General features: G+C 74.8%; 78 protein-coding genes and 2 pseudogenes. 43 read left to right on the top strand and 37 right to left on the bottom strand.

The window, feature by feature from the left end; all coding sequences use genetic code 11:
• Positions 1-248: 248 nt before the first annotated feature.
• From OO57_RS21935 to OO57_RS21920, 4 genes are all read left to right on the top strand, one after another.
• Complete coding sequence (locus OO57_RS21935) at positions 249-2186, top strand: tetratricopeptide repeat protein (protein WP_051778071.1); 1938 nt, start codon at positions 249-251, stop codon at positions 2184-2186.
• 297 nt (positions 2187-2483) lie between these two features.
• Positions 2484-2870, top strand: a complete 387-nt coding sequence (gene paaI, locus OO57_RS21930; protein ID WP_033254276.1) for a hydroxyphenylacetyl-CoA thioesterase PaaI — start codon at positions 2484-2486, stop codon at positions 2868-2870.
• Between the two features lie 197 nt (positions 2871-3067).
• A complete protein-coding gene (locus OO57_RS21925) occupies positions 3068-7129 on the top strand; it encodes a molybdopterin-dependent oxidoreductase (RefSeq protein ID WP_234337450.1) in 4062 nt (1353 codons plus the stop codon).
• 151 nt (positions 7130-7280) lie between these two features.
• Positions 7281-8018, top strand: a complete 738-nt coding sequence (locus OO57_RS21920; RefSeq protein WP_033254275.1) for a ferritin-like domain-containing protein — start codon at positions 7281-7283, stop codon at positions 8016-8018.
• Between the two features lie 3 nt (positions 8019-8021).
• On the opposite strand, the gene OO57_RS21915 is transcribed toward OO57_RS21920, so the two are convergent.
• The 11 genes from OO57_RS21915 to OO57_RS21865 form a co-directional block, all read right to left on the bottom strand.
• A complete protein-coding gene (locus OO57_RS21915) occupies positions 8022-8513 on the bottom strand; it encodes a DinB family protein (RefSeq protein WP_033254274.1) in 492 nt (163 codons plus the stop codon).
• A gap of 45 nt (positions 8514-8558) precedes the next feature.
• Positions 8559-9821, bottom strand: coding sequence for a phenylacetate--CoA ligase family protein (locus OO57_RS21910; protein WP_033254273.1), 1263 nt, complete (start codon positions 9819-9821; stop codon positions 8559-8561).
• A gap of 17 nt (positions 9822-9838) precedes the next feature.
• Positions 9839-10681: an SDR family NAD(P)-dependent oxidoreductase gene (locus OO57_RS21905; protein ID WP_033254272.1), complete on the bottom strand. Its 843-nt coding sequence runs from the start codon at positions 10679-10681 to the stop codon at positions 9839-9841.
• Between the two features lie 190 nt (positions 10682-10871).
• Positions 10872-12185 (bottom strand): MFS transporter, encoded by a 1314-nt coding sequence (locus OO57_RS42785; protein ID WP_033254271.1) that lies wholly within the window; start codon positions 12183-12185, stop codon positions 10872-10874.
• Positions 12186-12196: 11 nt separating this feature from the next.
• Positions 12197-13408 (bottom strand): AMP-binding protein, encoded by a 1212-nt coding sequence (locus OO57_RS21895; protein ID WP_033254270.1) that lies wholly within the window; start codon positions 13406-13408, stop codon positions 12197-12199.
• Positions 13405-14403, bottom strand: coding sequence for an ATP-grasp domain-containing protein (locus tag OO57_RS39675; RefSeq protein ID WP_051778070.1), 999 nt, complete (start codon positions 14401-14403; stop codon positions 13405-13407). The genes OO57_RS21895 and OO57_RS39675 overlap by 4 nt, the downstream gene beginning before the upstream one ends.
• Positions 14400-15818, bottom strand: coding sequence for a KamA family radical SAM protein (locus OO57_RS21885; protein WP_051778069.1), 1419 nt, complete (start codon positions 15816-15818; stop codon positions 14400-14402). Before OO57_RS21885 ends, OO57_RS39675 begins: the two co-directional genes overlap by 4 nt.
• The gene (locus OO57_RS21880; RefSeq protein ID WP_033254297.1) at positions 15818-17527 is read right to left on the bottom strand and encodes a class I adenylate-forming enzyme family protein; all 1710 of its coding nucleotides are present in this window, start codon (positions 17525-17527) and stop codon (positions 15818-15820) included. Before OO57_RS21880 ends, OO57_RS21885 begins: the two co-directional genes overlap by 1 nt.
• Positions 17528-17631: 104 nt before the next feature.
• Entirely contained in the window at positions 17632-19020 is a 1389-nt protein-coding gene (locus tag OO57_RS21875; RefSeq protein WP_234337449.1) for a flavin monoamine oxidase family protein, read from the bottom strand.
• Positions 19017-19301, bottom strand: coding sequence for an acyl carrier protein (locus OO57_RS21870; RefSeq protein ID WP_051778068.1), 285 nt, complete (start codon positions 19299-19301; stop codon positions 19017-19019). The genes OO57_RS21875 and OO57_RS21870 overlap by 4 nt, the downstream gene beginning before the upstream one ends.
• Before the next feature lie 157 nt (positions 19302-19458).
• The gene (locus OO57_RS21865; RefSeq protein ID WP_081973860.1) at positions 19459-21048 is read right to left on the bottom strand and encodes an amino acid adenylation domain-containing protein; all 1590 of its coding nucleotides are present in this window, start codon (positions 21046-21048) and stop codon (positions 19459-19461) included.
• Positions 21049-21576: 528 nt separating this feature from the next.
• On the opposite strand from OO57_RS21865, the gene OO57_RS42775 reads away from it, so the two are divergent.
• Positions 21577-22857: a hypothetical protein gene (locus OO57_RS42775; protein ID WP_033254269.1), complete on the top strand. Its 1281-nt coding sequence runs from the start codon at positions 21577-21579 to the stop codon at positions 22855-22857.
• 66 nt (positions 22858-22923) lie between these two features.
• Here the strand turns inward: OO57_RS42775 and OO57_RS21855 are convergent, their stop codons facing one another.
• The 7 genes from OO57_RS21855 to OO57_RS21820 all read right to left on the bottom strand — a co-directional run bounded on the left by OO57_RS21855 (position 22924) and on the right by OO57_RS21820 (position 27787).
• On the bottom strand, positions 22924-23454 hold the full coding sequence (locus OO57_RS21855) for an NUDIX hydrolase (RefSeq protein WP_033254268.1): 531 nt from the start codon (positions 23452-23454) through the stop codon (positions 22924-22926).
• A gap of 36 nt (positions 23455-23490) precedes the next feature.
• On the bottom strand, positions 23491-24201 hold the full coding sequence (locus OO57_RS44000; protein ID WP_051778066.1) for a hypothetical protein: 711 nt from the start codon (positions 24199-24201) through the stop codon (positions 23491-23493).
• Between the two features lie 182 nt (positions 24202-24383).
• Positions 24384-25085, bottom strand: a complete 702-nt coding sequence (locus OO57_RS21840) for a hypothetical protein (RefSeq protein WP_033254267.1) — start codon at positions 25083-25085, stop codon at positions 24384-24386.
• 43 nt (positions 25086-25128) lie between these two features.
• Positions 25129-25914, bottom strand: a complete 786-nt coding sequence (locus OO57_RS21835) for a hypothetical protein (protein ID WP_033254266.1) — start codon at positions 25912-25914, stop codon at positions 25129-25131.
• 48 nt (positions 25915-25962) lie between these two features.
• Entirely contained in the window at positions 25963-26352 is a 390-nt protein-coding gene (locus tag OO57_RS21830; RefSeq protein ID WP_033254265.1) for a VOC family protein, read from the bottom strand.
• A 35-nt stretch (positions 26353-26387) separates the two neighbouring features.
• Complete coding sequence (locus OO57_RS21825) at positions 26388-26753, bottom strand: STAS/SEC14 domain-containing protein (protein ID WP_033254264.1); 366 nt, start codon at positions 26751-26753, stop codon at positions 26388-26390.
• Between the two features lie 272 nt (positions 26754-27025).
• Positions 27026-27787, bottom strand: coding sequence for a TetR/AcrR family transcriptional regulator (locus tag OO57_RS21820; RefSeq protein ID WP_051778065.1), 762 nt, complete (start codon positions 27785-27787; stop codon positions 27026-27028).
• Positions 27788-27970: 183 nt separating this feature from the next.
• On the opposite strand from OO57_RS21820, the gene OO57_RS21815 reads away from it, so the two are divergent.
• From OO57_RS21815 to OO57_RS21795, 5 genes are all read left to right on the top strand, one after another.
• Positions 27971-29536 (top strand): APC family permease, encoded by a 1566-nt coding sequence (locus OO57_RS21815; protein WP_033254263.1) that lies wholly within the window; start codon positions 27971-27973, stop codon positions 29534-29536.
• Positions 29537-29582: 46 nt separating this feature from the next.
• Positions 29583-31223, top strand: a complete 1641-nt coding sequence (locus OO57_RS21810; protein ID WP_033254262.1) for an amidohydrolase — start codon at positions 29583-29585, stop codon at positions 31221-31223.
• A gap of 267 nt (positions 31224-31490) precedes the next feature.
• Positions 31491-32504 carry a hypothetical protein gene (locus OO57_RS21805; protein WP_051778064.1) on the top strand — a complete coding sequence of 338 codons (1014 nt, stop codon included), beginning with the start codon at positions 31491-31493 and terminating at the stop codon, positions 32502-32504.
• Positions 32505-32607: 103 nt separating this feature from the next.
• Entirely contained in the window at positions 32608-34557 is a 1950-nt protein-coding gene (locus tag OO57_RS21800; protein ID WP_081973859.1) for an HSP90 family protein, read from the top strand.
• Positions 34557-37532: a tetratricopeptide repeat protein gene (locus OO57_RS21795; RefSeq protein WP_033254261.1), complete on the top strand. Its 2976-nt coding sequence runs from the start codon at positions 34557-34559 to the stop codon at positions 37530-37532. Before OO57_RS21800 ends, OO57_RS21795 begins: the two co-directional genes overlap by 1 nt.
• A gap of 72 nt (positions 37533-37604) precedes the next feature.
• On the opposite strand, the gene OO57_RS21790 is transcribed toward OO57_RS21795, so the two are convergent.
• Positions 37605-39170 (bottom strand): adenosine deaminase family protein, encoded by a 1566-nt coding sequence (locus tag OO57_RS21790; protein ID WP_033254260.1) that lies wholly within the window; start codon positions 39168-39170, stop codon positions 37605-37607.
• A 164-nt stretch (positions 39171-39334) separates the two neighbouring features.
• Positions 39335-39763 (bottom strand): DUF5997 family protein, encoded by a 429-nt coding sequence (locus OO57_RS21785; RefSeq protein ID WP_033254259.1) that lies wholly within the window; start codon positions 39761-39763, stop codon positions 39335-39337.
• Positions 39764-39891: 128 nt separating this feature from the next.
• Here OO57_RS21785 and OO57_RS41325 point away from each other — a divergent pair.
• Positions 39892-40508: pseudogene (locus tag OO57_RS41325) on the top strand (LysR substrate-binding domain-containing protein).
• A gap of 205 nt (positions 40509-40713) precedes the next feature.
• Here OO57_RS41325 and OO57_RS21775 read toward each other — a convergent pair.
• Both OO57_RS21775 and OO57_RS21770 read right to left on the bottom strand, forming a co-directional pair.
• Positions 40714-42072, bottom strand: a complete 1359-nt coding sequence (locus OO57_RS21775; protein WP_051778063.1) for a hypothetical protein — start codon at positions 42070-42072, stop codon at positions 40714-40716.
• 9 nt (positions 42073-42081) lie between these two features.
• A complete protein-coding gene (locus OO57_RS21770; protein ID WP_033254257.1) occupies positions 42082-42831 on the bottom strand; it encodes a hypothetical protein in 750 nt (249 codons plus the stop codon).
• 26 nt (positions 42832-42857) lie between these two features.
• Here OO57_RS21770 and OO57_RS21765 point away from each other — a divergent pair, with 26 nt between their 5' ends.
• Positions 42858-43736: a glycosyltransferase family 2 protein gene (locus OO57_RS21765; protein WP_199811299.1), complete on the top strand. Its 879-nt coding sequence runs from the start codon at positions 42858-42860 to the stop codon at positions 43734-43736.
• A gap of 43 nt (positions 43737-43779) precedes the next feature.
• On the opposite strand, the gene OO57_RS47220 is transcribed toward OO57_RS21765, so the two are convergent.
• Complete coding sequence (locus OO57_RS47220; RefSeq protein WP_051778062.1) at positions 43780-44031, bottom strand: hypothetical protein; 252 nt, start codon at positions 44029-44031, stop codon at positions 43780-43782.
• A pseudogene (locus OO57_RS40430) lies at positions 44007-44666 on the bottom strand (NAD-dependent epimerase/dehydratase family protein). Before OO57_RS40430 ends, OO57_RS47220 begins: the two are co-directional and overlap by 25 nt.
• 136 nt (positions 44667-44802) lie before the next feature.
• Here OO57_RS40430 and OO57_RS21755 point away from each other — a divergent pair.
• From OO57_RS21755 to galT, 4 genes are all read left to right on the top strand, one after another.
• Entirely contained in the window at positions 44803-46371 is a 1569-nt protein-coding gene (locus OO57_RS21755; RefSeq protein WP_063737618.1) for a tetratricopeptide repeat protein, read from the top strand.
• Positions 46340-47275, top strand: a complete 936-nt coding sequence (locus OO57_RS21750) for a MerR family transcriptional regulator (protein ID WP_033254256.1) — start codon at positions 46340-46342, stop codon at positions 47273-47275. The genes OO57_RS21755 and OO57_RS21750 overlap by 32 nt, the downstream gene beginning before the upstream one ends.
• A gap of 293 nt (positions 47276-47568) precedes the next feature.
• Positions 47569-49212 carry a phosphoglucomutase (alpha-D-glucose-1,6-bisphosphate-dependent) gene (gene pgm / locus OO57_RS21745; RefSeq protein WP_033254255.1) on the top strand — a complete coding sequence of 548 codons (1644 nt, stop codon included), beginning with the start codon at positions 47569-47571 and terminating at the stop codon, positions 49210-49212.
• 142 nt (positions 49213-49354) lie between these two features.
• Positions 49355-50437: a galactose-1-phosphate uridylyltransferase gene (galT, locus tag OO57_RS21740; RefSeq protein ID WP_033254254.1), complete on the top strand. Its 1083-nt coding sequence runs from the start codon at positions 49355-49357 to the stop codon at positions 50435-50437.
• Positions 50438-50502: 65 nt separating this feature from the next.
• On the opposite strand, the gene galK is transcribed toward galT, so the two are convergent.
• Positions 50503-51684, bottom strand: coding sequence for a galactokinase (gene galK / locus OO57_RS21735; protein WP_033254253.1), 1182 nt, complete (start codon positions 51682-51684; stop codon positions 50503-50505).
• A 145-nt stretch (positions 51685-51829) separates the two neighbouring features.
• On the opposite strand from galK, the gene OO57_RS21730 reads away from it, so the two are divergent.
• From OO57_RS21730 to lepB, 6 genes are all read left to right on the top strand, one after another.
• Entirely contained in the window at positions 51830-52612 is a 783-nt protein-coding gene (locus OO57_RS21730) for a DeoR/GlpR family DNA-binding transcription regulator (protein ID WP_033254252.1), read from the top strand.
• Between the two features lie 150 nt (positions 52613-52762).
• Positions 52763-53266: a hypothetical protein gene (locus OO57_RS21725; RefSeq protein ID WP_418909905.1), complete on the top strand. Its 504-nt coding sequence runs from the start codon at positions 52763-52765 to the stop codon at positions 53264-53266.
• Between the two features lie 94 nt (positions 53267-53360).
• Positions 53361-54224 (top strand): helix-turn-helix domain-containing protein, encoded by an 864-nt coding sequence (locus tag OO57_RS21720; protein ID WP_033254250.1) that lies wholly within the window; start codon positions 53361-53363, stop codon positions 54222-54224.
• 316 nt (positions 54225-54540) lie between these two features.
• Positions 54541-55419, top strand: a complete 879-nt coding sequence (locus OO57_RS21715) for a carbohydrate-binding protein (protein WP_051778059.1) — start codon at positions 54541-54543, stop codon at positions 55417-55419.
• 416 nt (positions 55420-55835) lie between these two features.
• Positions 55836-57047 carry a serpin family protein gene (locus OO57_RS21710; RefSeq protein ID WP_033254284.1) on the top strand — a complete coding sequence of 404 codons (1212 nt, stop codon included), beginning with the start codon at positions 55836-55838 and terminating at the stop codon, positions 57045-57047.
• Positions 57048-57216: 169 nt separating this feature from the next.
• Positions 57217-57984 carry a signal peptidase I gene (lepB, locus tag OO57_RS39650; RefSeq protein ID WP_051778058.1) on the top strand — a complete coding sequence of 256 codons (768 nt, stop codon included), beginning with the start codon at positions 57217-57219 and terminating at the stop codon, positions 57982-57984.
• Positions 57985-58033: 49 nt separating this feature from the next.
• Here the strand turns inward: lepB and OO57_RS21700 are convergent, their stop codons facing one another.
• The 3 genes from OO57_RS21700 to OO57_RS46865 form a co-directional block, all read right to left on the bottom strand.
• On the bottom strand, positions 58034-59245 hold the full coding sequence (locus OO57_RS21700; RefSeq protein ID WP_033254282.1) for an aminotransferase class V-fold PLP-dependent enzyme: 1212 nt from the start codon (positions 59243-59245) through the stop codon (positions 58034-58036).
• Positions 59246-59482: 237 nt separating this feature from the next.
• A complete protein-coding gene (locus tag OO57_RS21695; RefSeq protein WP_033254249.1) occupies positions 59483-60265 on the bottom strand; it encodes a VOC family protein in 783 nt (260 codons plus the stop codon).
• A gap of 547 nt (positions 60266-60812) precedes the next feature.
• On the bottom strand, positions 60813-63053 hold the full coding sequence (locus OO57_RS46865; protein ID WP_051778057.1) for a PP2C family protein-serine/threonine phosphatase: 2241 nt from the start codon (positions 63051-63053) through the stop codon (positions 60813-60815).
• 236 nt (positions 63054-63289) lie between these two features.
• Between OO57_RS46865 and OO57_RS21685 the strand changes: the two genes are divergently transcribed.
• The 4 genes from OO57_RS21685 to OO57_RS21670 all read left to right on the top strand — a co-directional run bounded on the left by OO57_RS21685 (position 63290) and on the right by OO57_RS21670 (position 71590).
• The gene (locus tag OO57_RS21685) at positions 63290-63850 is read left to right on the top strand and encodes a DUF421 domain-containing protein (RefSeq protein ID WP_033254248.1); all 561 of its coding nucleotides are present in this window, start codon (positions 63290-63292) and stop codon (positions 63848-63850) included.
• A 209-nt stretch (positions 63851-64059) separates the two neighbouring features.
• Positions 64060-66018: an APC family permease gene (locus OO57_RS21680; protein ID WP_106974070.1), complete on the top strand. Its 1959-nt coding sequence runs from the start codon at positions 64060-64062 to the stop codon at positions 66016-66018.
• 310 nt (positions 66019-66328) lie between these two features.
• The gene (locus tag OO57_RS21675; protein ID WP_033254246.1) at positions 66329-70144 is read left to right on the top strand and encodes a Pls/PosA family non-ribosomal peptide synthetase; all 3816 of its coding nucleotides are present in this window, start codon (positions 66329-66331) and stop codon (positions 70142-70144) included.
• Between the two features lie 36 nt (positions 70145-70180).
• Positions 70181-71590, top strand: coding sequence for a M1 family metallopeptidase (locus tag OO57_RS21670; protein ID WP_033254245.1), 1410 nt, complete (start codon positions 70181-70183; stop codon positions 71588-71590).
• A gap of 31 nt (positions 71591-71621) precedes the next feature.
• Here the strand turns inward: OO57_RS21670 and OO57_RS21665 are convergent, their stop codons facing one another.
• Positions 71622-72842 (bottom strand): RNA-guided endonuclease InsQ/TnpB family protein, encoded by a 1221-nt coding sequence (locus OO57_RS21665; RefSeq protein WP_033254244.1) that lies wholly within the window; start codon positions 72840-72842, stop codon positions 71622-71624.
• Between the two features lie 135 nt (positions 72843-72977).
• Here OO57_RS21665 and lpdA point away from each other — a divergent pair, with 135 nt between their 5' ends.
• The 5 genes from lpdA (at position 72978) to OO57_RS44840 (ending at position 77697) form a co-directional block, all read left to right on the top strand.
• Complete coding sequence (lpdA, locus tag OO57_RS21660) at positions 72978-74384, top strand: dihydrolipoyl dehydrogenase (RefSeq protein ID WP_033254243.1); 1407 nt, start codon at positions 72978-72980, stop codon at positions 74382-74384.
• Between the two features lie 115 nt (positions 74385-74499).
• The gene (locus OO57_RS21655; protein WP_033254242.1) at positions 74500-75852 is read left to right on the top strand and encodes a DUF2252 domain-containing protein; all 1353 of its coding nucleotides are present in this window, start codon (positions 74500-74502) and stop codon (positions 75850-75852) included.
• 55 nt (positions 75853-75907) lie between these two features.
• The gene (locus OO57_RS43995) at positions 75908-76165 is read left to right on the top strand and encodes a hypothetical protein (RefSeq protein WP_033254241.1); all 258 of its coding nucleotides are present in this window, start codon (positions 75908-75910) and stop codon (positions 76163-76165) included.
• A 137-nt stretch (positions 76166-76302) separates the two neighbouring features.
• On the top strand, positions 76303-77457 hold the full coding sequence (locus OO57_RS21645; protein WP_033254240.1) for a PRC and DUF2382 domain-containing protein: 1155 nt from the start codon (positions 76303-76305) through the stop codon (positions 77455-77457).
• A 72-nt stretch (positions 77458-77529) separates the two neighbouring features.
• A complete protein-coding gene (locus tag OO57_RS44840; RefSeq protein ID WP_199811298.1) occupies positions 77530-77697 on the top strand; it encodes a hypothetical protein in 168 nt (55 codons plus the stop codon).
• A gap of 65 nt (positions 77698-77762) precedes the next feature.
• Here the strand turns inward: OO57_RS44840 and OO57_RS21640 are convergent, their stop codons facing one another.
• Entirely contained in the window at positions 77763-80249 is a 2487-nt protein-coding gene (locus OO57_RS21640; RefSeq protein ID WP_033254239.1) for an ATP-dependent Clp protease ATP-binding subunit, read from the bottom strand.
• 246 nt (positions 80250-80495) lie between these two features.
• Between OO57_RS21640 and OO57_RS21635 the strand changes: the two genes are divergently transcribed.
• Entirely contained in the window at positions 80496-81428 is a 933-nt protein-coding gene (locus tag OO57_RS21635; RefSeq protein ID WP_033254238.1) for a polysaccharide deacetylase family protein, read from the top strand.
• A gap of 20 nt (positions 81429-81448) precedes the next feature.
• Complete coding sequence (locus tag OO57_RS39640) at positions 81449-82480, top strand: GNAT family N-acetyltransferase (RefSeq protein ID WP_051778056.1); 1032 nt, start codon at positions 81449-81451, stop codon at positions 82478-82480.
• Between the two features lie 7 nt (positions 82481-82487).
• On the opposite strand, the gene OO57_RS21625 is transcribed toward OO57_RS39640, so the two are convergent.
• Positions 82488-82901, bottom strand: coding sequence for a YchJ family protein (locus OO57_RS21625; protein ID WP_033254279.1), 414 nt, complete (start codon positions 82899-82901; stop codon positions 82488-82490).
• Positions 82902-83077: 176 nt separating this feature from the next.
• Between OO57_RS21625 and OO57_RS21620 the strand changes: the two genes are divergently transcribed.
• Positions 83078-83572: a hypothetical protein gene (locus OO57_RS21620; protein ID WP_033254237.1), complete on the top strand. Its 495-nt coding sequence runs from the start codon at positions 83078-83080 to the stop codon at positions 83570-83572.
• A 75-nt stretch (positions 83573-83647) separates the two neighbouring features.
• Here OO57_RS21620 and OO57_RS21615 read toward each other — a convergent pair whose 3' ends face one another.
• Positions 83648-84040: an RNA-binding S4 domain-containing protein gene (locus OO57_RS21615; protein ID WP_033254236.1), complete on the bottom strand. Its 393-nt coding sequence runs from the start codon at positions 84038-84040 to the stop codon at positions 83648-83650.
• Positions 84041-84137: 97 nt separating this feature from the next.
• Between OO57_RS21615 and OO57_RS21610 the strand changes: the two genes are divergently transcribed.
• Positions 84138-86138, top strand: a complete 2001-nt coding sequence (locus OO57_RS21610; RefSeq protein WP_033254235.1) for an NADPH-dependent 2,4-dienoyl-CoA reductase — start codon at positions 84138-84140, stop codon at positions 86136-86138.
• A 7-nt stretch (positions 86139-86145) separates the two neighbouring features.
• Here OO57_RS21610 and OO57_RS21605 read toward each other — a convergent pair whose 3' ends face one another.
• Both OO57_RS21605 and OO57_RS21600 read right to left on the bottom strand, forming a co-directional pair.
• Entirely contained in the window at positions 86146-86736 is a 591-nt protein-coding gene (locus OO57_RS21605) for a hypothetical protein (RefSeq protein WP_033254234.1), read from the bottom strand.
• A gap of 89 nt (positions 86737-86825) precedes the next feature.
• Complete coding sequence (locus OO57_RS21600; protein ID WP_033254233.1) at positions 86826-87704, bottom strand: S1 family peptidase; 879 nt, start codon at positions 87702-87704, stop codon at positions 86826-86828.
• A gap of 273 nt (positions 87705-87977) precedes the next feature.
• Between OO57_RS21600 and OO57_RS21595 the strand changes: the two genes are divergently transcribed.
• The 5 genes from OO57_RS21595 (at position 87978) to OO57_RS21575 (ending at position 91618) form a co-directional block, all read left to right on the top strand.
• Positions 87978-88529, top strand: a complete 552-nt coding sequence (locus tag OO57_RS21595) for a PadR family transcriptional regulator (protein WP_033254232.1) — start codon at positions 87978-87980, stop codon at positions 88527-88529.
• Positions 88530-88595: 66 nt separating this feature from the next.
• Positions 88596-89690, top strand: a complete 1095-nt coding sequence (locus OO57_RS21590; RefSeq protein ID WP_033254231.1) for an LLM class flavin-dependent oxidoreductase — start codon at positions 88596-88598, stop codon at positions 89688-89690.
• Positions 89687-90334 carry an FMN reductase gene (locus tag OO57_RS21585; protein ID WP_033254230.1) on the top strand — a complete coding sequence of 216 codons (648 nt, stop codon included), beginning with the start codon at positions 89687-89689 and terminating at the stop codon, positions 90332-90334. The genes OO57_RS21590 and OO57_RS21585 overlap by 4 nt, the downstream gene beginning before the upstream one ends.
• A gap of 17 nt (positions 90335-90351) precedes the next feature.
• Positions 90352-90663: a GNAT family N-acetyltransferase gene (locus tag OO57_RS21580; protein WP_033254229.1), complete on the top strand. Its 312-nt coding sequence runs from the start codon at positions 90352-90354 to the stop codon at positions 90661-90663.
• A 142-nt stretch (positions 90664-90805) separates the two neighbouring features.
• The gene (locus tag OO57_RS21575) at positions 90806-91618 is read left to right on the top strand and encodes a DUF1028 domain-containing protein (RefSeq protein ID WP_033254228.1); all 813 of its coding nucleotides are present in this window, start codon (positions 90806-90808) and stop codon (positions 91616-91618) included.
• A 24-nt stretch (positions 91619-91642) separates the two neighbouring features.
• On the opposite strand, the gene OO57_RS21570 is transcribed toward OO57_RS21575, so the two are convergent.
• Positions 91643-92794 (bottom strand): trans-sulfuration enzyme family protein, encoded by a 1152-nt coding sequence (locus OO57_RS21570; protein WP_051778055.1) that lies wholly within the window; start codon positions 92792-92794, stop codon positions 91643-91645.
• Positions 92795-92905: 111 nt separating this feature from the next.
• On the opposite strand from OO57_RS21570, the gene OO57_RS21565 reads away from it, so the two are divergent.
• Positions 92906-93388 carry an Lrp/AsnC family transcriptional regulator gene (locus OO57_RS21565; RefSeq protein ID WP_033254277.1) on the top strand — a complete coding sequence of 161 codons (483 nt, stop codon included), beginning with the start codon at positions 92906-92908 and terminating at the stop codon, positions 93386-93388.
• Positions 93389-93404: 16 nt separating this feature from the next.
• Here the strand turns inward: OO57_RS21565 and OO57_RS21560 are convergent, their stop codons facing one another.
• Positions 93405-94367, bottom strand: coding sequence for a TrmB family transcriptional regulator (locus tag OO57_RS21560; protein ID WP_033254227.1), 963 nt, complete (start codon positions 94365-94367; stop codon positions 93405-93407).
• A gap of 207 nt (positions 94368-94574) precedes the next feature.
• Between OO57_RS21560 and OO57_RS21555 the strand changes: the two genes are divergently transcribed.
• Positions 94575-95012: an ATP-binding protein gene (locus OO57_RS21555; RefSeq protein ID WP_033254226.1), complete on the top strand. Its 438-nt coding sequence runs from the start codon at positions 94575-94577 to the stop codon at positions 95010-95012.
• Positions 95013-95167: 155 nt separating this feature from the next.
• Here the strand turns inward: OO57_RS21555 and OO57_RS21550 are convergent, their stop codons facing one another.
• Positions 95168-96331 carry an alpha-hydroxy-acid oxidizing protein gene (locus OO57_RS21550; RefSeq protein WP_033254225.1) on the bottom strand — a complete coding sequence of 388 codons (1164 nt, stop codon included), beginning with the start codon at positions 96329-96331 and terminating at the stop codon, positions 95168-95170.
• A 373-nt stretch (positions 96332-96704) separates the two neighbouring features.
• Here OO57_RS21550 and OO57_RS21545 point away from each other — a divergent pair, with 373 nt between their 5' ends.
• Positions 96705-97655, top strand: a complete 951-nt coding sequence (locus OO57_RS21545) for a helix-turn-helix domain-containing protein (protein WP_106974062.1) — start codon at positions 96705-96707, stop codon at positions 97653-97655.
• The last annotated feature ends 257 nt before the right edge of the window (positions 97656-97912 follow it).

Below are 97912 nucleotides of genomic sequence, written 5' to 3'. Positions count from 1 at the left end.
CCCCCGCACCGGTGGCCGGGCCCACCCCCGCCACCCCGTCCGCGCCCGAGCCCGCGTCTGCCTCCGCCAGCACCCCTGCGCCCGCGTCGACACCCGAGCCCGCCCCGGCCCCTGCGCCCGCGCCTATCCTTGCGCCCATGCCTGCCCCGGCCCATGCGCCCACGCCCGCGCCCGCGTCTGCCCATGCGCCAACGCCTGCCCCTGCCCCCGCGCCTATCCCAGCCCCAGCCCCAGCCCTCGCGCTCGCGGTGCCGCTGCCCGGCGTCGACCTGCTGCCCCGTGCCCCGCGCGGCTTCTACGGTCGGGATGCCGAACTCACCGCCCTGGGCGACGCGTTGCGTGCCGGTCCGGACGGGGCGATCGCCCTGGTCACCGGGCCCGCCGGGGTCGGGAAGACCGCTTTGGTGCTGGACTGGGCGCACCGGCACGGCCCGCGCTTCCCCGACGGTGTGCTGTTCGCCGACCTCGGCGGGTTCAGCGACCGTCCCGACCGCGAACTCGCCGACGTGCTGGCCGAGTTCCTGGCCGCTCTGGGCGTCGACCCGGCGGACCTGCCGCCGACCCTGGCCGGGCGGGCCGCGCTCTACCGGCGGGCCACCACCGGCCGTCGGCTGCTGGTGGTGGTCGACAACGCGCGCGAGTCCGAGCAGGTCCGCCCGCTGCTGCCGGCCGGGGCGGACTCGGCCGCGCTGGTCACCAGCAGGAACCGGATGCTCGGCCTGGTCGCCTCCGAACTCGCCCGCCCCGTCCCGCTGTCGGTGCTGCGGCCGGAGGAGTCGGCGGCGCTGCTGTCCCGCGTCCTGGGCCCGGACCGGGTCGCCGCCGAGCCCGAGGCGGCCCGCGAACTCGCCGACCTGTGCGACGGATTGCCGCTCGCGCTGCGGATCGCCGCCGCCAAGGCCGCCGCCGACCCGCGCCGCGGCCTGGCCGTCGTCGCCGACCAACTGCGCAACGAGCAGCGCCGGTTGATCCATCTGGCGGCGGAGGAGATCAGCGTGGCCAGCGCGTTGCGGATCTCCCACGAGCAACTCCCGCCCACCGCGGCCCGGTTGCTGCGCACCCTCGGCCTGCACCCCGGTCCGATGGTCGACGCGTACACCGCCGCCGCCCTCGCCGACCTCGAACACCGGGCCGCCGCCGAGGCGTTGGAGCAGCTCGCGGCCACCCACCTGGTCACCGAGACCGGCGCCGAGCAGTACGTCCTGCACGACCTGGTCTGGCTGTACGCCCGCCAGCTCGCCGCCGAGACCGACCGGGCCGAGCAGCGGGCGGCCCGGGCCCGGCTCGCCGACCAGTACCTGTACGCGGGCCTGGCCGCCGCGCAGTGCGCCGAACCCGCCAGCAGGCCCTGCTGCGAGCCGCCCGCGACCAGTCGGCGCCCGCGGGCCGTCCCCGGGTTCGGCACCGCCGGGGAGGCCCTGCAGTGGCTCGGTGCGCACCGCGAGACGCTCGCCGAGGTGATCGCCACCGCCGACCCCGAGCGCGCCTGGCGGCTGGTGCTCACCCAGTGGCCGCTGATCCTGCGCCGGGTCCGCGACGGCTGGGTGCCGCAGCTCCAGTTCGCCCTGGAGGCGGCGATGGAGGCCGACCACCTGGACGGCGAGAGCCAGGTGCGGGCGCTGCTCGGCTGGGTGCTGGTCTCCAACCGCCGACTGCACGAGGCCGCGGCCTGCCTCGGCCCCGCCGCCGAGCTCGCCGTCCGGGCGGGCAACCAGGTCGGCCGGGCCATCGCGCTGATCAACCTGGCGGCCGTCCACACCGAACTCGCCGAGCACACCGCCGCCGGGACCGGCCTCGCCCAGGCCCTGGAGATCGCGCTGGCCGCCGACCACCCGCACACCGTCGCCCTCGCCCACCAGCACCTCGCCCGCCACCACCTGGACGCCGGACGCCCCCGGCAGGCCCTCGACCACGCCCTGCACGGCCTCGCGCTGAGCACCGGCGAACGCCCCGACCCGCGCCGCGTCCTGCTGCACGGCGCCGCGGGCGAGGCCCTCTCCGGCCTCGGCCGCCACCCCGAGGCCAGGGCCCGCCTCGGCGCCGCCCTCACCGAGGCCGAACGGATCGGCCACGACGAGGCCACCGCCGACGTCCTGCGCGCCCTGGCCCGCGCCGAGGACGCCGCCGGTGAGCCCCGGACCGCCGCCGCCCACCGCCACCGCGCCGACCTGCTCTCCCCCCGCTGACCCCCGCCCCGGGCCCGCCCCGTCCTCGTCCTCCCGCCTCCGTCCCGGGCGCGGTGGCGCAGCCGCGGCGCGTCAGGCGGACGCAGCCGGAAGGCAAGCCCGCCCCCGCAGGATGGTGCTTCCACCCCGCCGCCGGGTCCGGACGTGGGGCCGGGCCCGGCGGTGCCGTGGGCGGCGTGACTTGACAGTGCCGGGCGGGGCCGCATTGACATGCTGTCAGCAGCTGGATCTAATGCTGGTTCCGCTGAACGCGCAGCTCACCGGGGGGCCGTAGTGGGACGTTCCAGGATCGACGCAATGTTCGAACGCGACCGGGCCGCCAGTGGCGCGGGCATCGTGCTCGACGAGGTGTCCGGAGGCCGCGCGGTGGCCCGGATGAAGGTCACCGAGGAGATGGCCAACGCGCACGGGATCGGCCACGGCGGGTACGTGTTCCTGCTCGCCGACGCCGCGTTCTCGTACGCCTGCAACAGCTACGGTCCGGTCGCGCTCGCGCAGGGCGCGCAGATCACCTTCCTGGCCCCGGCGCAGCTCGGCGACGAGCTGGTGGCGGAGGCCGTGGAGCGGACCCTGGCGGGGCGGCAGGGCGTCTACGACGTCACGGTGCGGACGGCCGCGGGCGCGGTGGTGGCCGAGTTCCGCGGGCAGAGCGTGCTGGTGGCCGGGGTGCCGCACAGCAGCTGAGCCCGCTCGCGGTGCGCCCGGGGCAGCGTCGCCCGGGGTGCGCGGGGGCCGACCGGGGGCGGTGGTGGCCCTCACCGGACGGCCGGTCCCGCTGTGCGGTCGGTGTAACCGCCGACCGTCCGCCGTGGAGACAGTCGCGAAATGCGCCCTTCCTACAGTCGCCACAGGCAGGGCAGGTCGAACGGAAGGGCTCTCCCGTGGCCGGACAGGTGGCGCAGGACGCAGCGAAGCCGCAGCGACCGGGGACCGAACAGGTCAGGTCGGTCTGCTCCTACTGCGGGGTGGGCTGCGGCCTGCTCCTGGACATCGGCACCGGCCCGGACGGCCGCCGCACCGTGCGGCGGGCCTCCGGCGACCCGGAGCACCCGGCCAACCGCGGCCGGCTCTGCACCAAGGGCGCGACCACCGCCGACATGCTGGCCGCGCCCGGCCGGCTGTCCACCGCGCTGGTGCGCACCGTCCGCGGCGAGGACCCGGTGCCGACGCCGGTCGCCGAGGCGATCGCCGCCACCGGGCGGCGGCTGCGGGCGATCGTGGACGAGCACGGTCCGGACGCGGTCGCGCTGTACGTGTCCGGGCAGATGAGCCTGGAGGCCCAGTACCTGGCCAACAAGCTCGCCAAGGGCTACCTGCGGACCAACCAGATCGAGTCGAACTCGCGCCTGTGCATGGCCAGCGCGGGCACCGGCTACAAGCTGTCGCTGGGCGCGGACGGCCCGCCCGGCTCGTACCGGGACCTCGACCTGGCGGACGTGTTCCTGGTGATCGGCTCCAACGCCGCCGACTGCCACCCGATCCTGTTCCTGCGGATGATGGACCGGGTCAAGGCGGGCGCCAAGCTGATCGTCGTCGACCCGCGGCGCACCGCCACCGCCGCCAAGGCCGACCTGTTCCTCCAGATCAAGCCCGGTACCGACCTGGCGCTGCTGAACGGCCTGCTGCACCTGCTGCACGCGAACGGGCACCTCGACGAGGCGTTCATCGAGCGGCACACCGAGGGCTGGGCGGCGATGCCGGACCTCCTCGCCGACTACCCGCCGCACCGGGTCGCCGAACTCACCGGCCTGGCCGAGCAGGACATCCGCCGGGCCGCCGAACTCATAGGCGAGGCGGGGGAGTTCACCAGCCTGTGGACGATGGGGCTGAACCAGTCCACCCACGGCACCTGGAACACCAACGCCCTGGTCAACCTGCACCTCGCCACCGGCACCATCTGCCGCCCCGGCAGCGGCCCGTTCTCGCTGACCGGCCAGCCCAACGCGATGGGCGGCCGCGAGATGGGCTACATGGGGCCCGGCCTGCCCGGCCAGCGCTCCGTGCTCGCCCCCGCCGACCGGGAGTTCACCGAACAGCTGTGGAACCTGCCGCCCGGCACGCTGCGCGCCGACGGCGTCGGCAAGGGCACCGTCGAGATGTTCCGCAAGATGGCCGACGGCGAGATCAAGGCCTGCTGGATCATCTGCACCAACCCGGTCGCCTCGGTCGGCAACCGGCGCACCGTCATCGAGGGCCTGGAGAAGGCCGAACTCGTCATCACCCAGGACGTGTTCACCGACACCGAGACCAACGCGTACGCCGACGTGGTGCTGCCCGCCGCGATGTGGACCGAGACCGAGGGCGTGCTGATCAACAGCGAGCGCAACCTCACCCTGGCCCGCCCCGCCGCCGACGCCCCCGGCGAGGCCCTGCCCGACTGGCGGATCATCGCCGAGGTCGCCCGCGCCATGGGGTACGCGGAGGGCTTCGACTTCACCGACGCCGAGCAGGTCTTCGAGGAGCTCAAGCGGGCGTACAACCCCGCCACCGGCTGGGACCTGCGCGGCGCCTCCTACCCGCGGCTGCGCGACACCCCCGTCCAGTGGCCCGCCGCCGACCCGGACGGGCCCGACCGCAACCCGATCCGCTACCTGCTCCCCGACGGCACCCCGCACTTCCCCACCCCCAGCGGCCGGGCCGCCTTCCACCCCCGCCCGCACCTGGACCCGGCCGAACTCCCGGACGACGACTACCTGTTCGCCCTGAACACCGGCCGCCTCCCGCACCAGTGGCACACCCTCACCAAGACCGCCAAGGTCGCCAAGCTCGCCAAGCTGAACCCGTCGCCGTTCGTCGAGATCCACCCCGAGGACGCCGCCGCGCTCGGCATCGTCGAGGGCGACGGCGTCGAGGTCTCCTCCCGGCGCGGCCGGGCCGTGCTACCCGCCACGGTCACCGACCGGGTGCAGAAGGGGAGTTGCTTCGCGCCGTTCCACTGGAACGACCTGTTCGGCGAGTACCTGTCGGTCAACGCCGTCACCTCCGACGCCGTCGACCCGCTCTCCTTCCAGCCCGAACTCAAGTACTGCGCCGTCTCGTTGACCAAGGTCCCGACGCCCGCCGCCACCCCCGTCGCCACCACCCCCTCCTCCTTCTCCTCCTCGGTGTTCGGGTTGGACACCGCGCCCCCGCCGGTCCTCTCCGAGGGCGAACGCCGTTACCTGGCCGGGTTCCTGGCCGCCATCCCGACCGGCCTGCCCGGCGTGCCGGTGCTCCCCGCCGACGCCCCGTTCGACCCCGCGCACGCCCAGTGGGTCAACGGCGCCCTGGCCGGCCTGTACTCGCGCGCCACCGAACCGGCCCCGGCCGCCGCCACCGCCGTCACCACCCGCCAACTCCTCGTCCTGTGGGCCTCGCAGACCGGCACCGCCGAGGAGTACGCCACCGCCGCCGCCGCCCGCCTCACCGCGGGCGGCCACCCGGCCGCCCTGCGCGCGATGGCCGACACCGACCCGGCCGCCCTCCCCGGCGACGCCGACCTGCTGCTCATCACCTCCACCTACGGCGACGGCGACGCCCCCGACAACGGCGCCGGCTTCTGGGACGCCCTCACCGCCGCCGACCCCGCCCGCCTCGACGGCCGCCGCTACGCCGTCCTCGCCTTCGGCGACTCCAACTACCAGGACTTCTGCGGCCACGGCCGCCGCCTCGACACCCGCCTCGCCGAACTCGGCGCCCACCGCCTCGCCCCCCGCGCCGACTGCGAACCCGACTACGAGAGCACCGCCGACAGCTGGCTCGACAGCGTCCTCGCCGCCCTCGGCCGGGACGGCGCACCCGCCGCCGCCCCGGCCCCGGCCCCCGCTCCCGCCGCCGCCCCGCGCCGCACCACCACCCCAGCCCGGCTGGTCGGCAACCGGCTGCTCTCCGGCGCCGGTTCGGGCAAGGAGGTCCGCCGCTTCACCTTCGACACCGGCGAACTCGGCCTCCCGCTCGACTACTCCGCCGGTGACGCGCTCGCCGTCCACCCCGTCAACTCGCCCGCCCTGGTCGACGAATGGCTCTCCGTCACCGGCCTGCCCGGCGACAGCGCCGTCACCCTCCCCGGCCACGGCGACCTGCCGCTGCGCGAAGCGCTCACCCGGCACCTCGACATCACCCGGGTCAGCCCCAAGCTGCTCCGCTTCACCGCCGAACGCACCCGCGACGCCCGCGAGTTGCGCGCCCTGCTGCGCGCCGACAACACCGACGCGCTGGCCCGCTGGACGTGGGGCCGCCAAGCCGTCGACGTGGCAGCCGAGTTCGCCGTCCGGGCCACCGCCCAGGACTGGGCCGAGGTGTTCGGCAAGCTCCAGCCCCGCCAGTACTCGATCTGCTCCAGCCCGCTCACCGACCCCCGGCTGATCTCGCTCACCGTCTCCGTGGTCCGCTGGGACAACCTCAAGGGCCACCCGCGCGGCGGCGTCTGCTCCACCCACCTCGCCGACGCCGAACCCGGCGCCACCGTCCCCGTCCACCTCCAGCGCTCCCCGCACTTCCGCCCGCCCGCCGACCCCGCCACCCCCATGATCATGGTCGGCCCCGGCACCGGCGTCGCCCCCTTCCTCGGCTTCCTGGAGGACCGCCGCGCCCGCGGCCACCGCGCCCCCAACTGGCTCTTCTTCGGCGAACAGCACCGGGCCACCGACTTCTACTACCGGGAGGAACTCGCCGCCCACCTCGCCGACGGCACCCTCACCCGCCTCGACACCGCCTTCTCCCGCGACCAGCGCGCCAAGGTCTACGTCCAGGACCGGATGCGCGAACACGGCCACCACCTCTGGTCCTGGCTCCAGGACGGCGCCCACTTCTACGTCTGCGGCGACGCCTCCCGCATGGCCAAGGACGTCGACCGCGCCCTGCGCGACATCGCCACCACCCACGGCAACCTCACCCCCGCCGACGCCGCCGCCTACGTCAAGAACCTGGCCGCCGAGAAGCGCTACGTCCGCGACGTCTACTGAGCCGCCCCCGGCAGCAGCTATTTGAACGCGTTCAGGAGTGCGGTAGCGTACTGGTCGTGCGCCACCGAGAGCCGTGGCGTTCATTCCGGTACGCCCGCATGCCGTTCGGCGCGGCGGGCGCGGCACCATGGACGAGGACGGGGGCGGAGCCATGCCCGGAGGCGGATTCGACGAGTGGGTGGCGGCGTTCGAGGCGGAGCGGGCGCGCCGGGAGTGGATCGCGGACCCGGAGTGGGAGCGCGGGGTCGAGCTGCCCGCGGTGGTGGCGCGGAGCCTGCAGAAGTTCCAGGTGGGGGAGAACGGGGACGGGGCGAACCTGCGGGCCAAGGCCGACCAGGCGGGGGACGCGGCGTACTCGGCGGCGGTGCGGCTGTTCGTCGACGAGGAGCGCAACCACGCGCGGCTGCTCGCCGAGCTGCTGGGCGCGGCCGGCGTCCCGCTGCTGGACGGGCACTGGAGCGACGGGGTGTTCGTCCGGGTGCGCCGACTGCTGGGACTGCGCACCGAGTTGATGGTGCTGATGGTCGCCGAGCTGGTCGCCGTCGAGTACTACCGCAGCGTGCGCGACGGCGTCGCGGACCCGCTGGCCCGCGAGGTCACCGACCGGATCCTGCGCGACGAGCAGCGCCACATCCCGTTCCACGTCCAGCGGTTGCACCAGGCCTTCGGTGAACTCGCGCCGTCCGCCCGCCCGTTCGCGCACCTGGCCTGGCTGCTGCTGGCCCTCGCGGGCGCCCTGTTCGTCGCGGTCGACCACGGCCCCGCCCTGCACGCCGTCCGCGCCTCCCGGGGCCGTTTCCTGCTGGCCGTCGCCCGCCACGCCCGGACGGTCGGTGCGCAGATGGCGGCCCGGGGCGGGCGGACGGCCGCGGAGCCGCTCCCGGAGTAGGGCCTACTCCCCGGTGCTGCCGTCGATGCGTTCGCGCAGCAGGTCGGCGTGGCCGTTGTGGCGGGCGTACTCCTCGATCAGGTGGGTGACGACGTAGCGGAGGGTGAAGACCTCCTCGCGCCAGTGGAAGGGCGCGTCGAGGGAGGCGGCGTCGTTGACGGTGGCGCGGGAGCGGGCGCACTCCTCGTGCCAGGTGCGGAAGGCCTCGTCGGGGTCGGCGTCCTCCACCGCGAAGGCCGCGTCGCCGGGCCAGTGCGCGGGGGCGTCGTCGCCGTTGACGACGTTGCGGAACCAGCTGCGCTCGACCTCGGCGAGGTGCCGGACCAGGCCGAGCAGGGAGAGCTCGGAGGGCGGCACGGCCCGTAGCCGGAGCTGCTCGGCGCCCAGCCCGGCGCACTTCATCGCCAGCGTCTCGCGCTGGTACTGGAGGAACTCGGTCAGGGAGGCCCGGTCGTCGGCCACCCGGGAGGGCTCGGTGCGCTGAAGGTCGCTCATCGGACCATCATCCCAACCCGGGCGGCCGGAGGTCAGGGCCCCGGGTCAGTGCGCGGGACGCTCGTCGACGACCTGGCGGAGCTTGCCCGTCCGGGGGTTGGTGACGAGCTCGGCGCGCGGCACCCACTCCACCTGCAGCGGGTGGATCGCGCCGATCGCGGCCTCGGAGACGTACGCGGGCCGGGCGTCCAGGACGGCGCGGCGCAGGGTCTCGGCGAGTTCGGCGGGCGGCGGGGCCTGGGTGGTGTGGCCGAGGCGGATGATCAGGCCGTCGCGGTTCTCCCAGCGGCGCTGGACCAGCTGCATCCCGGTGATGTGGTGCCCGGGGTCGTGGGCGAGCAGCACGTCGCGGACGTCCTCGGTGGGCATGCTGACGATCCCGACCCGGGCGCCCTCGGTGGAGCGGCCGAGCAGCCGGAAGGTGCGGCAGCCGGAGTCGGTCCACTCGGCGCGGTCGCCCGCCGGGTAGCGCAGGATCGGGACGAGGGTGCGGAACAGGTTGGTGACCACGACCCGGCCGGGGACGCCGGGTTCGGTGATCGGCTCGCCGGTGGCGTCGTCGACGAGCTCGACCACCGTCCGGTTCGGGAAGGCCCGGTGGACGCGCAGGTCGTCCCCGGCGGGCACCGGCCCGGCGACCAGCCCGGCGTCCACCGAGGCGTAGCCGATGGAGGACAGCGCTGCGTTCGGGAAGGCCGAACGCAGCAGCGGCCGCAGGTCGTTGAAGAGGATGTCGCCGCCGAACAGGATCAGCTCGACCTGCGGCGCGGGCCGGCCCTGCGCCAGCAGCGTCTCGGCGACGGCGGACAGCTTCATCGGCTCGCCCGCCAGCACGTCCACGCCGAAGGAGTGCACCAGGTCGGCCACGTAGGCGTCCGGCGCGGTCGCCACCGGCAGCCGGACGTTGTCGATCGGCGCGTGGTGCAGCGCGCCCTCGATGAACAGGAAACCGCTGTAGAACTCGCCCGCCCGGAACAGGTTGGCGACCTTCTGCCCCGGCCTGAGCCCGGCGTCGACCAGCCCGGCGCCGAACGCGCTCACCGAGTCGAAGTGCTCGGAGCGCGTCCACGGCGAGAACTTGGGGGCGCCGGTGGTCCCACCGGACTTGTAGACCGCGGCGTCGGTCAGCGGACCGGTCAGCAGCCGGTTGTCGGGCCAGCGGTTGGCCGACCAGAACGCGACGTGGTCGATGACGGGCAGGTCGGTGAGCGAGGTGACGACGGCGGGCACGTCGCGGTACAGCTCGGCGTAGAACGGCGAGTTGCGCCGGGCGTGGTCGACCAGGGCCTGAAGCGGCAGAGCGGGCACGGCAGTTGCTCCTCAGTTCAAAGGGGTCGTTCGGTGTGGCCGATCCAGTCGCGGGCGAGCCGCTGCACGGCGGTGCCGTCGCGGTCGGCGAGCTTGGCGTCCAGGTAGGCCGCGGCCCACGCGCCGGTGGGGATCCGGAACGGCGGCCGCTCCTCGGCCAGCGCCCGCAGCACCGCCTCGGCGACCTCCGCCGCGGGCTGCCCGGCCCCCGCCCAGTGCGCGCCGATCCGCTCCCCGTACGCGGCGAAGGTCTCCGCGTACGGGCCCGAAGCGGCCTGCACGGTACGGCGGTTGACGTCCGGGAAGATGCCGAAACGGGTGTCCGGGACGTAGCCGGGCACCAGCACCGACACCCGCACGCCGTGCGCGGCGGCGACCGGCGCGAGCGACTCCATGAAGCCCTCGACCGCGAACTTCGCCGCGCAGTACGCCTCGTTGAAGGGCTGCCCGATCACGCCGTGCACGCTGCCGATGGTCAGCAGCCGCCCGCCCGAGGCCCGCAGCAGCGGCATCGCGGCGCGCGAGACGGCGACGGTGCCGAAGAAGTTGACCTCCAGGTTGGCCCGCAGCGCCTCCGCGGTGGACATCTCCAGCGTCGGGTCGAAGTTGGAGATCCCGGCGTTGTTGACCAGCGCGTCGAGCCGCTCGATCCCGGCGAAGCACTCCGCGACCGACTCCTCGTCCGTGACGTCCAACCGCCGCACCTCCGCCCCGGGCGCCGCCGCCCGCAACGCACCGGCCCGCTCCGGATCACGGACGGTGGCGAGCACCCCCCAACCGGCCCGGCTCGCCGCCGCAGCGGTGGCCAACCCGATGCCGGACGAACACCCGGTGATCAGCACCACTCGACGACCCGTCACCACGCCACCTCCCCGGCCCCGGCAGCGCCCCCCACGGGGCGGAGCCCTGCCACTTGCCCGCCTCCGCGGGTCCGGCGCAGCCGTCCCTCGGTCGCGGGGCGGAGCGTCCTCGGTCGGCCTTCCCCCCAGCCCCGGCGCAGCCGGTCTTCGGCCGCGGGGCGGTTGCTGGTCGCCGCGGAGCGGAACCCTCTCACTTGGCCACCTCCGCAGGTTCGGCGGCACCGTCCGCGCTCGGCGCGTGTTCGGTGACGCGGTCCACGGCCTTCGGCAGGTCGGCGTCCATGCGGGGCTGGATGCCGAGGGCGGGGAGGAAGGAGCAGGCGGCGAGCAGGGTGCCGCCGACCATGGTCCAGCGGGCCGCGTCGAGGACGCCGAGCGGGCCGGTGAGGAGGGAGACGGCGAGGCCGCCGGCCAGGGCGGCGAGCGGGATGACGCCCCAGGTGGCGGTGCGGAAGGCGGCGTGCATGACGCCCTGGTGCTGCGCGGACATCCGGGACTGCCGGGCGGGGGCCGAGCAGACGTTGATGCAGGACATGAAGAAGCCGTAGCAGCCCATGGTCACGGCGATGACCGGCCCGGCGGGCAGCGCGGGCGCGGCCAGCACGCCCAGGCCGACCAGGCAGTGCAGCAGCAGCGCCCAGGCCAGCGTCCGTCCGATGCCGAGGCGTTCGCCGATCTTCGGGGCGACCAGCGCGCCCAGCAGCGCGCCGACCGCGCCCGCGGACATCGCGGCGCCGTACACGCCGACGCTGACGCCCAGGCCGCGGTAGGCGAGCACCGGCAGGACGGTGACGAACACCGGGCCGCCGGAGTTGAGGGTGACGGCGGCCAGCACGACCCGGCGCAGCACCGGGTCCTGCCAGTTCAGCCGGAAGCCGAGGGTGAGGCGCTGCCACACCGTGCCCTGGGCGACGGTGGGCTGCCCCCAGGGCCGCATCCAGCGGAAGCAGACCGCCGAGACCAGGTAGCTGGCGGCGTCGACCAGCAGCGAGGCCGCGCCGAGCGCCCCGTACAGGGCGGCGGCGATCGACGGGCCGGAGACCTCGGCGACCGAGCCGCTGCCCTCCAGCCGGGAGTAGGCGCGCACCAGGTGCGGCTGCTCGACGACGGCCGGGACGGCGACCAGGTAGCCGACGTTGAAGAAGATGGTGGCCCCGGAGACCGCCGCCACGCAGCAGAACAGCAGCGGTGTGGAGAGGAGGTCCAGCCAGTACGCGAGCGGGATCACCGCGACCGCCACCAGCCGGACCAGGTCGCAGACGATCAGGGTGCGCCGCTTGTCCCAGCGGTCGACCAGGACGCCCGCCACCGGGCCGAGCAGCGGAATGCCCAGGTACTGGGCCATCGCGACGACGCCGACCTGGAGCGCCGAGGCGTGCAGCACGAAGATCATCAGGGTCGGGACGACGAACACCGTCACCCGGTCGCCGACGTTGGAGACCGACTTGCCGAGCCAGAACAGGTTGAAGCCCCGGCCCAGTTGCTCCGGTTTGCGCAGTTTCACGAGTCCTCGTTTCACGGTTCCTCCCGGACCACGAAACCCGCGGTCTTCCCGGTGCGTTCGTTGCTGACCAGCGCGTCCACCACCCGCACCCGCACGTGCTCCGGGTCGTGGACGAAGGCGGTGCTCAAGGTGAAGGTGCCGGAGAGCAGTTCGCGCCGCAGCGCCTCGGGATCGGGCAGCTCGCCGAGCACCAGGACGTCCACCCCCTGCGCCCGGCCGCCCCGTTCGGTGATCAGCACCTGCGCGCGGACGACGCCCGGCTCGCGCTCGACCCGGGCCAGCAGCTCGTCCACGTGCAGGCCCAGCCCGCGGACCTGCACCACGTTGTCGCGGCGCCCCAGCACCCGCATCGCCGGGCCCGGCCGCCCGCACGGGCAGGGGGCCAACTCGCCCGCGTCGCCGGTGCGGTAGCGCAGCACCGGGTTGAGCATGGCGGGGTCGAGCGAGGTGAAGTCCAGCAGGCCGCCGTCGCCGACGTGCACCAGCTGGTGCGGGAAGGGGTGGAAGGTGTCGGCCGGGCAGTCGGGGGAGTTGGAGCCCACCACCCAGGTCTCGGTGGAGCCGAACATGCCGTGCCGCCGGGCCTTCGGCGCGACGACCGCCAGGTCCTCCTCCAGCTGCGGCTGCCAGGCCTCGCCCAGCCACAACACCTTGCGCAGCGACGGCAGTTCGATCCCGGCGGCGCGGGCGTGCGCGAACCACAGCCGCAGCACGCTCGGGGTGCCGCCGATCGCGGTGACCTTCCGGTCGGCCAGGAAGCCCAGCCACTGCGGGTACTCCTCGGCGGTCACCGAGCCGAGCGCGATCACCCGGCAGCCGGACAGGTCGGCCAGGCCCGCCGCCAGGAAGTGCGCGCCCCACATCCGGCCCGCGCCCCAGGCGTTGACGAACACGTCGTCCCGCTCCAGCGGCTGCCAGTGCTCGAACACCTTCGCCATGTAGAACCCGGTCGGCGCGTACCCGACCTTCGGCGCACCCGTCGAACCGCCGCTCTGGAACAGCCAGGTCGCCCCGTGCTCGGCGGCGGGCTCCAGGTGCGCCAGCGCCGTGTTCAGGTCGTCCTTGGCCAGCGGCGGCAGCGCGGCCAGCTCCGCCAGCGTCCGCGGCGCCGGACAGGAGGCGTACCGGTCGCCGAACTCCGGTACTTCGCGCAGCAGTTCCAGCGTCCGGCGGGCCACCGCCAGACCGTCGGCGGCTTCCGCCCCGGTGAGCGAGAAGGTCATCGCCGGGCACCCCCGTCCGCGAGGAAGGCCGCGTGCGCGTCCCGGTAGGCGGCGAACCGGGCCCGGGTGACCGCGCGTTGCACCGGACGGCCGGGGTCCTCCAGGTCGGGGGCGATCACCCCGTCCGGTTCCAGCTCGGAGAACCAGAACCGCTCGCCGTCGTGCAGGAAGTCCACGCAGAAGAACGGGATCGGCAGCTTCTTCGCGAAGTAGGCCGTGGCGTCGGCGAGTTCGGGCGGCACCTCGCAGAACTCCATCGACCCGCCGCGGCTGGCGTTCGCCACCGGCGACCCCGCCTCCGGGGTGCGCCGCAGCGCCGCGTACGGGCGCCCGTCGATGACGTACACCCGGTAGTCGACCGTGCCGTCCCCCAGGTACGGCTGCGCCACCAGCACGGTGTCGCCGCCCTGCGCCAGGCTGGCCAGGCCGCGCACGTCCTCCCGGGAGCGGGCCAGGCAGATCCCGCCGCCGCCGCACCAGCCGGACGGCTTCACGATCGCCGGGAAGGCCAGCCCGTCCAGCGCCGCCTCGTACTGGTGCTTGGAGACGTCCCGACCGGAGCCGATCCGCACCGACGGGACGGGCGGCACCGGCGAGTCCGCCAGGAACAGCACCGTCGCCAGCTTGTCGTTGCCCAGCAGCGACACCTGCGCCGGGAACGGCAGGTAGAACCCGGCCTGCTCCAGCACCGTGCACAGCGTCAACTGGTTGAACACGTCCATGGACTGGTACGGCAGCGAGTACAGCGCCGTGATGAACAGGGTGTCCTCGGGCGTCACCCGCTCGCCGTCCACGTACACCCGCGGGCGGCCCGGGTCGGTGCCGTCCACCGTCACCGCCTCCGGCGCGTGCATCGTCCACGACAGGCCCAGTTCGGCGGCGATCTCCGCGTACATGTCCCAGAAGTAGTGCTTCCACATCGCCCCGGACCGGCTCGACTCCCGGTCCGGGAAGATCCAGCACATCCGGCGCAACGGCGCCCGCACCCCGCTCATCCGCTCTCCTCCAGTTCGCTCAAGTCGAAGTCCCGTCCGGCGCGGGCCCGTTCGGCCCACCAGGCCCGCCCCTCCGGCGGCAGCGTGTCCACCGGGTCCACGTACGGGTAGCGGCGGGCCAGCCCGTCCGGGCCCGACTCCCCGTCGCCGCCGCGCAGTTCGAGCCCGGTGCGGTAGTTCTTGGTCCACCACGAGACGCCGCGCACCCGGTCGTAGCCCACCGCCTGGTGCACCCAGCGCTTGCCGACGTGCGGCACGTCCGCGACCAGCCGCGGCGTGGCGTAGCCCGGCAGGTAGCCGAGGATCGCCTCCTGCAGGCGCTGCGCGGCGGCCAGCGGCAGCCGCCAGTGCTCGGCGTTCGGGACGACGTCGCACAGGTAGAAGTAGTACGGCAGGACGTTGGCCTCGCCCTGCAGCGCGAAGCACAGGTCGAGCAGCGCCTCCGGGCTGTCGTTCACGCCGCGCATCAGCACGCCCTGGTTGCGCACGTCCCGCACGCCCGCGTCCAGTAGGGCCCGGGCCGCCTCGGCGACCAGCGGGGTGACGGACGCCGCGTGGTTGGCGTGGGTGTGCACCGCCAGGTTGACCGAGCGCCGGGCCGCCAGCCGGGCCACCCGCTCCACCCCGGCCAGCACCTTCGGCTGCAGCCAGTGCTGCGGCAGCCCGACCACCGCCTTGCTGGCCAGCCGGACGTCCCGCACCGAGCCCAGCTCCAGCAGCCGCAGCAGGAACGACTCCAGCCGCGGCCACGGCACGTTCGCCAGGTCGCCGCCGGAGACCACCACGTCCCGCACCGACGGGGTCCGCTTGAGGTAGTCGAGCATCTGTTCCTCGCGGTCCGCCGGGCGCAGCACCAGCCGGGCCTTGGCGACCTGCGGGGTCGAGCGGCCCACCAGGTCCATCCGGGTGCAGTGCCCGCAGTACTGCGGGCAGGTCGACAGCAACTCGGCCAGCACCTTCGTCGGGTAGCGGTGGGTGAGCCCCTCCACCACCCACATCTGCGCCTCGTGCAGCGAGTCCCGGGCCGCCAGCGGGTGGCTCGGCCAGGACGGGAGCCGGTCCGCCCGCACCGGCAGCATGTAGCGCCGCACCGGGTCGGCCAGGAACGCCTCGGTGAACGCGGCCGGCGCCAACTCCGCACCCGCCGCCATGGTGTTCAGCATCTGCGGCGGCACCAGCATCGACATCGTCGCGAACTCCCGCTGGTCGGACGCGAGTTCCCGGTAGAACCGGTCGGTCAGCAGCGGCCCGAACACCTGCCGCAGCTGCCGCTCGCCCTGCACGCAGTGCGCCCGCTGCCACTGCGCGTCCCGCCACTGCGCCGCCGTCACCTCCCGCCAGCCCGGCAGCCGCCGCCAGTCCGGTTCCACCAGCGGCCGCCGCACGTACGGGTAGGGCTGCGCCCCGTGCTCCATCAGGCGGCCGACGCGGTGAGCAGGCCGGCGTGCCGGGTGCGCAGTTCCCGCTTGAGCACCTTGCCGGTCGGGCCGAGGGGGAACTCCCCGTCGGTGCGGGCCACCCGCAGCGCGGCCAGCTCCGCCAGCCCGGCCCGGCCGAGTTCGGCGTTGGCGGCCTTCAACAGCCCTTCCTCGTCCAGCACTTCGGCACCCGCCTGGAGCCGGACCACGGCGATCGGCCGCTGCCCGCCGTCCGGGTGCGGGACGCCCACCACCGAGCAGTCCTGCACCAGTTCCGCGCAGTCGGCGAGCAGCACCTCCTCCAGCGGCAGGCTGTACACCGGCCCGTCCAGGGTGTCGATCACGTCCACCGTCCGGTCCAGGTGGAAGAACCGGCCCTCGGCGTCCCGGTAGGCCACGTCCCCGGTCAGCCAGTACCCGGAGAGCCGGAAGCTCGCGCTCAGCCGCTCGTCGTTCCAGTACCCGGGCGTGATCGAGGGCGCCCGCACCGCCAGCAACCCGACCGTCCCGTCCGGGACTTCGACGCCGTCCTCGTCCAGCACGACGGCCCGCTCCACCACCTCGGACGGCCTGCCCACGCAGCGGTCGGCGCGCTCCGTCTCCGGCGAGGTGACCTGACCGAACAGCGCCATGCCCATCTCGGAGGAACCCAGCCCGTCCACGAACTGCGAACCCGGCAGCGCCGGTTGGTCGGCCTTCTCCTGCGGCAGCAGCCACGGCTTGACCAACCCGGCAGGGCGCCGGCCCAGTCGCACCAGCCGCCGGACGTGCCCGTAGTGCGCGCTGTCACCGGTGTTGAACCAGGAGTGCACCTCGGCGGCGCCCGCCACCGGCAGCTCGCCGGTCGCCAACTCGACGAAGGTGCGCGGGAAGGAGGCCACCATGGTCGGCCGGAACGCCTCCATCACCGGCTCCACCACCGTGCGTCTCCACCCCGCCATCACCACCGTCGGCAGGCCCAGCAGCGTCGCGGTCAGGAAGTAGCTCAGGCCGCCCGCGTGGGTGTGCGGCATCAGCGACATCAACCGGTCCGACGGCTCGGCCGGGAAGCGGGTCATCCGCGGCTGCTTGCCCTCCCAGAACTGCCGGTGCGCCAGGATCGTCGACTTCGGGGTGCCCGTCGTCCCCGAGGAGTGGATCAGCGCCACCACGTCCTCGGCCGCGTGCTCGTACGGGTACTGCTCCGGCAGCGCCGCCGCCGCCGCGTCGAACGCCTGCACCTCGGCGGTCAGCGCCAGGAACCGGGGGCGGCGCTGCGGGTCCTGCCGGTACGCCGCGGCCAGCCGGGTGGTGTCGTCCGCGACCACCCCCACCACGCCGACCCGGTTCAGGTAGCGCACCATCACGTCCGGCCGCATCGCGTCGTTGACCAGCGCCGGGACGGCCCCCAGCGCGGTCAGCGCGAAGAAGTGCAGCAGCGGCTCCAGCCCCTCCGCCACCACCACGCCCACCGGCTCGCCCGGCCGCACCCCCGACGCGTGGTACCAGGCCGCGTACCGGTCGCGCAGCGCCGCCAGGTCCAGCAGGCTGTGCCCGACCAGCACCACCCGCCCGCGGTGGTCGAGCCGGTGGTCGAACGCGTACGGCACCGCCCGGTTCGGGTTCGCCGCGATCGCCCGGTCGAGGAAGTTGCCCGCCCCGAGGGTCGGATCGGTCATGAACCGCTCCCGGACGGGCAGCGGGGCGAGGGGCGTCTGGTCGCTCATGGCGGTCTCCAAGCAGGACTCGTTGCCGGGCCCGCCCTCGCGGGGCGCGCACCGGTCGGGGAAAGGTCCGAACGGGCCGGAAAAGGTGGAAGGACGACGGGGCGTCAGAGGTCGAGCAGCTCGGCGGCCGCCCGGCGGCCGGACCGGACCGCGCCCTCCAGCAGGCCGAAGAACTCGGTGCTGGTCTCGGTGCCCGCGAACCGCACCCGGCCGTGCGGGGCGGTCAGCGCCGGCCCGAGCGCCGACCAGTCGCCGGGGCCGAACAGGGCCGCGTAACAGCCCCTGCTCCACGGCTCGTTGACCCAGTCGGTGACGTGGAACCCGACCGGCTCGGGCAGCACCGGGAACAGCCGCCGGGCCTGCGCCACCGCCGCCGCCCGCTGCTCGGCGGGCGGCAGAGCAGCGAAGCGGTGCGCCTCCGCACCGGTCACGAAGCCGGTCAGCACGCCGGGCGAACCCTCCGGCGGGGTGTCGTCCACGGTGGACAGCAGCGGACCGGCCGCGTTCACCGACCAGCCGGACAGGCCGTGCGCCCGCCACACCGGCTCCGGGAACACCAGGTGCAGCTTCACCGCGCACCCCCGCCCGGTCCGCGCACCGGCCCGCCGCACCGGCAGCCCCGGACGGTACTCGATCGCGTCCGCGAGCAGCGGCGGCACCGCCACCACCGCCGCCTGCGCCCGGTAACTCCCCTCCGGCGTACGGACGGTGACCTCACCGTCGGACTGCTCCACGGACAGCACCGGCTCGGCGGTGCGCAGCACCCCGCCCGCCGCCAGCAGCCGCCGGGCCAGCCGCTCGCACAGCCGGTGCGCGCCGCCCGCGACCCGGTCCTGCTGGGCGCCGCCCGCGAAGGCGTTCAGGTAGCGCAGGCCGCCGCCCGAACGCAGGTAGAAGGCCATGTGCAGGACCGACACCTTCGCCGGGTCGGCCGCCATCATCTCGCCCAGGAACAGCGGGAAGAACAACCGGGCGTCCGGGTGCGGGAGTTGCTGCTGCGCCCAGTCGGCGGCGGTCAGCGCGTCCAGCCGCTCGGCGTCCGGCGTCAGCCAGGGCGCCTCCGGGCGGACGGCCGCCGCCAGCTCCTCCAACTGCTCGAACAGGTCGCCCAGGGCGACCGCGTTCAGCGGCGGGAAGCGGCCCTCGACGGTCGCGGCGGGCGCCTCGGGGGAGCCCAGTGCGAACCGGGCCGCGCCCGCCATCTCGGTCGGCGCGGTCTTCAGGTCGCAGGCGGCCAGCAGGGCGTGCAGCTCGGTGTGCCGGTCGCCCAGGTACGCGGCGCCCGCGTCGACCCACCGGCCGGGCGCCACCTCGATCCCCCGGGCCCGCCCGCCGACCCGCTCCCGGGCCTCCAGCACCGTCACCCGCACGTCGCGCTCCGCCAGCTCCACGGCGGCCGTCAGCCCGGCCAGGCCGGCGCCGACCACGACCGCCGAACGCAGCGCACCGGCGGAGGGGGAGTCGGAGGCGGGGGAGAGCGCCGCGGCGCTCACCGGGCGCCCGCGACGGCCGTGGCGGCCGCGACGCGGGCGGCGAGGCCCGCCGGGGTCGGGTCGACGAGGAACTCGTCGAAGGTCAGCTCGACGCCGTGGGTGCGCGCCACCGCGCTCAGCACCCGGGTGGCGACCAGTGAATCCCCGCCCAGCAGGAAGAAGTTGCCGTCCGCGGGCACCTCCGCCAGCTCCAGGACGCGGCGGAACACCGCCGTCAGTGAGTCGAGCAGTGGATCGGTGTCCGAGGGGGCGGGTGCGGCGGCGGGCGTGTCGAGGCTCATCGGGGTCTCCTTCGACCGGTGCGGGGTGCGCGTGGTCCAGTGGTGCCAGCGGTGCGTGGTGCGCTGTGCGGAGGTGCAGGGCGTGCGCGAGGTGGTGCGCGGGCGGTGCGGTGGCAGAGCCTGACGGTTCGTCAGTTGCTGCCTGGGGAAAAGGCGTTCAGGAAAGCACTGCGGTGCTGGTGCTCGTAGTGGTGCTCGTAGTGGTGCTGGTACTGGTACTGGTACTGCCGTACAGGCGGTGCGAGGCGGCGCGGTCGATCTTGCCGCCGGTGGTGCGGGCCAGGTCCGGGACGACGGTCAGTCGGCTCGGGACGAGGTGTTCGGGCAGGAACTCCCGCAGGTGGCGCAGGAGTTCCTCGGTGGTCGGGGGCGCTTCGCCGTCGCCGCGGGGGCGCGGGACGACGTAGGCGACCAGTGCGGTGCGTCCGGCCAGGGTGGTGGCGGTGACCGCGGCCAGGCCCACCCGGGGGTGGGCGCCGAGTGCGGTCTCCACCTCGGCCGGGTCGACCCGGATGCCGCGGATCTTGACCTCGTGGTCGATCCGCCCGCGGTGCGCCAGCACCCCGTCCGGGGCCCGGGAGACCCGGTCGCCGGTCCGGAACCAGCGCCGCCCCGCCCGTTCGACGAAGCGCTCCGCGGTGGTCTCCGGCAGGCCGGGGTAGCCGGACGCCAGGGCCGGGCCGCCGATCAGCAACTCGCCCTCGGCGGTGACCAGTTCCTCGACGTGCGGCAGGGCGCGGCCGATCGGCGCGCGCTCGGCCGCGTCCCACGGGCGGCCCGGCTCCGGGGTGTCGGGGCCGAGCAGGTCCACCGCGTGGGTGATCAGGGTGGTCTCGGTGCAGCCGTAGGTGTTCAGCAGCCGGATCCGGGCGCTGTCCGCCAGCCGGCTCCAGTCCGCCAGCCTGGCCGGGTCGGCGGCCTCGCCGCCGATCACCACCAGCCGCAGGCAGGACGGGAGTTCGGCGTCCGGGCCGTCCTCCGCGAGGTGCAGCACCAGTTCGTGCCAGAACGCGGTGGGCAGGTCCAGCACGGTGACGCCGCGCCGCTCCACCGCCCGCAGCAGCCGGGGGAAGGAGGCCGAGTGCGCCTCCGGGTCGAAGACCAGCCGGGCGCCGGAGGTCAGGGCGGGCAGGATCTCCTCGAAGCAGGTGTCCCAGTTCAGCGAGGCGAACTGCAGCACCCGGTCCGCGGGCCCCACCCCGAACAGCCCGCGCAGCGACCCGACCACCGCCGAGACCGCCCGGCGCGGCGTCAGCACCGGCTTCGGCTGCCCGGTCGACCCGGAGGTGAACAGCAGGTACGCCGGATCCTCCGGACCGACGGCCACCGCCGCCGGTAACTCCCCGTCCGGATGGGGGAGTTCCCCCACCGGCTCGACGTGCGCGAGCCCGAGCGCCGCCGCCTGCCCGGCCGCCCCCACCAGGGCGGTGCAGCGGGCGGCCGCGACCATCCGGCGCTGCCGCTCCAGTGGGAAGGCCGGATCCAGCGGGACGTACGTGCCGCCCGCCGCGAGGACGCCCAGCAGGGCGACCACGGTCTCCGGCGCGTGCCCGGCCGACACCGCGACCGGGCCCGGACGGTCACCCAGCGCAGCCGCCAACCTGCTGGCAGACAACGCGAGTTGACGGTAGCTGAGGGTGCTTCCTGGGGACTCGACCGCGACGCGTTCGGGCCACCGGAGAGCGGTATCCGCGAACGCGTCGAACAGGTCGGAACCCGCTTGGTCGACACCGCCGTTCTTTGACATGCCCGCTCCAAGAAAATGCCCAGAGGTGCCCGTCCGTGCTTCGGCGAACCCGGACTCTACCCCCCGTGATCCGGGCCCACAATGGCTGTTGGACGGGTTATCCGGGGGATCCGTGATCGGCCCGTGAAGGCCGCCCATCCACTCCTTGATCACGTTCAGTGATCAACCCGAAGTGCCCGGTCCGGGCTCCCCGGGCGTGGCGCCGCTCCGCCCGCGCGCGCCGCCGCGCGCGGGGAGCGACGGTTCGTCGACGAACCCGAAGCACCCTCCGGCGGCGGGGCGGAAGGGGGAGGAGAATTCCGTCCGCGCGATAGCGGACCCGACCGGTCACGCGTGCTTGGTGTCCGAACCGACTTTTCCCGACCGGGCCCCGAACGGCGAATTCCCGGAACGGGGAGCGGCCCGCCGAAAGCCCCCGGCGGGCCGCGCCCCCACCGGCCCCGGATCCCACCCCTCCGCCTCCGCCCGCCGCTCGGCCCGGGCCACCCGAAGTAACGGGGCGTGACGGGCGGCAGTAGCATCCCTTGAATGAAGACCACCGTGCTGCTGGTCGATGCCGCGGTCCTCGGCTCCACCGGTGCCGCCCTGCTGCTCGGCCCCCGCACCCTGCGCGCCCCCGCCTCCGCCCCTGCCCCTGCCCCTGCACCCCCGCCCCCGCCCGGCGCCGCTGCCGCCCGGCCCGCCTCCCATCGACCCGTCTTCCACCGGCCCGCCTTCCTCCGGCCGGAGGTGCTGCTGGCAGCGGTGACCGCACTGATCTACCTGAACCAACTGCTCTGCTCCGTCTACCTGCTGCGGGTGCACGGCGGGGACGCCGGATACGTCACCCGCTACCTGCCGCCCGGCTGGTTCGCCGAACCGACCGGAAACCCGGCCGTCCGGGCGCTGGCCGCGCACCTGCCGGTGCCCGGGCTGTTCGCGCCCACCGTGCTGCGCGTGCAGGCCTTCCTGGAGCTGCCGTTCGTGCTGCTCGCCTACGCGACGGTGCTGCACCGCCTCAGCCCCGCCCTGCTGCGCCGCGTCCTCGGCTCACCCGCCGTGGTGTGGACGGCCACCGCCTCGTACACCCTGGTGTTCGCCGCCGTCGAATGGGCGCTGCGCAACCCGTGGACCGTCCAGGACGTGACGATCCGGGTGCTGTCGGCCCTGTGCACCGCACCGCTGCTGCTCCGCACCGCCCGCCGCGCCCCCGGGGCGGAACGGCGCCCGGGCACCCTCGGCCTGCTCCGCTTCGCCGCCGAACTGTGGGCCGTCGGCACCCTCGTGATGGTCGTCTACGACACCGCGCTGCTCTACAACCTCCGCCACCTGCCCGGCCGCTGGCCCGAGGCCGCACTCGCCCTGACCGTCCTCGCCGCCACCGCGTACGGCCGCCGCCGCCCCGCCGCCCCGACCGCCGTCGACCCCGGCACCGCCGCCCCGACCGCCGTCGACCCCGGCACCGCCGCCCCGACCGCCGTCGGCCCCGGCACCGCCGCGCTCACCGTCCTGCTGCACCGGACGCTCGTCCTGTTCCTGCCCCCGGCCCTCGCCGTCCGCTACGGCCTCGGCTACGCGCACCCCCGACTCGCCGCCGCCGCAGCCCTGTTGGTGGCCCTGGCCGCCCTCGCCGACCGCCGGATCCGCGCCGCAGCCCTCTCCCTCGTCCCCGCCTGCGCCCTCGGCCTCGCCGCCGCCCACCTCGCCCTGCACCTGCGCCACGACACCTACCCCGAGAGCGGACTGCTCCGCGCCATGGTCGCCCTCCCCGCCGCGGCCGCGCTGCTCCTCGCCCTCACCGACCGCCCCGCCCGGGTGGCACCCGCCTGACGGAGCTGCCCGCCGAGGTGCCGCGCGCCCGGCGGCCCGCGCCCCGCAACGCCCGCCGGACGGGGCTCAGTTGAGGGCCTGGTCCGCGTCGTCGTCGACCTCGCCGAGGTCCAGCGGGGTCGGGCCCGGGCCGTCGCGGAGCAGACCGGTGAGCAGGGCGGCCAGGTGGCGGGGGCGGACGACCTGGTCGGTATCCGCCAACTCCGCGACGCTCCACCAGCGGTGGCCGAACCTGGCCTCGCCGGGGTCGACCCGGACGGCGGCGGTCTCGGCGGCGGTGAGCCGCAGCAGGCGGTACTCCTCCCACTGGCAGCAGCGGCGGCCGTTGAAGGTGAACCGGGTGCTGCGGGTCATGACCAACGGGCCGAGGCGCTCGGCGGGCAGGTCCAGCCCGGTCTCCTCGCACAACTCCCGGACGGCGGCGGCCAGCGAGTCCTCGCCCTCCTCGATGCCGCCGCCGACCGTGAACCACCAGCGGTCGCCGCCCGGCCGCGGGTCGCGGGAGCAGAGCAGCAGCAGGCGGTCCCGGTCGTCGAGCAGCAGGATGCGCGAGGTGCTCCGCCGGGCGTACGGGGTGCCATCGGGATGCGGCGTCATGGCTCCGACTTTAGGCCCTGCCCGGCCGATCGGCCGTCAGTCGACGACCTCCCAGGTCTCGTGCATCGAGGTGACGGTGCCGCTGCTGTCGGCGCTGTAGATGAAGAGCGGACCGCACTGGAGGCCGGCCGGGCGGCCGTCCGGCTCGGGGATGTCGAAGCAGGGCTTGCGGGTCTTCGCGTACTCGGCGAAGGACACCTTCTGCGCGGTGTAGCGCGGGTAGCCCGTCTTGTTGCCGCTGGGCTTCACGAACATCACCACCGAGGCGTTGGCGGCGACCTTGAAGGTGGTGTCCGGGCCGGAGGTGTCCAGCAGCAGGCCGTACTGGCTGCACTCGGTCTTCACCTTGGTGCCCTTGATCTGGCTGCCCGCCGCCGAGGTGACCAGCAGCACCTGGTGCGTCCTGTAGTACGCGGCGCAGCCCGCGGTGTCCATGCTGGCCTCCTCGAACGCGGCCTCGTCGGCGGGGCTGACGGCCTGTCCGCCGGCGGGCGCGGCCGCAGCGGGCTTGGTCGCGCCGCCGCTTGCAGCGCTGCTCGGGTCGGCGGGCGCTGCGGAGGGCGCGTCGGCGGCCGCATCGGAGGGCGCGTCGGCGGGGGCCGCCGTGGTGGCCGCCGCGGCGGTGGTCGGGGCGGTGCCCGAGCCGGTGTCCGAGCTGTCGTCCGGGCCGCAGCCGGTGGCGACCAGGGCGACGGTCAGCAGGCCTGCGGCGGCGGCGAGCCGACGGGTGCGGGTGCGCGTGTTCAAGGAATCCCCCCGTGGGACAACAGTTTCGGTGACGACGGTCGGAGAACATACCAACCCGCCCGGGGGAGCGGAGAATCGCCACCGCCCGTTCTGCCCGGTCCCCGCAGCGACCTGCACGGTTCGTCCGCCACCGAACTGTCGTCCCCGCCGGAGGCCGGACGGCCCGTCAGCCCGTCAGCCCGTCAGCCCGACTTCCCCGCCACGGCCGCGGCACCGCCCGCGCCCCCGCCACCGCCCCCGCGCAGGGAGAGCCGGTAGGACGCGAACAGCAGCACCGCGCAGGCCGGGTCCAGCAGCAGCATCAGGATCGCCCCCGGCACCATCCGGGTCAGCGCCGCCTGGCCCAGCACCACCAGGCCGATCCGCAGCGCGGACGCCCAACTGCCGTGCAGCAGCTGCCAGGAGCGGCGCAGGTCGCGGCCCTCCAGCAGCACCGCCATCGGCAGCATCGCGGCCACCGCGGCCAGGTACAGCGCGATCGGGTCCAGCACCGGCAGCAGGGGCCGCGCCAGCGACTCGTACCCGCCCGGGAACAGCACGGACAGCAGCCAGAGCAGCCCGGGCAGGTTCACCGCGGACGACAGCAGGGCCAGCCGCAGCACCGGCGAACGGTCCGTCCGGAACGCCGTCAGCGGATCCGACTCCCCTCCCAGCACCCGCAGTTGGGCCGACCACCGCCACGCCGAGAGCACCGACCCGGCCGCGAACAGCAGCACCGCCGCGGCCTCCGGCGCCGCCCCGGCCGAACCGACGAGGGCGTTCAGCACGTTCACCGCGACCAGGAACACCACGTTCACCACGAGCAGCCGCCACCAGCAGGCCGCCGCCAGCTCCCGCACGACCGCCCACCACGCCGAACCCTGCCCCGCAACGTCGTTGACCACGCCCCGACGCTACCGGACCGCCCCCGGGGCCCCGGCCCCGCCCTCAGCGTCCGAACGCCGCGTCCACCGGCGGGTACGCGGACGACTGCTCGGCCGGAGGGCCGTCGAGCGGCACGGCGGGCCGGGCGGCGGGCGAGCGCAGGTAGGTGGCGAACAGCGCCAGCAGGAGCGCGAAGTGCAGCGGGACCACGAGCGCCCGCGTCACCAGTGCGAGGAAGGGGGACCCGCTCGCGAAGAAGACGTCCACGTACAGCTCCTGGACCAGCAGTTCGGCGACGGCCCCGCAGAGCGCGACCGCGCACAGCCGCAGGGCGGTCGGCCAGCCGCCGCGCAGCAGCCGCCAGGAGGCGCGCAGCCCGCCGCCCTCCAGGAACACGGCAGCGGGCAGCGGCGCGGCCACCGCGCCCCCGAGCAGGGCCAGGATCACGACCGCGGGCCACTGCGGCCCCCGGTACAGGTCGAAGGCCGCCTCCGGGGAGAAGACCAGCAGCAGTTCCGACAGGACCGATACCGACAGCAGCGCCGACCACAGCGCCATCAGGCCCAACTGCCGCGGCGGCACCCGCAGTACGGCCGCCGACCGCGGCCCGAAGGCCAGCAGCCGCATCGCCGGACCGTACTCGCAGGCCGACAGCAGTACGAGCAGCACGATGCGCACCACGCGCACCGCGTCGTCCTGCGGCACCGCGTACGTGGCCACTTCGACGGTGACCTCGACCGCCGCCGACACCGCCACCACCGCCAGCAGTTGCCACCCGCAGGCCCGGGCCCGCTCCGCGACGACCCCCCACCAGCTCGCGCCGCCCGGGCGCTTTCCCTCGATGATCACGGGGGGAGGGTAGCGGAGGACGGGCCGGGCGGGGCCCGGGGTCCACGGCTACGGGGCGTGCACGATCTGGATCAGGTTGCCGCAGGTGTCGGCGAAGACCGCGGTGGTGACCGGGCCCATGGCGGTCGGCTCCTGGGTGAAGACCACGCCCAGGGCGCGCAGGCGCTCGTACTCGGCGGGGACGTCGTCGACGGCGAAGGACGCGGCGGGGATGCCGTCCTCGCGCAGGGCCGCCTTGTACGGGGGGACGGCGCGGTGGCCGGAGGGCTCCAGCAACAGCTCGGTGCCGTCGGGCTGTTCGGGCGAGACCACCGTCAGCCAGCGGGCGCCGCCGCCGAGCGGGACGTCGTGCTTCTTCACGAAGCCCAGCACGCCCGTGTAGAAGGCGAGTGCCTCGGCCTGGTCCTCGACGAAGACCGAGGTGAGGTGGATGCGCATGCGGTTCTCCTCGCAGGGGTGGGAGGGGAGCGAGGTCAGGACGCGGCGGCCCAGCCAACCGCCGCCGCCCGTTCGGCGAGCGGGAACACCCGGGTCTCGCCGGGCACCATCCAGCCGAACATACCGGTCAGGTGCGACATCCAGCCGATGTCGGTGACCAGCGCGAGCCGCTTCCAGGCCCGCAGGTGTTCGACCCCCAGCTTGAGGTCCTGCCACAGCGCGCCGCCGGACATCCCGTCGAACTCCGGCACGACCAGCACCAGCCGGATCCCGTCGCCCTCCCCGGCGGCCCGTTCCAGCGCGGGCAGCAGCACGTCCCGGTAGTCCTCGGCGTGCAGCGAGCCGGGCCCGAGTTCGAACCCCAGCAGTCCGGGCGGCAGGTCGGGAAGGGCGTTGATCATCGCATCGCTCCAGGTGGTCGGGCCTCCGACCCTACGACGGCCGCCCGCCCCGAAAACCGGCGGCGCGCCGGGGGGTTCGGCCCGTCAGGCGTCCTCCGGCGCGCGGCCGAAGGCGTGCCGCAGGACGTCGGCGAGGTCGTCCGGGGCGAGTTCGGCGCGCAGGCGCACACCGTGGGCTCCCGGGCCGGGTCCTCGTCGGGGACGGAGTACAGCGTGGTGATCCGGAACTCGCCGGAGGGGTGCGGGACGGCGGGTCAGGAGGGCGAGCCGGATCAGGAGGGCAGGCGGGCGGCGAGTGCGTCGAGCAGCAGGTCGAGGGCGAGGGGGTAGGCGCTGCGCCGCATGTCGGCGGCGAGCAGGTCGGCGGTGGCGGCGATGTGCGGGTGGGTGTCGGGGGAGAGGCCGCGGTAGGCGGTGTCCCAGACGCCGCTGTCGGCGTGCTGGGCGGGGGCGGGCAGGGCGATCGCGGCGGAGTCGAGGACGGCGAAGCCGAGCGCCTGGTCGATGAAGGCGTGGTAGAGGCTGACCGCGTCGGGGTCGGGGAACCCGGCCTCGCGCAGTATGCCGAGCATGGTCTCGATGGCGCGGATCTCGTTGGCCCGGCCGGTGGTGCGGTACGCGGCGAGGACGGCGGCCTGCGGGTGGGCGAGCGAGCGGGCGTGGATGCGCAGCCCGACCTCGCGCAGGTCGGCGCGCCAGTCGCCGGTGGGCTGCCAGCCGTCGAGGCCGAGGCCGATGAGTTCGTCGGCGACGGCGAGCAGCAGGTCGTCGGAGCTGTGGAAGTAGCGGTAGATCGCGCTGGGGTCGGCGCCGAGCGCGAGGCCCAGGCGGCGGACGGTGAACGCCTGGGCGCCGTGCTGGCCGACCAGGCGCAGCGCGGTGTCGACGATGACCTGCTCGGAGAGCACGGTGCCCTGCTTGGTGGGGCGTCGGCGGCGGCGCGCGGTCTCGGGGACGACGCGGTCGGAGCGCTCGGCAGGGCGCTCGACAGGGCGCTCGGCAGGACGGTCGGGGCGGGCGGGGCGGTCGGTCATGGCCCGTGAGCCTAGGGCATCCACCCTTACGACAACAGCATTGACGTTCGACGGGGGCGGGGGTTTCATGGCCTCCCTACCGGCGGTTCCCGCTGGTCGCCCCATGCGCCGTCGCTCGGCGCACCCCCCCACCCGGCGCCCGCCCGCGGGCGTCCCCCCACGACACCTCTCGGCGGTGATCCTTTGGCAACGACGGTCAAGGACCGGGGCCCCGTCCCCGACGGCGGTTCCGGCGGCGGTTCCGGCGACGGCTCCTCCGCGGGCCCGGACGCGATGCGCAAGTCGGTCGGCGTCGGCGCGGCGGTGGTGATCGCCGCGTCCAGCACGGCGGCCACCACCTCGATCGGCATCGGCCTGGGCCTGATGGCGGGCGTGGTCGGCCTGCACCTGCCCGCCATCATGCTGCTGGCCTTCCTGCCGGTCCTCGGCATCGCCTGCGGCTACGGTCGGCTCAACCGGGTCGAACCGGACGCGGGCAGCTCGTACCGCTGGGTCGGCAAGGCGCTCAACCCGTGGCTGGGCTTCCTGACCGGCTGGGTGAACATCGTCACCACCGTCGTCTTCATGGCGTACACCACCACCGTCACCGGCTCGGCGATCATCCAGCTGGCCGGGACGGCGGGCCTGCACGCGCTGCCCGGCGTGCGGCTCGACCCGGACTCCAGCTTCCAGTGCACGCTGATCGGCATGCTGGTGCTGCTCACCGCGACGGTGGTCGCCGTCCGCGGCCTCGACCTGGCGGCCAAGCTGCAGAAGTACCTGCTGGTCTTCGAGTACGCGGTGCTGATCGCGTTCTGCGGCTACGGCCTGTTCGCCGGTGACCAGCCGTTCAGCCTGTCCTGGTACGACCCGTTCGAGATCCCGTCGGCGGCGGCGCTCGCCCAGGGCATGGTGCTCGCGGTGTTCTGCTACTGGGGCTTCGAGTCGGTGTTCAGCGTCGGCGAGGAGGTGCACGACCCGAAGGACGCCACCCGCGGCGGCTTCCTGTCGCTGCTGCTGATGCTCGGCCTGTTCCTGTTCGCGGGCACCGCCTTCCAGCGGGTGCTGCCGATCGACGAGCTCGCCGACAACGGCGCCACCGGCCTGGCGTACTTCGCCGACAAGCTCGCCGACCAGCCGCTGGCCGCCCTGCCGCTGGTCGCGCTGACCTTCTCCGCGGCCGCCTCGCTGCAGGCCGCGGTCATCCCGACCGCCCGCGGGACCTACGCGATGGGCCGCGACGGCACCCTCGGCAAGGTCTGGACGCGGCTGCACCCGCGCCACCGCACCCCCGCCGCCGGGACGTGGCTGATCACCGGCATCGCGCTGGCCCTGGCCGGGCTGGCGCTGGCCATCCCGACCGTCACCGAGCTGATCGCGGCCACCGTCAACGCCATCGGCATCGTGGTCGCCCTCTACTACGCGCTGGTCGCGATCGCCTCCGCGGTGCGCTTCCGGCACCTGCTGCGCGAGAACCCGGTCGAGGGCCTCAAGGCGGTGGTCGCCCCGCTGCTCGGGGCGATCGTGCTGCTGCTGGTCGGCGGCTACCTCGCCTGGACCTTCTACGACTCCACCGACCACTTCGAACTGACCGCCTACAACGGCTGGTTCGAGCTGACCGTGCCGGTCCTGATGCTCGCCTCCGGCCTGGCCGCGGCCGCCTGGTCGCGCTGGGTCCGCCGCTCGCCGTACTTCACCGGCGCCACCGACCGGGCCGACAGCGCCGCCGGGACCGAACCCGCCGGAACCGAACCCGCCACCACCGCCTGACGAACCGTCAACTCCCTTACCACAATCAGAAAACGGAGCACCACCCATGAACCGTGCCGACCTGGTCTTCACCGGCGGGCCGATCCACACCGGCGACGCCGCCCGCACCCGGGCGAGCGCGCTGGCCGTCACCGGCGAGCGGATCACCGCGGTGGGGCACGACGAGGTACGGGAGTTGATCGGCCCCGGCACCGAAGTCGTCGACCTGCACGGCAAGTTGCTGGTCGCCGGATTCCAGGACGCCCACGTGCACGCCGTCTACGGCGGCGTCGAGATGGCCGCCTGCGACCTGACCGGCACCGTCACCGTCGCCGACTACCTGGCCCGGATCGCCCAGTACGCCGCCGCCCACCCCAACAAGGAGTGGATCACCGGCGGCGGCTGGTCGATGGAGAGCTTCGACGGCGGCCTGCCCACCCGGCACCTGCTCGACTCCGTCGTCCCCGACCGCCCGGTGCTCCTCTCCAACCGCGACCACCACGGCGCCTGGGCCAACACCCGCGCCCTGGAACTCGCCGGACTCACCCGCGACACCCCCGACCCCGCCGACGGCCGGATCGAGCGCGAGGCCGACGGCACCCCCAGCGGCATGCTCCAGGAGGGCGCCTGCGGCCTGGTCGGCCGGCACGCCCCCGCCCCCACCGCCGCCGACCGCCTGGACGGCCTGCTGCGCGCCCAGGCGATGCTGCACTCGCTCGGCATCACCGCCTGGCAGGACGCCCTGCTCGGCGAGTTCGGCGGCAACCCCGACCCGTCCGGCACCTACCTCGCCGCCGCCCAGGACGGCACCCTCACCGCCCGGGTGGTCGGCGCCCTGTGGTGGGACCGCGAGCGCGGCGCCGAGCAGATCCCCGAACTCGTCGCCCGCCGCGAGAAGTTCAGCCACGGCCGGTTCCGGGCCGGCTCGATCAAGATCATGCAGGACGGCATCGCGGAGAACTTCACCGCCGCCCTCACCGCCCCCTACCTGGACGGCTGCGGCTGCGCCACCGGCAACAGCGGCCTCAGCTTCGTCGACCCGCTCGCGCTGAAGGAGCACGTCACCGCCCTCGACGCGCTCGACTTCCAGGTGCACTTCCACGCCCTCGGCGACCGCGCCGTCCGCGAGGCCCTGGACGCGGTCGAAGCCGCGATCGCCGCCAACGGCCGCCGCGGCAACCGCCACCACCTGGCCCACCTGCAGGTCGTCCACCCCGACGACCTCGCCCGGTTCGCCGCCCTCGGCGCGATCGCCAACATCCAGCCGCTGTGGGCCGCCCACGAACCCCAGATGGACGAGCTCACCATCCCCTTCCTCGGCCCCGAACGCGCCACCTGGCAGTACCCGTTCGGTGCCCTCCGGCGCACCGGCGCCACCCTCGCCGCGGGCAGCGACTGGCCGGTCTCCAGCCCCGTCCCGATCGACGGCATCCACGTCGCCGTCAACCGCCGCGAACCCGGCGCCGCCCCCGACGTCCCCGTCTTCCTGCCCGAACAGCGCCTCGACCTGGCCACCGCCCTCGCCGCCTACACCGCGGGCACCGCCCACCTCAACGGCCTCGACGACACCGGCGTGCTGCGCCCCGGCAACCTCGCCGACCTGGTCGTCCTCGACCGCGACCCGTTCGCCGCCCCCACCGAGGAGATCGCCGACACCCGCGTCCTGCGCACCTACGTCGGCGGACGGGCGGTGCACACCGCCGAGTGAGAGCCCCGCCAGGAGCCCGGTGAGAACGGCGGGATGCGCAGCCAGGGGCTCGGGGAACGGCGAGTCCGAGCTGCTGCCGGCCGGAGCCCACCGGAAAGTCCGTGCTGCTCCGGGCCCCTGAAAGCTCGCACCCCGCCGGTCCCCCGCGTCCGCTCCGGAAAACCCTTCGCACACCTGTCGCACGGACGTGATAGGAATCTCGATCCGGGGCGCCCGTCACGCGCGCGCCCCCACGGGAACGCACAGCACTTCGGAGGGGACCGGGGAATGGGACTGTTCGCACGGCTGCTCGGCCGCAGCGACACCGGCGGCGGCCGCCGGGCGGCCGCGGACGCACCGCCCGCCGCGGGCGCCCAGGGGCGCCCCCGCATCGACCCGGCGTTCGGCGACACCGAGCTGGCCAGGCTGCGCGCCTTCGCCGGGGTCGGCTCCTGGCCCGCCGCCCGGGCGGTCCTCGACGCCGCCGCCGACCAGGACGACCTGACGCTGATGGTCGCGGCCGTCGCCGACGTCCCGGGCACCGAGGTGCTGGTCGGCAAGGCGCTGGCCGCCGCCCCGGACGACCCGCTGCTGCAACTGGTGCAGGGCGCCCGGCACGTCAGTTGGGCCTGGGAGGCGCGGACCAGGGCCAGCGCCCGGAACGTCACCGAGGAGCAGTGGAAGACCTTCCACGAGCGGCTGGAGAGCGCCGAGGAGCACCTCTACCGGGCCGCCGAGCTCGACCCGCAACTGCTCGGCCCCTGGTACTTCCTGCAGATCAGCGGCCGCGGCGCCTCGCTCGACCGGGAGGCCGCCCGCAACCGCTTCGAGGCCGCGCTGCGCCGCAGCCCCGGCCACCTCGCCTCGCACCGCCAGCGCCTGCAGCAGCTGTGCGAGAAGTGGCAGGGCTCGCACGAGGAGATGCACGCCTTCGCCCGCCGCGCGATGCTCGCCGCCCCCGAGGGCAGCCCGCACGGCGAACTCGTCGCCCGCGCGCACGTCGAGCACTGGCTCGCGCTGCCCCCGGAGGAGGACGCCGCGTACATGGGCCAGGAGCACGTCCGGGCCGAGCTGCACGAGGCCGCCGACCGCTCGGTGCGGCACCCCGCGTACGTCCGCGGCCGGGACTGGGCGGTCACCCACAACGAGTTCGCGATGGCGTTCGCGCTCGCCGGTCAGCCCGCCGCCGCGAACCTGCTCCTCACCGAGCTGGGCGACCTCGCCACCGAACTGCCCTGGGCCTACTGGGGCGACCCGGCGGAGGTGTACCAGCGCACCCGCCTGCAGTGCGCCGGACACTGACCCCGCGCCCCTGACCCCGCCGAGCCCCGCCGCTCACCGTCCCCGCGGAGCCCGGCCCGGCCCCGACCGACCTCCGCCCGCACCAGCCGAAGGACCAGCCCCGGTGACCCCCAACGACCCCAGCGCGCACACCTTCCAGGTGGACCTGCGCGGCCTGGTCGACCTGCTCTCCCACCACCTGTACTCCAGCCCCCGCGTCTACCTGCGCGAACTGCTGCAGAACGCGGTCGACGCGATCACCGCCCGGCAGGCCCTCGACCCGGCCGCGCCCGCCGCGATCACCGTCACCGCGGGCGACGCCCTCTCGGTCTCCGACACCGGCGTCGGCCTCACCGAGGCGGACGTGCACACCTTCCTCGCCACCATCGGCCGCAGCTCCAAGCGGACCGCCGACGGAGCCCTGGACGCCGGTCAACTCGCCGACGCCCGCGCCGAGTTCATCGGCCAGTTCGGCATCGGCCTGCTCGCCTGCTTCGTCGTCGCGGACGAGATCACCGTCACCACCCGCTCCGCCCGCACCCCCGACGCGCCGGTGGTCGAGTGGCGCGGCCGCTCCGACGGCCGCTACACCATCACCACCCTGCCCGCCGAGGCCCGCCCCGAGCCCGGCACCACCGTCACCCTCACCCCGCGCCCCGACGCCGAGGAGTGGACCTCCCCGCGCCGCGTCCTCGAACTGGCCCGCCACTACGGCAGCCTGCTGCGCCACCAGGTCACCGTCGTCGACGGCGCCGGGCGCTCCACGCAGGTCAACGACACCCCCGCGCCCTGGGCCCGCCGCCACGACACCCCCGCCGCCCGGCGCGAGGCGCTCACCGCGCACTGCCGCGACACCTTCGACTTCACCCCGCTCGACACCATCGACCTGGACCTGCCGCTGGTCGGCCTCAGCGGCGTCGCCTACGTGCTGCCCGAGGCCGTCCCGCCGTCCCGCCGGGCCGGGCACCGCGTCCACCTCAAGGGCATGCTGCTCTCCGACCAGGCCGACGAACTGCTCCCCGAGTGGGCGTTCTTCGTGCGCTGCGTGGTCGACGCCGAACGGCTGCGCCCCACCGCCTCCCGCGAGGCGCTGTACGCCGACGAGACGCTCGCTGCCGTCCGCGACGCGCTCGGCCTGCGGATCCGCGACTGGCTGACCGACCTGTCCGCCAGCGACCCGGGCCTGCTGCACCGCTTCCTGGCCGTGCACCACCTGGCCGTCAAGTCGCTGGCCCGGCACGACGACCAGCTGCTGCGGATGCTGCTGCCCTGGCTGCCGTTCGAGACCACCGACGGCAACGTCACGCTCGACGAGTTCGCCCGCGCCCACCCGGTCGTCCTGGTCACCCGCACCGTCGAGGAGTTCCGCCAGGTCGCCCCGATCGCGGGCGCCGCGGGCCTGGGCGTCATCAACGGCGGCTACACCTACGACCGTGACCTGGTGCACCGGCTGCCCGAGATCCGCACCGGCACCACCGTCGCCGACCTCGACCCGGCCACCGTCACCGCGCACCTCGACAACGTCGACCCGGCCACCGAACTGGCCGCCGCCGCGTTCCTCGCCACCGCCCGCGAGGTCCTCGGCCGCTTCGACTGCGACGTCGCCCTGCGCACCTTCCACCCCAGCAGCTCCCCGGCCCTGCTGCTCGACGACCGGGAGGCCCGGCACGAGCGCACCCGCACCCAACTCGCCGACCAGGCCGACGGGTTGTGGGCCGACATCCTCGGCTCGCTGGGCAGCTCCGCGCCCCGCGCCCAACTCGTCCTCAACCACCTCAACCCGCTGGTGCGCCGGGCCGCCGGGATCCGGCAGCGCGAGCTGGCGATCACCACCGTCGAGGCGCTGTACGGCCAGGCCCTGCTGCTCACCCGCCGCCCGCTCAAGGCCAGCGAGTCCGCGCTGCTGAACCGCTCCTTCCTGGCCCTGCTCGACCACGCCACGCTCGGCCACGAGCCCGCCGCACCCGGCCACGGCCCCGCCGCCCCGCAGGACGCCGCCGCGCCGCAGGACGCCACCGCGCCGCAGGACGCCACCGCGCCGAACCCGCCCGCCACGCCGCCCCAGGAGTCGTGATGCTCGACACCATCGACGCCGTCCGCGCCGCGCTGCGCGCCAACGACCAGCTCCCGTACGGCCGCCCGCGCACCGTCACCGCCGAGGAACTCGTCGACGCCGCCGAGCAGTTCGACGACCCCGAGCTGCTCGCCGTCGCCCTGCTGGAGCTGACCGAGGCGTACGAGTACGACGCCGAGCAGCGCAAGCTGCCGGTGGCCTTCGCCCGGATCGCCAAGCTCCGCAAGGAGCACCCCGACAGCTTCGGCGACTGGGAGAACCACGCCACCGACTGGCGCTACAAGTGGGTCGCCGCCGCGCTGCTCAGCGTCCCCGAGGTGCCGCTGGAGGCGGTCCGCCGCTGGCACGGCGAACTGCGCACCCACTACCTCGACCGGGGCCACGACCTCCAGCCCTACTACGCCCGGCAGTACCGGCTCGCCGCGCACACCGGCGAGGGCGTGCCGGACGCCTTCGAGCTCTGGGCGACCCGCTGGCGCTCCCGCTACAGCGACTGCCACGCCTGCGAACTGCGCGACCAGGCCCTGCACTTCGTCGACCTCGGGGACGACGAACGGGCCCTGGAGGTCTGGCAGCCGGTGTTCTCCGGCGAGCGCTCCTGCTCCGAGGAGCCGCACGTCAGCCGGGCCCTCGCCCTGCTGCCGCTGCTGCGCACCGGCCGGGTCGAGGAGGCCCGCTCCGCGCACCTGACCGGCTACCGCTGGGCCCGCGGCCGCTCCGGCGCCGCCCGGGCGATCGGCCTGCACCTGGAGTTCTGCGCGCTCACCCGCAACGAGCCGCGCGGCCTGGAGATCCTCGCCGAGAACCGGGACCTCTTCGACCGGCACGGCGACCCGCTCTCCCGGCTGCACTTCCTCACCGGCGCCCAACTCCTGCTCGGCCGCCTGGTCGAGGACGGCCACGGCGACGTGCCGGTGGCCGGGCCGCCCGGCGAGCACCGCACCGCCGCCCGGCTGCACGCCGAACTGTGCACCGAGGGCGACGAGTTGGCGGCCCGCTTCGACGCCCGCAACGGCACCCCGGCGGTCGGCGCGGCCCGCCGCGCCCGGCTGGCCCGCACCCCGCTGTTCGCCGAGCCGATGCCGCTGGGCCTGCGCGCCACCGGCCCCGCCACCGCCACCGGCCCCGCCACCGCCACCGGCGCCCCGCAGCCGCTCCCGGCCCCCGCCGCGGCCCCGTCCGGCACCCCGGACGAGCCCGTCGACCTGGTCGAACTCGTCGCCAAAGCACGCGAGTTGAGCCACACCAACCACCCCGACGCGCTCCTGCACTGGAACCGGATCGGCGCCCTGATCGAGGCCCCCGAGCACCGCCACCCCGAGGACGCCGAGCAGACCGGCCTCGGCCCGCTGGCCCAGCTCCGGGCCGAACTCGCCCTGGAGCGCGCCTTCGACGAGCGGCTCCCCGACGCCGAGAGCAACGCGCTGTACGCCGAGGCCGCCGAACTGTTCGAGCAGGCCGGGCTGACCGCCCGCGCCCTCGGCGCCCGGGCCCGCCAGGCCGGTCCCGACGACGACCAGCCCGGAGACCTCCCGCTGATCCACGACATCCGCGACCGGCTCGCCGAACTCGCCGCCGCCGACGTCCCGTTCGGCGGCCGCGAACTGGTCGCCGTGCTGCAACTCCAGGCCAACGCCGAGATGCGCGCCGTCTTCGCGGCCGCCGCCGAGGGCGGCCCCGACGGCCCCGGCCCCGACCCGGCCGCCCTCGCCGAGGCCGAGGCCACCCTCGAACGGCTCTACACCGAGGCGGCCCGGCACGGCCTCCCGCACCGCCAGGCCAACGCCCGCCTGCTGGGCGCCCGGGCCCGCTTCCTGGCCGGCCGCCACCAGCCGGGCGGCAACGCCGCCGCCGAGGCCGACCGGATGATCACCGAGGCCGAGCAACTGGTCGAACGGGCCGCCGCCCCCTGGCGGCTCGCCCACGTCCACGGCCAGCGCGGCGAACTCGCCATGTACGACGGCGACCTGGCGAAGGCCGAGGAGTACCTCCGGCGGGCCGCCGCCGTGGTCGCCCAGTACGGCGACCGCTCCACCGGCGCCGCCCGGGTGCACGACGGCCTCGGCCGCACCTACCTCGGCCTGGGGCGCCCCGCCGAGGCGGCGGCCGCGTTCACCGAGTCCGCCGCCCGCTACGACCGGCTCGGCGAGGCCGACGCCGCCGCCTCCGCGCGCATCATGCTCGGCCAGGCGCTGTGCAGCGCCGACCGCGCCGACGACGGCGTCGCCGTCCTGGAGTCCGTGCTGCTGGAGCCCGGCTTCGCCGAACTCGACGTCCGCGAGCAGGCCCAGGCCCGGCTGACCCTGGCCCGCGGCCTGCGCGAGATCGGCGAACCCCGGGCCGCCGCCGAGGAGTACCTGCTGCTCGCCGACCGGGTCGCCGAGTTCGACGAGAAGCACATCCTCACCATGGTCGCCGCCGAGGCCGCCGCCGCCCTCGCCTCCGCCGAGCAGTGGCCCGCCGCCGACCTGGCCCGGCAGCGCGCCCTCGACAGCCACCGCACCGCCCCGCACGCCGACGCCGTCTTCGACATGCTGCTGCGCCAGGCCCGCCACACCGCCGACCGGCACGGCCCCGACCACCCCGAGGCCGCCGAACAGGCCCTGGCCCGGATCGACGAGGCCGCCGAAGTGGCGCGCACCGCCGAACGCGAGGGCCAGGACTTCAGCAGCGGCTGCCCCGACGGCACCCTGCACGACACCCGGGCCCGCACCCTGAGCAGCCTGGACCGCAACGAGGAGGCCCTCGCCGAGATGGAGCGGGCCGTCGCCGCGTTCGCCGCCTACGGCCCCGGCGCCCACCACGGGCGGGCCGAGTCGATCCGGGTCGCCGCCCTGCTGGAGGCCAACCGCCTCGACCGCCCCGATGCCGCCCGGGCCCGCCTGGACGCCGCCGTCGCGATGTTCCGCGACGCCGGGGCCCCCGAGGCCGCCGAGCCGCTGGTCGAACTCCGCGCCCGCCTCACCCGCCACTGACCCGCCCGCGGCACGACGACGGCCCGCCGGGGAATCATCCCCGACGGGCCGTCAACTCGTCCGCCCATCAAGCTACTTCAGGTGCAGCACCGAAGCCTCGAAGGCCCGGAACGCCCCCTCCTGCTTCCACTCCAGCGCCGCCTTCGGGCTGGCCGCCAGCAGCGCCGCGCACTTCGGCGTCGGGTTCGCCGACCCCAGCGTCCGCCCCTGGCACTCCGGCACCGGCTTGAAGCCGTCGCGGTCCCGCCACAGGCTGCGGCCCGCCACGAAGCCGTACTCCAGCGAGTTGCGCGCCAGGTCCTTCAGCTCGGGGTAGCTCAGGCCGTAGGTCCGCGCCGCCCGCACGTACTCGTGGGTGATGTCGATCCGCTCCACCCCCGGGTCGTCGGTGGCAAGCGCCGTCGGCACCCCGTACTTGCGGTACAGCGGGAACGGGTGCTCCTGCCCCTCCACCTGGAGGATCTGCGCGTTGGAGGTCAGCGGCACCTCGACCAGCACCTTGCGCTCGGCCAGGGTGCGCAGCAGCTCCGCCGAGTCGTCCTCGTGGGTGACGTCCACGCCGTGCCCGATCCGCTCGGCGTGGCCGGTCAGCACGGCCTGCCGGATGTGGAAGGCCAGGTCCGACGGCTTCACCAGCCCGGGCACCAACTCGCCCGCGTGCAGGGTGATGTGGGCCTCCGGGTAGAGCGGACGCAGGAAGTCCAGCATCTCCATCTGGAGCTGGTAGTTGTCCAGCGAGGACTGGTAGTCCTCCGGCTGCACCAGGTTCACCGCGACGAACCGCCCGTCCTGGGAGGCGAGTTCCATCCCCAGCAGCAACTGCGCGAACACCCGCGCCGGGGTGGACGCCCGGGACGCCTGGGACTGGATCCGCACCGTCACCGAACAGCCCGGCCGGGCCTGCGCGGTGCCGCACTGCTCGGTGGCCTGGTACTCGGCCATCGCGGTGTCCAGGTCGGTGCGGGCCCCGTCCACCAGCGCCTGCATCCGGCCCCCGGCCAGCAGCTTCTGCCGCAGCGCCGCGAAGTCGGGGTCGAAGCCGACCTCGGCGGCCAGCGCCGCCACCCCGACCGAGGACGGGGTCAGCATGGTCTCCAGGTAACTCTGGTGCTGCGCCGCCATGGTGTCGGTCACCTCGGCGAGCATCGTGCCCGGGTGGCGCCAGCTCGCCTCGCCGAACTTGCCGAAGGTGGCGAAGAAGTGGTCGTGGCCGGACTCCGCGCCCGGCGTGAAGTCCTGCATCGACCAGGCCCGGATCACCTGGGTGCGGAACTCGCCCTCCGCCAGCGCGTCCTGGGCCGGACGCAGGGTGCCCTGGCAGGGGCCGGTCGCCGAGGCGAGGGTCACCGAGTCGATGCACAGGCCGTCCTGCGCGGCCAGCCGGATCAGCAGCTCGGTGGAGACCGCACCGGAGAGGTGGTTGTGCAGGTCACCGCCCTTGGGCATCGCCCGCAGGAAGGCGTCCAGGCGCGCCGGGTCCTGCCGGATCCCGTCCAGCAGGCCGGAGACGGCCTCCTCGGTCGAACGGGGGCCGGGCCGGTCGGCGGCCCCGGCGGCGGGGGCGAGCGGCAGCAGCAGGGCGGTGCAGGCGACGAGAGCTGCGGAGGTGGTACGGCGTAGCGACATCATGATCGCCATGCTGACGGACCGTCAGCCGCCGTACCCCGCAACGCCGTTCATGTCGTGCGCACATCATCCGAAAGAGTGCCGACGCACGGAAACGGCCCTGGAACGATCGGATGGTGCTACTTACTGCTCGCCGCCCGCCGCCCGCCGCCCGCCGCCCGCCGCCTGCTACCCGTTCACTTGCGCCGGGACTTGCCCGCGGCCCGCTCGGCCTTCACCTTCGCCGCCTTCTCCGCCGCCGTCTGCACCCGCTGCGCCTCCTTGCGCACGTCGGCCTGGAGCGCGCGCTCGCGGCGCAGCCACTCCGGGTCCTCCTCGCGCAGCGCGTCGATCTGCTCGGTGGTCAGCGCCTCGGTGATCCCGGCCCGGTTCAGGCCGGTGACCGAGATGCCGAGCCGGGCGGCCACCACCTGCCGCGGGTGCGGCCCGTTGCGCCGCAGGTCGGCCAGCCACTGCGGGGGCTCGGCCTGCATCGCGTTGAGCTCGTCGCGGGAGACGACGCCCGCCTGGAACTCGGCGGGGGTCGCCGCCAGGTAGATCCCCAGCTTCTTGGCCGCGGTCGCGGGCTTCATGGTCTGGGAGGTCTTGGGCTTGGGCGTAGTCATGCGACAAGGGTATAGGGAAAGCGCCCCTGCCCAGCTCACGGCCGCCGCCCCCGCCCCGCCGACCGCCGCCCCCGCCCCGTCACGACCGCTGCCCGGCCGGGCCCCGGCGGACCGCTAGCCTGGAGCGCGTGACCGACAACGAGCAGCCCTCCGCCCCCTTCCGCCTGGTGTACGTGCCCGGGGTGACGCCCACCAAGTGGCTGCGGGTGTGGGAGCAGCGGCTGCCGGACGTCCCGCTCGAACTGCTGCAGTCGGCGCCCGCCGACGGGCACGCCCTGCTGCTGTCCGGCGGCGCGGACGCCGGGCTGGTCCGGCTGCCGGTGGACCGGACGGTGCTGAGCGCCATCCCGCTGTACACCGAGACCACCGTCGTGGTGTTCCCCAAGGACCACTGGCTGGCCGCCGCCGAGGAGGTCACCGTCGCCGACCTCGCCGAGGAGGTCGTCTTCTCGACGTCCCGCAGTCGCAGGTCGCCCTCGCCTGGCCGGAGGAGGCCACCACCGACCTGGTCGAGGAGTTCATCGGCATCGTCCGCGGCCGCACCGCCAACAGCTCCCGCGGCCGCACCGCCGCCGCCGAGGAGCAGCGCCGCCCGTCCGGCACGAAGAAGTCCAAGGCCCAGCCCCAGCAGCGCACCGCCCAGGCCGGCAAGGGCGGCGGCAAGCCCAAGCCGGGCCAGCGCACCGGCGGCGCCCGCACCGCCCAGCCCAAGCGCGGCGGCAGCGGCGGCGGCCGCAAGAAGTAGCCTCGGGCGTCCGGGCACCACCGGGAACCTGCTCAAACGGCCCCCGGCCTCGTGGAGACCGACTGCCCAGGCCCGGTCCGGACCCGCTCGCACCCACCCGGACCCGGAGGCCGGGCCATCCGACAGGGGTGAGCCCGGGTCAGGGGCAGGCACGTTGTCGCTCCGGCTCAAGAGCTGCCCAAGGGCTGGCGGCGAACCCCGGAGATCACGCCAGCACCGGGCGGCTGTTCCACAGTTCCTCGTCCGTGCGGTCCCGCAGGGGCGTGAAGACCCAGGGGGCGAGTCGGGGTGCCGGCACGGCGGCGACCTGTTCGGTGGGGTGGAGCAGTCCGCGGACGCATCGTTCGGCGGTCCAGACGGTGATCCGGGCGTGCGGGTTGGCGGGGTTGACGCCGATCTCGCCCTTGGGCCCGCAGGTCGCGTTGTAGGGCAGGGCGGTGCGCCGGCGGTTCCAGTAGGTCCACGCCTCGGCGGCCTTCTCCTGTTCGAAGAGGTGGTAGAGCTGGGGGTAGCGGTCCAGGAGGCGGACTTCGCGGAAGAGGAGTTGGCCGAGCAGCGGGGCGGCCGCGGTGCGCAGGTCGTCGGCGTCCGCGTCGGTGAAGGCGAAGGCGGTGGCGTCGGCGGCCGGGGTGAGGGCAGTGGCGGTGAAGCGGTGGCAGAGGCGGTCGTGGACGAAGGCAGCGGCGTGCTGGGACAGGCCGGGTTCGATGCCGTCGATCAGGTCGAGGAAGCGTTGGCGGCCGGGGCGGAAGCGGCCGACGTCGAAGAGGGTGCCCATGGTGTCGACGGCGGTGAAGGCGAGCTGCTTGTAGAGGTGGTTGTTCATCTCGCCGAGTTCGGCCAGGTTCTTCGTCGCGGTGCTGGTGGAGTGGAGCATCAGGTACTCGGCGGCGGTCTCGAAGTAGAGGTAGCCGAGGTAGGGCATGACCGGGACGGCGGCGGCCAGTTGGTCGAGGAACGCCCCGGCGTCGGGGCGGATGCGGCCGGTGGCGGTGGCGAGCATCAGGTCCAGCAGGGGTGCGGCGGCGCGGATCCGGTCGGTGACGGACCGGGTGACCTGGTGGTCCTCGGTGGGGGTGAGGGCGTGGCGGTGGCGGTCGAAGGCGCGCAGGTGGACGGCGCCCAGGCGCAGGTAGTCCAGGCCGGCGCCGGGGGCCGGGTGGTCGGGGGAGACTTCGATGACCAGGGGGGTGCTGTCGCGTCGGCTGTCGAGGTCGGGGCGGGTGTCGAGGAGGTGGGTGCCGAGGTTGTGGGGGCGCAGCGCGCCGCCGGGCAGTTCGGTGAGCGGGGCTCCGTAGAGGGCGGCGGCGAGGCAGCCGGTGGAGGCGAGCAGGTGGCCGCTGGTGCGGATGGCGTCCAGGGAGCGGGTGAGGTGCAGCAGGTGCATCGGGCGGTCGGTGGTCAGGGCGGTGAGCATGGCGTTGCCGTCGGGGCGCAGCAGGTGTCCGCCCGGGGTGCGTTGGAGGCGCTCGCTCCAGTGGTCCGGGGTGGCGGTGAGGCCGGTGGGCAACTGCTCGGTGGGGGCGTCGAGGTGGGTGTGGGCGAGGTCCCAGTCCGGGTGCACGGGTGTCTCCTACTCGGGTTGCAGGGCGCGGAGCGCCAGGTGGAGGGCGTGGGCGTCGCTCACGCCGTCGAGGCGGGCGTGTTCGGTGCGGACGACCAGGTCGTGGGCGAGGTGCAGGGCCCAGGCCGGAATCTGGAGGCGCAGCAGGTGCAGGTCGGGCCACCAGCGGGTGGCGGGCAGGCGGTAGCGGTCGAGGGCGTCGGCGGCCTTGAGCAGGTCGACGGCCGTGCGGTGCCGGTGGTAGGCGGTGTGCTGCTCAGGAGTGAAGGCGCGGTGGGGGACGTCGTGGAGGGCGACGGCGGCGACCGCCTCCGGGCTGGCCTCGTGGCCGAACGCGGCGCTGAGGTCGGCCGGGTGCCGGGTCAGCCAGGCGGCGGCGCGGGCGCCGTGGCCGGGGTCGGTGCGGTCGTTGAGGCGGCGGCAGTCGTGGCAGGCTGCCGCGGCGGCGAGCGCGAGCACCCGGTCGGGGCCGAGGCCGTGGCCGGCGGCGAGGAGCTGGACGAGGACGGCGACGCGGGCGCCGTGCAGGACGCCGTGCAGGGAGGTCGCGGTCTCCGGCCGGGCGAACCAGGACGGATCCGGTACCAGCGGGGTCGCGGGGTGTGGCAGTCTGGGCCGCGCACCCGGACCGCCCGGCCGCCGGTCGGCGATCCATGCGAGGGTCGGCCGGTCCAGCACCTGGTGGTCGGGCAGGCGGCCCACGGCCGCCAGCTCGTGCAGCGGCAGCCGGTCGGCGTCCTGCGGTGTCGGAGAGTTCATCGAGTCCTCGAAGGGTCGGGTCGGACATGGGTGTCACGCTGGGCGTGGTGGTGCTGACGATGGGGAACCGGCCCGCCGAGCTGGTGGCGCTGCTGGAGTCGGTGCGGACGCAGGAGGGCTCCGAGTCCGGGGTGCGCACGGTCGTGCTCGGCCAGGGCGTCGAACTGCCGCCGCTGCCGCAGTGGGTGGACGCGGTGGAGCTGCCGGAGAACCTGGGCATCCCGGGCGGGCGCAACGCCGGTGTGGAGCGGCTGCGCGAACTGGGCGGCGCGGACGTGCTGGTGGTGCTGGACGACGACGGGCTGCTGCCGCGCACCGACACCTTCCGACTGGTCCGGGAGGCGTTCGAGCAGGACCCGCGGTTGGGCATCGCCTCGTTCCGGATCGCCGACGAGACCGGCTTCACCCAGCGCCGCCACGTCCCCCGCCTGGGCAAGTCCGACCCGATGCAGTCCGGTCCGGTGACCACGTTCCTCGGTGGCGGCCACGCCATCCGGATGTCCGTGATCGACCAGATCGGCCTGTTCCCGGCCGAGTTCTTCTACACGCACGAGGAGACCGACTTCGCCTGGCGGGCGCTGGACGCGGGTTGGGGCATCGACTACCGCGCCGACCTGGTGCTCCAGCACCCGCGCACCGACCCGGCCCGGCACGCCGCCTACTACCGGATGACCGCCCGCAACCGGGTCTGGCTGGCCAAACGCCACCTCCCCGCCCCGCTGGTACCGGTCTACCTCGCCTCCTGGATCGGCTACACCCTGCTGCGCCGCCCGCCGCTGGCCGGCTTGAAGGCGTGGTGGGGCGGGTTCTTCGAGGGGGTGCGGGTGGCGTGCCCGCCGCGCCGGCCGATGCGGTGGAGCACGGTGCGCCGGATGGCGCAGCTGGGCCGACCGCCGATCTTCTGACGGCCAGACCCAGCCGAGCCCGGCCGAGCCCGGCCAGGCAGATTCAGGCGGCCAGGGCAGCCGAGGGTCCGTCGGCGGTGAACCAGTCGGGGACGGCGCCAGGGGTGGAGCGCAGCCAGGCGACGTACCGGTCGATGCCGTCGGCGAGGCCGATGGCGGGAGCCCAGCCGAGGAGTTCGGCGGCCAGGCGGGTGTCGACGCAGCCGCCGAGCGGGTCGCCCGCGGGCATCGGCGCCCGCTCGAAGCGGGCGCCGGGGTAGTGGGCGGCGATCAGCTCGCCGATGCGGCGCACCATGGTCGGCACGCCGGTGCCGACGTTGACCGTCCGGCCGCCATCCGTTCGGCGACCAGCGCGAGGATCGTGGCGCGGGCGATGTCCTCGACGTGCACCATGTCCCGTACCTGCGTGCCGCCGCCGTTGAGCCGGATCGGGCGGCCGGTGTGCGCGGACATGGCCATCCACGGGACCATCCACGAGTGCGAGCCGGGCTTGGGGACCTGCGGCTCCCCGTAGACGGAGAAGTACCGGACGATCGCGTGCTCGGGCCCGGTGGAGCCGTCCAGCATCAGCCGGGTCTGCTGCTCGCCCCACGCCTTGGTGTTCGCGTAGACGGAGATCGGGTCCAGCGGCTGCGCTTAGGTGAAGACCGCGGGGCCGTCGGCGGTGGTGCCGCCGTGGCCGTAGACGGACGCGGAGGAGACGAACACCAGCCGCTTCACCGTCGATCCGGCCACGGTGTCCAGCACGCTCTGGGTGCCGGCCAGGTTGCTGGCGAACGCGGTGCGCGGGTGGCGGGTGCAGGCGGCGACGTCCGCGTACGCGGCGGCGAGCTGGGCGACGACGCGGCTGCCGACCAGGCCGCCGCCCCCGGTCACCAGCACCGTCGCGCCCGCGAGCTGACCGGTCACAGCTGACTTTGCGTCAATCATGTTGATCTGCACCTCTGTTCGGAGTCGGGTGGATGCCTGAAAGTGAAGCCTCCGGGCCCGGGCGGCGGTACCGTGTTCGCTCCCCCTCCTGGTTAATCCCGTTCATGATCAACTCGCGGTCGTCCCAGGGAGCGAAGTGAACCCGAGCGCCGAACCGAACCGGCACCTGGCAGCCGTCCTGGACGAGGCCGGGTGGACCTACGAAGCCCTGGCCAGAGCGGTGCGGGCCGTCGCCGCCGAGTCCCGGGTCGAACTGCGCACCTCGAAGGCGGCCGTCCACCACTGGGTCGTCAACGGGACCAGACCGGCGGGCAGGACACCGCTCTACATCGCCGAAGCGCTCAGCCGCAGGCTCCGACGCACCGTCACGCCGGCCGAGATCGGTCTAGGCTCCGAACCCGTCGAGGACACCACCCGGGCGCTGCCCCTCGACCCCCTCGTCGCCGCTGCCGACCTCGGAAGGCTCATCATGCTGCGCCGCCGCGACTTCCTCGCCACCACCTTCTCCGCCGCCGCGGTCGGCCTGCCGCTGGCCTACGACCACCAGGCCGCCGCGGCCGCGCTCAGCGCCGCCGCCGGCAGCCGCCGGATCGGGCCCGGCGAGATCGCCGTCGTCCGGCAGTTCACCGAGATGTTCCGCACCGCCGACGAACGCCTCGGCGGCGGCCACGGCCTGGTCGCCATCACCTCCTATCTCGCCGACGTCGTCACCCCGATGCTCAAGGGCACCTTCCCCGACAGCGCCATCCGTACGGAGGCGTTCGGCGCCGCTGCCGAACTCGCCACCCTCATCGGCTGGAAACTCCACGACCACGGCAGCGACGGCGCCGCCCAGCGGTTCTACCTCCTCGCCTACCAGCTCGCCTGCGAGGCCGACCCCGCAGGCCGCGCCGCCTGGGCCATGCGAGCCCTCACCCACCAGGCCCTCGACCTCGGCCACCACACCGGCACCGCCGCCCTCGCCGACGCTGCCCTCCTCCGCGCCCGCGGGCGCGTCGACCCCAGTACCGAGGCCCTGCTGCTCATCACCGCAGCCCGCGCCAACGGCGCCTCCGGCAACCGGGCCGCCGCCGCGAAGCTGATCCTCGCCGCCGAGAACGCGATGCTCGCCGCTACCGAACCGCCCCCTGCCTACGCCGCCGCCTCCGGACCGGTCGCCGCCACCGTCGCCTCCCACACCGGCAAGACCCTGACCGCGATGAAGGACCACGCCGCCGCCGAACGCCACTACCGCGCCGCCGTCCAGCACCGTGTCCCCGGCACCTACCACCGCGTCCGCGCCCTCACCCTGGCCAACCTCGCCAAGACCGTCGCCGCCCAGCACCGCCACGAAGAAGCCGTCACCCTCTGGGCACAGGCCCTGGACCTCATGGAAGGTGTCGCCTCCGAGCGCACCACCAAGGAACTCGACACCATGCGCTCCGCCCTGCGCCTCTACACCAGCCGCCGCATCCGAGGGGCTGCACAGCTGGACCGTCGTGCCGCCGCACCTCGACGTCCCGCAGTCGCAGGTCGCCCTCGCCTGGCCGGAGGAGGCCACCACCGACCTGGTCGAGGAGTTCATCGGCATCGTCCGCGGCCGCACCGCCCAAAGCTCCCGCGGCCGCAAGAAGTGACCCCGCCGGGGCGGAGGGGCTTGCACCTCCCCCGGGGGGAGGCGGCAGGCTGCGGGCATGGACGGCGACACGCGCTACTCGATCGGTGAACTGGCCCGGCGGACCGGTCTGACAGTCAAGACCGTACGGTTCTACTCCGAACGCGGAATCGTGCCGCCGACGGACCGCAGCCCGGCCGGCCACCGCCGGTACGACACCGCCGCCGTCGAGCGCCTGCGCCTCGTGCGGACCCTCCGCGAACTGGGACTGGACCTCGCCACGATCCGCGAGGTCGTCGACCGGGGCCTCCCGCTCCCCGAGGTCGCCGCGGTGCAGGCCGAGGCGCTGGCCGTACAGATCCGCGTCCTGCGCCTGCGGCACGCGGTGCTCACCGTGGTGGCCGAGCGCGGGCTCACCCCCGAGGAGACCGACCCCGTGCACCGACTCGCCCGGCTCACCGAGGACCAACGCCGCGACCTCGTCGACGACTTCCTCCACGCCGTCTTCGACGGAGCGGCCACCGACCCCGTGTCCGCGGGAGCCATGCGCTCGATGACCCCCGAACTGTCCGAGGACCCCGACGCCGAGCAGGCCCGGGCCTGGGTGGAACTGGCCGAACTGGCCCTGGACCCGGACTTCCGGGCCGCGGTGCGGCGCACGGCCGAGGAACTGGCGGCCGACCGGGCGCGGGTCCGCACCACGGGTCCGCGCCGCGACCTCGTCGCAGTCGTCCGCGACCTCGTCGCCCCGGCCCTGGCGGCTGGCGTCCGCCCGGCCTCCCCCCAGGCCGATCCGGTCGTCGCGGCGCTCACGGCCCACTACGCGCAGCTCTGCGGCCGTCCCGACGACACCGGGCTCCGCCGCCGACTGCTGCTCCGCCTGGAGAGCGCGAACGATCCGCGCCGGGACCGGTACCTCCACCTGCTCGCGGTGATCAACCGCTGGCCCGCCCCGGAGGGCCCGGCGCCCGCGCTCACCTGGTCCGCCGAGGCCCTGCGCGCCCGGACGGGCTGACGCCGGGGACGCCGAGGCCGGAAGAAACCCCGAGACCGGAGACGCCGGGACCGGGGACGCCGGGACCGGGGCCGCCGACGGCCGCCGCGCGCTCCGGGAGCGCCCCCGAACCGCCGAGGCGGCGTCAACTCCCTTGATCGGAAGGCCCGTTCCCCGTACAGCCGGAATCCGTTCCGCCGCCCCGGCCGCCGCCCCGTCGGCCGCGCCCCGACGGCGTTCCCGCGGTCGGGGCGGTGTGGCCCGCATGATGGTCGGCGGGCATCCTTGCCGTACCGACCGAGGGGAACAAGCACATGGTGCACGCACGGGCCGGCCAGCCGGCGCAGCCGCAGGACCTGATCGACGTCGCCCGCCTGGTGACGGACTACTACGCGCTGCACCCGGACCCGGAGGACGTCGCCCAGCGCGTCGCCTTCGGGACCTCCGGGCACCGCGGCTCGGCGCTGCGAGGCGCCTTCAACGAGGACCACATCGCGGCCACCGCGCAGGCGATCTGCGACTACCGGGCCGAACAGGGCACCACCGGCCCGCTGTTCCTCGGCATCGACACCCACGCGCTGTCCGAGCCCGCCCGGGCCACCACCCTGGAGGTGCTCGCCGCCAACGGCGTCACGGTGCTGCTGGACACCGCGGACGGCTACACGCCGACCCCGGCGGTCTCGCACGCGATCCTCACCCACAACCGCACCCGCCCGGCGGCGCTCGCGGACGGCATCGTGGTGACGCCCTCGCACAACCCGCCCGCCGACGGCGGCTTCAAGTACAACCCGCCGCACGGCGGTCCGGCCGACTCCACCGCCACCGGCTGGATCGAGCGCCGCGCCAACGCCCTGCTCGCCGCGGGCCTGGAGGGCGTCCGCCGCATCCCGTACGCCCGGGCGCTGGCCGCCGACACCACCGGCCGCTACGACTTCCTCGGCGCGTACGTCGACGACCTGCCCGCCGCGGTGAACCTGGACGCCGTCCGCGACGCGGGCCTGCGGATCGGCGCCGACCCGCTCGGCGGCGCCTCGGTCGCCTACTGGGGCCGGATCGCCGAGACCCACCGCCTCGACCTCACCGTGGTCAACCCGCTCGCCGACCCCACCTGGCGGTTCATGACCCTGGACTGGGACGGCAAGATCCGGATGGACTGCTCCTCCCCGTACGCGATGGCCTCGCTGATCGACAAGCGCGACGCGTACGCCCTGGCCACCGGCAACGACGCGGACGCCGACCGGCACGGCATCGTCACCCCCGACGGCGGGCTGATGAACCCCAACCACTACCTGGCCGTCGCCATCGACTACCTGTACCGGCACCGCGAGGGCTGGCCCGCGGCGGCGGCGGTCGGCAAGACCCTGGTCTCCTCCTCGATGATCGACCGGGTGGTGGCCGGGCTCGGCCGCGAGCTGCTCGAAGTGCCGGTCGGCTTCAAGTGGTTCGTCGACGGCCTGCTGAACGGGACGGTCGCCTTCGGCGGCGAGGAGTCCGCGGGCGCCTCCTTCCTGCGCCGGGACGGCTCCCCGTGGAGCACCGACAAGGACGGCATCCTGCTGGCCCTGCTGGCCTCCGAGATCACCGCCGTCACCGGCAGCACCCCCTCCGCCCTGTACCGCGAGCTGGTCGCCCGCCACGGCGACCCGGTCTACGCCCGGGTCGACGCCCCCGCGGACCGGGCCCAGAAGGCCGCCCTCGCCGCCCTCGACGCCGACCGGGTCACCGCCGACACCCTGGCGGGCGAGCCGATCACCGCGGTCCTCACCCACGCCCCCGGCAACGGCGCCGCGATCGGCGGCCTCAAGGTCACCACCGAGAACGCCTGGTTCGCGGCCCGCCCCTCCGGCACCGAGGACGTGTACAAGATCTACGCCGAGAGCTTCCACAGCGAGAGCCACCTCGCCCAGGTCCAGTCCGAGGCCCGCGAGCTGGTCACCGAGGTCCTCGCCAAGGCGTAGCCTCCCGCCCGAACGCCGCACCCCTCCGGTCCGCCGACCGGAGGGGTGTTGCATTGTGGTGCACTCTGTTCGAAGATGTTCGGTGTATCGGCTCACCCGTCCTGCCCCGAGCCGCGACCCGAACCACGAGGAGTGTGCCGCCGTGCACAAGACGGTGACCGAACTGGCCGACGGCCGCGAACTGATCTACTACGACGACGGGCCCGCCGTCCGCGACGCGGTCGACGCCCGCCCGCTGGAGCCCGCCGCGAGCGTCTCCGAGGTGCGGGTCGACCCGTTCACCGGCGACGCGGTCACCGTCGCCGCGCACCGCCAGGCCCGCACCTACCACCCGCCGGCCGACGAGTGCCCGCTCTGCCCGTCCCGGGACGGGCGGCTCAGCGAGATCCCGGCCGCGGACTACCAGGTCGCGGTGTTCGAGAACCGCTTCCCCTCGCTCGCCGACTCCTCCGCCGCCCACGTCGCCCCCTGGTCGGACGGCCCGTACGCGCTCACCCCGGGCACCGGCCGCTGCGAGGTGGTCTGCTTCACCTCCGACCACGGCGCGTCCTTCGTCGACCTCTCCGAGCCGCACGCCCGCCTGGTCCTGGACGCCTGGACCGACCGCACCGCCGAGCTGTACGCCCGCCCCGGCGTCCGGCAGGTGTACTGCTTCGAGAACCGCGGCGCCGAGATCGGCGTGACCCTCGGCCACCCGCACGGCCAGATCTACGCCTTCCCGTTCACCACCCCGCGCACCGCCCTCGCCCTGGACCGCGCCGCCGCCCACCTCGCCGCGACCGGCCGAAACCTGTACGACGACGTGCTGGCCGCCGAGCGCGCCACCGCGGGCAAGCCGGACTCCCGGGTGGTGCTGGCCGGCGAGCACTGGACGGCCTTCGTCCCGTTCGCCGCCCGCTGGCCGTACGAGGTGCACCTCTACCCCAACCGCCGGGCCGCCGACCTCACCGCGCTGGACGACGACGCCCGCGCCGAGTTCCCGCGGGTCTACCTCGACCTGCTGCGCCGCTTCGACCGGCTCTTCCCCGAACCGGCCCCGTACATCGCCGCCTGGCACCAGACGCCCCGGCCCGCCGCCACCGAACTCGCCCTGCACCTGGAGCTGTTCACGCTGCGCCGCACCGCCGACAAGCTCAAGTACCTGGCGGGCACCGAGTCCGGCATGGGGGCGTTCATGAACGACGTCCGCCCGGAGACCGCGGCCCGCACCCTGCGCGAGCTGTAGGGCCCCTCGCGCACGCAGGAGAACCCGCCCGGGAAGCTCCCGGGCGGGTTCTCCGTTCCCGCTGCCTACCGCACCCGGTGCGCGCCCTGCGAGGGCACCGCCTGGAAGGTCTGCGGCTCGCCGAACCCGGCCGCGGCGAACGCCCCGCGCACCTCCCGCTCGACCTCCGCCAGCCGGTCGGCGTCGACCAGGGCGAGCACCGAGCCGCCGAAGCCGCCGCCCATCATCCGGGCGCCCAGCGCGCCCGCCGCGTTCGCCGCGGCCACCGCGAGGTCGGTCTCGGGGCAGGAGACCCGGTAGTCGTCGCGCAGCGAGGCGTGCCCGGCGGTCAGCACCGGGCCGAGCGCCCGCGGGTCGCCCGCGTCGAGCAGCGCGACGGCGTCCAGCACCCGCTGGTCCTCGGTGACCACGTGCCGCAGCAGCGGGCGCAGCTCGACGGGCAGCCGCTCCTCGGCCGCGGCCAGCCCGGCCGCGTCGACGTCGCGCAGCGCCCGCACCCCGAGCAGCCCGGCGGCCCGCTCGCAGCCCGCCCGCAGGCCCGCGTACGCGCCGTCGCCGAGGTCGTGCTTGACCCGGGTGTCGACCACCAGCAGGGACAGGCCGACCGCGGGCAGGTCCAGCGGCACCTGGCGGCCGGTGAGCGTGCGGGTGTCGAGGAAGTACGCGTGGCCCGCGACGCAGCAGCTGGACGCCATCTGGTCGAGCGCGCCGCACGGCACCCCGACGTAGGCGTTCTCGGCGCGCTGGGCGAGCAGCGCCCGGCCGGGGGCGTCCAGGCCGAGGCCGTACAGCTCGTCCAGGGCGATCGCGGTCGCGCACTCCAGCGCGGCGGACGAGGACAGGCCCGCCCCGGTCGGCACGTCCGAGGAGAACGCCAGGTCGGCGCCGCCTACCGGGTGCCCGGCCTCGGCCAGCGCCCAGAACACGCCCGCCGGGTACGCGGCCCAGCCCGGCACCGAGCCCGGCGCCAGGTCGACGAGCGCGAACTCGGCCACCGAGCCGTCGCCCTGCGCGCTGAACAGCCGCACCCGGCCGTCCGCGCGGCGGCGGGCCGCGACCCGGGTGGCGTGCGGCAGCGCGGCGGGCAGCACGTAGCCCTCGTTGTAGTCGGTGTGCTCGCCGATCAGGTTGATCCGGCCGGGCGCGGCCCACACGCCGTCGGGCGAGCCGCCGTAGGCGGAGGCGAAAGAGGCGGCGGCGTCGGCTGCGGCATCGGCAGCGGCATCGGCGGCGGCATCGGTGGTCATCGGGCGCTCCAACGGACGTTCACGGACGATCAGACGGTATATTCAACACATTCAAACACACTGCCCCAGACTCGAACAGGCCTGGTGTGCCGCCCCGCGAACTATGCTGAGCGCCGTCCCACTCGTACCCCCTCCGGAGGACACCGTGACGACCGACGGCGGACTGCTCGCCGACCAGCGCCGGGCCCTGATCCTCGACCTGGTCCGCCGCGACGGGGCCGTCAAGGTCGCCGAGCTCGTCGACCAGCTCGGCGTGTCCGACATGACGATCCGCCGCGACCTGGACGCCCTCGCCCGCTCCGGCGCCGTCCGCAAGGTGTACGGCGGCGCGGTCGCCCGCACCACCTCCGCCGAGGAGCCCGCCTTCGAGGCCAAGTCGACCCTGGCCGCCGAGACCAAGGCCGCCCTCGCCGAGGCCGCCGCCGCCCAGGTTCAGCCCGGCAGCGTGGTCGCCGTCTCCGCGGGCACCACCGCGTACGCCGTCGCCGCCCGCCTGCTCGACGTCCCCGGCCTGACCGTGGTGACCAACTCGCTGCCCGTCGCCGAACTCGTCCGCAGCCGCGGCGACGGCGGCCCCGCCCTCCTGCTCACCGGCGGCGCCCCCACCCGCTCCGCCGCCCTGGTCGGCCCGCTCGCCGACCAGGCCATCCGCTCCCTGCACGTCGACCTGCTGGTCATCGGCGCCCACGGCGTCAGCGAACGCGCCGGCCTGACCACCCCCAACCTCGCCGAGGCCCAGACCAACCGCGCCCTGATCGCCTCCGCCCACCGCACCGTCGCCGTCGCCGACCACAGCAAGTGGGGCGTCGTCGGCCTCAGCAGCTTCGCCGCCCTCGCCGACCTCGACTGCTTCATCACCGACCGCGACCTCCCCGCCGACGCCCGTGCCGTCCTCACCGAGACCTGCGGCGAACTGCTGATCGTCTGAACGCCCCGGAGCGCGCCCCGGAACGGACGAGGAGCGGAGAGGAACGGAAGGGCACATGGACTGATCTACGGCTACGAGTTCTACCCCCGCCCCCGGAACGTCGCCAGGGCGCTGACCGCTCTCGCCGAGCCGGCGCCCCCGACCCGCGGGGTGCCCCCGCTCGCCCTCACCCTCCCCACCGGCGAGCGGCTCCTGCTCCCGTTCACCTCGCGCTTCCGGAGCGAGCCGGTCGACTGCTCCGCGGGCGGCCCGCTCGACCTCGACACGTCCCTCCTCTTCGACGCCGACGACGCCCTGCGGGCGTACGCGGAGGCGAACGGCCGCGCACCCGAGGCGGACGGCCGGATCCGGATCGGGTACGTCTACGCGACGGTCCGGTTCGCGTCCTTCCCCCACCCCGGCTACGCGTCCGTGGAGTGCTGGGCGGCGACGTCGGAGATGAGCCGCCTGTTCGCGCGGTCGGCCGGCATCAGGAAGGCGTTCACCGACCTCACGGCCGCCGCCGGCGGAGTGTGCTGCCTGTTCGACACCGGCGACGGCGGCCCCGAGGAGGTGTGCTGGCTCAACGGCCGGAGCACCCGGGAGATGCTCGGCGGCCCCCGCTTCCCGGACCGGCGCGCACTCGTGGAGACCTGGCCCGCCCCCGAGGGGTGACCACGGCCGCCCCGATCCGCGGGCCGCTTGCCGGTACGTGCCACTTGGTCTGGACCACTGGACGCCCGGCGGGCCGTTTGCGCACACTGGCGCGATGAGGCTCCGACCGGCCACCGGCCTGGAACTGCACGACCTGGACGTGCCCGACCCGGGGCTGCTGCCGTTCGCGGCGGGCAGTTTCGACGCGATCGGGCCGCTCTCCCGGGCGGACTTTCCGCACCGGCACTCGTTCTACGAACTGGCCTACGTGGTGGCGGGCAGCGGGACGCACGTCATCGACCTGGTCGAGCACCGGATCCAGCCCCCGGCGCTGTACGCGGTGCTGCCGGGGCAGGTGCACCGCTGGTGCGGGGCGCGCCGGCTCGACGGCTGGATCCTGCTGTTCAACGAGGACTTCCTGCACCGGCACCCCGAGGACCTGGCCCTGCTGCGCTCCCTCGCGACCGGCCCGGCGGTCCGGCCGGACCGCCGGGAGCACCGCGAACTGGTCGCCGTGCTGCGGGAGTTGACCGCCGAGTACGAGGCCGGGCTGGACGGCGGGCCGAGCGTGCTGCAGGCCCTGCTGCACGTCCTGCTGGTGCGGGCGCTGCGGGCGGCCCGCGGGCGCGGCGCGGCCACGGCGCCGCCCCGCGCCGCGGGACACCCGCTGGTCACCCGGTTCACCCGGCTGATCGCCGAAGCCGACCGCACCGACCGCTCGGTGCTCGCGCTGGCCCGTGAACTCGGCGTCTCCGCGGGCTACTTGCACGAGGTGGTGAAGGAGGCAACCGGCCGCACCCCGGCCCGGCTGATCCGCGAACAGCAGACCCTGGAGGCCAAACACCTGCTCACCACAACGGACCTGACGATCCGTCAGATCTCGGCGGCAGCCGGCTTCTCCGACCCGGCCTACTTCTGCCGCTTCTTCCGGCGCGAAGTCGGCCGCACCCCGGGCGAGTTCCGTGAGAAGTCCGGCTGAAGGCAGCCTGAAGACAGGCTCAAGGAAAGCTGAAGGCGGGGTGGTTTCGAGGAAGTGACGTCTGCCAACTAGCGGTTCAGTAAAGGCAGTTGGAGGAAAATCCGGGCTGAAGCCCCGTCGAACGGCACGTGAAGGCGCCTGAGGAATGCACCACGTCCCGCAGCCTCCGTCCATCGACGCCCGGCCGGGCAGGGCCTAGCGTCTGAGGCACCCCACAGCGCCGCCGTGCCGGGAGGCCCGACCTCTCCAGGTGTCATGTCCCATCCAAGGGAATCCGGGCGTGCGGCGACCACCAGCAGCAGTCGAACGGAGAGCCATGTCCACCCCCCACAACCCGCTGGACGGCCTGGGAGAACTGGCCGATCGCAAGATCAGCCGCAAGGGCCTGCTCAAGGCGGCCGCCGCGGCCGCCGCGGCCCCCGTCCTGATCGGCGGCGGAGTCGCGCTGGCCCGCGACGCGGTCGCCGCCGACGGCCCGGCCCCGCTGACCCCCGAGTGCACCGACGGCCACCTCACCGAGGAGCAGATCGAGGGCCCGTACTTCAAGCCCGGCTCCCCGCTGCGCACCAGCCTGGTCACCAGCGGCACCCCCGGCACCCCGCTGACCGTCAGCGGCTTCGTCTTCGGCCGGAACTGCCTTCCGATCGCCGGCGCCCTGCTGGACTTCTGGCAGGCCGACACCAACGGCACCTACGACAACTCCGGCTACACCTTCCGCGGCCACCAGTTCAGCGCCGCCAACGGCGCGTACACGCTGACCACGATCGTCCCCGGCCTCTACCCGGGCCGCACCCGGCACATCCACGTCAAGGTGCAGGCCCCCGGGCAGCCGATCCTCACCACCCAGCTGTACTTCCCGAACGAGCCGCGCAACGCCACCGACACCATCTACGACCCGGACCTGCTGATGACGGTCCGCCAGGTCGGCAACGGGCGCGAGGCCAGCTTCGACTTCGTGCTCAACGTCAACGGGACGGGCACGCCCAGCCCCAGCCCCAGCAGCACGCCCCCGGGTTCGCCCAGCCCCAGCCCGAGCAACACGGGCGGCGGCACCACCACCTGGAAGGTCGGCACCAGCTACAAGGTCGGCGACGTGGTCACCTACAACGGTGTCACCTACGTCTGCATCCAGGGCCACGTCGCGTACGCCGGCTGGGAGCCGCCGAACGTCCCGGCCCTCTGGCAGCGCCGCTGACCGGCCCCCGGTCCCGTCGCTGACCGGCCCCACCCCCACGCGGACGGTCAGCGGCGACAGCCACCCGAAGCGGCGGCGCGGCCCCCACTCCCCGGGAGGGGAAAACCGGGAGACCGGGGGCCGCGTCCGCCAGCGCCATGGCGGCCCGAGCGCGGGGTGCCCGGGCCGCCATGGCGCACCACCGGACGTACCGCACCACCTCCCCCCCCCGCCCCGCTCGTCCGCGAACCCCTCGCCGCTCGTCCGCGAACCCCTCGCCGCCCGCCCCGGAACCACCCCACCCGCTCGGTGCACCGGCCGGGCGGCGAGGCCGCACGCACCGTCAGGCGGTGCGCGGATAACCGCTGGCCGTCGCCCCCGCGGAGCGCCTACCCTCCGGGACGGGACCACACCGGGGGAGAACCGCAACCGTGCCGATGCACCGCACCGTCCGCGCCGTCAACCAGCTGACCGCCCGCTGGGGGCGCACCGCCCCGGCCGACGGCCGCAACACCGCCTTCAGCGCCCCGGGCGCCTGGGCCCCGCTCGCCCTCCTCGCCGCGGGCGCGACCGGCCCCGCCGCCCGCGAACTCGCCGACGCCCTCGGCGTCCCGACCGCCGGTGCCGCCGCGGCCGGACGCGAACTGCTCGACGCCCTCGACCGGACGCCCGGCGTCACCACGGCCCTCGGCCTCTGGACCAGGGAGCACCTCCCGCTCGAACCGGACTGGACCGCCGCCCTGCCCCCGCATAGCCACCGCCGGATCACCGGCGACCCGGCCACCGACCGCGCCGCGCTGGACGGTTGGGCCGCCGAGCGGACCGCGGGCGCGATCCCCCGGATGCCCGTCGAGGTCACGCCCGACACCGAACTCCTGCTGGCCGCCGCGCTCACCGTCCGCACCGACTGGATCCGCCGCTTCCACTCCAACCCGTACGTGCCCGAGACCGGCCCCTGGCGGGACCGCCGCGTCGCGAGCCTGTACCGCCGCACCGGCCTGCTCGACCGGGTCGGCGTCGCCGACGACCCCGAGGCCGGGCCGCTCACCGTCCTCAAGGTGCTGGGCCTGCGCGGTGTCGACGTCCACCTCTGCCTGGGCCCCGAGGACGCCGCCCCCGGCGCGGTCCTCGCCGCCGCCGTCCGCACCGCCGAACACCCCCGCCTGCTGCGCCCCGGCACCGAACTCCCCGACGGTGCACCGGGACCGGGCCTGACCGCGGGCTGGGTGGGCAGCTACTCCCGCGAACCCGCCCTCCTCGTCAGCACCGTCGAGTTCGACCTGGCGGACGACCACGACCTGCTGGAGCGGCCCGACCTGTTCGGCCTGCGCACCGCCTCCGACACCACCCGCGGCCACTTCTCCGGCATCAGCGCCGAACCGCTGGCGGTCGACGCCGCCCGGCAGGCCACCACCGCCGTCTTCGGCCCGCGCGGTTTCCGGGCCGCCTCGGTCACCGCTTTCGGCGCGGCCGCCGGGGGAGCGGCCACCAGGCCCCCGTACCTGGTCCGGCGCCTCACCGCGGAGTTCGACCGCCCGTTCGCCTTCCTCGCCGTCCACCGCACCTCCCGCCTGGTCCTGGCCGCGGGCTGGGTGGCCGACCCGAAACCGGCCGAGCCGGACGAGTTCGAGCCGGACGAGTTCGAGTAGGACGAGTTCGAGCCGGAGGCGGACGATCCGGAGTCCGAGCGGTGACGCCCCCGTGGTGCGGCGCCGTCCGGGCCGCTCGCTACACTCCCGGGTCTATCCGCGCGCACGGCGCGGTCTACGGGGTGCGGGGCGCCGAGCGGCGCGGGGCACCGGGGGAGTGAGCACGGACATGAAACGGTGGAGCGGGCTGGGCAAGACCGCACTGGTCTTCCTGATCGTCGGCCTGGCGCTCCCGGCCGCCTCGATCGGCTACGGGATCTCCCTGCGGCCGCGGGTGATCGTGCTGGGGAGCAACGGCATGAGCCCCACCTACCGCGCCGGCGAACGGGTCACCACCTACGGCATCGACCCCGGGGAGGTCCGGCGCGGTGACGTGGTGGTCTTCACGGACGAGGAGGGGGCCGCCGGGAAGAAGGAGAAGGGCTTCGAACGGGTGATCGCCCTCGGCGGCGACCGGATCGCCCAGTGCGGCGACCAGCCCGTCCAGTTGAACGGCGCGCCGCTCGACGAGCCCTACCTGGAGGGCGGCGAGCCCAACGGCTTCCGCTGCTTCGACGTGACCGTCCCCGCCGGGGAGATGTTCGTGATGGGCGACCACCGCACCAACTCCCTGGACTCCCGCGCCCGGGGGACCTTCCCGGTCGACTCGGTGCTCGCCCGCACCGAGGGGAGCACCGCCGCCCTGGCCACCGTCGGCCTCCTCTTCCTGCTCGGCCTGGCGCTCCTCCCGGTGTCCCTGGTCCTCTCCCTGATCGCCCGCCGCCGTCGGCGCACCGCCCCGCCCGAGGCCCTCGCCTACCCGGCCTGGGTACTCGGCGCGACGCCCCCCTACGGCGCCCAGCCCCCCTTCGGCGCCCAGCCCCCGGTCCCGCAGCCCGCCGCCGAGCAGCCCCCGGCTCCGGCCCCGGCCCCGACCTCCCTCGACAAGACGCCCTGAGCCCAACCGCCCTGCGCCTCCGCCGGATTGTCGGCGTGGCGGCCCCGGTTCAGCTCTCGCGTGCCCACGCGCACAGCACCGGCACGCACCGCTCCGCGAAGTACTCGTAGTCCTCCGCGGTGTTGTAGACGTGCGTCGACAGCCGGAAGTACCCCGTCCCGCCGAAGCTGGTGAAGGCCGCCTCGACGCCGAACTCGGCGGCCAGCCGGTCCCGCAGGGCGTCGGCCTCCAGGCGGGTGCGGCCCAGGCCGGACGGGAGCTTGACCAGGCGCAGGGCGTTCACGGGCATGCCGACGTCCGCCGCGGCCGGTTCGCCGGTCGCGGCGGCGATCTCGGCACCGATCAACTGCTGGGCGTAGTCCGCGAGTTCGCCCATGTAGCGGCGGGCCTCGGTCCAACCCCACTGCGTGGCGACGAAGTCGAGCGCGGTCGGCGCGGCCAGGTAGCCGGTGACGTCCAGCGTGCCCTGGGAGTCGAAGCGCTCCGGGAACGGCTCCTCCGCACCCCACGAGTCGATCAACGGGTGCAGGGCGTGCCGGAGTTCGCCGCGGGCGACGAGCGCGGCGGTGCCGCGCGGCGCGCAGCCGAACTTGTGCAGGTTGCCGACCCAGGCGTCGCAGTCCGCCCCGGCCAGCGGGTCCTCGTCCAGGCCGGGCACGTGCGCGGCGTCGACCAGCAGCGGGACGCCGCGCTCGCGGGCGAACGCGCCCACCAGGTCGACCGGCAGGTAGCGGGCGGTCGCGGAGGTGATCCGGTCCAGCACGATCAGCGCCGTCCGTTCCGTCACCGCCCCGGTCACCGCCGCCGCGGCCTCGGCCGGGCCCGCCCCCAGCGGCACGTGCACGGTGCGCAGCGCCCCGCCCCAGCGCCGGGCCAGCCGGGCCGCGCCCATCGTCACGGCCCCGTAGCCGTGGTCGGTGACCAGCACCTCCCCGCCGTCCCGGTGCGGCAGGCTCCCGTACACGGTGCTCGCCCCGGCGCTGGCGTTCGGCACCAGCGCGGTGAACTCGGCCGGTACGCCCAGGAACCCGGCGACCGCGGCCCGCGCGGCGGCGACCCGGCGGGGCAGCGCGGGGAACCAGAGCACCGGCGAGGCGTCCATCTCCTCGCGCAGCCGCTGCTGCTCGCGCTGCGCGACCACCGGCACCGCGCCGAACGAGCCGTGGTTCAGGTGCCGCATCCCCGGGTCGAGCGACCACCCGGCGGCGGCGGGACGCCCGTCCCGCAACAGCAGCGGCTCGGGTGCGACGAGGGTGTCCACGGCTGTGCCCACGACTGTGCTCTCCGTTCCGGTCGGGCGACGCTGCCCCGGTGACCTGCGAAGATCCTGGCACAGCCGCCCCCCGCCCCGGCCACCGGGGCGCCCCGGCCTCGCCTCGGCCGCCGCCCCGCTCCTCCCGCTCCTGGTCACCTGCGGCCCCGTCCTGCCCCGCCCTGCCCCGAACGCGCCACCGCCCGCCCCCGGCACGGAACGGGGGCGGGCGGCTCGGGCGGGCGGCTACGCCAGCGGCTGCGGCCGGATCATCGCGAACGGGGCGCCCTGCGGGTCGGCGACCACCGTCATCCGGCCCGCCATCATGTCGAACGGCGGCGCCAGCACCGTCCCGCCCCGCTTGACCAGGGCGTCCACCGTGGAGTCCACGTCGTCGACGGCGAAGTACGTCAGCCAGTGCGCCGGGGTGCCGGGCGGGTCGTTGGCGAGCAGGGTGACGCCGCCGACCGCGCGGCCGCCGACCCGTAGCTCCCAGTACGAGTCGGCGCCGTCCAGCGGCTCGATCTCGATGCCGAACGCCTCGCCGTAGAACGCGGTGGCGGCCGGTACGTCGCCGGTGTGCAGTTCGTTCCAGGTCAGCGCCCCGGCCTCGTTGACCACCTTGGCGCCGGAGAACTCGCCGGGCTGCCAGACGCCGAACACCGCGCCCTGCGGGTCCGCGGCGACCAGCATCCGGCCCAGGTCGCCGACCTCCACCGTCGGGACGATCAGCGTGCCGCCCGCGGCGACGATCGCGTCCTGGGTGGCCTGCGCGTCGGTGCTGGCCAGGTAGCTGGTCCAGACGGTCGGCGGCTCCGGCATCCCCTCGGGCGCCATCGCCGGACCGATCCCGGCGACGGCCCGGCCGTCCAGCTCGCAGACCGCGTACCCGCCGAACTCGGCCGGGCCGGGCTTGCCCTGCCAGCCGAGCAGGTCGCGGTAGAAGTCCAGCGCCGCCTGCTGGTCCTTCGCCATCAGATCGACCCAGCACGGGGTGCCGGTCGCGTACGGGGTGGTGACTTCGGGCATCTCTCGCTCTTTCCGGTTCGGGTCATCCGGGCGTCCCCCGCAGCCACCCTCCCGGCGCCGCCCCGGATCCGCCACCGGAACCCGCCGCGGCGGCAGCCCGCAGGGCCTACGCCCGGGTGAGGACGTGCGGGCACCCGTCGTCCCGCCCGTCCGCGTGCCGCCCTCCCGCTGCCGGGGTTCCTCCCGCCCCTCCGGCCCCGGGCCCGCGGGCACCCGCCGTCGATCCGCTGTCCCGGGCCGGCAAGGGGGCGGCCCGCAGGGCCTGCACCCGGGTGAGGGCGTGCGGGCACCCGCCCCGTCCCACCCGTCCGCGCGCCACGCCGTCCCGCCCCTCCCGCTGCCCGGGTTCCTCCCGCCGCCGCTCCGACCCCGGGCCCGCGGGCACCTGTCGGGTTCCCGTCTTCCGTCCTTGCCCGTCCCGCCCGTCCGTGTGCCGTCCCGCCACCCCGCCGCCCCTCCGGGCCCGGGCCCGCGGGCACCCGCCGAGACCGTCCTCGGCCCGCCCGTCGATCTGCTGTCCCGGGCCCGCAGGGGCCGCCCGCAGGGCCTACGCCCGGGTGAGGGCGATCAGTGCGATGTCGTCGGAGAGCTGGTGCGTCCAGTCGCGGACGTCCTCGGTGAGCCGCTTCACCAGCCGGCCCGGGTCGGTGGCCCGCAGTGCGGACAGCCGTTCGCCCAGCGGGTAGAACTCGCCGGAGGAGTTGCGGGCCTCGCTCAGCCCGTCCGTGTGCAGCAGCAGCGCCGAGCTGCCCGGCAGGGCCAGTGGGGTCGGGACGGGCGCCGGGCCGAGGCCGAGCGCGCCCAGGCCGAGCGGGAGCAGGGCCGGGACGGGGGTGGTGCGCACACCGTCCGGGCCGATCCGCAGCGGGGCGAGGTGCCCGCAGTTGACCACCTCGACCTGGGTGCCGCCGTCGCGGTGCTGCAGCAACAGGGCGGTGGCGAACAGCTCCTCGTCGCCGCGGGCCGCCGCCAGCCGGGCGAGCTGCCGGTCCAGCCGGGCCGCGAGCTCGCCCAGGTCGGCGGTCTCGTGCGCCTGGGAGCGGAAGCAGCCGAGCAGGTCGGTGACGGTCTGCACGGCCTGCAGGCCCTTGCCGCGGACGTCGCCGATCAGCAGCCGGGTGCCGTGCGGGGTGCGCACCGCCTCGAAGAAGTCGCCGCCGACGCCGGTGCCCGCCGTCGCGGGCTGGTAGTGCCCGACCAGCCGCAGTTCGCCCAGCTGCGCCGGGATCGGGTGCAGGACGGCCTGCTGGAGGGCGATCTCGCTGGCCCGGACGCGGGCCAGCCGCTCCGACTGCTGGCGCCGGCTCCACGCCACCAGGCCCATCGCCGCGCCCACCGCCAGCGCCGCCACGGCCGCGCCGGGACGGTTCGCGACCCGTTCGCCCGCCAGCGCGACCAGCAGCAGGTGCTGGAGCCCGGCGGCCGCGGCCACCGCCAGCGACACCACGGGGCGGCCCAGCAGCATCGACACCAGCGCGACCACGCCGCAGGCCACCCACAGCACCGTGCCGAGCTCCGGAGCGCCGCCCCCGCCGGTCACCAGCGCGGTGCTGCCCGGCACGGCCTGCCCCAGCACCCCGCCGAACAGGATCGCCGCCGGGTACAGCGCCGAGGCCTCCGCCCGGCGCTGCCGCGGCAGCGCGGCCAGGAAGCCCGCCAGGTAGGGGATCTGCACGACGACCAGTCCGAAGCCCACCAGCACCGACACCGCGCCCGCCAGCAGTGCGGCCCGCCCGGCCCCGGCGGGCAGGAAGTGCAGCGAGGCCAGGCCGACCGCGGCCAGCGGCAGGCCCAGCGAGGCGCTGGTCAGCGGGGTCAGCCGCCAGTACCGGGCCGCCAGTCCGGCCGCCAGCATGCCCAGCCCGTAGCCGGACATCGACAGCGTCACGTGCCCGATCGTCACGCCGCGCTGCAGCAGTACCACGGGGAGGGCCGCGGTCAGCGCGAGCTGGGTGAAGCCCAGCGTCGCGCCCGCCGCCACCGCCCCGCCCGCGGCTCGGGCGGGCACTCCCGGCGCCGGCACCGGCTCGGGGCGCTGCCGGGCCAGCAGTACGCTCCGGGCCCGGCAGGCCGCGAACAGCACCACCGAGGCGCACAGCAGCCAGCCCACCAGCGGGTCCGACCAGTCGTGCAGCGGGCCCAGTTCCAGCCCCGCGACGGCCAGCAGCGCCGCCACCGCGATCCCGGGCCCGCACACCGGGGCGGCGCGGGACCGCGAGCGGGGGAGCCGCTCGCGCGGCAGCAGGCGCAGCGAGACGAGCAGCAGCAGCGCCGCGGCGGCCGGGAGGACCGCCTCGCCGAGCCGCCAGCCCGCGACCGTGTCGATCCGCACCGCGATGTTCGCGCCCAGTACGAAGGCGGTGGCGACGCCCGCGACGGCCCCGCCCACCACCCGGGTGATCCGCCCGGGCAGGTTCAGCACCGGGACGGACGCCAGCGCGGCGATCAGCACCCCGGCGGAGCCGGCGTCCTCCAGGGTCCGCCCGGCCAGGTACGTCCAGGGGTGCCCGGCGGTGACCGCGACCGCGCCGCCGACGACCATCGCCCCCAGCGTCCACCGCAGCACCCGGGGCCACCCCCAGGCGTCCACCGCCCGCCCCGCCAGCAGGAACGCCGTCAGCATCGCCAGCGCGGAACCCAGCTGCGCCGCGGCGCCCTCCGCCCGCCCCAGCCCGAACTCGACGACGGCCCCGGCGGCGGTGGCGCCGCGCAGCAGCGGCAGCAGCACGCACAGCGAGGCGGCGGCCACGAGCAGCAGGCGGACGGCGCGCCGGGGGGTGCCGGTCACGGGGGGCTCCTTCGGCAGGTCGGGTGGGAGCAAGGCTTCCAGAGACCCGGAGCGACCAGAAGGGAAAAAGGTCACATAAGTCATATTTATCGCTTATCCGGCATCTGCCAAGCACCCGGCCGCGCAGCTCCGCGGACGGGCCGCCGCCCGCGGGCCCCGTCCGGCCGCTGGGCCGTTGGGGGGACGGCTGGCGTGGATGCGGTGCGGCGGTCGTGCCGGCGCCTACGGTGGCCGCCATGTGGCAGGCCATGTTCGTCGCGGGCATCCCGTACGTCGAGAAGACCATCCGCACCGTCCTGGTCTACCTGGCGCTGCTGGTGCTGCTGCGGCTGATCGGCAAGCGCGGGCTGGCGCAGCTGAACACCTTCGACCTGGTGGTCATGCTGCTGCTGTCGAACGTGGTGCAGAACGCGGTGATCGGGAACGACAACTCGGTGACCGGCGGCCTGTTCGGGGCGGCGGTGCTGCTGCTCACGGACTGGGTGCTGGTGCGGCAGGCGGCCCGCTGGGACTGGTTCAACCGGCTGCTGGACGGGACGCCGACGGTGCTGGCCCGGGACGGGGCGTACGACCGGCGGACGATCGCGAAGCAGGGCATCCGGGTCGCCGACCTGGACGTGGCGGTGCGCCACCAGGGCGGGGACGCGATCGAGGAGACCTCGCTGATCGTGCTGGAGCCGGGCGGGACGCTGCTGGTGGAGCTGAAGGACGGCGACCAGGTCGCGGACAAGGACGACGTGGCGGCGCTCCGGGCCGCGCTGGCCGCGATCGAGGCCCGGCTGCCCGCCGGGCCGTGAACCCGTCGCGAAGATATTGACGAATCCTTAACGGCAGGCCCGTTCCGGCCCGGAGCCTTCGAATTGATCGCCGAAACCGGCTCTGGCCTGCGGAAATGGCAGAAATCCGACAGTCTGACAGGCTGATTGGCCGTTTTTCGGGACGCATACGCTGCCGTGCTGTGTTCAACCTCCCCCAGGCGCTCAAGCGCCTCGTGATCGGCCGCGCCATGCGCAGCGAAGAACTCGGCGAGACGCTGCTGCCCAAACGGCTGGCGCTGCCGATCTTCGCCTCCGACCCGCTCTCCTCGGTGGCCTACGCCACCGGCGAGATCCTGCTGGTGCTCACCGTCGGCGGCACCGCGTTCCTGTACCTGACGCCGTGGATCGGGCTAGGCGTGGTCGCCCTGATGGCCGTGGTGGTGCTCTCCTACCGGCAGGTGGTGCACGCCTACCCGAGCGGCGGCGGCTCCTACGAGGTGGTGTCGCGCAACCTCGGGGCGAACCCGGGGCTGGTGGTGGCGGCCTCGCTGCTGGTCGACTACGTGATGACGGTCGCGGTGTCGGTGGCCTCCGGCGTGGACAACATGATCTCGGCGTTCGGCTCGCTGGCCGACCACCGGGTCGCGCTGGCGCTGGGCTTCGTGGCGCTGCTGACCGCGGTGAACCTGCGCGGGGTGCGCGAGTCGGGGCGGGCGTTCGCCGCGCCGACGTACCTGTTCATCGGCGCCATCCTGCTGATGGTGGTCACCGGCCTGGTCCGGCTCGCGTTCGGCGACGGCCCGCAGGCGCCGACCGCGCACCTGGGCGTCGCCGCCGAGGACGGCAAGGACGCCCTGCAGGGCCTGGGGCTGCTGATGCTGGGCCTGCGCGCCTTCGCCTCCGGCTGCACGGCGCTGACCGGCGTCGAGGCGATCTCCAACGGCGTGCCCGCGTTCCGGGCCCCGAAGTCCCGCAACGCGGCCGCGACGATGGCGGTGATGGGCGTCGTCGCGGTGGTGATGTTCGCGGGCGTCACGCTGCTCGCGCTGACCTCGCACGTGCACTACGTCGAGGACGCCTGCCAGTTGACCGGCCTGGCCGGGGACTGCCACGCCCACACCCAGCAGACCGTGATCGCCCAGCTGGCCGCGAGCGTCTTCGGCGGCTCCGACAGCGTGCTGTTCTACTTCGTCCAGGCGGTCACCGCGCTGGTGCTGATCCTGGCCGCGAACACCGCGTTCAACGGCTTCCCGCTGCTGGCCTCGATCCTGGCCCAGCACCGCTACCTGCCCCGGCAGATGCACACCCGCGGCGACCGGCTGGCCTTCTCCAACGGCATCCTCGCGCTCGCCGTGGCGGCCGGGGCGCTGCTGTGGTTCTACGAGGCGGACGTCACCAGCCTGATCCACCTGTACATCCTGGGCGTGTTCACCTCCTTCACGCTCTCCCAGATCGGCATGGTCCGGCACTGGAACCGCACGCTCGCCACCGAGGGCGACCCGGCGGTGCGCGGCGCCGCCCAGCGCTCCCGGATCATCAACGGGCTGGGCGCGGTCACCACCGCGCTGGTCCTGGTCATCGTGCTGATCACCAAGTTCACGCAGGGAGCGTGGCTGGCCGTGGTCGCCGCCGTGCTGCTGTGGCTGATGATGCGCGGCGTCCGCCGCCACTACGACGCCGTCGCCGCCGAGCTGGCCGTCGCGGACGGCGAGGAGGCGTCCCGCCCCCGGCAGGTGCACGCCGTGGTGCTGGTCTCCAAGCTGCACCGGCCCACCCTGCGGGCCCTCGGCTACGCGCAGGCGTTCCGCCCGGACACCCTGGAGGCCGTCACCGTGGACGTCGAGCCCGAGTCCACCGCCGAACTGCGCGCCCAGTGGGAGGACGGCGGGGTGGAGGTCCCGCTGCGGGTGCTCGACTCGCCGTTCCGGGAGATCACCAAGCCGGTCGTCGCGCACGTCCGGGAGCTGACCGCCGCCCACCCCGGCGACGCGGTGGCCGTCATCGTCCCCGAGTACGTGGTCGGACACTGGTGGGAGCACCTGCTGCACAACCAGTCCGCGCTGTGGCTCAAGAGCCGCCTGCTGTTCACCCCCGGCGTGATGGTCATCTCCGTTCCCTGGCAGCTGACTTCGGCCGGGCGCGCCGACCGCCCGGCCCGCCGCGCCCCCGGCGCCGTCCGCCGCGGCGAGCCGACCCGGGGCCGCTGACCGCCCCGGGGGCCGGGCCGAGGGGGCGGGGGCGTGAACAGTGGGTGAACTCCCGGCGCGCGGCGGCGCGCCGGTGAGCTGACCACCCGTCAGCCCGAACCCCCGCCCGACCCCCGCAACCTGCCCCGCAGCGGCGCGGGCTGACGATCCGTCGGCCCGAGCCGCCCTGCCCCGGCGGCCGCCACCGGGCTCCGCGCCGCCGCCGCTTCCGGCCGTCCACCCGCCCTGACCGGTAAACTTGCCCAGGTTGTCGTGCTTTCGACGCCTTCGGTTGATCGCCGGGGAACCCAGGACGAGGACCGTTGCAGCCATGACCACCGCCCCCGCCACCGCACTGTTCCGCGCCCGGTCCGCGCCCGCCCCGCGCACCCTGGTCGACGTGCTCGCGGCCACCGCCGCCGCCCACCCGCAGGAGCCGGCGCTGGACGACGGGCGCGAGACGCTCAGCTACGCGGCGCTGCTCACCGAGGTCGAGCAGGTCCGGCGGCACCTGGCCAGGGCGGGCGTCGGCCTCGGCGACCGGGTCGGCGTCCGCGTCCCCTCCGGCGGCAACCAGCTGTACGTGGCGGTCCTGGCTGTGCTCGCCGCGGGCGCCGCGTACGTGCCGGTCGACTTCGAGGACCCGGACGAGCGGGCCGAGCTGGTCTTCGGCGAGGCCGACGTCAACGCCGTGATCGGCGCCGGGTACGCCCTCGACCGGGTCAAGCCCTCCGGCCACGACGCCCGGGCGCCCGGGCCCGAGCAGGACGCCTGGATCATCTTCACCTCCGGCTCCACCGGCAGGCCCAAGGGCGTCGCCGTCACGCACCGCAGCGCCGCCGCGTTCGTCGACGCCGAGGCCGCGATGTTCCTCCGGGACGAGCCGATCGGGCCCGGCGACCGGGTGATGGCCGGACTGTCGGTGGCCTTCGACGCCTCCTGCGAGGAGATGTGGCTGGCCTGGCGGCACGGCGCCTGCCTGGTGCCCGTCCCGCGCGCCCAGGTCCGCTCCGGCGCCGACCTCGGCCCGTGGCTGGCCGAGCAGGAGATCACCGTCATCTCCACCGTCCCGACCCTGGCCGCGCTGTGGCCCGCCGAGGCGCTGAACGAGGTCCGGCTGCTGATCTTCGGCGGCGAGGCCTGCCCGCCCGAACTCGCCGAACGCCTGGTCACCGAGGGCCGCGAGGTGTGGAACACCTACGGCCCCACCGAGGCCACCGTGGTCGCCTGCGGCGCCCTGATGAGCGGCCGGGCCCCGATCCGGATCGGCCTGCCGCTGGACGGCTGGGAGCTCGCCGTCGTCGACGGGGCGGGCGAGGTCGTCCCGATGGGCGGCAGCGGCCAGCTGGTGATCGGCGGCGTCGGCCTGGCCCGCTACCTCGACCCGGCCAAGGACGCCGAGAAGTACGCCCCGCTGGAATCCCTCGGCTGGGAGCGCGCCTACCGCTCCGGCGACCTGGTGCGCGCCGAACCCGAGGGCCTGGTCTTCCTCGGCCGCGCCGACGAGCAGATCAAGCTCGGCGGACGACGGATCGAGCTGGGCGAGGTCGACGCCGCCCTCCAGGCGCTGCCCGCCGTCTCCGGCGCGGCCGCCGCCGTCCGCACCGCCCGCAGCGGCAACCAGCTGCTGGTCGGCTACCTGGTCGCCCAGGACGGCTTCGACCGGGACGCCGCCGTCGCCCGGCTGCGCGCCGAACTGCCCGCCGCCCTCGTCCCGCTGCTCGCCACCGTCGAGCACCTGCCCACCCGCACCTCCGGCAAGGTCGACCGGGACGCGCTGCCCTGGCCGCTGCCCGACCTGGAGGCCTCCGGCCCCACCGAGCAGCTGTACGGCACCGAGGCCTGGCTCGCCGAGCAGTGGGCGCAGATCCTCGGCACCCCGCCCCGCGGCGCCGCCGACGACTTCTTCGCGATCGGCGGCGGCTCGCTGGCCGCTGCCCAGCTCACCACCCTGCTGCGCGCCCGCTACCCGGCCGCCTCCGTCCTCGACGTCTACCAGCAGCCCACCCTGCGCAAGCTGGCCCGGCTGCTGGAGAAGTCCGCCCGGGCCGAGGGCCCGGCCCGCACCGTCGCCCCCGTGCCCCGCCGCGCCCAGGCCCTGCAACTGCTGCTGACCCTGCCGCTGGCCACCCTCACCGGCCTGCGCTGGAGCCTCGCCCTCGGCGTCCTCGGCACCGTGCTGCACCTGCTCGGCGACTACCCGTGGGCCCCCGTGGCCCCCTGGTGGCTGCTGGCCGCGGGCGCCGTCCTGCTGTACTCCGCGCCCGGCCGCCTGGCGCTCGCCGCGGGCGGCGCCCGGCTGCTGCTGCGCGGCGTCGGCCCCGGCACGTACCCGCGCGGCGGCTCCGTCCACCTGCGGCTGTGGACCGCCGAACGGCTCGCCGAGGCCACCGGCGCGGTCCAGCTCTCCGGCTCCTGGCTGATCCGCTACGCCCGGGCGCTCGGCTGCCGGGTCGCCCCCGACGTCGACCTGCACGCCCTGCCGCCCGTCACCGGCCTGCTGCGCCTGGGCAAGGGCTGCGCCGTCGAGAACGAGGTCGACCTGTCCGGCCACTGGCTGGACGGCGACCGGCTGGAGATCGGCGCGCTGCGGATCGGCGCGGGCGCCGTGGTCGGCACCCGCTCGACCCTGCTGCCCGGCGCCAAGATCGGCAAGCGGGCCGAGGTCGCCCCCGGCTCCGGCGTCACCGGCGCCGTCCCCACCGGCCAGCGCTGGGCCGGCGCGCCCGCCGCCAAGACCGGCAAGGCCGAACGCGGCTGGCCGAAGCAGCGCCCGCCGCGCACCCCCGGCTGGGCCGCCGCCTACGGCGCCACCGGCTTCGCCCTCTCCCTGCTGCCGCTGCTCGCCGCGCTGCCCGCCCTGCTGGTCGCCGGGCGGTTCGTCCACCCCGGCGACGGCCTCGGCCAAGCCCTGCGCGGCGCCCTGACCGCCCTCGTCCCCGCCACCCTCGCCTACGGCCTGGCCTACGCCGCGCTCGTCCTGGCGGGCGTCCGGCTGCTCTCGCTCGGCCTGCGCACCGGCTACCACCCGCTGCACGGCCGCACCGGCTGGCAGGCCTGGACGGTCAGCCAGCTGATGGACCTGGCCCGCGAGACGCTGTTCCCGCTGTACGCCGGACTGATCACCCCGGTGTGGCTGCGGCTGCTGGGCATGCGGGTCGGCAAGGGCGCCGAGGTGTCCACCGTGCTGGCGCTGCCCAGCCTGACCAAGGTCGGCGACGGCGCGTTCCTCGCCGACGACACCCTGATCGCCCCGTACGAGCTGGGCGGCGGCTGGGTGCGGATCGGGCGGGCCGAGATCGGCGAGCGGGCCTTCCTCGGCAACTCCGGGATGACCGCGCCCGGCCGGGCCGTCCCCGACCGGGGCCTGGTCGGCGTGCTGTCCGCGACGCCGAAGAAGGCCAAGCGCGGCAGCTCCTACCTCGGCATGCCGCCGGTCAAGCTGCCCCGGGCCGCCGACACCGCCGACCTCGCGCTGACCTACGAGCCGCCCGCCCGGCTGCGCTGGGCCCGCGGGGCGACCGAACTGGCCCGGATCGTGCCGGTGCTCGCCTCCACCGCGCTGGCCGTGCTCACCGCCGCCGCGCTCTGCGCCCTCGGTCAGCCGCTGCTGTCGGGCCTCGTGCTGCTGGCCGCGGGCCTGGCCGCCTGCCTGGTCTCGGCCGCCGCGAAGTGGCTGCTGGTCGGCCGGTTCCGGGCCGTCGAGCACCCGCTGTGGTCCGGCTTCGTGTGGCGCAACGAGCTCGCCGACACCTTCACCGAGGTCCTCGCCGTGCCCTGGCTGGTCGGCCGCACCGCCGGGACGCCGCTGATGAACCTGTGGCTGCGCGCCCTCGGCGCGAAGATCGGCCGCGGCGTGTGGTGCGAGAGCTACTGGCTGCCCGAGGCCGACCTGGTCACCCTCGGCGACGGCGTCAGCGTCAACCGCGGCTGCGTCCTGCAGACCCACCTCTTCCACGACCGGATCATGCGGCTGGATACTGTGGAGCTCCGCGCGGGCGCCACCCTCGGCCCGGGCGGGATCGTGCTGCCCGGCAGCACCGTCGGCGAGCGCTCCACCCTCGGCCCGGCCTCCCTGGTGATGCGCGCCGAGACGGTGCCCGCCGACACCCGCTGGCTCGGCAACCCGATCGAAGCCTGGCAGTAAGCAATGACCGCCCCCGCGCCAGGAGGAACCCCCGCGTTGAGCCCCAAGCAGGCCCCCGACGCCGACCCGTACTTCCCCCGGCACGGGGACCGCCGCTACCGGGCCCACCGGTACGAGCTCGCGCTCGACTACCGGCCCGGCCCCAACCGGCTGGCCGCCTCCGCCCGGATCGCCGCCATCGCCGGGCCCGAACCGCTGCGCGAGTTCACCCTCGACCTCGCCGACTTCCGGATCGGCAAGGTGCTGGTCGACGGGAAGCCCGCGCACCACGCCCACCGGGACGGCAAGCTGCGGGTCAAGCCCGCCAAGGCCCCCGCCGCCGGGGCGGTGTTCACCTGCGAGGTGCACTGGTCCGGCAACCCGCGGCCGGTGCGCAGCCCCTGGGGCGGCCTCGGCTTCGAGGAGATCACCGACGGCGCCCTGGTCGCCTCCCAGCCCACCGGCGCCCCGTCCTGGTTCCCCTGCAACGACCGCCCCGCCGACAAGGCCGCCTACCAGCTGACGGTGACCACCGCGTCCCCGTACGCCGTGGTCACCGGCGGCCGCCTGCTCAGCCGCACCACCCGCTCCTCCGCCACCACCTGGGTGTACGAGCAGCCCGCGCCCACCGCCAGCTACCTGGTCGGGCTGGTGGTCGCCCCGCTGCGCCGGGTGCCGCTGGCCGAGCGCGCCCCCGGGACGGTGCCGCAGAGCGGCTGGGTGCCGCAGCCGCTGACCGCCCGGTTCGAGCACGACTTCGCCCGGCAGCCGCAGATGATGCGCCTGTTCGAGGAGCTGTTCGGCCCGTACCCGTTCGACGGGTACACCGTCGCCGTCGTCGACGAGGACCTGGACGTGCCCGTCGAGGCGCAGGGCATGGCCACCTTCGGCCGCAACCACGTCGACGGGCGGCGCGGCTGGGAGCGCCTGGTCGCCCACGAACTCGCCCACCAGTGGTTCGGCAACAGCGTCACCGTCGCCGACTGGCGGCACATCTGGCTCAACGAGGGCCTCGCCAAGTACGCCGAGTGGCTGTGGTCCGAGCGCACCGGCGGCCCCACCGCCCAGCGCCTGGCCGCCGACGCCCACCGGCAACTGCGCGCGCTGCCGCAGGACCTGGCGATCGGCGACCCCGGCAAGCGGCACATGTTCGACGACCGGGTCTACGAGCGCGGCGGCCTGACCGTGCACGCGCTGCGCTGCGCCCTCGGCGACGGCGAGTTCTTCCGGCTGCTGCGCGACTGGGCCACCGCCTACCGGCACGCCGTCGTCACCACCGCCGACTTCGCCGCGCACGCCGCCCGCTACACCGACCGCCCGCTCGGCCCGCTGCTCGACGCCTGGCTGCACCGGGGCGCGCTGCCCGACCTGCCGGTGCCGGAGCCTTCCCCCGCCCCCCGGCCTGGTGTACTGGGAGGCACGGGCCGCGAGGCCGTCCGCCGCTTCCTGAAGGATCGAGGAACTTGACTTCCTCCCCGCCCTGGGGCGGGGGTTCCCCTCAGCCTCGCGGCTGAGCCGCTGCGCGTGGGCGCGGCGGTGGGACTTCTTCCTGCTTCACCGACGACTGCCCGCCCGGAGTGCTCCGTTGAGGTCTGACACCGTCTCCACAGGCTGCAACCGCCAGCCCGGCGGCCAGGATGTTGCGTGCCGCGTTCACGTCCCGGTCGTGGACCGCACCGCAGGCGCACTCCCATTCGCGGACGTTCAGCGGCATCGCGTTGCGGATGGTCCCGCAGGCCGAGCACAGCTTGGAGCTGGGGAACCACCGGTCGACGGTGATCAGCTCGCGGCCGTACCACTGGGCCTTGTACTCCAGCATGGACCGCAGCTCGGTCCACGAGGCGTCCGAGATCGCCCGGGCGAGGCCGTGGTTCCCCAGCATGTTGCGGACCGTCAGGTCCTCGATCACGACCGTTTGGTTTTCGCGGACGAGTCGAGTGGTGAGCTTGTGGAGGAAGTCACGCCTGCGGTCGGCGATGCGGGCGTGCACCCGGGCGACCTTGACACGGGCCTTGTCCCGGTTGCGGGAGCCCTTGGCCTTGCGGGCCAGCTCCCGCTGGGCCCTGGCCAGGCGCTCGCGGTCGGCGCGCTCGAACTTCGGGTTGGCGACCTTCTCGCCGGTGGAGAGCGTCACCAGGCTGGTGATCCCGGCGTCGACACCGACAGCCGCGTTGACCGGAGCGGGCATCGACGGCCGGTCCTCGCACAGCAGCGAGACGAACCAGCGCCCCGAAGCGTCCTGCGACACGGTCACCGTGGAGGGAGCCGCGCCCTCAGGCAGCGGACGGGACCACACGATGTCCAGCGGTTCCGCCATCTTGGCCAGGGTCAGCCGGCCGCCTTGGTAGCGGAACGCGCTGGTGGTGTACTCGGCGGAGCGGCGGGACTTCTTCTTCGACTTGAAGGTCGGGTACTTCGCCCGCTTCTGCCAGAAGTTGGAGAACGCCCCCTGCAGGTGTCGCAGCGACTGCTGCAACGGCACGGACGACACTTCGGACAGGTACGCCAGTTCCTCCGTCTTCTTCCACGCCGTCAGCATCGCCGACGTGGCGTTGTAGTTCAGCCGCTCCCGACGCAGCGTCCACGCCTCGGTACGAGCCCGCAACGCCATGTTGTAGACCTTCCGCACGCAACCGAAGGTGCGCGACAGCTCAGCCGCCTGCGCATCGGTCGGGTAGAAGCGGAACTTGAAAGCCCGCTTCACGTGGGTGGCCGCCATGTCTCACACACTACTACCCCTGTATGTGACCATGTGAAGCATCATCAACTACCGGTACGCCGTACCGCCCCCCGCTACGCGGGAGCTTCGTTTCCTCCCCCGGCTGAAGCCGGGAGTATCCACGAAGGAGATCCGATGAGCACGCACTACGACGTGGTCGTCCTGGGCGCCGGCCCCGGCGGCTACACCGCCGCCGTCCGCTCCGCCCAGCTCGGCCTGCGCACCGCCGTGATCGAGGCCAAGTACTGGGGCGGCGTCTGTCTGAACGTCGGCTGCATCCCCTCGAAGGCCCTGCTGCGCAACGCCGAGCTCGCGCACACCGTCCTCAACGAGGCCGAGCTGTACGGCATCGAGGTCGACGGCAAGGTGTCCTTCGACTACGGCAAGGCGTTCAACCGCTCCCGGCAGGTCGCCGACGGCCGGGTCAAGGGCGTCCACTACCTGATGAAGAAGAACGGCATCACCGAGTACGACGGCTGGGGCACCTTCGTCGACGACCACACCCTCCAGGTCGCGCTGAGCGGCGGCGGCTTCGAGGTCGTCACCTTCGACCACTGCATCGTCGCCGCGGGCGCCACCACCCGGCTGCTGCCCGGCACCTCGCTCAGCGAACGGGTCGTCACCTACGAGGAGCAGATCCTCACCGAGCAGCTGCCGGAGTCGATCGTCATCGCGGGTGCGGGCGCGATCGGCGTCGAGTTCGCGTACGTGCTGCACAACTACGGCGTGAAGGTCACCATCGTCGAGTTCCTGGACCGGATGGTGCCGCTGGAGGACGCCGACGTCTCGGCCGAACTCGCCAAGCAGTACCGCAAGTTGGGCATCAAGGTGCTCACCTCCACCCGGGTCGACGCGATCGACGACTCCGACCCGGCGGGGCCGGTGAAGGTCACCGTCACCCGGGACGGGAAGCAGGAGGTGCTGGAGGCCGACAAGGTCCTCCAGGCGATCGGCTTCGTGCCGCGGGTGCAGGGCTACGGCCTGGAGGTCACCGGCGTGCAGCTCACCGAGCGCGGCGCGATCGCCGTCGACGGGCGCGGCCGCACCAGCGTCGAGCACATCTTCGCGATCGGCGACGTCACCGCCAAGCTGATGCTCGCGCACGCCGCCGAGGCGATGGCCGTGATCGCCGCCGAGACCATCGCCGGGGCCGAGACCATGGAGATCGACTTCGTGATGGTCCCGCGCGCCACCTACTGCCAGCCGCAGGTCGCCAGCTTCGGGTACACCGAGGCGCAGGCCCGGGAGCAGGGCCACGCCGTCAAGGTCGCCAAGTTCCCGTTCACCGCGAACGGCAAGGCGCACGGCCTCGGCCACCCCGTCGGCTTCGTCAAGGTCATCTGCGACGAGACCCACGGCGAACTGCTCGGCGCCCACCTGATCGGCCCCGAGGTCACCGAGCTGCTGCCCGAGCTGACGCTGGCCCAGCAGTGGGACCTCACGGTGCACGAGGTCGGCCGCAACGTGCACGCCCACCCGACGCTGGGCGAGGCCGTCAAGGAGGCCGTCCACGGCCTCGCCGGCCACATGATCAACATGTAGTACCGCAGGCGGTGCCGCCGTCCGGGTGAGTGCTCGCCGCCCCGGCGCCCCCCGCTGGTACGGGGGCGCGCCGGGGCGGTACGTCTTCCGGCCCCGAGCCGTGAGGAGTCCGCCGATGGACGCCCCCGCCCCCTACCTGACGGTCGACGAACGCACCGAGGCCGGCCGCGCCGCCCGCAAGCGCGCCCCCCGCTCCACCACCGGCCACTGGCGGCCCGCCGCCGACCGCCCCGACCCGCTCGCGGTGCTCCGCGCCCAGGCGGAGAGCCGCCTCCCGGACCTGGTGCCGATCCGCAACGGCCGGATGGCCGCCTCCCCGTTCGCCTTCCTGCGCGGCGCGGCCGCCGTGATGGCCGCAGACCTGGCCACCGCCCCCGACAGCGGCCTGACCGTCCAGCTCTGCGGCGACGCCCACCTGGTCAACTTCGGGCTGTTCGCCTCGCCCGAACGCGCCCTGCTGTTCGACCTCAACGACTTCGACGAGACGCTGCCCGGCCCGTTCGAGTGGGACGTCCAGCGCCTGGCCGCCAGCCTCGCCGTCGCCGCCCGGGAGAACGGCGAGGGCCCCGAGGAGGCCCACCGGGTCGTGCTGGGGGCCGTCCGCGCCTACCGCGAGCACGTCCGGGAACTCGCCGCGCTCGGCGAACTCCCGGTCTGGTACCGGCGGATCGACGCCGACGACCTGCCCGACCAGGTCAAGGGCAAGCCGCGCCGCCGCACCGAGGCCGGTCTCGCCGCCGCCCGCCGCCGCGACAGCCTGCAGGCCGCGGGCAAGCTCACCGAGACCACCGCGAACGGGCGCCGCCGCTTCAAGGACCAGCCCCCGCTGATCGAGCACGTCGGCTTCGACGCCGACGAGGTGCACGGCATGCTCGCCGACTACCGCGCCACCCTCCCCGAGGAGCGCGGCCGCCTGCTCGACCGCTACCGCTACGTCGACACCGCCCGCAAGGTCGTCGGCGTCGGCAGCGTCGGCACCCGCTGCTTCGTCGTCCTGCTCCAGGGCCGGGACGCCGACGACCCGCTGGTCCTCCAGGTCAAGGAGGCCGAGGCGTCCGTCCTGGAGCCCTACGCCGGGCCCAGCCGGTACGCCCACCACGGGCAGCGGGTGGTCGCCGGGCAGCGGCTCACCCAGGCCGCGAGCGACATCTTCCTCGGCTGGATGACCGGCCCCGGGGGGCGCCACTTCTACTGGCGCCAGCTGCGCGACATGAAGGGCTCCGCCGAGGTCGGCCAGATGACCACCCGCGGCCTGCGCGCCTACGCCGTCCTGTGCGGCACCGCCCTGGCCCGCGCCCACGCCCGCTCCGGCGACCGGATCGCCATCGCCGCCTACCTCGGCCGCAGCGACACCTTCGACCGCGCGGTGGCCGCCTTCGCCCACCACTACGCCGAGCTCAACACCGCCGACCACGCCCGGCTCGCCGACGCCATCGCCTCCGGCGAGGTCCAGGCCGAGGACGCCTGATCCCGGGGGCGCAAGACCGGCAACGTCCGCACCAACTGCACCGTCGGAGGCAACAGTGACCCACCACAAGTCGGACAGGGCGGCCGGGGGCGACCCCGTCGACGGCGACGGCCTGCCGTGGCGGCCCGACCGGGCCGGGCCGGGGGAGTACGCCGAGCAGGACCGGGGGGAGGAGGACGGCTCGGAGCCCGAGCCGGAGCCCGAGTCCGGGCCTGAGCCGGAGCCGGGTGGCCACGGCCACGGCCACGGGGAGGGGGACGGAGCCGGGGACGGAGCCGGGGGCGGGGACGGGGACGGGGACGGCGGGGTGTAGCCGGTTTCAGGTGTCCACGTCGGCCCCGCGCCCTCGGTTTGGCATATGCCGATTCGCGCGCGCGGGGCGGAGAGGGGTTTCGTTCGCCCCCGGTCGGCCAGGCGCGCAGTGCTGGAATGTGAAGGAGGCGTGTGCAAATGATCACCGAGCAACAGATCCGTTCCATGCTGCACCAGCCCGTCCACGACGCCCAGGGCAACAAGATCGGCAAGGCGGACCACCTCTACCTCGACGACTCCACGGGCAAACCCGAGTGGGTCAGCGTCAAGACCGGCTGGTTCGGTGCCAGCGAGTCCTTCGTCCCGCTCCGCGACGCCCACGTGGTCGACGGCCACCTCCAGGTGCCCTACGACAAGGACAAGGTCAAGGACGCGCCGAACGTCGACGTGGACGGCGGCGGACACCTCTCCGAGCAGGAGGAGCACCGGCTGTACCAGCACTACGGCATCGCCTGGGACAACGCCTGGAAGGCCGCCAACCAGCCCGGTGAAGGCGGCTGGGCCCACTCCGGGCAGGGCGGTACGGGCGCCGCGGGCACCGCGGGCGCAGCGGGTGCGGCCGGAGCGGCCGGAGCGGCAGCGACCAAGCCCGCGACAGGCCGCCCCACCGGGGCCGGCACCGGCCCCTCCGACACCCGCCTGACCGGCACTCCCGGCACCCCCGGGACGACCGGCACCCCCGGGACGACCGGCACCCCCGGGACGACCGGCGCCATGGGTGCTGCCGGTGCCACCGGCACCGCCAGGGCCACCGGGACCACCGGGGCCACCGGGGCCACCGGCAGGGCCGCCGGAACCACCGGTATGGCCGGAACCACCGCGTCCGGCGCCCGGGGCACCGGCAGGCCGGAGCGCGGTGACGACGCGATGACCCGCTCGGAGGAGCGGATGCACGTCGGCATCGAGCGCTACGAGACCGGGCACGCCCGGCTGCGCAAGTACGTCGTCACGGAGGAGGAGCAGCAGACCGTGCCGGTGCGGCACGAGGAGGTCCGGGTCGAACGCGAGCCGATCACCGAGGCCAACCGGGGCCAGGCGCTGTCCGGCGAGCCGATCTCGGAGGCCGAGTACGACATTACCCTGCACGGCGAGCGGCCGGTGGTGCGCACCGAGGCCGTCCCGGTCGAGCGGGTGCGGCTGGTGACCGAGGAGCACGTCGAGCAGCGGACCGTCACCGGCGAGGTGCGCAAGGAGCGCATCGAGGCCGAACTGCCCGACCGCGACAAGAAGTTGCCCCCCACCGGCAAGGGGACCACCGGCAAGGACACCCCCGGCCAGGGGCGCCACCGGTGACACCGCCCGACGGGGCCCGGCGGTAGCGCCGGGCCCCGCCGACGGCGGCCGGAACGACCGAGGGAGGTCCACGTGGCCTGGTTGCTGGTGATCGTGCTGATCGCCGTGGTGTGCGGGTTCGTCGGCGTGCTGGTGAAGGGCCTGCTGTGGCTGCTGGTCATCGGCGCGGTGCTCTTCGTCGGCGCCCTGCTGGTCACCGGCATGCGGATGGGCCGCGCCAGGCGCTCCACCCCGCGCTAGCCGGTGCCGCGGACGCGCCCGAGCCCCGTCGGCCGGGGGTGACCGACGGGGCTCCGGGGGAGGGGTCAGGAGTGCTCGGGGCGGCCGATCGAGCAGACCAGTTCGCCGTCCTTCGCGTCCGCGACGATGGTGTCGCCGGGGCGCAGGTCGCCGCCGAGGAGCATGGTGGCGAGGCGGTTGTCGAGCTGGGTCTGGATGGTGCGGCGCAGCGGGCGGGCGCCGAACTCGGGCTGGTGGCCCTTGGCGACCAGCCAGTCCCGGGCGGCAGTGGTGACCTCCAGGTCCATTCCCTGGGCCTTCACCCGGCGTTCGGAGTCGGCGAGCATCAGGTCGACGATCCGCAGCAGGTCGTCGGCGTCCAGCGCGTCGAAGACGATGATGTCGTCGATCCGGTTGAGGAACTCCGGCAGGAAGCGCCCGCGCAGCTCCTCCATCAGCCGGTCGCGGATCTCGTCGGTCTCGCCCTTGTGGGCCAGGATCAGCTGCGAGCCGATGTTGGAGGTCATGATGACCACGGTGTTGCGGAAGTCGACGGTGCGGCCCTGCGCGTCGGTCAGCCGCCCGTCGTCGAGGACCTGCAGCAGCGCGTTGAAGACGTCCGGGTGGGCCTTCTCGACCTCGTCGAACAGCAGCACGCTGTACGGGCGGCGGCGCACCGCCTCGGTGAGCTGCCCGGCCTCGTCGTAGCCGACGTAGCCGGGCGGGGCGCCGACCAGGCGGGAGACGGTGTGCTTCTCCTGGAACTCGCTCATGTCGAAGCGGACCAGCCGGTCCTCGTCCCCGAAGATCAACTCGGCCAGGGCCTTGGCGAGTTCGGTCTTGCCGACGCCGGTCGGGCCGAGGAACAGGAAGGAGCCGACCGGCCGGTCGGGGTCGGCCATCCCGGCCCGGCTGCGGCGCACCGCCTCGGAGACCGCCACCACCGCCCGGTCCTGGCCGATGACCCGGGCGTGCAGTTCGTCCTCCAGCTTGAGCAGCCGGGCCTTCTCGTCCTCGGTGAGCTGGGAGACCGGGATGCCGGTCTGCCGGGAGAGCACGTCGGCGACGTCGTCGACGGTCACCGAGACCACGCCCTCGCGGCGTTCCTCGATCTCGTCGGTCTGCGCCTGGAGGTCGGCGATCCTGGTCTTCAGCTCGGAGGCGCGGGAGAAGTCCTCGGCGGCCACCGCCTCGTCCTTCTCGCGGCGCAGCTTGGCGAGTTCGTCCTCGCGGCCGACCACCTCGGTGGAGCGGTTCAGGCCGCGCAGCCGGACCCGCGCGCCGGCCTGGTCGATCAGGTCGATGGCCTTGTCGGGCAGGAAGCGGTCGGAGACGTACCGGTCGGAGAGGTCGGCGGCGGCGCGCAGCGCCTCGTCGGTGAAGCGGACCTGGTGGTGCGCCTCGTAGGAGTCGCGCAGGCCCTCCAGGATCTGCACGGTCTCCTCGACCGAGGGCTCGGGGACCAGCACCGGCTGGAAGCGGCGCTCCAGCGCCGGGTCCTTCTCGACGTACTTGCGGTACTCGTCGACGGTGGTGGCGCCGACGACGTGCAGTTCGCCGCGGGCCAGCGCGGGCTTGAGCATGTTGCCCGCGTCCATCGCGCCCTCGCCGCCCGCGCCCGCACCGACCACGGTGTGCAGCTCGTCGATGAACAGCACGGTGGAGTCGGCGGCCTCGCGGACCTCGTCGATGACGTTCTTCAGCCGCTCCTCGAACTCGCCGCGGTACTTGGAGCCCGCGACCAGGCCGGACAGGTCGAGCGAGACCACCCGGCGGTCCTTCAGGGTGGACGGCACGTCGCCGGAGACGATCCGCTGCGCCAGGCCCTCGACGATCGCGGTCTTGCCGACGCCGGGCTCGCCGATCAGCACCGGGTTGTTCTTGGAGCGGCGGGAGAGGATCTCGACGGTCTGCTCGATCTCCTCGGCCCGGCCGACCACCGGGTCCAGCTTGCCGAGCTTGGCGTCCTCGGTGAGGTCGCGGCCGTACTCGTCCAGGGTCGGCGTCCGGCTCCCGTCCTTCGCGGGCGCGCGCTCGCCGCGGACGGCCGCCTCGGTGCCGCTGCGCAGCCGGGAGGCGTCGCCCCGGGCGTTCAGCAGCTTGCCGGCCGCCGAGTCCGGGTCGTCCAGCAGCGCGGCCAGGACGTGCTCGGGGCCGATGTAGGAGACCCCGGCGGCCTGCGAGCGGGCGTGCGCGCCGATCAGGACGCGCTTGGCGGCGGGGGTCAGGCCCGGGTCGACGGACGGGTCGGCCGCGCCGGCGGGCAGGACGCGCTCCAGCGCGGCGGCCAGCTCGTCCGGGTCGGTTCCTGCTCGGGCGAGCAGGCCGCGGGACGGCTCGACCCGGGTCGCGGCCCACAGCAGGTGCGGGGTGTCCAGGTCGGCGCTGCCGTCCTCCTGGGCGCGCAGCTCGGCGCGGGCGATCAGGTCGCGGGCGGACTCGGTCAGCAGCCGCCCGATCGGGACGCGCTGGACGGCGGGCGGGGAGGCGGCCGGGTTCAGGCCGAAGAAGCGGTTGAGCAGTTCGGAGAAGGCGTCGTCGGAGCCGAAAGAGCCGAAGCCGGGCATGGTCATCGTGGAGGCACTCCCATGGGCGGACGGGCAGCGGTCCTCCCGAACTATGCCAATCCGGGGCACAGGCCGCCCCGCGGGGTGATCCGGACAGGTGGCCGGGGACCGCGCACGGCCGGTTCCCAGTCGGCTTCCAGGAACTTGGGACAGGCATTACCTGGACATGGGATTCTGATGACCTTGACTCCAGCGGGCACCCCGGGCGGACCGTCCGGGGTGCCCGCGCGCACCACCCGAGGGGGACGGGCCATGCCGACCGCGGACCGCGCCGCCAGGCGGCGGGGCGTCGACGCCCTGCTGCGCCACTCCCCGCTGCAACCGGTCTTCCGGGCCCGGGCCGCCCGGCGGCTCGCCGTGCTCGCCTACCACGGCGTCGACGACCCGGCGGCCTTCCGCGCCCAGATGGAGCGGCTGGCCCGCACCGCCCGCCCGGTCGGCGTGGAGGAGGTCGCCCGGGCCGCCGAGCACCGCCGCCCGCTGCCCGCCCGCAGCGTCCTGGTCACCTTCGACGACGGCGACCGCAGCGTGCTCACCGAGGCCGTCCCCGTCCTGGCCCGGCTCGGCATCCCCGCCGCCGCCTACGTGATCACCGACCTGGTCGGCGGCGACCAGCCGTACTGGTGGACCGAGGCCGCCCACCTGCTCGCCCACGGCGGCCGCACCCGGGCGCTGCACGGCCTCGACCCGTCCGCCGCCGTCCGCCGGCTCAAGGCCCTGCCCGACGCCGAACGGCACCGCGCCCTGGGCGAGTTGCGCGCCACCGCCACCCGACAGGCGCCCCGGCAGCGGCAGTTGAGCCCCGCGGAACTGCACACCCTGGCCGACGCCGGGCTGGCGGTCGGCAACCACACCGCCTCCCACCCCTGCCTCGACCGCTGCACCGACACCGAGGTCGACGCCCAACTCCTGCGCGCCCACGACAGGTTGACCCGCTGGATGGGCCACCCGCCGACCACCTTCGCCTACCCCAACGGCAACTACGACCCGCGCGCCGACCGGGTGCTGCGCACCCTCGGGTACCGCACGGGGTTCCTGTTCGACCACCGGCACGCCGAACTGGCCCCGGCCCACCGGCTGCGGATCAGCCGCCTGCGGGTCAACTCGCACACCGGCCGCGACCGCTTCGACACCATCCTGTCCGGGCTGCACCCCGCCGTGCACCGACTGCGCGGCGGCCGATGAACGCGGAGGGGGCACAGGCCGTGCCGGAAATCCGACGCACGCCCGAACTGGACGGCGAACTCGTGCACGACTGGCGCGAGTTGATCGCCGACGACCCGGACGGCTCCTGGTTCGCCGGGCCCGACTGGGTGCTCGCCTGGTGGCACACCCTCGGCGCCGGGCAGAGCGGCGAGATCGCCGTCTGGCGCGGCCCGGACGGCCGGGCCGAGGCCGTGCTGCCGCTCGCCGCCGTCCGGCTGCGGGCCCACCCCCGGCTGCCCCTCGCCGCACCCGCGCTCACCCTGCTCGGCACCGGCGCGGGCGCCGCCGACCACTGCGGGCCCGCCGCCCGCCCGCACCGGCGCGCCGAGGTCGCCGCCCACCTGGCCGACCGGGCCCGCCGCGAGACCCTCTGGCTGCCCGGCCTCGACCCCGCCCACGCCGACCTGCTGCCCCCCGGCGCCCGCCCCGTCACCCGCTCCGCCTGCCCGCGCGCCGACCTCGCCGACGGCCCCGACCGGCTCGGCTCCCGGGACTTCCGGGCCGCCAACCGCCGCGCCCACCGCCGCCTCGCCGCGGCCGGCGTCAGCTTCCACTGGCTGCCCCCCGGCACCGCGGGGCCCGAACTGCTGGACGACCTGCTGCGCCTGCACCGGCTGCGCCGCGAAGCCGTCGCGGGCGGGGCCAGCAGCTTCGGCGCCGACCGGCTGCCGCTGCACCGCCGGCTGCTGAGCGCCGCCGCCCCCGGGTGCGGACCGGCCTTCCAGGTCGCCCGGCACCGCGACGAGGTGGTCGGCGTGCTGTACGGCTTCCGCTGGGCCGACCGCTTCGCCTACTACCAGACCGGCTGGGACCCGCGCTGGGCCGCCGAGTCGCTGGGCACCGCGCTGGTCGACGCGGCGATCCGCAGCTGCGCCGCCGAGGGCGTGCGGACCTTCGACTTCCTGCGCGGCCGGGAACCGTACAAGTACCGCTTCGGCGCGGTCGACCGCACCGACACCGGCTGGCTGCTGCCGCGCGGCCCCGGTGGGGCGCTGCTCTCGCTCAAGCACCGCCTGCGCGGCGGGGGTTGACGGATGGTCAGGGCTTGGCGTCGCCGTCCAGGTAGACCCACTCGCCCCGGTGGCGGACGAAGCGGCTGTGCTCGTGCAGCGCGTCGGCCCGGCCGCCCTCCAGGTAGTGGGCGCGGAACTCGACGGCGCCCTCGGTGTGGAACGGGCCGCCCTCGGCGGAGCCGAGGATCTCCAGGCGCTCCCAGCGCAGCGAGGGGTCGAAGTCGACCGCGGCGGGCTGGGTGTCCGGGTGCCAGGAGCGCAGCAGGTAGGGCTCGTCGCGGACCGCGAAGGCGCTGAACCGGGAGCGCATCAGCTGCTCGGCGCTGCCCGCCGCGGCCTCGCCGCGGTGCAGGCGGCCGCAGCAGTCGGCGTACCGGGCGGGCAGGCCGCAGGGGCAGTCGGTCGGGGCGGCGGGGGCGGGGGTGCGTCGGCGGGCCATGAGGTCCATTATCGCGCGGTCCGCACCCCGGACCGGCAGTGTGATTGTCGACTTTTGTCCGGTTCGTCCCGGCGCGGCGCAGGCATGCCTCCGGGCGGCGCGGGCAGGATGGGCGCGTGTCGCGCCCGGCGCGGCGCCGGAGAGGACGACCGTCGGCGAGGGCGAAGGGAACCGCGATGAGCGACCACCACCACAACGTGCTGCTGCTCGGCTTCACCGACCCGGCGGACTGCCGCCGGGCCTACGAGGACGCGATGCACCTGCCCGGACTGCGCCAGGTCGCGGTGCTGGAGCGCGACGCCGAGGGCATCGTCGACATCCCCGAGAGCCACATCCGCGGCGCGGGCGTCCCCACCGTCGGCTCCGGCCTGGTCGGCGGTCTGGTCGGGCTGCTCGGCGGCCCGATCGGCGTGCTGCTGGGCTTCGCCGCGGGCGCGGTGATCGGCAACGCCGCCGAGCAGAGCGAGATGACCGACGGCGGCGCCGGGCTGATCGTGCTCTCCTCCCGGGTCGACAACGGGCGGGCGCTGCTGGTCGTCGACCTGGTCGAGCACCACGTCGGGCCCGCCGACGAACTGGCCGCGAAGTACGGCGCCTCGGTGGAGCGGATCTCCGCCGAGCAGTTCGCCGAGCAGGTGCGGATCGCCAAGGAGAAGGCCCTGGAGGGCTGACGGGAGCCCAGGGGGCCCAGGGGGCCCAGGGGGCCCGGCGGGGGCTCGACGAGGGTTGGCGGGGGTTGGCGGGGCTCAGAAGTAGGGGCGGTAGCCGTCCTTGAGCTTGTCGAGGTCGCGCCGCTCGCGCTTGGTCGGCCGCCCGGCGCCCCGGTCGCGCTGGGCGACCGCCGCCGGGCGCTCCGCGCGGGGCGGCGGCGGGGGGCTGTGGTCCACGTAGCAGGCCTCGGCGACGGGGGCGCCGACCCGCTTGGCGATCGGCCGCACCACCTGGACGATCCGCTCCCGCCCCTCGATCCGCACCCGCACGTCGTCGCCCGGCTTGACGTGCTGCGCGGGCTTCGCGGTCGCCCCGTTCACCTTGACGTGCCCGGCCCGGCAGGCCGCGCCCGCCGCCGAGCGGGTCTTGATCAGCCGGACCGCCCAGATCCAGCTGTCGATCCGCACGCTCACCTCGTCCGCACTCATGGGGGCGACTCTATCGGGGCCGCTCTTTTTGCAACTAGTTGCACGGCTGGTCCACCGCGTCCTACCGTTGGGTAACAAATCCCGACCGGAGGCGTCGATGACCGCTGCGTACCCCCACCTGCTGGCCCCGCTCGACCTGGGCTTCACCACCCTGCCGAACCGGGTGGTGATGGGCTCCATGCACGTCGGGCTGGAGGAGGCCGAGCACGGCTTCGAGCGGATGGCCGCCTTCTACGCGGAGCGCGCCCGCGGCGGCGTCGGCCTGATCGTCACCGGCGGCATCGCCCCCAACGAGGCCGGACGCCCCTGGGCCGGCGGCGCCAAGCTCACCACCGGCGCCGAGGCCGCCGAGCACCGCACCGTCACCGACGCCGTGCACGCCGCGGGCGGGAAGATCGCGCTGCAGATCCTGCACTTCGGCCGGTACGCCTACCACCCCGACCTGGTCGCCCCGTCCGCCCTGCAGGCCCCGATCAGCCCGTACGTCCCGCACGAGCTCACTGCCGAGCAGATCGAGCAGACCATCGAGGACTTCGCCCGCTGCGCCGAACTCGCCCGCTCCGCCGGGTACGACGGCGTGGAGGTGATGGGCTCCGAGGGCTACCTGATCAACGAGTTCACCGCCGCGCAGACCAACCACCGCACCGACGAGTGGGGCGGCTCCTACGAGAACCGGATGCGCTTCCCGGTCGAGGTCGTCCGCCGGGTGCGCGAGCGGGTCGGGCCGGACTTCATCCTGGTCTACCGGCTCTCCATGCTCGACCTCGTCCCCGGCGGGTCGACCTTCGACGAGGTGGTGCGCCTCGCCCGCGAGGTCGAGGCCGCCGGGGCCACCATCATCAACACCGGCATCGGCTGGCACGAGGCCCGCGTCCCCACCATCGCCACCTCGGTGCCGCGCGGCGCCTACGCCTGGGTCACCAGGAAGCTGATGGGGCAGGTCGGCGTCCCGCTGGTCACCACCAACCGGATCAACACCCCCGAGGTCGCCGAGGAGCTGCTCGCCACCGGGCACGCCGACCTGGTCTCGCTGGCCCGGCCGATGCTCGCCGACCCCGCCTTCGTCAACAAGGCCGCCGCGGGCACCCCCGAGGCCATCAACACCTGCATCGGCTGCAACCAGGCCTGCCTGGACCACACCTTCAGCGCCAAGGTCACCTCCTGCCTGGTCAACCCGCGCGCCTGCCACGAGACCGAACTCGTCCTCGCCCCGACCCGCCGCGCCAAGCGGATCGCCGTGGTCGGCGCCGGACCGGCCGGCCTCGCCTTCGCCACCTCCGCCGCCGACCGCGGCCACCGCGTCACCCTGTTCGACGCCGCGGACGAGATCGGCGGGCAGTTGAACGTCGCCCGGCGGGTGCCCGGCAAGCAGGAGTTCGACGAGACGCTGCGCTACTACCGACACGAACTCGCCCGCACCGGCGTCGAGTTGCGCCTCGGCACGACGGTCGGCGCGGACGGGCTGACCGGCTGGGACGAGGTCGTGCTGGCCACCGGCGTCACCCCGCGCACCCCCGCCATCGACGGCGTCGACCACCCCAGCGTGCTCGGCTACCTGGACGTGCTGCGCGACGGTGCGAAGGTCGGCGACAGCGTTGCGGTGATCGGCGCGGGCGGCATCGGCTTCGACGTCGCCGAGTACCTCACCGACCCCGGCAGCGGCGACTTCCTCGCCCAGTGGGGCGTCGACCGCTCGTACGCGGGCCCCGGCGGCCTCGCCGAACCCGAGCGGCCCGCCAGCCCGCGCCGGGTCTTCCTGCTCCAGCGCAAGGAGGGCAAGGTCGGCGCCGGGCTCGGCAAGACCACCGGCTGGATCCACCGCACCGAACTGCGCCACCGCGGCGTCGTCATGGTCCCCGGCGTCGAGTACCGGCGGATCGACGACGAGGGCCTGCACGTCACCGTGAACGGCGAGGAGCAGGTGCTGCCCGTGGACCACGTCGTCCTGTGCGCGGGCCAGGAGCCCCGCCGCGACCTGCTCGACGCCCTGCGCGAGCGCGGCGTCGAACCCCACCTGATCGGCGGCGCCGACCTGGCCGCCGAACTCGACGCCAAGCGCGCCATCGACCAGGGCACCCGGCTGGCCGCCGCGCTCTGACCGGCCGTCAGCAGTAGGTCAGCGGGCGGCCCCGGCGCAGGCAGTGCTGGGCCGCCCGCAGGTACATCGCGGCGTAGAAGGCGGCGTCCGTGTCCCGGGCCCAGCGCCCGGGGCGGCCGGCCGCCGCCGGTGCGCTGCCCGGACCGTCCAGGAACCAGCAGGTCAGGCCCAGGTTGTCGGAGAACTCCGGCAGGTCGGCGGGGAACTCCAGCGCGGCGGCCAGCCGTTCGGCGAGCGGCAGCACCCGGTGCGCCGAGGCCACCAGGGTGTCGTCGGTGTAGGCGGACGGCACCGGCAGCGCGATCTCCTCGTCCAGTGGGACCGGCACCAGCACCGACCAGCCGAGCAGCGTCTCCGTCTCGTCGGGGGTCAGCAGCTCCCGGCACAGGGCGGCGAAGGACTCCATCGGCGGGACGAGCTTCTCCCCGAACGACTGCCCGGACCCGCGGACGAACCCCGCGGGCGGCGGCACCGGCAGGTACGGCGGCAGGCCGCGCCGGGCCAGTTCCCCGTTCAGCGCCGCGGCCACGGCGGAGCGGCCGTCCTCCTCCGGGCCGAACCACTCGTCCGCGTCCACGCTCACCAGGTACGTCCCCATGCGCGCACGCTAGCGCGGCCCGCCGACGGCGCGCCGCCGCCTACCGGGGCCGGGGCTCCGGTGGGCGGGTCGGGCGAGGGCGGGGCGGGTCAGTAGATCGAGACCCCGTACGCGGAGAGGGCCTCGGTGACCGGCTGGAAGAAGGTGGTGCCGCCGGTGGTGCAGTTGCCGCTGCCGCCGGAGGTCAGGCCGAGGGCCTTGGTGCCGTCGTACAGCGGGCCGCCGGAGTCGCCGCCCTCGGCGCAGACGTTGGTCTGGATCAGACCGCTGACGGTGCCGCCGTCGGAGTAGCGGACGGTGGCGTTCAGGGCGGTGACCTTGCCGCTGTGGGTGCCGGTGGTCGAGCCGGTGCGCTTGACGGCCTCGCCGACGTACGCGTTCGCGGCGGTGAAGCCGCCCGGGTGGCTGAGCGAGGTGTTGGTGTAGCGGACCAGGGCGTAGTCGTTGCCGGGGAAGCTGGAGCCGGCGGTGGTGCCGGCCACCGTGCTCTGGCCGGAGTTGGTGTACCAGGTGCTCGCGATGTTGCCGCAGTGCCCGGCGGTCAGGAAGTAGTACGTGCTGCCCTTGACCACGTTGAAGCCCAGCGAGCAGCGGTAGCCGCCGCCGTAGATCGCGGCGCCCGCGGACAGCCGCGGGCTGAAGGTGCCGGGGGTGCGCTCGACCTTCAGGCGGGCGGAGTCCGACCCGGCGGCCGCGGTGAGGCGGGCCAGGGCGGCCGGGGTGACGGTGCTGTCGGCGGTCACCACGACCTTCCCGGAGGCCGGGTCGGTGTGCCAGGCGATGCCGTTGACGCCGCTGAACTCGACCGAGTCGCTGACCCGGGCGAGGGCGGCGGTGGCGTCCGGCGCCGCGGTGGCGGCCCCGGCGGCGGGTACCGCGAGGGCGGTCGCCGCGGCGAGGGCGGCGGCGACGGCGAGCAGGCGGCCGCCGGTGCGGCGCGGGGCGGTGGTGGTGCGCGTGGTCCTCACAGATCTCCTCCTGGGGGAGTGGGAGAGGCCCTGGGGTAGGGGCCGTGAGGCGCGGGCAGGGGAGGTCGGCACCGGCTCGTGCCCGGCGCTTGATCTGACCCTGACAGGCGCTACCCGGGAGTATGCGGACACCCGGGAGGCCTGCGCAAGACCCCGTAAGCGCTTTCCCACCCGACCGGTCGGTCGGCAACACCCGTGCGCGGCCGCCCTCCTGAGCCGACGTCACAGGTCAGCGCACCCGCCGCCGTCCGGCCTGCCCGTACGATCGGCCGCATGTCACTGCCGCACGCGATCCTCACCGCCCTGCTGGAGAAGCCGTCCTCGGGGCTGGAGTTGACCCGGCGGTTCGACCGGTCGATCGGCTTCTTCTGGTCGGCCACCCACCAGCAGATCTACCGCGAGCTCGGCCGCCTGGAGCGCGCGGGCCTGGTCCGGGCCTCCGGGCCGGGGGCGGGGCGCGGGCAGCGCAAGGAGTACGAGGTGCTGCCGGACGGGCGGGCCGAGCTGGCCCGCTGGGCCGCCCTGCCGCAGGACCCGAAGCCGGTCCGGGACCCGCTGCTGCTGCGGCTGCGGGCCGCGGCCGTGCTCGGGCTGGGCGGGCTGGAGGGGGAGCTGGCCCGGCACCGCGAACTGCACCGGGCGCAGCTCGCCGAGTACCTGGAGATCGAGCGGCGGGACTTCCCGCCCGGGGCGGCGGCCGGAGAGAACCGGTTGCAGCACCTGGTGCTGCGCGGCGGGATCCAGCTGGAGTCGTTCTGGCTGGCGTGGCTGGACGAGGCACTGGGGGAAGTGGGCGCGGAGGCGGGCGGGGAGGGCGGGGAATAGGGCGGGGTGGCGTGCCGTTGTCACGGGTGGTTGAATGTTGAATCAACCTCGAAGGAGTTGAGAGCGGTGCAGTTCGGCATCTTCAGCGTCGGCGACGTGACCACCGACCCCACCAGCGGGCGGACCCCGACCGAGCACGAGCGGATCAAGGCCATGGTGGCCATCGCGCTCAAGGCCGAGGAGGTCGGACTCGACGTGTTCGCCACCGGCGAGCACCACAACCCGCCGTTCGTCCCCTCCTCGCCCACCACCATGCTCGGCTACATCGCGGCCCGCACCGAGAAGCTGATCCTCTCCACCTCGACCACGCTGATCACCACCAACGACCCGGTGAAGATCGCCGAGGACTTCGCGATGCTCCAGCACCTCGCCGAGGGCCGGGTCGACGTGATGATGGGCCGCGGCAACACCGGCCCCGTCTACCCCTGGTTCGGCAAGGACATCCGCCAGGGCATCCCGCTCGCCGTCGAGAACTACGCCCTGCTGCACCAGCTGTGGCGCGAGGAGGACGTCGACTGGCAGGGCCGCTTCCGCACCCCCCTGCAGTCCTTCACCTCCACCCCGCGCCCGCTCGACGACACCCCGCCGTTCGTCTGGCACGGCTCCATCCGCAGCCCCGAGATCGCCGAACAGGCCGCCTACTACGGCGACGGCTTCTTCGCCAACAACATCTTCTGGCCCAAGGAGCACTTCCAGAAGCTGATCAACCTCTACCGGGAGCGCTACGCCCACTACGGCCACGGCACCCCCGAGCAGGCGATCGTCGGCCTCGGCGGCCAGGTCTTCATGCGGAAGAACTCGCAGGACGCCGTCCGCGAGTTCCGTCCGTACTTCGACAACGCCCCCGTCTACGGCCACGGCCCCTCGCTGGAGGAGTTCACCGAGCAGACCCCGCTCACCGTCGGCAGCCCGCAGGAGGTCATCGAGAAGACCCTCGCCTTCCGCGACACCTTCGGCGACTACCAGCGCCAGCTCTTCCTGATGGACCACGCCGGGCTCCCGCTCAAGACCGTCCTGGAGCAGCTCGACCTGCTCGGCGAGGAGGTCGTCCCCGTGCTGCGCGCCGAGTTCGCCAGGAACCGCCCGGCCGAGGTGCCCGACGGGCCCACCCACGCCGCGCGGGTCGCGGCCCGGGAGGCGGAGGAGGTGGCGTCCAAGTGAGTGCCCTCAAGCTCGTCGTGGTGGCGGCCGGGCTCGGCGTGCCCTCCTCCACCCGGCTGCTCGCCGACCGCCTCGCCGGAGCCACCGCCCGCGACCTGCGCGGCGCCGGGCGGGAGGTGGACGTCCGGGTCGTCGAACTGCGCGGACTCGCCCGCGACATCGCCGACAACCTGGTCACCGGCTTCCCGCCGCCCGCGCTGCGCGACGCCGTCCGGGCCGTGGAGGAGGCCGACGCCCTGATCGCCGTCACGCCGATCTTCTCCGCCTCCTACAGCGGGCTGTTCAAGTCCTTCGTGGACGTGCTCGACAAGGACGCGCTGACCGGCAAGCCCGTGCTGATCGCCGCCACCGGCGGCACCGCCCGGCACAGCCTCGCCCTCGAACACGCGATGCGGCCGCTGTTCTCCTACCTGCGCGCCGCGGTCGTCCCCACCGCCGTCTTCGCCGCCTCCGAGGACTGGGGCGCCAACGGCGCCGACGGCACGGGCGGCGCCGACGGCTCGCTCGCCGGACGGATCGCCCGCGCGGCGGGCGAACTCGCCGAGCGCCTCACCGGCCGCCCCACCGCCCCCCGGGCCCGGGCGGCCGAACCCGAGCAGGTCGTCCCCTTCGCCCAGCAACTCGCGGCGCTGCGCGCCCGCTGACCCCAGGAGTCATGACCATGGAACCCCAGGTCCACGACAACGCCGAGCAGTCCCGGTTCGAGATCGTCACCGACGCCGGGCCCGCCGGCTTCGCCGAGTACCAGCTCCGCGACGAGGGGCGCACCGTCGCCTTCGTGCACACCGTCATCGACCCCGCCTTCGAGGGCCAGGGCCTCGGCGGCAAGCTGGCCCGCGCCGCCCTGGACACCGTCCGCGAGCGCGGCGCGAGCGTCCTGCCGTACTGCCCGTTCATCCGCGGCTGGATCGCCAAGCACCCGGAGTACGTGGAGCTGGTGCCGGAGGAGAAGCGGGCCAAGTTCGACCTCTGAGCGCCCCGGCCGGGGCGGGACCGGGAGGGGCACGTCAGCAGGGCGGCGACGCGCCCCTGCTGTCGCCTTCCGGTTTGCCGCTCTGTGCCGGGTTGGTGCGGGGCGTGGACGAACCGCCCGGTGGGGGCTATCGTCGCGGGTCGTGACCTTCTCCATCGTGGCTCGTCAGGGCACCGCGTTCGGTGTCGCCGTGGCGAGCAAGTTCCTGTCGGTCGGTGCGCTGGTGCCCGCGGCCGAGGCCGGTGTCGGTGCGGTGGCGACGCAGGCGTGGGCCAACGTCGCGTACCGGCCGCAGGGGATGGCGATGCTGCGCAGCGGGGTGGGGCCGGCCGGGGTGGTGGCGGCGCTGCTCGCGGCGGACGAGGGGCGGGCGCACCGGCAACTGGGCGTGGTCGGGCCCGCGGGGGACGGGGTGACGTGCACGGGGGCGGAGTGCCTGCCGTGGGCGGGCGGCGCCGCGGGCGACGGGTACGCGATCCAGGGGAACATCCTGACCGGGCCCGAGGTGGTGCGCGACATGGAGGCGGTCTGGCTGGCCTCCGCCGAACTGCCGTTCGCCGACCGGCTGGTGGCGGCCCTCGCGGCGGGCGACGCGGCGGGCGGGGATGCCCGGGGGCGGCAGAGCGCCGCGCTGTACGTGGTGGACCCGGGACGGGGCGTCGGCGGATGGGGGGACACCGCGTACGACCTGCGGGTGGACGACCACCCGGAGCCGGTCGCGGAGCTGCGTCGGCTGCTGGCCGTGCACGAGGTGCTGCACGGGGTGTCGGACCCGGCGGAGCTGCTCCCGTTGGAGGGTGAACTCGCCGCCGAGGTAAGGGAGTTGCTGGGCGGGCTCGGGTACGACTCGCTGGACCGCTGGGCGGGGGTGGAGAACCTGGAGGGCCGTCTCGCCGAGGGCCGGATAGACCCGCTGGTGCTCGACCACCTGCGGACGGCCTCCAGGGTCGGCTGAGCAGGTCCAGCGGGTCCGACCTGCCTACCGGATCAGTGCCTTGGCCAGGTCGGCGATCAGGTCCTCCGGGTCCTCCAGGCCGACGGAGAGCCGCAGCAGGGCCGGGGTCGGCTTGTGCGCGGCGGCGACCGGGCGGTGGGTGAGCGAGGCGGGATGCTGGATCAGGGTGTCGACGCCGCCGAGCGAGACCGCGTGGGTGATCAGCTCGCAGCGTTCGGCGACGGCCGCGGCGTGCTCGAACCCGCCGCTGGTCTCGAAGGCCAGGGTGCTTCCGCCGCCGAGGAGTTGGCGGCCGAGCAGGGGCGAGCCGGAGCGGCCGGGGTAGTGCACGGCGGCGACCCCGGGCTGGTCGGCCAGCCAGTCGGCGATCCGGGCGGCGGACGCGGACGCGGCGCGCACCCGCAGCGGCAGGGTCTGCAGGCCGCGGTGCAGCAGGTAGCCGGCCAGCGGGTGCAGGACCGCGCCGGTGACGGCCCGGACCCGGCGCAGCCGCCGCGCCCAGTCGGGCGTGCAGGCGACCGCCCCGGCGAGCACGTCGCCGTGGCCGCCGATCGACTTGGTCGCGGAGTGCAGCACCAGGGTCGCGCCGAACGCGGCGGGCCGCTGCAGCACGGGGGTGGCGAAGGTGTTGTCGACCAGCAGCGGCACCCCGCCGCAGTGTTCGGCGACGGCGGCCAGGTCGAGCAGGTCGAGGGTGGGGTTGCCGGGGGTCTCGACCAGGACGAGCCCGGTGTCGGGACGCAGGGCGGCGGCGAGGGTGCCGGGGGCGGCCCAGGTCACCTCGGTGCCGAGCAGCCCGGAGTCCAGCAGGTGGTCGGAGCCGCCGTACAGCGGGCGCAGCGCGACCACGTGCCGCCGGCCCTCCGCGGCGGCGGCGAGCAGGCAGGCGGAGAGTGCGGCCATGCCGGAGGAGAAGGCCACCGCCTCGGCGCAGCCCTCCAGTTCGGCGAGGGCCTGTTCGAAGCGGGCGACGGTGGGGTTCCACAGCCGCTGGTAGACCAGGCCGCCGTCGGCGGGCGGCCGTTCGCCGGTGGCCAGCGCCTGGTAGGCGTCGCCGCCGGTGGGGAGGTCCGGTACCGGGTAGGTGGTGGACAGGTCGAGCGGGGGCACGTGCGTGCCGAGGCGGGCGAGGTCGTCGCGGCCTGCGTGCACGGCCCGGGTGTCGAGTCGGCTCATGGCCGTTGATGGTGAAGTTGAACGCGTCGGATGGCCAGAGGGGCAGCAGAAGATTCGGTGCGGAGGGGGGCGCTCTTGCGGATGTTCGGCGCGGGCGGTCACGCTGGGGGCGTGCCGAACATTCCACGGGCCCGTGCGGCGGAGCTCGACGCCGTCGACCGGGCGATCGTCCGGGTGCTGCTGGCGAACGCCCGGACGCCCAACAACGCGCTGGCGGAGCAGGTCGGGGTCGCCCCGTCCACCTGCCTCGCCCGGGTGCGGGCGCTGCGCGAGCGCGGGGTGATCGCGGGCTACCACGCGGAGGTGGACCTGCCCTCGGTCGGGCTGCCGCTGCAGGCGATGATCTCGGTGCGGCTGCGGGCGCACACCCGGGAGCAGAACGGCAGCTTCCGGGCCGCGGCGCCCGAACTGCCGGGCGTGCTGGCGGTGTTCCACATGGCGGGCAGCGACGACTACCTGCTGCACGTGGCGGTGGCCGACCCGGAGGCGCTGCGCTGCTTCGTGGTCGACCACCTGACGGCGCACCCGGCGGTCGCGCAGACCCGCACCAACCTGGTCTTCGAACGCATCCCGGGCGCCGGTCCCGTCATCTGACGTAGCGTCAAGTTGCCTACAGCCAGCCGCGCTTGGCGGCCTGAAGCCCGGCCTGGAAGCGGGTCTGGGCGTTCAGCTCGCCCATCAGCTGGGCGATCCGGCGGGTCATGGTGCGCTGGGTGATGCCCAGGCTGCGGGCGATCGCCGCGTCCTTCGCGCCCGCGGCCATCATGGCGAGCAACTCCCGGTCCTTGGGGTCGAGTTCGTCGCTCGGCCGGTCGGCGGCCAGCGGGGTGGCGCGCTCCCACAGCAGGTCGAAGCAGGTGACCAGGGCGGTCAGCAGCGGCGAGGGGCGGATCCACAGCGCGGCGGTCGACTCGGTGGCCTCGAAGCTCAGCGGGATCATCGCGCAGCGCCGGTCCGCGACCAGCATCTTCATCCGCACCGAGGGCAGGCTGCGGGCCTGCTCCCCGGCGTCCACGCAGCGCAGCACGAACTTCCGCTTGTCGGCGCTCTCCAGTCCCGGTGCGTCGTACAGCACCCGGCACTCCACGCCCCGGGCGAGCAGCTGGAACTCGATCGGGTTGTCGGTCGGGCTGTCGAAGTACGGCGGGCAGTCGATCGCCAGGATCTCCTGCTGGGCGCCGAGTTGGAGCTGTTCGGCGCGGTGGCGCAGCGCGTCCTGGCCCTCGACCAGTTCGACCAGTTCGCTGGAGACGGACGGCCCGAGGTCGGCGTACGAGAGCGCCAACTCGCGTACGCGCACCCGTAGTTGGTCGAGCTCCTGCTGGCGCCGGGTGGCCAGCGCGTCCACCGCGACCTCCGGCGGGGCGGCGGTGTACCTCGTCGGGCTGCCCGCGAGCCTGGTCACCAGGCCGGCGGCCACCAGGCGGTGCAGGGCGGTGCGCAGCGCGCTGGGGGCGGCGTCCACCGACTCGGCCAGGCGGGCGGAGGTGGAGCGCGGGGCGGCCAGCACCCGCAGGTACAGTGCGCTCTCCAGCGGGCCCAGGCCGAGGGGTTCCAGCAGGTCGTCGGACATGATCCCCAGGATATGACCGGTATTGGCGAGTTGTGGCCACTGTCCAGCATCCGCCGCCGCAAGTGGGGCCGTTCGGCCTTACCGTACTGAGTATCGGTAATCTGTCCGGTTCCTACGGACGGGGCAGGGCTGCCGAGCCCCGACGCGGCCGGACGAAGGCGCCCTCCCGCTCCCACCCGGTCGCCCCCGTTCGTGAAGGGACCGACCATGGCTGTCGCGGACCCACCCCAGACCGTGCGCTACTGCCTGAGCCTGGCGACCGTCCCCGCGTCCGTGCCGGAGGCACGCCGCGGAGCGCGGACCGAACTGGCCGCCCGCGGAATGGACGCGGACCACCCGCTCACCGACACGGTGCTGCTGGTGGTCAGCGAACTGGTCACCAACGCGGTCCGCCACGCGGCCCCCCGGTCACCCCGCACCACGCTCCAACTCGACTTCTGCGCGGGCGAACTGACGATCCGGGTGCACGACCGCCACCCGCACTGCCCGCGGCCCCCCGAGGTGCCGCACCAGGACGGCAGCGGCGGCTGGGGCCTGTCCCTGGTGCACGAGATGGCCGCCCTGGCGGGCGGCGGCACGGAGACCGTCGCCGACGAGGACGGCGGCGGCAAGACCATGCTGGTACGGCTCCCGCTGGAGCCCTGAGGGGCGGCGGTCGAGGCTGGCGCGGGGCCGACGCCGCGTCCCGGCGGACGCCGGTTGGGAAGACGATCGTCGGACGACCCCGCAGCCTCCACTCTGCTGCATGCCAAGTGTTATTGCAAGTAACTCGCAATAAGACGGGCGCGCCGGAGGGGCGCTCAGCAGCGCCGCAGCGCGCCCGGCGCGCGCAGGCTCGCCAGCGACGGGTAGCCGTCCACCGCCATCAGCAGGTCCGCCTCCGCCAGCAGCGAGCGCAGCACGTGCACCACGCCCGCCTCGCCGCCCAGCGCCAGCCCGTACACGTACGGCCGCCCCACGCCCACCGCCGTCGCGCCCAGCGCCAGCGCCTTCACCGCGTCCGCGCCGCTGCGCACGCCCGAGTCGAACAGCACCGGCAGGCCGTCCGCGGCCGCCACCACCTCGGCCAGCGACTCCAGCGCGGGCAGGCCGCCGTTCGCCTGCCGCCCGCCGTGGTTCGAGCAGTAGGCCCCGTCCACGCCCGCGTCCTTCGCCCGGCGCACGTCCTCCGGGTGGCACAGGCCCTTCAGCACGATCGGCAGGTCGGTCAGCGAACGCAGCCACGGCAGGTCGTCCCAGGTCAGCGGGTTGCCGAAGACCTGCACCCAGTCCATCACCGCGCCGCGCGGATCCCCGTCCGGGTCCTGCAGCCGGGCCCGGAACACCGGGTCGGAGGTGTAGTTCGCCAGGCAGTGCCCGCGCAGCTGCGGGAAGCTGCCGCCGGCCAGGTCGCGCGGCCGCCAGCCGGTCACCCAGGTGTCCAGGGTGACCACCAGCGCCTTGAACCCGGCCGCCTCGGCCCGGTGCACCAGCGACTCGGCCAGCGCCCGGTCGGTCGGCGTGTACAGCTGGAAGAACCCGGGCGTGCCGCCCAGCTCCGCCGCGACCGCCTCCATCGGGTCCACCGACAGCGTGGACGCCACCATCGGCACCCCCGTCCGGGCCGCCGCCCGGGCCGTCGCCAGGTCCCCGTGCCCGTCCGGCGCGCACAGCCCCAGCACCCCCACCGGGGCCAGGAACAGCGGCGAGGCCAGCTCCAGCCCGAACAGGCTCACCCGCAGGTCCCGCTCCTTCGCGCCGACCAGCATCCGCGGCACCAGCCCCCACCGCTCGAACGCCGCGACGTTCGCCCGCTGGGTGTGCTCGTCGCCCGCCCCGCCCGCCACGTACGACCACAGCTCCGGCGCCAGCGCGTGCCGGGCCCGCTCGGCCAGGCCCTCGTACGTCATCGGGTACTTCGGGGCGACGCCGAACAGGGCCTCGAAGTAGACCTCGTTCTGGTAGTCGCCGAACTGGGGGGACATCCGCGCTCCTCGGTGGATCTCGTGGGGGAGGGCCCACGTTCCACCGGTTACCCGTTGGTAGTCAAGGCTCGTCCGGCCGCCGGGTCGCGGGCCGGTCGCGGGCCCGCCCCCAGTCGCCCGCAGCGCGCAGCACCAGCCGGGCCGGGACGGTCTCCGTGCCCGGCGGCGTCGCGTCCCGTCCAGCACCCGCGACACCGTCTTCGCGCTCACCGCCGCCTGGCCCGCCTCGCCCGCCTCGCCCACCACGCCCGCCACGTCGTGCAAGGTCGGCCGCCGCTCCATCCCGACTCACTCCGCCCGGTGCTGTTGACCGTGCAACCGTCCTCCCGGCGGAAGATCAACCAGAGGTAGCCTGGCAGCGGATGTGGTGACCATGCGAGCGAACGAACCCCAGGCGTCCGGGACGGCGATCCCCGAGGTCCCGTTCACCGCGCCACCCGGCGGGCCGGCCGGCGTCGAGGTGATGACGCTCGCCGAACTCCGCGCCCGCCGGGCCGCCGCGACCGGCGCGACCGGCGCCGCGGGCGACTTCCACCGGCCGCAGCGCCCCGCCTTCCACCACCTGCTCACCCTCGACCGCGGCACCCTCCGCCACACCGTCGACTTCACCGCCCACACCGTCGAGCCCGGCAGCTGGCTCTGGGTCCGCCCCGGCCAGGTCCAGCAGTGGGGCGAACTCGACGGCGCCGACGGCCTCCTCGTGCTGTTCGAACCCGGCTTCCCCGACCCCGCGACGGTCGCCGCCGCCCGGCTCGACGACCCCTTCGCCGCCGCCGTCCTGCACACCGACGGGCCGGAACGCGAAGCACTCCGGCACGCGGTGCGACACCTCCACCACGAGTACGCCTCCGGCGCGGACCTGCCCGCCGAGATCCACCACGCCCTGCTCCGGCACCTGCTCGCCGCGCTCCTGCTCCGCCTCGCCAACCCGCCCGCGCCGTGCGGCAGCGCCGCGACCGAACCCGGCGAGACCTACCGGCGCTTCCGGCAGGCCGTCGAACACCACTTCACCCGCACCCGGCGGGTCGAGGACTACGCGAAGTACCTCGGCTACTCCCCGCGCACCCTCTCCCGCGCGACCCTCGCCGCCGCGGGCGTCGGCGCCAAGGAGTTCGTCGACCGCCGCGTCGTCCTGGAGGCCAAACGCCTGCTCGCCCACAGCGAGAGCTCCGCCGCCCGGATCGCCGACCACCTGGGCTTCGCCGACGCCGCGAACTTCGCCAAGTTCTTCCACCAGCGCACGGGCACCACGCCGATCGCCTTCCGCACGGCAGTGCGGGGCGCCTCCGGCGGGGTGGCGGAGGGGGCTCCCATAGCGGGGTGAGGTGGCGCCTTCGGCGGGGCGGGGCCGGGGGTTCCTGTGGCGGGGTGAGGTGGCGCCTCCGGCGGGGGGAGTAGGGGAGTCGAGGCGGTGTTGTTTTCCGCGCGGCGGGGCGGTGCGCCTTCGACGGGGTGGGGGCCGGGAGTCGGGAGAGGCGCTGTCTGCTGTGCCACGGGGCGGGGTGGGGCGTTGCTGAGTAACCGTCAGGTTCCGATCCGGTCCGGAAGGGGTGGACTCGGGGTGGGGGGGGGGGTGGAGGG

The sequence above is a fragment of the Kitasatospora phosalacinea genome (assembly GCF_000717185.1).
Classification (GTDB): domain Bacteria; phylum Actinomycetota; class Actinomycetes; order Streptomycetales; family Streptomycetaceae; genus Kitasatospora; species Kitasatospora phosalacinea_A.
This window is presented reverse-complemented; position numbering and strand designations above follow the sequence as displayed.

Coding starts and splice junctions, on each gene's coding strand:
- OO57_RS21570 (WP_051778055.1), bottom strand. CDS start 92,794: ATGAGCCGACTCGACACCCGGGCCGTGCACGCAGGCCGCGACGACCTC.
- OO57_RS21795 (WP_033254261.1), top strand. CDS start 34,557: ATGCTCGACACCATCGACGCCGTCCGCGCCGCGCTGCGCGCCAACGAC.
- OO57_RS21790 (WP_033254260.1), bottom strand. CDS start 39,170: ATGGCGATCATGATGTCGCTACGCCGTACCACCTCCGCAGCTCTCGTC.
- OO57_RS21710 (WP_033254284.1), top strand. CDS start 55,836: ATGCACCGCACCGTCCGCGCCGTCAACCAGCTGACCGCCCGCTGGGGG.
- OO57_RS21645 (WP_033254240.1), top strand. CDS start 76,303: ATGATCACCGAGCAACAGATCCGTTCCATGCTGCACCAGCCCGTCCAC.
- OO57_RS21750 (WP_033254256.1), top strand. CDS start 46,340: ATGGACGGCGACACGCGCTACTCGATCGGTGAACTGGCCCGGCGGACC.
- OO57_RS21765 (WP_199811299.1), top strand. CDS start 42,858: ATGGGTGTCACGCTGGGCGTGGTGGTGCTGACGATGGGGAACCGGCCC.
- OO57_RS21545 (WP_106974062.1), top strand. CDS start 96,705: ATGCGAGCGAACGAACCCCAGGCGTCCGGGACGGCGATCCCCGAGGTC.
- OO57_RS21770 (WP_033254257.1), bottom strand. CDS start 42,831: ATGAACTCTCCGACACCGCAGGACGCCGACCGGCTGCCGCTGCACGAG.
- OO57_RS21885 (WP_051778069.1), bottom strand. CDS start 15,818: ATGGAGCACGGGGCGCAGCCCTACCCGTACGTGCGGCGGCCGCTGGTG.
- OO57_RS21825 (WP_033254264.1), bottom strand. CDS start 26,753: ATGATCAACGCCCTTCCCGACCTGCCGCCCGGACTGCTGGGGTTCGAA.
- OO57_RS21550 (WP_033254225.1), bottom strand. CDS start 96,331: ATGTCCCCCCAGTTCGGCGACTACCAGAACGAGGTCTACTTCGAGGCC.
- OO57_RS21830 (WP_033254265.1), bottom strand. CDS start 26,352: ATGCGCATCCACCTCACCTCGGTCTTCGTCGAGGACCAGGCCGAGGCA.
- OO57_RS21665 (WP_033254244.1), bottom strand. CDS start 72,842: ATGGCGGCCACCCACGTGAAGCGGGCTTTCAAGTTCCGCTTCTACCCG.
- OO57_RS21920 (WP_033254275.1), top strand. CDS start 7,281: ATGCCCGGAGGCGGATTCGACGAGTGGGTGGCGGCGTTCGAGGCGGAG.
- OO57_RS21675 (WP_033254246.1), top strand. CDS start 66,329: ATGACCACCGCCCCCGCCACCGCACTGTTCCGCGCCCGGTCCGCGCCC.
- pgm (WP_033254255.1), top strand. CDS start 47,569: ATGGTGCACGCACGGGCCGGCCAGCCGGCGCAGCCGCAGGACCTGATC.
- OO57_RS39675 (WP_051778070.1), bottom strand. CDS start 14,403: ATGAGCGGGGTGCGGGCGCCGTTGCGCCGGATGTGCTGGATCTTCCCG.
- OO57_RS21605 (WP_033254234.1), bottom strand. CDS start 86,736: ATGGGGACGTACCTGGTGAGCGTGGACGCGGACGAGTGGTTCGGCCCG.
- OO57_RS21865 (WP_081973860.1), bottom strand. CDS start 21,048: ATGTCAAAGAACGGCGGTGTCGACCAAGCGGGTTCCGACCTGTTCGAC.
- OO57_RS21805 (WP_051778064.1), top strand. CDS start 31,491: ATGGGACTGTTCGCACGGCTGCTCGGCCGCAGCGACACCGGCGGCGGC.
- OO57_RS21635 (WP_033254238.1), top strand. CDS start 80,496: ATGCCGACCGCGGACCGCGCCGCCAGGCGGCGGGGCGTCGACGCCCTG.
- OO57_RS21820 (WP_051778065.1), bottom strand. CDS start 27,787: ATGACCGACCGCCCCGCCCGCCCCGACCGTCCTGCCGAGCGCCCTGTC.
- OO57_RS47220 (WP_051778062.1), bottom strand. CDS start 44,031: ATGGTGCGCCGCATCGGCGAGCTGATCGCCGCCCACTACCCCGGCGCC.
- OO57_RS21685 (WP_033254248.1), top strand. CDS start 63,290: ATGTGGCAGGCCATGTTCGTCGCGGGCATCCCGTACGTCGAGAAGACC.
- OO57_RS21620 (WP_033254237.1), top strand. CDS start 83,078: ATGAGCGACCACCACCACAACGTGCTGCTGCTCGGCTTCACCGACCCG.
- OO57_RS21625 (WP_033254279.1), bottom strand. CDS start 82,901: ATGGCCCGCCGACGCACCCCCGCCCCCGCCGCCCCGACCGACTGCCCC.
- OO57_RS21595 (WP_033254232.1), top strand. CDS start 87,978: ATGTCACTGCCGCACGCGATCCTCACCGCCCTGCTGGAGAAGCCGTCC.
- OO57_RS21655 (WP_033254242.1), top strand. CDS start 74,500: ATGGACGCCCCCGCCCCCTACCTGACGGTCGACGAACGCACCGAGGCC.
- OO57_RS21720 (WP_033254250.1), top strand. CDS start 53,361: ATGAGGCTCCGACCGGCCACCGGCCTGGAACTGCACGACCTGGACGTG.
- lpdA (WP_033254243.1), top strand. CDS start 72,978: ATGAGCACGCACTACGACGTGGTCGTCCTGGGCGCCGGCCCCGGCGGC.
- OO57_RS21555 (WP_033254226.1), top strand. CDS start 94,575: ATGGCTGTCGCGGACCCACCCCAGACCGTGCGCTACTGCCTGAGCCTG.
- OO57_RS21785 (WP_033254259.1), bottom strand. CDS start 39,763: ATGACTACGCCCAAGCCCAAGACCTCCCAGACCATGAAGCCCGCGACC.
- OO57_RS21680 (WP_106974070.1), top strand. CDS start 64,060: ATGCGCAGCGAAGAACTCGGCGAGACGCTGCTGCCCAAACGGCTGGCG.
- paaI (WP_033254276.1), top strand. CDS start 2,484: ATGTTCGAACGCGACCGGGCCGCCAGTGGCGCGGGCATCGTGCTCGAC.
- OO57_RS21855 (WP_033254268.1), bottom strand. CDS start 23,454: ATGACGCCGCATCCCGATGGCACCCCGTACGCCCGGCGGAGCACCTCG.
- OO57_RS21615 (WP_033254236.1), bottom strand. CDS start 84,040: ATGAGTGCGGACGAGGTGAGCGTGCGGATCGACAGCTGGATCTGGGCG.
- OO57_RS21715 (WP_051778059.1), top strand. CDS start 54,541: ATGTCCACCCCCCACAACCCGCTGGACGGCCTGGGAGAACTGGCCGAT.
- galK (WP_033254253.1), bottom strand. CDS start 51,684: ATGACCACCGATGCCGCCGCCGATGCCGCTGCCGATGCCGCAGCCGAC.
- OO57_RS21580 (WP_033254229.1), top strand. CDS start 90,352: ATGGAACCCCAGGTCCACGACAACGCCGAGCAGTCCCGGTTCGAGATC.
- OO57_RS21640 (WP_033254239.1), bottom strand. CDS start 80,249: ATGACCATGCCCGGCTTCGGCTCTTTCGGCTCCGACGACGCCTTCTCC.
- OO57_RS21870 (WP_051778068.1), bottom strand. CDS start 19,301: ATGAGCCTCGACACGCCCGCCGCCGCACCCGCCCCCTCGGACACCGAT.
- OO57_RS21810 (WP_033254262.1), top strand. CDS start 29,583: ATGAACCGTGCCGACCTGGTCTTCACCGGCGGGCCGATCCACACCGGC.
- lepB (WP_051778058.1), top strand. CDS start 57,217: ATGAAACGGTGGAGCGGGCTGGGCAAGACCGCACTGGTCTTCCTGATC.
- OO57_RS21695 (WP_033254249.1), bottom strand. CDS start 60,265: ATGCCCGAAGTCACCACCCCGTACGCGACCGGCACCCCGTGCTGGGTC.
- OO57_RS21915 (WP_033254274.1), bottom strand. CDS start 8,513: ATGAGCGACCTTCAGCGCACCGAGCCCTCCCGGGTGGCCGACGACCGG.
- OO57_RS21880 (WP_033254297.1), bottom strand. CDS start 17,527: ATGAGCGACCAGACGCCCCTCGCCCCGCTGCCCGTCCGGGAGCGGTTC.
- OO57_RS21560 (WP_033254227.1), bottom strand. CDS start 94,367: ATGTCCGACGACCTGCTGGAACCCCTCGGCCTGGGCCCGCTGGAGAGC.
- OO57_RS21895 (WP_033254270.1), bottom strand. CDS start 13,408: ATGACCTTCTCGCTCACCGGGGCGGAAGCCGCCGACGGTCTGGCGGTG.
- OO57_RS21610 (WP_033254235.1), top strand. CDS start 84,138: ATGACCGCTGCGTACCCCCACCTGCTGGCCCCGCTCGACCTGGGCTTC.
- OO57_RS42775 (WP_033254269.1), top strand. CDS start 21,577: ATGAAGACCACCGTGCTGCTGGTCGATGCCGCGGTCCTCGGCTCCACC.